The 97,232-nt window shown below is 35.3% G+C and carries 82 protein-coding genes and 7 pseudogenes; 58 read left to right on the top strand and 31 right to left on the bottom strand.

The genetic code is table 11. The features are described 5' to 3' along the window. Nucleotides 1-4: 4 nt before the first annotated feature. Genes istB (ACWATA_RS27300) through ACWATA_RS27290 form a run of 3 tightly spaced genes read right to left on the bottom strand, consistent with a single transcriptional unit; the run spans nucleotide 5 to nucleotide 2,434 of the window. Nucleotides 5-763 (bottom strand): IS21-like element helper ATPase IstB, encoded by a 759-nt coding sequence (gene istB, locus ACWATA_RS27300; protein ID WP_251441223.1) that lies wholly within the window; start codon nucleotides 761-763, stop codon nucleotides 5-7. After that, nucleotides 760-2,307 carry an IS21 family transposase gene (istA, locus tag ACWATA_RS27295; protein WP_473050464.1) on the bottom strand — a complete coding sequence of 516 codons (1,548 nt, stop codon included), beginning with the start codon at nucleotides 2,305-2,307 and terminating at the stop codon, nucleotides 760-762. Before istA (ACWATA_RS27295) ends, istB (ACWATA_RS27300) begins: the two co-directional genes overlap by 4 nt. Next, on the bottom strand, nucleotides 2,264-2,434 hold the full coding sequence (locus tag ACWATA_RS27290; protein WP_473050463.1) for a hypothetical protein: 171 nt from the start codon (nucleotides 2,432-2,434) through the stop codon (nucleotides 2,264-2,266). Before ACWATA_RS27290 ends, istA (ACWATA_RS27295) begins: the two co-directional genes overlap by 44 nt. Nucleotides 2,435-2,463: 29 nt before the next feature. Between ACWATA_RS27290 and istA (ACWATA_RS27285) the strand changes: the two genes are divergently transcribed. Together istA (ACWATA_RS27285) and istB (ACWATA_RS27280) are read left to right on the top strand one after the other, a co-directional pair. Next, complete coding sequence (gene istA / locus ACWATA_RS27285) at nucleotides 2,464-3,726, top strand: IS21 family transposase (RefSeq protein WP_080967575.1); 1,263 nt, start codon at nucleotides 2,464-2,466, stop codon at nucleotides 3,724-3,726. Next, complete coding sequence (gene istB, locus ACWATA_RS27280; RefSeq protein ID WP_047932902.1) at nucleotides 3,723-4,487, top strand: IS21-like element helper ATPase IstB; 765 nt, start codon at nucleotides 3,723-3,725, stop codon at nucleotides 4,485-4,487. The genes istA (ACWATA_RS27285) and istB (ACWATA_RS27280) overlap by 4 nt, the downstream gene beginning before the upstream one ends. A gap of 313 nt (nucleotides 4,488-4,800) precedes the next feature. On the opposite strand, the gene ACWATA_RS27275 is transcribed toward istB (ACWATA_RS27280), so the two are convergent. The 3 genes from ACWATA_RS27275 to ACWATA_RS27265 are packed head-to-tail and all read right to left on the bottom strand — an operon-like array spanning nucleotide 4,801 to nucleotide 8,503. After that, on the bottom strand, nucleotides 4,801-6,048 hold the full coding sequence (locus ACWATA_RS27275) for an MFS transporter (protein WP_075422537.1): 1,248 nt from the start codon (nucleotides 6,046-6,048) through the stop codon (nucleotides 4,801-4,803). Nucleotides 6,049-6,058: 10 nt separating this feature from the next. Next, nucleotides 6,059-7,120 carry a glutathione S-transferase gene (locus ACWATA_RS27270; RefSeq protein ID WP_233335483.1) on the bottom strand — a complete coding sequence of 354 codons (1,062 nt, stop codon included), beginning with the start codon at nucleotides 7,118-7,120 and terminating at the stop codon, nucleotides 6,059-6,061. 21 nt (nucleotides 7,121-7,141) lie between these two features. Then, nucleotides 7,142-8,503, bottom strand: coding sequence for a radical SAM/SPASM domain-containing protein (locus tag ACWATA_RS27265; RefSeq protein WP_233335484.1), 1,362 nt, complete (start codon nucleotides 8,501-8,503; stop codon nucleotides 7,142-7,144). An 853-nt stretch (nucleotides 8,504-9,356) separates the two neighbouring features. On the opposite strand from ACWATA_RS27265, the gene ACWATA_RS27260 reads away from it, so the two are divergent. Genes ACWATA_RS27260 through ACWATA_RS27250 form a run of 3 tightly spaced genes read left to right on the top strand, consistent with a single transcriptional unit; the run spans nucleotide 9,357 to nucleotide 11,494 of the window. Next, nucleotides 9,357-9,656, top strand: a complete 300-nt coding sequence (locus ACWATA_RS27260) for a hypothetical protein (protein ID WP_233335486.1) — start codon at nucleotides 9,357-9,359, stop codon at nucleotides 9,654-9,656. A gap of 12 nt (nucleotides 9,657-9,668) precedes the next feature. Beyond that, the gene (locus ACWATA_RS27255) at nucleotides 9,669-10,802 is read left to right on the top strand and encodes an FtsK/SpoIIIE domain-containing protein (protein ID WP_233335488.1); all 1,134 of its coding nucleotides are present in this window, start codon (nucleotides 9,669-9,671) and stop codon (nucleotides 10,800-10,802) included. Then, nucleotides 10,799-11,494 carry a hypothetical protein gene (locus ACWATA_RS27250; protein WP_233335489.1) on the top strand — a complete coding sequence of 232 codons (696 nt, stop codon included), beginning with the start codon at nucleotides 10,799-10,801 and terminating at the stop codon, nucleotides 11,492-11,494. Before ACWATA_RS27255 ends, ACWATA_RS27250 begins: the two co-directional genes overlap by 4 nt. A gap of 431 nt (nucleotides 11,495-11,925) precedes the next feature. Here ACWATA_RS27250 and ACWATA_RS27245 read toward each other — a convergent pair whose 3' ends face one another. The 4 genes from ACWATA_RS27245 to ACWATA_RS27230 all read right to left on the bottom strand — a co-directional run bounded on the left by ACWATA_RS27245 (nucleotide 11,926) and on the right by ACWATA_RS27230 (nucleotide 14,570). Then, nucleotides 11,926-12,150: a helix-turn-helix domain-containing protein gene (locus ACWATA_RS27245; RefSeq protein ID WP_016766545.1), complete on the bottom strand. Its 225-nt coding sequence runs from the start codon at nucleotides 12,148-12,150 to the stop codon at nucleotides 11,926-11,928. 350 nt (nucleotides 12,151-12,500) lie between these two features. Further along, entirely contained in the window at nucleotides 12,501-12,974 is a 474-nt protein-coding gene (locus tag ACWATA_RS27240; protein ID WP_233335490.1) for a hypothetical protein, read from the bottom strand. Between the two features lie 146 nt (nucleotides 12,975-13,120). Beyond that, complete coding sequence (locus ACWATA_RS27235) at nucleotides 13,121-13,747, bottom strand: tetratricopeptide repeat protein (RefSeq protein WP_233335492.1); 627 nt, start codon at nucleotides 13,745-13,747, stop codon at nucleotides 13,121-13,123. 28 nt (nucleotides 13,748-13,775) lie between these two features. Next, nucleotides 13,776-14,570, bottom strand: coding sequence for a ParB N-terminal domain-containing protein (locus ACWATA_RS27230; protein ID WP_233335494.1), 795 nt, complete (start codon nucleotides 14,568-14,570; stop codon nucleotides 13,776-13,778). Between the two features lie 160 nt (nucleotides 14,571-14,730). On the opposite strand from ACWATA_RS27230, the pseudogene ACWATA_RS27225 reads away from it, so the two are divergent. Further along, nucleotides 14,731-14,815 (top strand): annotated as a pseudogene (locus tag ACWATA_RS27225). Nucleotides 14,816-14,881: 66 nt separating this feature from the next. Here the strand turns inward: ACWATA_RS27225 and ACWATA_RS27220 are convergent. After that, entirely contained in the window at nucleotides 14,882-16,186 is a 1,305-nt protein-coding gene (locus ACWATA_RS27220; protein ID WP_233335496.1) for a replication protein, read from the bottom strand. A gap of 566 nt (nucleotides 16,187-16,752) precedes the next feature. Continuing rightward, entirely contained in the window at nucleotides 16,753-17,445 is a 693-nt protein-coding gene (locus tag ACWATA_RS27215; RefSeq protein ID WP_129542571.1) for a helix-turn-helix domain-containing protein, read from the bottom strand. A 548-nt stretch (nucleotides 17,446-17,993) separates the two neighbouring features. On the opposite strand from ACWATA_RS27215, the gene ACWATA_RS27210 reads away from it, so the two are divergent. The 12 genes and pseudogenes from ACWATA_RS27210 (at nucleotide 17,994) to ACWATA_RS27155 (ending at nucleotide 33,495) form a co-directional block, all read left to right on the top strand. After that, the gene (locus tag ACWATA_RS27210; RefSeq protein WP_258355771.1) at nucleotides 17,994-18,764 is read left to right on the top strand and encodes a hypothetical protein; all 771 of its coding nucleotides are present in this window, start codon (nucleotides 17,994-17,996) and stop codon (nucleotides 18,762-18,764) included. An 889-nt stretch (nucleotides 18,765-19,653) separates the two neighbouring features. After that, nucleotides 19,654-20,316: an RNA polymerase sporulation sigma factor SigH gene (gene sigH, locus ACWATA_RS27205; RefSeq protein ID WP_016766094.1), complete on the top strand. Its 663-nt coding sequence runs from the start codon at nucleotides 19,654-19,656 to the stop codon at nucleotides 20,314-20,316. Between the two features lie 397 nt (nucleotides 20,317-20,713). Continuing rightward, nucleotides 20,714-21,964, top strand: coding sequence for an MFS transporter (locus tag ACWATA_RS27200; protein ID WP_473050462.1), 1,251 nt, complete (start codon nucleotides 20,714-20,716; stop codon nucleotides 21,962-21,964). A 594-nt stretch (nucleotides 21,965-22,558) separates the two neighbouring features. Next, the gene (locus ACWATA_RS27195) at nucleotides 22,559-23,743 is read left to right on the top strand and encodes an Alp7A family actin-like protein (protein WP_016766092.1); all 1,185 of its coding nucleotides are present in this window, start codon (nucleotides 22,559-22,561) and stop codon (nucleotides 23,741-23,743) included. Between the two features lie 17 nt (nucleotides 23,744-23,760). Then, on the top strand, nucleotides 23,761-24,138 hold the full coding sequence (locus ACWATA_RS27190; protein ID WP_016766091.1) for a hypothetical protein: 378 nt from the start codon (nucleotides 23,761-23,763) through the stop codon (nucleotides 24,136-24,138). Nucleotides 24,139-24,369: 231 nt separating this feature from the next. Next, nucleotides 24,370-25,248, top strand: coding sequence for an Rpn family recombination-promoting nuclease/putative transposase (locus tag ACWATA_RS27185; RefSeq protein ID WP_016766090.1), 879 nt, complete (start codon nucleotides 24,370-24,372; stop codon nucleotides 25,246-25,248). A gap of 506 nt (nucleotides 25,249-25,754) precedes the next feature. Next, a complete protein-coding gene (locus ACWATA_RS27180; protein WP_016766089.1) occupies nucleotides 25,755-26,510 on the top strand; it encodes a class I SAM-dependent methyltransferase in 756 nt (251 codons plus the stop codon). Between the two features lie 474 nt (nucleotides 26,511-26,984). After that, nucleotides 26,985-28,010 carry a LacI family DNA-binding transcriptional regulator gene (locus tag ACWATA_RS27175; RefSeq protein ID WP_473050461.1) on the top strand — a complete coding sequence of 342 codons (1,026 nt, stop codon included), beginning with the start codon at nucleotides 26,985-26,987 and terminating at the stop codon, nucleotides 28,008-28,010. 767 nt (nucleotides 28,011-28,777) lie between these two features. Further along, nucleotides 28,778-29,629 (top strand): beta-keto acid cleavage family enzyme, encoded by an 852-nt coding sequence (locus tag ACWATA_RS27170; protein ID WP_233335255.1) that lies wholly within the window; start codon nucleotides 28,778-28,780, stop codon nucleotides 29,627-29,629. Between the two features lie 312 nt (nucleotides 29,630-29,941). Continuing rightward, nucleotides 29,942-30,994, top strand: a complete 1,053-nt coding sequence (locus tag ACWATA_RS27165; protein WP_233335254.1) for a ketopantoate reductase family protein — start codon at nucleotides 29,942-29,944, stop codon at nucleotides 30,992-30,994. A gap of 202 nt (nucleotides 30,995-31,196) precedes the next feature. After that, nucleotides 31,197-32,636, top strand: coding sequence for a GntP family permease (locus ACWATA_RS27160; RefSeq protein WP_233335253.1), 1,440 nt, complete (start codon nucleotides 31,197-31,199; stop codon nucleotides 32,634-32,636). Nucleotides 32,637-32,935: 299 nt separating this feature from the next. Then, nucleotides 32,936-33,495 (top strand): annotated as a pseudogene (locus ACWATA_RS27155) (L,D-transpeptidase). 380 nt (nucleotides 33,496-33,875) lie between these two features. On the opposite strand, the gene ACWATA_RS27150 reads toward ACWATA_RS27155, so the two are convergent. The 4 genes and pseudogenes from ACWATA_RS27150 to ACWATA_RS27135 all read right to left on the bottom strand — a co-directional run bounded on the left by ACWATA_RS27150 (nucleotide 33,876) and on the right by ACWATA_RS27135 (nucleotide 38,155). Next, entirely contained in the window at nucleotides 33,876-35,438 is a 1,563-nt protein-coding gene (locus ACWATA_RS27150; protein ID WP_233335251.1) for an FGGY-family carbohydrate kinase, read from the bottom strand. Nucleotides 35,439-35,480: 42 nt separating this feature from the next. Next, nucleotides 35,481-35,687 (bottom strand): annotated as a pseudogene (locus tag ACWATA_RS27145) (SDR family oxidoreductase); the annotation flags it as partial. 274 nt (nucleotides 35,688-35,961) lie between these two features. Further along, a complete protein-coding gene (locus ACWATA_RS27140; RefSeq protein ID WP_233335249.1) occupies nucleotides 35,962-36,729 on the bottom strand; it encodes an SDR family oxidoreductase in 768 nt (255 codons plus the stop codon). A gap of 631 nt (nucleotides 36,730-37,360) precedes the next feature. Then, entirely contained in the window at nucleotides 37,361-38,155 is a 795-nt protein-coding gene (locus ACWATA_RS27135) for a DeoR/GlpR family DNA-binding transcription regulator (RefSeq protein ID WP_221790230.1), read from the bottom strand. A gap of 488 nt (nucleotides 38,156-38,643) precedes the next feature. On the opposite strand from ACWATA_RS27135, the gene ACWATA_RS27130 reads away from it, so the two are divergent. The 21 genes and pseudogenes from ACWATA_RS27130 to ACWATA_RS27030 all read left to right on the top strand — a co-directional run bounded on the left by ACWATA_RS27130 (nucleotide 38,644) and on the right by ACWATA_RS27030 (nucleotide 64,627). Beyond that, a complete protein-coding gene (locus tag ACWATA_RS27130) occupies nucleotides 38,644-39,759 on the top strand; it encodes an MDR/zinc-dependent alcohol dehydrogenase-like family protein (RefSeq protein WP_233335248.1) in 1,116 nt (371 codons plus the stop codon). Between the two features lie 105 nt (nucleotides 39,760-39,864). Beyond that, nucleotides 39,865-41,133, top strand: a complete 1,269-nt coding sequence (locus ACWATA_RS27125) for an MFS transporter (protein WP_473050459.1) — start codon at nucleotides 39,865-39,867, stop codon at nucleotides 41,131-41,133. Nucleotides 41,134-41,390: 257 nt separating this feature from the next. After that, nucleotides 41,391-41,861 carry a ribose 5-phosphate isomerase B gene (gene rpiB, locus ACWATA_RS27120; RefSeq protein WP_233335247.1) on the top strand — a complete coding sequence of 157 codons (471 nt, stop codon included), beginning with the start codon at nucleotides 41,391-41,393 and terminating at the stop codon, nucleotides 41,859-41,861. Further along, the gene (locus ACWATA_RS27115) at nucleotides 41,858-42,862 is read left to right on the top strand and encodes a dihydroxyacetone kinase subunit DhaK (RefSeq protein ID WP_233335246.1); all 1,005 of its coding nucleotides are present in this window, start codon (nucleotides 41,858-41,860) and stop codon (nucleotides 42,860-42,862) included. The genes rpiB (ACWATA_RS27120) and ACWATA_RS27115 overlap by 4 nt, the downstream gene beginning before the upstream one ends. Nucleotides 42,863-42,876: 14 nt before the next feature. Next, a complete protein-coding gene (gene dhaL, locus ACWATA_RS27110) occupies nucleotides 42,877-43,527 on the top strand; it encodes a dihydroxyacetone kinase subunit DhaL (RefSeq protein WP_455931092.1) in 651 nt (216 codons plus the stop codon). A 353-nt stretch (nucleotides 43,528-43,880) separates the two neighbouring features. Then, nucleotides 43,881-44,849: a class II fructose-bisphosphatase gene (gene glpX, locus ACWATA_RS27105; RefSeq protein ID WP_233335244.1), complete on the top strand. Its 969-nt coding sequence runs from the start codon at nucleotides 43,881-43,883 to the stop codon at nucleotides 44,847-44,849. Between the two features lie 65 nt (nucleotides 44,850-44,914). Next, nucleotides 44,915-46,918, top strand: coding sequence for a transketolase (gene tkt / locus ACWATA_RS27100; RefSeq protein ID WP_233335243.1), 2,004 nt, complete (start codon nucleotides 44,915-44,917; stop codon nucleotides 46,916-46,918). Between the two features lie 186 nt (nucleotides 46,919-47,104). Then, nucleotides 47,105-47,716: pseudogene (ribB, locus tag ACWATA_RS27095) on the top strand (3,4-dihydroxy-2-butanone-4-phosphate synthase); the annotation flags it as partial. A 94-nt stretch (nucleotides 47,717-47,810) separates the two neighbouring features. Next, nucleotides 47,811-48,776 (top strand): 6-phosphofructokinase, encoded by a 966-nt coding sequence (gene pfkA / locus ACWATA_RS27090; RefSeq protein ID WP_233335242.1) that lies wholly within the window; start codon nucleotides 47,811-47,813, stop codon nucleotides 48,774-48,776. Between the two features lie 187 nt (nucleotides 48,777-48,963). Next, a complete protein-coding gene (gene rpiB / locus ACWATA_RS27085; RefSeq protein WP_233335241.1) occupies nucleotides 48,964-49,422 on the top strand; it encodes a ribose 5-phosphate isomerase B in 459 nt (152 codons plus the stop codon). A 208-nt stretch (nucleotides 49,423-49,630) separates the two neighbouring features. Then, nucleotides 49,631-50,116 (top strand): hypothetical protein, encoded by a 486-nt coding sequence (locus ACWATA_RS27080; protein WP_216141243.1) that lies wholly within the window; start codon nucleotides 49,631-49,633, stop codon nucleotides 50,114-50,116. Between the two features lie 1,158 nt (nucleotides 50,117-51,274). Next, on the top strand, nucleotides 51,275-52,984 hold the full coding sequence (locus tag ACWATA_RS27075) for a PucR family transcriptional regulator (protein ID WP_473050473.1): 1,710 nt from the start codon (nucleotides 51,275-51,277) through the stop codon (nucleotides 52,982-52,984). A 277-nt stretch (nucleotides 52,985-53,261) separates the two neighbouring features. Next, entirely contained in the window at nucleotides 53,262-54,260 is a 999-nt protein-coding gene (gene eutB / locus ACWATA_RS27070) for a hydroxyectoine utilization dehydratase EutB (protein WP_473050472.1), read from the top strand. Between the two features lie 58 nt (nucleotides 54,261-54,318). Then, a complete protein-coding gene (gene pdxS, locus ACWATA_RS27065) occupies nucleotides 54,319-55,203 on the top strand; it encodes a pyridoxal 5'-phosphate synthase lyase subunit PdxS (RefSeq protein WP_216141246.1) in 885 nt (294 codons plus the stop codon). Between the two features lie 325 nt (nucleotides 55,204-55,528). Further along, the gene (locus ACWATA_RS27060; RefSeq protein WP_473050471.1) at nucleotides 55,529-56,713 is read left to right on the top strand and encodes a M24 family metallopeptidase; all 1,185 of its coding nucleotides are present in this window, start codon (nucleotides 55,529-55,531) and stop codon (nucleotides 56,711-56,713) included. Nucleotides 56,714-56,742: 29 nt separating this feature from the next. Further along, nucleotides 56,743-57,747: a cyclodeaminase gene (locus tag ACWATA_RS27055; RefSeq protein WP_233335239.1), complete on the top strand. Its 1,005-nt coding sequence runs from the start codon at nucleotides 56,743-56,745 to the stop codon at nucleotides 57,745-57,747. Between the two features lie 14 nt (nucleotides 57,748-57,761). Further along, on the top strand, nucleotides 57,762-58,961 hold the full coding sequence (locus tag ACWATA_RS27050; RefSeq protein ID WP_216141249.1) for a cystathionine gamma-synthase family protein: 1,200 nt from the start codon (nucleotides 57,762-57,764) through the stop codon (nucleotides 58,959-58,961). 31 nt (nucleotides 58,962-58,992) lie between these two features. Further along, on the top strand, nucleotides 58,993-60,240 hold the full coding sequence (locus ACWATA_RS27045) for a M20 metallopeptidase family protein (protein WP_216141250.1): 1,248 nt from the start codon (nucleotides 58,993-58,995) through the stop codon (nucleotides 60,238-60,240). Beyond that, the gene (locus tag ACWATA_RS27040; RefSeq protein ID WP_233335238.1) at nucleotides 60,230-61,285 is read left to right on the top strand and encodes a homoserine dehydrogenase; all 1,056 of its coding nucleotides are present in this window, start codon (nucleotides 60,230-60,232) and stop codon (nucleotides 61,283-61,285) included. Before ACWATA_RS27045 ends, ACWATA_RS27040 begins: the two co-directional genes overlap by 11 nt. Before the next feature lie 22 nt (nucleotides 61,286-61,307). Further along, nucleotides 61,308-62,750, top strand: coding sequence for an aldehyde dehydrogenase family protein (locus ACWATA_RS27035; RefSeq protein ID WP_233335237.1), 1,443 nt, complete (start codon nucleotides 61,308-61,310; stop codon nucleotides 62,748-62,750). A gap of 404 nt (nucleotides 62,751-63,154) precedes the next feature. Beyond that, nucleotides 63,155-64,627, top strand: a complete 1,473-nt coding sequence (locus ACWATA_RS27030) for an MFS transporter (protein WP_372586575.1) — start codon at nucleotides 63,155-63,157, stop codon at nucleotides 64,625-64,627. 400 nt (nucleotides 64,628-65,027) lie between these two features. Here ACWATA_RS27030 and ACWATA_RS27025 read toward each other — a convergent pair whose 3' ends face one another. The 3 genes from ACWATA_RS27025 to ACWATA_RS27015 form a co-directional block, all read right to left on the bottom strand. Continuing rightward, the gene (locus ACWATA_RS27025) at nucleotides 65,028-65,366 is read right to left on the bottom strand and encodes a VOC family protein (protein WP_216141253.1); all 339 of its coding nucleotides are present in this window, start codon (nucleotides 65,364-65,366) and stop codon (nucleotides 65,028-65,030) included. A gap of 83 nt (nucleotides 65,367-65,449) precedes the next feature. Beyond that, nucleotides 65,450-65,632, bottom strand: a complete 183-nt coding sequence (locus ACWATA_RS27020) for a hypothetical protein (protein WP_216141254.1) — start codon at nucleotides 65,630-65,632, stop codon at nucleotides 65,450-65,452. Nucleotides 65,633-66,277: 645 nt separating this feature from the next. Further along, nucleotides 66,278-67,252 (bottom strand): LacI family DNA-binding transcriptional regulator, encoded by a 975-nt coding sequence (locus ACWATA_RS27015; RefSeq protein ID WP_473050470.1) that lies wholly within the window; start codon nucleotides 67,250-67,252, stop codon nucleotides 66,278-66,280. Between the two features lie 556 nt (nucleotides 67,253-67,808). On the opposite strand from ACWATA_RS27015, the gene ACWATA_RS27010 reads away from it, so the two are divergent. From ACWATA_RS27010 to ACWATA_RS26970, 9 genes are all read left to right on the top strand, one after another. Continuing rightward, nucleotides 67,809-69,110: an ABC transporter substrate-binding protein gene (locus ACWATA_RS27010; protein ID WP_275037651.1), complete on the top strand. Its 1,302-nt coding sequence runs from the start codon at nucleotides 67,809-67,811 to the stop codon at nucleotides 69,108-69,110. 21 nt (nucleotides 69,111-69,131) lie between these two features. Then, the gene (locus ACWATA_RS27005; protein WP_275037650.1) at nucleotides 69,132-70,076 is read left to right on the top strand and encodes a carbohydrate ABC transporter permease; all 945 of its coding nucleotides are present in this window, start codon (nucleotides 69,132-69,134) and stop codon (nucleotides 70,074-70,076) included. Further along, nucleotides 70,076-70,924 (top strand): carbohydrate ABC transporter permease, encoded by an 849-nt coding sequence (locus tag ACWATA_RS27000; RefSeq protein ID WP_275037649.1) that lies wholly within the window; start codon nucleotides 70,076-70,078, stop codon nucleotides 70,922-70,924. Before ACWATA_RS27005 ends, ACWATA_RS27000 begins: the two co-directional genes overlap by 1 nt. Nucleotides 70,925-71,104: 180 nt before the next feature. Continuing rightward, the gene (locus tag ACWATA_RS26995) at nucleotides 71,105-72,346 is read left to right on the top strand and encodes an MFS transporter (protein ID WP_473050469.1); all 1,242 of its coding nucleotides are present in this window, start codon (nucleotides 71,105-71,107) and stop codon (nucleotides 72,344-72,346) included. Nucleotides 72,347-72,367: 21 nt separating this feature from the next. Then, nucleotides 72,368-73,828 (top strand): glycoside hydrolase family 32 protein, encoded by a 1,461-nt coding sequence (locus ACWATA_RS26990; RefSeq protein ID WP_275037731.1) that lies wholly within the window; start codon nucleotides 72,368-72,370, stop codon nucleotides 73,826-73,828. A 53-nt stretch (nucleotides 73,829-73,881) separates the two neighbouring features. Beyond that, a complete protein-coding gene (locus ACWATA_RS26985; protein WP_473050468.1) occupies nucleotides 73,882-74,871 on the top strand; it encodes a carbohydrate kinase family protein in 990 nt (329 codons plus the stop codon). 76 nt (nucleotides 74,872-74,947) lie between these two features. Then, a complete protein-coding gene (locus ACWATA_RS26980) occupies nucleotides 74,948-75,508 on the top strand; it encodes a maltose acetyltransferase domain-containing protein (RefSeq protein ID WP_473050467.1) in 561 nt (186 codons plus the stop codon). Between the two features lie 86 nt (nucleotides 75,509-75,594). Then, on the top strand, nucleotides 75,595-75,876 hold the full coding sequence (locus tag ACWATA_RS26975; RefSeq protein WP_275037646.1) for a hypothetical protein: 282 nt from the start codon (nucleotides 75,595-75,597) through the stop codon (nucleotides 75,874-75,876). Between the two features lie 1,022 nt (nucleotides 75,877-76,898). Continuing rightward, nucleotides 76,899-77,096 carry an IDEAL domain-containing protein gene (locus tag ACWATA_RS26970; protein WP_237894333.1) on the top strand — a complete coding sequence of 66 codons (198 nt, stop codon included), beginning with the start codon at nucleotides 76,899-76,901 and terminating at the stop codon, nucleotides 77,094-77,096. Nucleotides 77,097-78,210: 1,114 nt separating this feature from the next. Here the strand turns inward: ACWATA_RS26970 and ACWATA_RS26965 are convergent. From ACWATA_RS26965 to ACWATA_RS26950, 4 genes and pseudogenes are all read right to left on the bottom strand, one after another. After that, nucleotides 78,211-78,450: pseudogene (locus tag ACWATA_RS26965) on the bottom strand (transaldolase family protein); the annotation flags it as partial. 2 nt (nucleotides 78,451-78,452) lie between these two features. Then, complete coding sequence (gnd, locus tag ACWATA_RS26960; RefSeq protein WP_473050466.1) at nucleotides 78,453-79,346, bottom strand: phosphogluconate dehydrogenase (NAD(+)-dependent, decarboxylating); 894 nt, start codon at nucleotides 79,344-79,346, stop codon at nucleotides 78,453-78,455. Nucleotides 79,347-79,413: 67 nt separating this feature from the next. Then, a complete protein-coding gene (gene zwf / locus ACWATA_RS26955) occupies nucleotides 79,414-80,868 on the bottom strand; it encodes a glucose-6-phosphate dehydrogenase (RefSeq protein ID WP_047933735.1) in 1,455 nt (484 codons plus the stop codon). Between the two features lie 559 nt (nucleotides 80,869-81,427). Next, nucleotides 81,428-81,790 carry a winged helix-turn-helix transcriptional regulator gene (locus tag ACWATA_RS26950; protein ID WP_233335235.1) on the bottom strand — a complete coding sequence of 121 codons (363 nt, stop codon included), beginning with the start codon at nucleotides 81,788-81,790 and terminating at the stop codon, nucleotides 81,428-81,430. A 598-nt stretch (nucleotides 81,791-82,388) separates the two neighbouring features. Between ACWATA_RS26950 and ACWATA_RS26945 the strand changes: the two are divergent. Then, a pseudogene (locus tag ACWATA_RS26945) lies at nucleotides 82,389-82,478 on the top strand (IS3 family transposase); the annotation flags it as partial. A 126-nt stretch (nucleotides 82,479-82,604) separates the two neighbouring features. Here the strand turns inward: ACWATA_RS26945 and ACWATA_RS26940 are convergent. From ACWATA_RS26940 to hxlA, 3 genes are all read right to left on the bottom strand, one after another. Then, on the bottom strand, nucleotides 82,605-83,321 hold the full coding sequence (locus tag ACWATA_RS26940; RefSeq protein ID WP_328102817.1) for a 3-ketoacyl-ACP reductase: 717 nt from the start codon (nucleotides 83,319-83,321) through the stop codon (nucleotides 82,605-82,607). A gap of 137 nt (nucleotides 83,322-83,458) precedes the next feature. Beyond that, nucleotides 83,459-84,016, bottom strand: a complete 558-nt coding sequence (gene hxlB, locus ACWATA_RS26935) for a 6-phospho-3-hexuloisomerase (protein ID WP_217599645.1) — start codon at nucleotides 84,014-84,016, stop codon at nucleotides 83,459-83,461. A gap of 7 nt (nucleotides 84,017-84,023) precedes the next feature. After that, nucleotides 84,024-84,671: a 3-hexulose-6-phosphate synthase gene (gene hxlA, locus ACWATA_RS26930; RefSeq protein ID WP_217599644.1), complete on the bottom strand. Its 648-nt coding sequence runs from the start codon at nucleotides 84,669-84,671 to the stop codon at nucleotides 84,024-84,026. A gap of 222 nt (nucleotides 84,672-84,893) precedes the next feature. Here hxlA and ACWATA_RS26925 point away from each other — a divergent pair, with 222 nt between their 5' ends. The 8 genes and pseudogenes from ACWATA_RS26925 to ACWATA_RS26890 all read left to right on the top strand — a co-directional run bounded on the left by ACWATA_RS26925 (nucleotide 84,894) and on the right by ACWATA_RS26890 (nucleotide 91,485). Then, nucleotides 84,894-85,259, top strand: a complete 366-nt coding sequence (locus ACWATA_RS26925; RefSeq protein ID WP_098278972.1) for a winged helix-turn-helix transcriptional regulator — start codon at nucleotides 84,894-84,896, stop codon at nucleotides 85,257-85,259. A gap of 211 nt (nucleotides 85,260-85,470) precedes the next feature. Then, nucleotides 85,471-86,322: a YitT family protein gene (locus tag ACWATA_RS26920; RefSeq protein ID WP_217599643.1), complete on the top strand. Its 852-nt coding sequence runs from the start codon at nucleotides 85,471-85,473 to the stop codon at nucleotides 86,320-86,322. Between the two features lie 573 nt (nucleotides 86,323-86,895). Beyond that, nucleotides 86,896-87,078, top strand: a pseudogene (locus tag ACWATA_RS26915) (phosphogluconate dehydrogenase (NAD(+)-dependent, decarboxylating)); the annotation flags it as partial. 78 nt (nucleotides 87,079-87,156) lie between these two features. Beyond that, a complete protein-coding gene (locus ACWATA_RS26910) occupies nucleotides 87,157-87,660 on the top strand; it encodes a hypothetical protein (RefSeq protein ID WP_217599642.1) in 504 nt (167 codons plus the stop codon). 108 nt (nucleotides 87,661-87,768) lie between these two features. Then, a complete protein-coding gene (locus ACWATA_RS26905) occupies nucleotides 87,769-88,935 on the top strand; it encodes an iron-containing alcohol dehydrogenase (RefSeq protein WP_047933743.1) in 1,167 nt (388 codons plus the stop codon). A gap of 74 nt (nucleotides 88,936-89,009) precedes the next feature. Next, nucleotides 89,010-89,522, top strand: a complete 513-nt coding sequence (gene yraA, locus ACWATA_RS26900) for a cysteine protease YraA (protein WP_047933744.1) — start codon at nucleotides 89,010-89,012, stop codon at nucleotides 89,520-89,522. A gap of 95 nt (nucleotides 89,523-89,617) precedes the next feature. Beyond that, a complete protein-coding gene (locus ACWATA_RS26895; protein WP_328102620.1) occupies nucleotides 89,618-90,337 on the top strand; it encodes an SDR family oxidoreductase in 720 nt (239 codons plus the stop codon). 257 nt (nucleotides 90,338-90,594) lie between these two features. Further along, nucleotides 90,595-91,485 (top strand): aldo/keto reductase, encoded by an 891-nt coding sequence (locus ACWATA_RS26890; protein WP_233335229.1) that lies wholly within the window; start codon nucleotides 90,595-90,597, stop codon nucleotides 91,483-91,485. A gap of 487 nt (nucleotides 91,486-91,972) precedes the next feature. On the opposite strand, the gene ACWATA_RS26885 is transcribed toward ACWATA_RS26890, so the two are convergent. Further along, nucleotides 91,973-92,491 (bottom strand): DJ-1/PfpI family protein, encoded by a 519-nt coding sequence (locus ACWATA_RS26885; protein ID WP_034655765.1) that lies wholly within the window; start codon nucleotides 92,489-92,491, stop codon nucleotides 91,973-91,975. 144 nt (nucleotides 92,492-92,635) lie between these two features. Between ACWATA_RS26885 and ACWATA_RS26880 the strand changes: the two genes are divergently transcribed. After that, nucleotides 92,636-93,016 (top strand): winged helix-turn-helix transcriptional regulator, encoded by a 381-nt coding sequence (locus ACWATA_RS26880; protein ID WP_233335228.1) that lies wholly within the window; start codon nucleotides 92,636-92,638, stop codon nucleotides 93,014-93,016. Between the two features lie 288 nt (nucleotides 93,017-93,304). On the opposite strand, the gene ACWATA_RS26875 is transcribed toward ACWATA_RS26880, so the two are convergent. The 4 genes from ACWATA_RS26875 to ACWATA_RS26860 form a co-directional block, all read right to left on the bottom strand. Further along, entirely contained in the window at nucleotides 93,305-93,889 is a 585-nt protein-coding gene (locus ACWATA_RS26875; protein WP_310876726.1) for a YitT family protein, read from the bottom strand. An 860-nt stretch (nucleotides 93,890-94,749) separates the two neighbouring features. Beyond that, entirely contained in the window at nucleotides 94,750-95,346 is a 597-nt protein-coding gene (locus ACWATA_RS26870; protein WP_047752072.1) for a class I SAM-dependent methyltransferase, read from the bottom strand. A gap of 114 nt (nucleotides 95,347-95,460) precedes the next feature. Continuing rightward, entirely contained in the window at nucleotides 95,461-96,369 is a 909-nt protein-coding gene (locus ACWATA_RS26865; protein WP_308115329.1) for an NAD(P)/FAD-dependent oxidoreductase, read from the bottom strand. 60 nt (nucleotides 96,370-96,429) lie between these two features. Beyond that, complete coding sequence (locus tag ACWATA_RS26860) at nucleotides 96,430-96,864, bottom strand: RrF2 family transcriptional regulator (RefSeq protein ID WP_205663410.1); 435 nt, start codon at nucleotides 96,862-96,864, stop codon at nucleotides 96,430-96,432. Between the last annotated feature and the right edge of the window lie 368 nt (nucleotides 96,865-97,232).

Below are 97,232 nucleotides of genomic sequence, written 5' to 3'. Positions count from 1 at the left end.
CTTTTTACACTTCTGCTGAAAATACACTTTTTCGATGTTTCATTCGATAACTATCTCCATCCATATGAATGACTTCTACACGATGGAGTAAACGATCTAAAATTGCAGTAGTAATTCCTTGATCTCCCATTAGTTCACCCCACTGTTCAGGGCTTTTATTGGATGTAAGAATGATAGAACTTCGTTCATACAAATGATTAATTAAATGGAAAAACAAATTTGCTTCTCGCTGATCCATTGCCATGTACATTAAATCATCAATGATAATCAGATCGGCGTCTCTTAATCGCTTTAGCTGCACTTTCGATTTGTTTAGAAACTCTTCCGTTTTTAAAAGATGAATAAGCTCACCCATAGTTACGAAATAGGCGTTGAAACCTCTGTGAATAGACTCAACCCCCAAACCAATCGCTAAAAATGTTTTACCAACGCCTGGCGGTCCCAATAAAATTAAATTATACTGCTGCTCAAGCCAGTTTAGCTCTGCGAGCTGGGTCAATTGACGTCCCGTTAAAGTTGTTTGCTCTTCTAAATTAAATTCACTTAATGACTTCACGTAAGGGAAGTGCGCCCACTTCATTCTTCTTTCTAAACTCTTTACTTCGCGTTTTCTAAGTTCGTAACGCGTAATCGATTCAAGAAATTCTAAATATGTCCAAGAAGATTTTTCAGCCTCACGTAGGAGCTTTGGTAGCTCCTCAGCTGTTTCGGATAACCTTAATTGGCGAAAGTGTTCCTGCAAGTCATTTACAGTCTTATTCACTGTGGGTCACCCCCTAAAATACTTGTGTAAGCAGTAAGGGAGCGAGTTGTCACTATAATGTTGTCTTTACCTGAATGTTTTATAAAGGGAGGCTTAACCTTTTGGGTACATTCAGTTTGTAATGCATTTTGGTGGTTTGCGATATCTCGAAAGTCATTGGCGCTGTAAAGTTTATCTATGATGCATTTAGTCAAGGTTGCTTCAATCCACATTGGATATTTCTCAATGGTGTTTTGAATGATTATGAGCTGATCACGCCGATACCGTGGGTATCTTAAACAAATTTCATTTAAATAAGAAGTTGCACGTTTCTGATCTTCAAAATGTGAAACCAGTTGTTGCTTAAATTCTTCAATACCTTTTGAGCGATCCCGGATATGATGTAGATGTTGAATAAGCTTTCCCTTTTCATTACTAATGCTGTGTTCAGCAATTACTTCTCCATCTAACTGTTTACGGATAATCAGCGTTGGCGGTTGGCTCGAAGTGACTTCAATAAAAACCTCATTATCAGAGGCTGCACTATACGTTCCGAGAGGAACGGAATAACGGTTTGATTTAAACCGTATTGTATTGTCCTTACTAATATTCCTTGTTATACTTGGGGTAATGACGCTTTCATATGAGAGTGGTGAAGAGACCGGCTGTAAGTGTTGCTTTTCGACGGGGAACACTTCAGCTGGTCTTTTTTTCGTTGTCTGATGAACATGTTGATTTCCAGTGCGATGTAACCACTGTAATGCACGGTTATTCCAATCTTCAATATTGCTAAATACTCGGCTATCTGCGAAATTTCCCTTTATGTACTTTACAACGTTCTCAATCATTCCTTTTGATTCTGGGTCTGCCTTACGACATAAATGAACTTTAAACTTACGCTCATTTACATAGCTTTGAAATTCAGAAGTTAAAAGTAGCTGACCTGAATTTTCACTTACTGTAATTAAACGATCCTGATCATACACAATTTCTTCTGTACGTCCTCCGTAAAATTGAAATGCATTTTCATGACATCGAATGGCATCATTTGTTGTAAAAGGCCGGTCCTGCCACTCCATGTATTTGTATCGAGAGTGAGCTAAGACAAAAGCGATGAAATATAGTTTAATTTCATTCTTTTCAGTTGTCTTCTGTTTCGTTTCTCCCCAATCCACCTGGATTTGCTTACCCATGGGTTGTTCAGGGATTGCTTCATATTGCCGAATTATTACTTTTTTCTCAATCTGATAAATCTCCCGCATCTCTTTCACATAGGCTCTTACTGTACTCTCGCCAACAACTAAATCGGGATAACGCTCTAAGAGCCAATCGTGGATTTGTGCTGCACTGAGATGAGGGTATTCTTCAAGCCAAGCGATAATCCAATCCCTGTAGGGATCCAACTTCTTACCTTTGCCTTGAAGCTGTTCCAAGTATGCTTTTGTCTCTTCAAACGTCATTTTTAAATATTTATAAACGGTTGGTCTTGATACTTTGAGCTCCTGTGCAATTTGAGATACTTTAAACTTCCGTTGATGTAATTGTTGAATATTTAAATAAAGCATTAGCTTCTCCTCCAAAACGCTGTCCCCCCAGTAAAATAACACCTTCTATCATTTTGTAATCAGCGACTGTAAAATACTCAATAACAGCGATTCCAAATTCCCCAATAATAACAGATAATCGTTTCAAGACAACATCATGGATGGAGTGGAGAAACGGTGCTGAAGATTGGGGAGTTTTTTATGATTAGAGAATTGTTTCAAAAAGGTTGGACGAAAACAGCTATTGCAGAAGCAACGGGTTTCGATCGCAAAACAGTCAGTAAATACCTAAAAGATAACCAGTTACCTAAGCGTAAAGGAAGTAAACAGAAAAAAGAAAGCAAATTAACCCCTTACAAACCGTACATACTTGGACGGCTTAAAGAGGGTACCACTAATTGCGTAGTCTTATTAGAAGAAATACAAGCAATGGGTTATGAAGGTCAGCTCACAATCTTAAGAGATTTTGTTCGTCCTCTTCGCCAACAACCAAAGAAACAGGCAACCTTACGGTTTGAAACGCCACCTGGAAAGCAAGCTCAAATGGACTGGGCGTATGTCGGGAAGTACTTAGTAAATGATGTGCTGCAAGATGTATATGGATTTATCATGATTTTGGGTTATTCCCGGATGAAATATGTAGAATTCACAACGAATATGAACCTAGAAACTTTAATGAAATGCCATATGAATGCTTTCTCTTATTTTAATGGGATACCAGACCAAATCCTTTACGATAACATGAAAACAGTGGTGATCAAGCACAGCCCAGTGGAAGTTCGTTTTAATCGGAAATTCGAAGATTTCTTGGCTTACTATGGAATTGTGCCAAAGGCCTGCCGTCCAAGGAGGCCTCAAACAAAAGGGAAAGTAGAAAGAACGGTAAAGTATTTAAAAGATAACTTTTTTCAAAGAAAACATGAACCAACACTGAATGCGTTAAACGAGGATATAAAAGAATGGTTAAATCAGGTGGCTAATAAAAAGGAAAATCAGACAACAAATGAAGCACCCTTTAAGAGGTTTGAGCAGGAACAGAAGTTCCTGAAGGCCTGGGGGGAAAAACCTTTATTTCCTACTTCCCATTGGGAGCATAGAGAGGTTAGTCGAGATTGTTTTATATCATACGGGGGAAAACAATACTCCGTTCCTTATCGTTATGTTGGACAGACCGTTAAAGTAAAGGAAACATTAAATCATCATATAGAAATATACGATGAACATGAATGTATAGCAAAACATCCTATTCTTACTGGAAACGCAACGACACATATCCGGATGGAACATTATCAAGGTTTACAGAAGACAGAGATGGGTCAGAAAGAGAAACACATTGAAGGTTTGGCGACCGATGTTTCTCAATCACAAGACCCATCCCCTAAAGTAGAGAAACGTCCTCTCGCTGCTTACGCAGCATTAGAAGAAGGTGAACATGTATGATGAATGAGCTCTTAATTGACCGGCTAAGGAAGCTTGGTTGGCACCATACAGCTAACCAACTAGATAGTGTATTAGAAGACGTATCTAAAGATAATGTATCATATTCTGAATTTCTTCACACCATCGTTTTACAGGAAATAGAGAAGCAAGAGTCGGGACAATTGGAAAAACGAATGAAACAGGCAAAACTCCCTTATAACAAAACGATTCACGACTTTGATTTTACATTTCAACCAAGTCTTAGTGAGAAACAAGTAAAAGAGACACTTACGTGCCGATTTATCTCGAATGGAGAAAATCGAATTTTACTTGGTCCACCTGGTGTAGGGAAAACGCATTTAGCTATTTCTTTCGCGGTAGAGGCCATTACCAAAGGATATACAGCTCTCTTCTTAACCTCAGATGACTTAGTAGAACAATGCCGAAAGGCAAATGAGAAAGGTACCCTCCATCGGCTTGTCAATCGATGGAGCCGGCCAGATATTTTAATTATAGATGAAGTAGGATATTTTCCATTTGACGAACTCACAGCAAATGTTTTCTTTCAAGTTGTATCTAAACGGTATGAGAAAGGAGCAATGGTTTTAACATCAAATAAATCCTATCTTGATTGGGGAAACGTCTTTGGAGATGAAGTGTTGGCAACAGCTGTATTAGATCGGCTTCTTCATCATGCGATTACATTTAATATAAAGGGAGATTCATATCGTCTACGCGAAAAGAAAAAGGCAGGAATTTATCCTGCCAAGTTGACTACTTAACCGTTTATAACGGGGAATTTGTTTTCGCTGATATTGGGTAAATTTAAAACGTTGTTGACAATTTTACTAGAGTTCTAGCTTATTGAAGCAAAAGTGTAAAATTACGTTGAGCAAAAACTGTCAATTATATTCTAGCGTTTACAAATAACCATTTTATTGAAGTGCCTTTTGCAAAACAATTATATATAAATAGATTTTTACTTACTACTCTATAAAAAATAGTTACTCACAAAAAAACAGCTCAATAAAATTATTGGCTGTTCTTTATAAATTTCAAGAAAAATATATATCAATATGAGGTTTATTCTATATTTTAGGACACTACTCTATCGTTAAGCCTTTTATCATCTAGGTTTAGAATTTTACGATTTAGTAACCAACAGTTTGACAGGATTAAAATTATCCCTGCCAACATCAATACTTGTTGAACACCTACTACCTCACTCAATACTCCTGCACATAAAGCTCCTAACGGAATTGTTCCCCATGTAAGCATTATCATTGTTCCACTTACTTCTCCTCTAATATGAGAGGGTACAACCATTTGTTGAACTGTAACTCTAGCAACGCTTCCTATACTTCTTGCAGTAAAGAAGCAAATGCTTCCTATTATGAAGAGGACGATACCCATTTTTTCATGCGCAAAGCTTGCTAAAAGCAAACCAAAGCTTGGTATTATAGGTCCAAAGACCATAATTTTTATAACTCCAAACTTTTTTATTAATCTCGGGCTTATAAACGACCCCAATAAAGCACCTATACCACTCAAAGAAATTACTAATCCGGTAAGATAAGTAGATAAACCTAAGGTTCCTACTAAAAAGATTACTACCATGGCCGTATATATTGAAATCGCAAAATTAATTGTTCCTGTGGTAAGAACTAAGTTTCTAAGGACATTATTTGTAAATATATATTTTACATTTTCTAACCGTTTTATTTTTTTATCAGTTTTTGTTAAATATCTATTCTCAGGATTTATATTCTTTGGTTTACCGTATTTCCCAATCTTTAATATAGATAAACTTGATATTATAAGACATGTAGCTATAAGCAAAAGTGTCCATGAGATACCAAGTTTATCTATTGAAAGCCCTCCTAGAAAGGGGCCAATTAAATTTGCACCAGATTTGGAAAATTGGATTATTCCATTTATTCCTGATAAATTTTCATTGGTGTATATATCAGGTATCCATGCGGTAATTGTGGTTTCAATTATAACTAAAAATAAACTAATCATGCATATTATAAAAAAATAACTCAATTTGTTTAAATTTGAAGATAAAACCAAATACGAAAATAAACCAAAACATAGCGACTTGACTAATAATGAAGTTATGATTACTTGCTGCCTGTTCCATTTATCAGCTATTAATCCTGCAATATAGCCAAATAACAAATAACCTATGGAAGAGAGTGAAATAGCTAATCCAATTAATGAATTATTTAATTCCAAAACCTTAATTCCTATTATAGGAATTAGCAATATTAATCCCTCTACCGATATATACCTCAGTGTTTCTTCTGTACCTATTTGTAAATCTTTAAATTTATTATTCATATATTCCTCATTAAACCACTACATTCAAGTCATTTTCTACATTTTTATTAGGATGTATATCAGCAAAGAAGCTATCTATATCCTCTAAAATAATCTCTTTTTCCACATTGTACTCTTTAACAATTGTATTAGCTATATCATCTCGAGTATAGCCTTTGAAAGCTAGATTAAATAATGACAATCCAACTTCATTTTCTATAATATGAAAAACATCTTTCTCACAATTATGAATCATATTAATTTCAGGCCAAAATCTATAATGTCTTGCAATCCATGCCGGAGAGTCCTTAACAGTTTCATTCAATAACAAATAAGGTTCTCTAGCCTCGTTAAGATATGTTTTTACTGATTCTCTATTAAGTAGCGCATCTAAATAGTCATTTATTTCTTCGCTTTCCACTTTAATATTCCATCCTCGAATTTGCTGCGCCATTGGGGAAAACATTGCATCAGCAACCGAGAAATCACCAAATAAAAATTTGCCCCTCCAACCTTTTTTCACTTTCCTTTTTAATGTGCTCTCTAACAACTCTAAAGTCTCGTTTAGTTGTTCATGAGCCTCTTCCGATATACTGCATTTATCATTTTTTCTAAATGAATTTGCATAAGACATGCCACTCATTAAGGGCAGTAAATCTGCATGTATGTGACTGCTAAAAACACGAATGTCACTTCTTTTAATAACATCGTCACTTAATAAACAGGGATAGTCTTGGAATCTTTCTTCCAAATACTCTGATATTGATAAAACGTCACAAACTACAGCTTCCGTATCACTATCAATTAAAATGGGAACTCTCGGTAGATGCTCAACAATGCTACCCTTTAAAAGCTTAGTACTATCTAATTTTAATAACTGGGTAACTTGACACCCACAACCTGATGCTGGCTCCTTTGGTAAATCATATTCATCCTTTGCATTTATGGGTATAAGTCCGTTATCAGTAAATTTAATAGGCCAATCTAAACCAGCTACTACCTCCCTATATGGAACTTTCTTCTCCTTTAAAATTATAGAAGCCCGCATTGACCATGACGAAAACTGTTTATCTCCAATAATTAATGTTAACATTTTTATAACACTCCCTTAATATTATGATGAACAGCCCGACACTTGTTCTTCTTTAGTTTCAAAAAAGTGTGGTAAATGACATCCACCTCGACAGCTTTCTAGCTGACTACAGCCCATACAGGTTTGTCTTGGTTTAAGCACATTTGATATTTCTTGAGTCATAGCACCCCATATATTCTTAATACCGTCATTAACTGCATCGCCGAAAAACACATTGCTATGTGGGCAGTGTCTTAACCTACCATCAAAGGATACGCTTCCCCAGGTCAATCCAGCTTCGCAATGACCTGATAACTGTCGTTTTCTCAATGGTAAAGTTGGATCATCAATGCTTAATGGCTTATCTTTATTAGAAGTACACATTTTCTGTCCACATGGCCATGCAACTATTAAATCTGTATACTGATGCTGGAGTTTGTCTATCTCTTCCATTAATGGCATCATATTTTCAATAGGTACCCCATATACATCGTCATTTTTACCTGTTGGTACATAACGCATTACACTAAAATGTCTTGCTCCATTGTTATAAGAATCCTTCATGACATTAATTGCACCATTAAAATTACTTTTTACTAAAGTTAACTCAACTACTACTTCAATATTTAACTTAGCCAATAACGCAATTGCATCGATAGCCTTCTGATAAGCCATTTTATGTCCTGTTAATGCATTGTGAACAGTTTTATCCCCATGTAAAGAGATTAATACTGTTCCTACATTATATTTTTTAAAACGCTTAGCCAATTCTATATCTAAAAAATGACCGTTAGTAAAAACTACTTGATATAAACCTAACTTTCCTCCATATTCGAGAATTTCTTCAATATCTGGATGTAACAAAGTTTCACCACCACTATAACGCACGGTAAAACAACCATTTTCATTACACTCATCTAAAATTTTAAAAATTTTCTCTTTCGAGAGATGTTTTTGAGGTAACATTTTAATCTTTTGTTTAACATCAGCATCCGTTAGGTTAGGATCTATTTTCCATACATTGTAACAAAAACCACAATTCCAATTACATAAAGACGTAACTTCTATCTCTATACGTAAAGGAAATTCTAGTAATGATTCATGTTTCTTTTCAATGTCCCATTCCCAAATGTTCTCTTGATATTGAGTAAGGCTGAATAAGAATTCCCTTAGATCATTATTTAATTCTATCTCGTCTACGTCATATTCATTTAAAATGTATTTCTTTACATATTCAAGATCATGGTTTTGTTTTAATAACGATACAATTAAAATTCCTAATTCATTTTCAATTCTATGTATCGTTCCTGTTCTACTATTAAACAACATTCCTACGTCTTCTCTAAACTTTAGGTCCTTTAGTTCCTCTATCGCAATAGATATATCACTGTATTCAAAATTCACATTAGTTGCCCCCTATTTAAAAAGTTAAAAATGAAGAGAACAAGTTTCCCTGTTCCCTTCATAACTTCTTACCTATTAGTTACATTGTAGAGTTGGTGCTTTGCCTGATTTTACAGTTGGACGTTTATAACCTTTTTTAGCCACCCTAATCCCCCCATTCTATTATGTAGTAACTTCGATATAAATGAGATCTATATACAGGAATACCCAAATGGATATTTCTGTATAATAAATATAATGAATATTCAAAATATATTTAAATACTAATATTACTAAATTTCAATTTGATAAAAAATGAGTATTTTTTTTCAAAAATTGTAATATGATTACGAATTAAATATTATATATTGATTTTTATAATAACTAATTATTCCAAATGGAATAGTGAAGGACTTTATTTATCTAATAAGAATACAACCTTCTTTATTTTCCATGATAAATAAGCCCCAAAATAATTGATAAAATGAACAGTACAAAAGAACTGAATATAAATTCATTTTTTTTGAAAAAAATCTGCTAGGCCAACCTCCAGCGTATAAAAACCCGTTTTTTCTTACATAATCAGCTACCCCTTACCTAATGCAGTAAGGGTTCTTTGTTATTTTTTGATTGGACAGGCAAGCTTACTGAAGTAGCTACATAGTATCTAAAGAATCTTAACTTCATTATCTACTTAGTAGCTAGTTCAGTATCGCTACCGCGTTAATACAAGCTTTATACGCCTAGCGAGGCGCTTCGTGGAATCTGTAAGGGAGCTGAGCCGAAGAGGCGAAGGGGGCGACCGGATGTACTGAGCTGAAATAACTGAGACATGAAAAGCGAAAAAATAAAAAGAATGAAAGTAGGTACCAACATGAGAAAAACAAAATGGTTTAACTTTCGAAGCTTCTTTTATAAACCTTCTTCAACTTCCTCAATGAAACCTCGTCCTGTTACTGCTTATTCATTTGTTCCTTTTAGTCCAGTTGCTATGCTTGACCCCACCATTCTTACTATAGGAGGCATTGTTTTAGGAATTGCCATCATTGAACAGATATTAAATCGATGGGGCGTAATGGATCTTGCCGATCAGTTTGAAAAAGTGATGCGGTTTATATTGCCTGTCACCTTTTATGGAGCCTTATTTTACTTCTTTGCGACATTTATGTTTTGAGGAGGGTTTTAGATGTTTGAGAAACTAAAATTGCGTGGAAAGCTTATTCAAGCGTTTCGTACAGCAGAGATTTATCGGGTCATAAAGCGTGGGGATCGTACCTCCTATCAATTTCCGAAGATCCATCGGATCGATCATCAAAACACCTACACTCGGTATGCTTTTTCCTTACTAAATGGCATTGATCCTGAACTATTAAGTAAAAAGAGATGGGCCTTACGACAAGTATTAGGCAGCAATATCGAGATAAATGGCAGCTTAAAAAACTTTAGTATTACCGTTCATCACAAAAGCCTACCTAAGATGCTCAATTATCGTTATGAAGTCATTCATCCTCATATTGAGAAAATGGAGCTTCCTGTTTGTATTGGTCAAGATATCTATGGAAACACCGTCTCATGGGATTTCGCTGATTTAGAAACCCTATTGATATCTGGCGAAATTGGAGCTGGAAAGAGCAGTCTCATGCGTGTGATCCTCACAACATGGGTGAAATATACATCGCCTGATGATCTTCGGTTAGTATTAGTCGATCTCAAACGAGCCGATTTAGGGCTATTTCATGGGATTGAGCATGTGGATGCGCTTTGCTTTGAGGCCAAGGATATGAGAAAACCTTTTGCTTTATTGCGAGCTGAAATGTATCGAAGAGGCGATTTGTTATTAAAGCATGGCGTGACACATATAAGCAGGCTTCCTTTTAAACTGCCTCGTATTGTCGTGGTTGTAGACGAAATGAGCATCATTAAACGAGAAACGGATCTTGTAGAGATGGTGCAACAGTTTGCGAGTCAAGGCCGTGCACTAGGTGTTCATACAATCATTGCGATGCAGCGTCCCGATGCGGATTTATTAAACTCAGCATTAAAAGCGAACTTACGTGTGAGAATCTCTGGAAGGCAGGCCGATGCGACAAATGCAAAGGTGGCAGGAGTACTTGGAACAGAAGAAATTGATGCCGCAGCTAGAGGACGTATGAAAATTAAAATTGATGACGTGAAAGAGTTTCAAGCTTTTTTCTTAGATGAAGAAGCTTGTAAGGAAATGCTTTCTCCTTATAAAACACGCGTAAAAGACCCTGAACCTCACCTAGAGGTCGTACCACAGTCTATCTTTGGATTATTAGAGAAGGAGGAACAGCGATGAGCTTTCGGTTATCTCAGCGTGATAAAGACATCATAGGGTTTATTAATCAGTTTCGAGCTGTAGATCGAGACTCATTAGTAGAACTGTTCTTCAAACAGCTAAAATCGCCCATAAATGCATGTAATAGTGTGATGGTACGTTTGTATCGTCTAGGGATGATTGAACGCACACAGCAGTATTCTCCGACCGTCTATTTGCCTGTGGATGCGAAGATTAAAAAAAACTCTCAAAAAATATTACATTTCCTTTCCATCTTGGATATCTATAAGCAAATGTGTACGTATAGTACGCCTAAGAATGTCATTGTTGAAGATAAGCCGACTGGACGTAAAGGAGGCATTGAACCCGATCTGTTTTGTATCTTTAAAGGGTCTCCGTTTTGGATTGAAATTCAACGGAATCAATATTCAGAGAAGAAAATGCAGGCCAAGATTCATCTCTATGAAGAGTTTTTCTTTTCAGATGAGTGGAAAACGTTGCAATGGCAGCCAGAGGATCGGGCAGCTATCTTCCCTTCCGTTATGTTGATTACGCCTGTTCGTTATGCGGTATCTTCAGAACATATTCGCATCATACAAGTAACAAGTATTGATGAATTGATGGAGAAATACAGAAGTTCAGCTAAACAGCAAAGAGATGGAAAAGCAAGAACATCAGCTTCTTCTGGTGGAATCAAAATTAACTTAACTTAGGATACTGAGAAAATATGCTTTCTAAATAAAAAGACAGCTATCCTAGTTAGAACCCTTCATCGCTGAAGGGTTCTTTTTTTATGATGTGTACCGGAAAGAGTAATTATAGTGCGACAAGAAGTCGCTTTCTTACAGTGTAGCTAACGCTACTCAGCCAGACGCGAAGATGGTCTCTGTATGAAATCGCATGTTTGGTAACGAACCTGTCGGTTGCATGGGGAATGGGGAAATGGAAAACAGAGGAGAAATGCATGCTCCAGAATACTGCTAGGAGAAGATAGTTATAGTAAACGAAAGTGAAGGTTCGTAAGCATCAGCGCGCGTCTTGCGTAAAGGTTGGTAATCTATTAATTAGAATATTGTATAAAAATATGTAACAGAGTTACGACAAAGAATTTATCATATCGAACAACTGTCTCTTTATTTACTTTTTACAAGTCAAAAAAGTCATCTGGCTTTAATCTGGAGTCAAGTTTCCTTAAGGCCTTCATAATTTTTTTTATTGTGGTACCTGATGGTACATAATTAGAATCATTACAAATTTTACTTATCGTATTTTTGTTTATTTTAGTAATTTCACTTAATTCAGTTTGAGAATATCCTTCTTTATCTAGAAACCTACCTAATTTGCTTCGCTTCTTCCCTTTACTCCACAAGATAAAAACCTCCTTTTTAAGCAGGTTTGACTGAATTTCTTAAAAATATTCATCTTTTCAAAGAAAAATAGGAAAGATAGACAAGCATTCTTCATATGCTAAAGTACAGAACCAAAAAAAATTGTGGTCCTAATAAATCTGTTTAGAATAATGTCGATATTTTGGTCATAAACATATAGCATGAATACAGTTAAGACCGCCTTATACACTAATAAGTAATGGGCGGTCTTTGTTATAGGTATTCCTCAAAATTAAACTTTACATAAATAAACCCGTTTTCCTTTAAGTAAGGGAAAACGGGTTTGCTTTTTTAGAAATATTAGATAATAAGGTAATAGCATTCTAGCAAATTATTTTTTTAAAAAGGTTTTTAACCACTTATAAAAACTTTTCTTTTGTTGTTGAGCTTTTTTTAACGCTCGAATTTCACGAGCCATTGAAATTAATTGGCGTTCACGTTCCTCAAATTTTGCATCAATATAACTTTGTATTTCTTTCATTTGTATTCCGTGTGGTTCTAAGCTGAGGGTTTGTGTTTCAGTTGAAATGTTTGGTGGAGTGTCTGATACTAAGTTGAATTTTTTCGCAACGGTTATAACGGCTTTTTCTAAGGTCATTTCGGGACGGGCATAAACTTCTTTTAGTTCATAAAAGATGGTAACGTCATCATTTGTATAAGCTAATCTACCTTGTTTTTTAGTAAACTGCACACCAATTTTAGTAAAATGGAAGTTGTATTTTCGTATAGTTGATAGGGGCAAACCAAGTATATCAGCTAACTCTTCGGTGGTATATGCTGCTTCTGCGGTTATGACTCTCAACATATGATCACCTCCTCTTATCAAAAGAAGTATTCGATATATATATGTTAAAACCTTCAAGTAATAAGAGGAAGGAATGTTACCCTTTATAATTCTATTGCTCACGTAAGAACAGTCAGTATTTGATGCAAGTATCCTTATATGTTGAGCTATTTAATAACCCCATGGATTAAATATTTACCCCATTCCCTCATCGCAATGGTTTCTCCAGCTTCAGCTGCTTTCTGTAACCACTTTTCACCTTCCAGTACATTCTGTTTCAACTCATGTTTTCCAGTTAATAAGCGATAGCCTAATATTCTCATAGCTACTGGTTCATGTACGTCAGCTGCTTTCCGAAGCCAATACTCGCCTTCTTCTACATTCTTTTCTATATCCAACCCTTCGAGTAGTCTGTATCCTAGCACTCTCATAGCCATTGGATATTCCAACTCTGCAGATTTTCGAATCCACTTTTCACCTTCAGCTTGGTTTTTATCTAAATCTTCCCCCACAAGCAAGCGATAGCCCAATTCCATCATGGCCCATTGATCCCCAGTATCGGCAGACTTTCTAAGCCATTTTTCGCCTTCCTCAACATCTTGTTTCACTAGCTTTCCAGTTAGTAATTGAAACGCTAACTCATTCATTGCTCCATTATCTCCAGCTAGGGAAGCTTGCCTTAACCATTTGATTCCTTCTTCTACATGGATGTTACTTTTTTCTTTCTTTTCATTGAAATCGATAACATCGGCCATTTGTACACTCATTACATTTTCTTCTTCATTTTGATTCAAAATGTTATCCCCCTCAGCATTTCTGTTTTCACTTCGTTTGCTTTTGATATTCATATGTAACCGGAACTTTATCCATTTTAACGGTTTTGGCCACGACATAACGACGATAGCCATCTTTTAAGATGTTTGATCCTTTTTCAATCGTTAAAGGCTCATCTAAGCGTCCTGTACGCTTCACAAAATCAATGACCTTTTGTGTTTTCTCAGGGTTCGGACGTGTGTTTAAGAAGGCTTCAGGTACAATAATATCATCAAAGCTCACGAGATCCTGTGTCCCTTTTGGTTGATTTGGCATCTGTGTCTTTTTTGGCTCCGCCTTTTTCTCTTGAACAGACTTCCCCTTCACCTCTGACTGTACTGTTTCAGCTTTTTTTCCTTCTTTTGCTACAGGTTGAGAAACAGGTGCTTGTGCTTCTTCCTGTTTAGTAGGTTCCGTGTTCTTTTGTGTTTCAGAAGGCGCAGATGCCTCTTGTTTAGGTTCTTTTTTCTCTTCTGGCTGATTCTTCTCTTTATCATTTTTATTCGGGAGAACCGTAATTTGGAAACAGATGACCCCTACTTCACCAGGGCATTCATCAATCGGAATGTCTAAGGTCGGTTCCCCTTGAATTAAAATCTTTTCATGCATGATGCTTTTCTTCGTGAGGCCTGTTTTATTAAAGGCCTTCTTCGCAACAAATACCGTATACGAAATAAACGTACTCTTTTTTAATCCTTTCGGCGCAGATGGTGACCCTTTTTCACGCATATCAAAGGCAACATAGCGATCGTACTCTCGTAGTGGTCCTGTGGCTGATCCGGTTAAGGTAATTTTATGTGGCATAATAGTCTCCTCCTGCGTAGATTATTAGTTATTGTTTATTTAGAACACAGTTCTAAATAAACAAATCTCAATGAATTTTTAGCTATTAAGGGATTTCTTTACTTATTACATGTTCTCTTGTTTTGCATATAAACAGAAACGGTGCACATACTTTAAGTATGGACTTGTAGCTCAATGGCAGAGCAGCCAGTCGTATTACACTATACAACTTTGGCGTCTTGCAGGTTCAAATCCTGCCAAGTCCTCTCTTAAAACACTGAATACGTTAAAAATAATAAAAGTTCTTATGATGCTTTAACTATTTTTAAAAATTAAGAAACTGGTTCCTTTAATTTAGCAGCATGTTGATGCAATAAATCTTGTTCCTCAATTGTTAATGGTTGTCCTAAATCTTGTTTCAGTTCCGCCATTTCTAACGAACTGTACGTTGAGCAGTGTTCTTGCAGCAAGTTTTCTTCTTCTAGTGTTAGCTCTTGTCCTAAATCTTGCTTCAGTTGAATCATTTCAAGCTGTTGATCCAGAGAAACCTCTGCTTTTTGTATACTCTCTTCTTGCTGCTGTTCAGCCTTTAACCAATTTGGAACTAGTTCCTTACGGATAATCCGTTTTGGAGTAGCTAATGTCGTTTCTTTGCTTTCGTTATGTATAACTTCTTGTTGATTTGCGTATACTGATGAATAATCCTGACTTTTAGGGTTTACCAACTCATAGAATTGATTTTTCGCAATTTGATAGATTAGTCGACACATATCCTGTAGGGATAAAGGATTCCCTTGTTGATTAGCTTCATGTACATATTTATCTAACCCAACTATGGTTGAATACGCAATTTCATGTACTTGCTCTTTCTCAATCGTAATCTCTGTATCTTTTTTTACTGCTTTTGCAGCATTTTGAATACGAGCATAAAAGTCTTGTAGTTGATGGCCATATTTACCTGCATAGACTTGATTGACTTTCTTAGGCACACCTTTGATATAGCTGAATGACTGTGAAACAGACATTAAATGATTATTTATATGATTTACAGGTAAATCAAGGTTAATAAAGGCATGAGATGATTTATCGTCCTCTAAACTTGGTGTATCAACGTTTTCAGCACTTTCTGGAGACGTCACAGGACGTGCCACAGGAGTGGTCATTTCTTCTTGTTGAAGCGTTTGTATTCCTGTTGTATCATGGGCAAAAAAGATTTCGTCGCAAATGTGATGAAAGTTCTTATGGCTTTTAAGGATAAATACATAACTGTCAGGATGAGTACCTGTTGTATCTTCTTTAATGTAACGTGCCACAAGTATAAATGGTGTCGCTTTTAACGAACGTACAAAACGAGAAACCGTACTTTTGGACACATTAAATTTCTTCATAAGCGTTTCAGAACGGATCGCTTGAATGCCCGTAGCCACTAGGTTATAGATGACGTGATCGAGCATTTCCATTCTCTTTTTAGGAAACTCTTTATGTATAGCTGATTGTTGTTGTTTAAAGTGGGTACGAAGACTTTCTAAAAACTCTTCTTTCTTTTTACGAAGCGTGGACTTGTTGCTCCATAACCATTTGAACCGTCCATTGAAGGTATCTACATCTTTTAAATAACAGGTTAATATTTTTGTCATTTGTTCATCGTCTCCTTTAAGGAACACAAAAAAGACACTGTTTCCCTGGGAAAAGGAAAACAATGCCTTGATTTTGATGAACTAAGCCCTTGAAATAGATGTCAATTTCGTATAAAATAAAAACATAAGTTTTATTTTATAGAAAAACTAACTCTATTAACAAGAGACTTCGACAAGTGTTTTCCCTACCGTGATTAGGGGGAACGGTTTAAGAGTGTTGACAGCACTTCTTAAACAGTTGAAGTCTTTTTTCTATTCCGGTCCTTTTTGTTAGTTTTATTATAGCGTTAACTAGTCTCATAATTCAATAAAAATTAGCAAAATATATCAAAACGAGTATTTTAGGCTAATCTTTTTCATTTAGATAATAAATAATTTTAAAATTATTTATCTGAAAAATAAAATCTTTCTCTCTACTCTCAACCAGCATGCAAAGTGCAATTTTTAGTTTCAATAAAAATAATCTTCCAAATGAAAGAGGCATTGCCCTTAGTTAATTCAGCTTAACTAAGGGCAATGCCTCTTTCATTTTTTATCTTTCACTAAAATTAGGTTAATCATTGATTTTATTTCATGTCATACTCTCTTTCAAGTCGATCTACTAAATGTTCACTTATGTAATCTTCGATGAAAGCACGTTTTTTATTATGATTTTCTTCCCTTTTAAAACTAAACAGACCAGTTTTCACAGTGGTAGTCCGTTCCTCTTCAGGTAAAATGCCCCATTTTCCAATGGCTTCTTTTTTTAATTTGTTCCTAATTTTCAATTCGTTTAGACGTTGCTCTTTTTCCAAGATTCTTTGGTTGTTTGTAGTTGTAGATGTTTCAGGAAGTGCCTTTAGTACATCTTGAAATTGAGATAAAATTTTTTGATTTGTTTGTCCACTTTGATTCATAAATGTTGTTAAAACCTGAACCATAGAATCAATTTTCTCAGTTGCCTCTGCTAATTGTTCTTCTAAATTCACTATTTTCTTCTCAAAAACTGTTTTCATAGGTTCATTCTTTTCTAACATCTCTGATGTTGTTTCTCCATTAAAATGTGAACGGATTTGCTTAATAGAATAACCATGTTCTTCTTTTAATCTCTTAGCCTCAAGTAACATATCAATTTCTTCTCTTTTGAAACGACGATGACCACCTTGAGTACGAATTCCTTGAATATTAAAGTCCTCTTGATATCTTCGAATTGTTTGATCAGACAGTCCAGTAAGTTTTATTACTTCACTTAATTTGAATTCTTCCTCAGTTTGTTTCAAATTAACCCCTCCTCTTCCCGATTATAATAACAATAAATTTGTTGTTATTATAACAGAACTGACATCAAATTTTGAGAGATTTAATAATGGATTTTTTGTTAGATTTACAGGTTCTTTTGCTATTTTTGATAGAATAGGCAATTCAAAGTCATAGTTCATTATAACAAAGTTCTTAAGAAGGCTAAAGAGATGAAATCTAACTGTGAATCTATAGTAAGTGACTGTTAAGTTTGGATTGGAGAAGACTAAAGAGATGAAATCTAACTGTGAATCTATAGTAAGTGACTGTTAAGTTTGGATTGGAGAAGACTAAAGAGATGAAATCTAACTGTGAATCTATAGTAAGTGACTGTTAAGTTTGGATTGAAGAAGACTAAAGAGACGAAATCTAACTGTGAATCTATAGTAAGTGACTGTTAAGTTGAACTTATCTTCAACTATACTTTAGAAATCTGACTATAAATCTGTGATTAATTAATGTTAGGTTTAACTAAAGTTTAACTAAAGAGGGAGATGTTATTAAGAAACTATATTAAGTGAGCAATAAGTTGAACTTAAGTTTTACTAGCGCTAAAAAACTAACTATAAATCTATACGAGGCGGTTTCTTCTAACATAACAGGAACCGTAACCATTGAAAATCGTGTGTACCATGCGGCTAATAGCTCACTGGATATGGTCATCAAAATGGATCAAACAGATGAAGAAGAAGTAAGCTTTGTTGCACAAGAAAAAGCGAATCCAAACATCAAATTACCTGTTCATTTATTGTATGAAGATGATGGCTATTATGTGGTAAGAATCAGCGATTTATCTCCAAATTGGGAAGCACTTGCCTTTGATCTATACCAAGAGAATGAAGAAAAAGAAACGGTAAACGTAGATGATGTAACGAGTGATTCAAAAACAGATTCAACAGAAGAAATAGATGCTCATGCATTAATTACAACGCTCTATTCTGACCAACGAAAAACAAAAAGTGAAGAAGGAAAAGGAATAAAAACCAAACAAGATTACGTGCTTTTAGTCAATGATTTGGAAAAAGATTTTGTTAAAGAGAAAATGAAAAACTATGAAAAGGCAATTAAGGTAGAAGCCAAACATAAACGTCAAACGCAACAAGAAATGAACGAATTACAACGTGATATGAAGTACCAAGTACAGGAGGAAAAAGCCGATACGGAATCAAAAATTGCGATGAAAAAGGATGCCATTCAATCGAGTGATGCAAGCATTCAGCTCTATAAAGATGAACAAAAAAGTTTACAAGAAAAGCTCCAAAAATTGAATAAAAAGCAACAGGATTTAGCCATGAAGTGAAAAAACACAGGGGGACGTAAAGGGGACATCGGGATTTTAAAAGGGGACGTAAAAGGGACGTACACCAAAAAAAGGGGACGTAAAGGGGACATTAAGCGACTTTCTTTGATATCACGGTTTTGCTAGGCTCTGCCTAGCCTATCACACCCTGTGATAGCAAAAACCCCTTATGCTCTTCTCTCTTTTGTAGTGGTGAAGCACAATTTACAGGAAAGGAACGAATGTCATAGATATGTTTTTACAAAGTATCATTCTGATTGCTGTTGAAAAAATGGATGAGGTGACGAAAGAAAAGAATATTTCTTCCAAAGAATTTTAAAAGTGAGCTTAAAAAGGTGGGAGGTGCTGAGAGCGAAAAAGGATTATGACAAAGGGAGAAAAGAGAAATCACAAAATGAATGCATGAAATTTTTTGCACGGAATAATAGAGCATATTCTACAAATAAAAGAAATGCAACACAAGAAATGGAACGTTAAAAAAAGCAAAAGTTTGAAGACGAAATAAAGGTTGAGGCGTCTTCTTTTTTCATACTAGGAAGGTGGAAGGAGGGAAGAAGCAGCAAGCAAACCAACGAATTAAGATTTGATTATTATCAATAAGTATTACAACAAACTTGCTTATTTGCACAATAGCTATATTGAAGTATTTGATCCAGTAGCAACGAGTAAAATGTGGGAGAAAACACCTGTTGGCTTTTTTAAAGTTGTAAACAAGATTAAAAATCGTTCTTATCATATAGGTCATATACATGATATAAGGTTTGATGTAATGCCTTACTTCTTTCTCCCTAAATATTCTTTCTACTCTTTGTTTTTTCGACATTTTTTATACCTTCTCTTTTTTATAATGTAAAGTACACAAAAGCATAAAACAAGAGGAGGAGCGCAGATGAACATGGTAGCAGGTGTAGAAACAAGAGAAGAAAAGACGACCCTAAATGATGAAGAGATTGTTCAAGCGTTTCAAAAAGGCGACGAAGGTGTTTTCAATGTGCTCATAAAGAAATATGAGTATTTGGTCTGGTCAAAGGTAAAAAGATACTTCCTACTAGGAGGAGATCGAGAAGATCTCTTACAAGAAGCAAGGATAGGATTATATAAAGCTGTTCGCGATTTTAAAACCGAAGGGATGAGTTCATTTAGGGGATTTGCTGATCTATGCATTACACGTCAACTCATTACAGCTATAAAGGCAAGTGCTCGTCAAAAACATTCCCCCTTAAACAATGCCATCTCTTTAAACATACCTAAGAATTCAAAGCGATTGGAAGACGATTTGATTCTTATGGAGATGCTTCCTCACCCACGTGCTGTAAGCCCCGAACAAGCTACCGTGGAAAAAGAAAATAAAAGAGAAAGGGAACAGAGGTTACAAGAAATACTGTCACCTATTGAAAAAGATGTATTCGCTCTATATATGAAGGGACAAACGTATATGCAAATCTCTCAGGACCTACATCTTTCTCAAAAAACAGTAGATAATGCGCTTTACCGAATTAAGAAAAAAATGAAGCATCAAATGCAGTATCTGTATTTACAGCAATCATCCTGACAGACGTAGATAATTTACTGTAAGCTATCTCTCTTTAATACCTAATAGAAGAAACCTTCCCAAAAAATAGTTATTTATTTTTAATAGATTGATGATGAGTGAAACGAATATTTTGTAGAAATTTCGGGTTCTAAAAGCGTTGATTTATTACAAATAATAAATTATCCTATTACTAGTAAAAAAAGGAAGGGTGGACGTGAAACAATGATTAATTAATCCTATTTTCTAAGAAAAAATTCGTTAAATAATACGATGGTTTTTTCTGAATAGGATTAGACTGTACTTTTACATACAAATCAAATTGATCATTGTATTCCTTTCTTTCGGAATGTCATGCCAATATTGTTGTTGTATTGTACTTCCTCCTGTTCAGAAAATACGCAGGAGGTTTTTTGTTTTGGAAGAGAAATTACCCGTAAACCATTCAACAAAGTTGTTTGGAAACCGTGTTTTTCAAGCTATTATTATCTCTGGGGTATTCTTGCAAATAGGAATATGGGTTAGGAATTTTGCTGTACTTCTTTTCATAATGGAGAAGACAAACGGCGACCCATTTGCAGTATCTTTGATATCTGTAGCAGAATTTGCACCAATTTTTATTTTCTCTTTTATTGGCGGAACATTTGCAGATCGCTGGCGTCCAAAACGTACCATGGTGTGGTGTGATATTTTAAGTGCAATATCTGTATTTGCTGTGCTTGTCACGCTTATACTTGGATCTTGGCACATTGTTTTTTTCGCCACCTTAATTTCTTCAATCCTTTCCCAATTCTCCCAGCCTTCAGGGATGAAACTGTTTAAAATGCATTTACCGGAGGAGCAAATGCAGGTAGGGATGTCAGTCTATCAAACGGTCTTTGCGATATTCATGGTTCTAGGACCAATACTAGGGACATTTGCCTTTCAAGCCTTTGGTATAAATCTCTCCATTGCCATCACAGGTACAGCCTTTTTACTATCAGCAGCAGCACTCACTTTTCTACCTTCCGACCGAAAGATGGAAGAAGAGAGTGGGACTACATCACTGCTAAGTGAAATGAAAAGTGGTATTAAGTATGTTTTGGGGAAGAAAGAGTTGAGCCTGTTAGGTCTATGCTTTTTAGCAGCTGGACTAGGAATAGGGTTTATTCAGCCTCTCTCCATTTTTCTTGTAACAGAGCAGTTGGGTTTAGCAAAAGAAAATCTCCAGTGGTTACTTACAGATAATGGAATTGGCATGATCTTAGGAGGAGCAGTAGTAATGATCTTTGCCAAAACAGTAGCACCGCAAAGGCTGCTGGCAGTTGGAATGGTTGGTAATGCAATTGGGTTTGCCATAATGGGATTATCAGTAAATCTATGGCTGACGCTGGGAGCTCAGTTTCTAAATGGTCTCATGTTACCATGCATTCAGATCGGCATCAATACGATGATCTTACAGAGAACGGAGGCTGCTTTTATTGGCAGGGTCAATGGGATTCTAAGTCCTCTTTTTACAGGAGCCATGGTATTGACGATGAGTGTAGCTGGTATTCTAAAAGAGCAGTTTTCATTAGTTGCTATATTTGAGGCAGCAGCAGTCTTGTTTATTATAGGTTTGCTTTTTATATTACCTCTATATAATCTAAAAGAGGAGACAAAGCAGAAAGGTATAGAATTAGGAGAGTAAAAAACTAATTATGAATGCTTATCTAAATACCTATAATGAAAAAAAGCATTTTTATTGTAAAGTACAACCAAAGGAAATTGAATAAAATACGGTATGTTTTAATTCTAAAAGATGTGGTACACATATAGTACAGTATCAATATCATGTAGAATTGAATGCTGTGAAAGGTTAAATACTTAGCTTAATGAAGGGACTGGTTCGGTTTTGAAAGACGTAACAGCGACTTCAGCAAATGTATTACCCCAATTGACAAGTAGGTATTGTGATTTAACGAATGGTACTCTCGTTATGAACCGTTATACGTAACGAAAGGGCCTCAAAAGGGCAATTGAACATGAGAATTATTTTATTGTAAGAGAGGGGAGCCTGCATCATTTTTGATGCAGGCTCTTATTATGTTGATGATATAAAGTAAGGTACATAAGGATTGAATCTGAATATTGCTTATAGATACAAGTTCTACTTAATTTGAATAATTGTTGATATATGTAAGGTTTTGTAGATAACTAAATTGCTCCCACATATTGAATATTTATCCTATATCAAGTACAATAAGTTGAATATAAGTTCAACTTAAAAAAGAGGTGTTTATAAATGAAAATTTCACGTTTTAATAAAGATTGCGGTAACTCTGTTGATATGAACATTATGGATGGATATCTATTTGATTTTCCAACGAATGTAGTTGAACTTCAAAAAGAAGCTGCAGACTCTTTTTTCACAGATGCAGTTACAGCTCCAGAAGAATTCAAGAAACGCATTTTACTTTCTACAACCATTGAGGGGGAAGAGAAGGAGCGTTATTTCTTAGTAGGTGACATTGCAGCTAGTCAATTGCTGGCCAACAATCACATTAATAAATTACATAATAAAATTACAAGTCATATTCCATACATCACCTTTTTAGCTGCCATTGCGTATTACCATGCGTTACATGCAAAAAATAAAAAGGACACTACAATTGAAATTGACTATTTTTCTACCATGTTACCAATCTGGCTACTTAAGAAAGAGAGCACATTTGGGGCGGCTCAAAAAGCTATGGCTAATCGCTTCTTAGGCGACCATACGTTTACCGTGCATACGCCTGGTTTTGAAAATACTCTAAAAGTATTAGTGGAAGAAAGTGCATGCTTAAAAGAGGGAGAAAGTGCACGTTTTGCTTTAAAAAAAGACTTAACGCTTCAAGATCGGGAAGATGCGAATGAGTATGTAGAATGTGAAACAGTCATGGTGGACATAGGCGGTGGTTCCATTGATGTGGTTATTCTACCTGAAGGGTTGAAAGCTGCGAATAGCCGCGAATCATTTCAAAGCATTGAAGGCATTCCTTATTTAGCGCATATTGATAAATTGCGTAAAGAGAAATTTCTAGAATTATTTACAGACTTACGTGCCTTTGATCAATTTATTCTCGATAACTACAGCAAGCAAAAGTTTGTATTAAAAAACGAGAACACAGGTGAATCTATTGATTTAACAAGTACAATCAAATCTTCACTACGAGAATATGTGGAAATCTTATTGGCTAAATTAAATGATGTCGCACCACCACCAGCGAATAAACTACGTAAGTATGTGTACTGTGGTGGGGTAGCTCCCACTTTAGAAGTAGCGATCATGAATAGTATGCGCGAAAAAATTGGGGAAGAACGTACGGAGAAGTATCATAAGGTTCCCCAAGATAGCCGCCATTTAAATTTATTCGGCTTGGAGATTCGTAGTATTGGTTACGTTCAAAAGAAGCAAGCAGTAGAGAAGAAAGCCGTTAAATCCTAACAACGTAGGTGATAGGGATGTCAGAGCGTCAAAATGCGTTTACCATTAAGACAAATCGATTGAGTGATGAAGTTTATAATAAACTAGCTACATATGCTAAATCGCGTAAGTTAGGGGATTATATTTCCTCCTTAATTCTACGTGACCTAGACGGTTCATCTACTGAAAGAAAAGCAATTCAAGACCAAAAAACCTACGAAATGCTTGAACATATCAAGAATGAATTAGCTGATTTAAAAGAATTAGCCAAAACAACAGGGTTTGTAGGAAACGATTCCTTCAAAGAAGAAGAGCCTTCAAAGGTTCCCCAACTGAAAGAAGGAAAGGTTGCAGATTTAGCAAATATATCTGGCTCATTAGACGATGATGACTTAGAAGAATATAACGATTTTTAAATGAAAAGGCCACTAAAATTGATCAGCATCCCAATTTTAGTGGCTTTTCTATTTGAGTTACCACAGTCGGTAGTTCAGAAGGTTTAAGGAATGGATATCGTAGTCATTTGATTGAGATTTTGGCCAGATATAATCATAAACACTGGTTGGTTTTCGTTTCTACATTTGCAAACACATCCTGCTATCTTATAAAATAGGGGTAAGAAATAAGAAAGATAGGAAGAGGAATTCATGTCCACAAAATTAGTAAATTTACGAATTGATTTCGCTTTTAAACAATTATTTGGTACCAAAGGTAGCGAGGACATCTTAACAGGTTTTTTAAACGCTGTTTTAGAAAAGTCTCTAGAAGCACCCATTAAGTCTCTTCAATTGGAAGACCCACACCTTCACAAGGCTTATGAAGATGACAAGTTATCTATCTTAGATTTACTAGCTACATTGGATAACGGAACACAAGTGAATATCGAGATTCAACTTCGTAATACGCATGATATGGTCAAGCGTTCTTTGTATTATTGGAGTAAATTATATACGTCACAAATGCAAGAAGGGATGCCTTATCGTGCTTTACGAAAAACCATCACCATTAATTTATTGGATTTCATTTTATTCTCTTCAGATGAAGAATTTCAAACGACAGGTCAGTTGTGGGACACAACAAAGCAACGTGTTTTAAGCGATGATATTGAAATTCATTTTGTGGAAATTCCAAAGCTTGTGAAACAGTGGAGGGAAGAAAAAGTCAACCCATGGGAAAATGCATTCGTTCGTTGGATATTATTATTACCAGCTCATGAAGATGAATATTTAACTCAAACATTGGAGGAGATTGCTATGAATCAAGATCCAATTCTACAAAAAGCGATGGATAAATGGGAAAATATGAGTCATGATTCTTCATTCCGAAGCGCATATGAAGCGCGTGAGAAATTGCTACTTGATGAACAAGCTAAACTAGCCCATGCTCGTGAGGAAGGACTAGAAGAAGGGGTAGAAAAAGGGAAACTTCAATTGATTCGTAGCATGTATGAGAATGGCATGACTTTGGATGATATTGCAAAGTTTACTGGTTTAAGTATAGAAGAAGTAGGAAGAGTAATACGATAATATAGAGGGTGACAAAAGCTTTGCGAAAGGTTTCGTAAAGCTTTTTTATTTTATAATCGGTTCTCAACAAAATAGCCTAAAAAGGTACACCTTTTGAGACTTTAAAAAAACTAACGATAAAACGTCTATTTAATTCATAAAATAAACCTTATTGTACATATAAAAAGTAGTCCACCTTTATAGACAATATGTCATATTCAAATTTAATTAACATAAGCACAATTATCTGCAATATCCTTCCGAATAAATTTTAGTATAAATTCTGTATTATTTTCACCCTTTTGAAAGTCTTTTTAATGAAAAGAACCCCCTGTTTTGGAGGTTCTTCTTGTTATTTATTTCTTTTTTATTTAATAAACACGTTTATACATAAATTTTGGTAAGTTAATGCTATCACAGAAAAAAAGTGTTATGTTTATAATTGTCACTCCAATAGATTAATCATTAGTACAAAAGTGCATAGAATATACAATTAAATATATTTAAATTATGGAGAAGGTGATTTTATGAAATCAACGGATAAATTCACAGACAAAGCTGAGGTATATGCAAAATACCGTCCTAGTTACCCGCGTGAATATATTGAATATCTAATCATCGAAGCTGGGTTAAATCAGGATAGTATTATTGCAGATATTGGCTCGGGGACTGGAATATTAAGCAGGCAGCTGATTGAAAAGAGGTTTCCTGTAATCGGTGTGGAACCAAATGATGATATGAGAAGCTTAGCAGAACAATCGTTGAAGCTGGATTCCCGTTTTATTTCGATTAAGGCAACGGCTGAAAACACAACTATAAAGGATAATAGTTTAGATTTAGTTACGGTAGCACAGGCATTTCATTGGTTCGACAAAGAGAAGTTCAAGTTAGAGTGTCAACGGATTTTGAAACAGGATGCGAAAGTGGCCCTTGTATGGAATAGCCGGGATGGGTCAAGCGATATAAACAAGGAAAGTGCTGAAGTCTGCCAAAAGTACTGCTCCAATTTTAAAGGTTTTAGTGGTGGGATAGAAGAAACTCCAGTTGTATATCAGCAATTTTTTAAAGATGGAAAATATGATTTTAAGAACTTTAGCAATGACTTGCAATTTGATTTTAATGGATTTTTGGGCAGGTACTTATCAGCTTCCTATTCCCCAAAAAAGACCGACAAGGAGTATAATCCCTTCATTGCTGCATTATCAAATTTATTTGAGAAATACAGTAAAAATGGAAAAGTAGTTATTCCAAATAATACAAGAAGCTATTTGGGCAAAGTGTAATTATTTCAAAATTCTACAATCGGTGGCATTTCCCTTTGACATACAGTTCATTGCAAAACAGACCGCAGATGCATGTGGTGGTTATATTGTAGTTGGAAATGCTACGTTTGAGGATTATATTAGCTAAGGAGAACGTTGGAGTAAGTATAGAGATTATAAAGAGAAAAAGATGGGAAAGTTTATAACATTAAGTTAATAATAAAATCCTTTTTCTATAATAGCTTTTATATTTATCTATTTTGTAGAAAAACTCGATATTTGTCTACTTAACATGATCATTTAGAGTTTTTTTCTATAGCGATGAGAGTCAGTAATCCTATAGAGACAATAACAAGAGATTATACATACCTAGGATAGGCTTTACAAAAATAGTGAAAAAACTATTTTAAATTGGAAATAATACTATTAAATTGCAATCGCTCTCAACTTATTATAGATTAAAGATATCGAAACGTTTCGCCTGGAGGTTTTTACATGGCTACGATGAAGGACATATCTAAAAAAGCTAATGTTTCACTTTCTACCGTGTCGGCTGTAATTAATCAATCAGCATACGTCAGTCCGGCACTTACCAATAGAGTGATACAGGCAGTTGAAGAATTAAATTATAAACCAAATGCAGTAGCACGAAGCTTGAAAAAGAAGAGAACCAACACGGTTGGTGTCATAGTTTCAAATCTTTCAAACCCCTTTTATCCCCCACTAATCGAGGGGATAGAAGATGTATCGTTTAATAATAATTTCAATGTAATCCTGTGTAATGTATCAAATGGACACAAAAAAATTTTGACTTATTTAGAACTAATGCTGGAAAAGCAGGTTGATGGTCTCTTATTAGCCAATATTGCTAATTCGGAGGATTTAAATGAAGTTGAAAAAACAGGATTAAAATATGTTTTAATCAACAGAAAACCCTCATTTTATGATAAAAATTTTGTTGGAGTTAATAATCCACTCTCTTCTGAACTAGCAGTTAATCATTTAGTAAGACAAGGCTACAAAAGAATTGCTTTTTTCGGAGGTGATCCGGATATTAATACTGCAAGAGAAAGAAAAGTAGGATTTATAAGCTCCATGACCCAAACTGGATTAGATATTGATCCAATGCTTATCTATGATGGAGAATATTCCTTAGAATCAGGATATACCAATGTGAAAAAGATGATTGAGCAGGTGAAAGTATTACCAGAGGCTATTTGCACTGCAAGTGACATAATAGCTTTCGGAGTGATAAAGGGGCTAAGAGATTCTGGTATTCGTGTTCCAGAGGACATTTCGGTTATTGGAAACGATAACAACTCCTTTTCTGAAAATTTTCTTGTTCCTTTGTCCAGTATTGACCATTCTACATATGACATGGGTAAACTATCCATGGAGTTTCTATTAGAAATGATCAAAGAAAAAGATGAAACTCGGGCTAGACAAATCATACTTACCCCATCGTTAGTAGTTCGTGAAAGCTGTGGATATAAAAGAAATAAGATTGATAATCTTTCTTAAATCGATTTTAGGGCAACAATGAAAGTTAAAGGGATTAAATTAATTTAATGCCACAGATACTATGAAGTAAAAACACAATCATGATTTAAAAAGCTAAAAATAGGTTTTCAAAAACTTATTCACATATTTGATGGATGCGCCTCTATAACGTTTGTTATAGAGGCGCGTCTTTAACGTGTCTTAATATTTAACAGCTTGCCTATTAATTTTTTCTTTGTAAAAAAGTGTCGTAGAGATGAACCACAGAATAACAATCAATACCAACATACGTATTCATCTTTTCATGATTATTAAATCGCTTGGTGGTCCTGGTTCTTTTGATATTTTGTAGGTATGATATCAAAGAAGTTCATGCTGATTTTCTTGTTTTTATAGACTCTAAGATCCTAAATTTCCCCAGAAAAACTTCTTATATTTTATAAGCAATGGTACGTAATATACGTAACTAAACTAATAAACAAATAGAGGGTATCATCATATACACTTGCTTATTATTTCAATAGTAGAGGGTAAATAACTAATAATATTCTGAAAATTGTTTAGAAACCCCTTGATTTTGTAAGCGTTAACAAATTATAATAAGTATCAACGAAACGTTTCGCTAGCTCATGTAATAGATTTTAAGTATAACTTTTTAAAATCCATTGAAATAGCCATCAAATAAAGAAAAACTCATATTTTTTTATGATTTATGGAGTTTTTTATTGTGTTTTTAACGAAACGTTTCGCTGGAATATTCGTAATGTTAATCAAATGGAGGGATTGTTTTGGAAAAATTAATTATTACCGTTGCTCCAACTGGAGCTCAGACAACTCGCAAACATACTCCTTATGTACCTTTTACACCAAAAGAAATTGCCGATTCTGTTTATGAAGCGTGGCAGGCAGGGGCGTCCATAGCCCATATTCACGTAAGAGATAAAGACGGGAATAATTCTCTTGATTTGGGTACCTATATAGAAGTCGTTAATCGCATAAGGGATAAATGCGATATTATTATTAACTTAACGACAGCAGGTGGAGTGGCCATGAACGATGAAGATCGTCTTCGAGTATGTGAATTAGGATCTGAGTTGGCTACTTTTGATGCCGGTTCAATGAATTTTGGGAGTGATGTATTTCTTAACTCACCTAATTTTCTGGAGCGCTTGGCAAAAAAAATGAAGGAGTATGAGATAAAGCCTGAAATTGAAATATTCGATGTCGGTATGATTGATAATACCTTGCGAATTGCTAAAAAGGGTTTCATCGAATCCCCATTTCATTTTCAGTTTGTTCTAGGTATAAGGGGAGGGATGCCAGCTACACCTAAAAATTTATTATTTTTAGCTGAAAGTATCCCTGCAGGTTCAACTTGGTCAGCAATTGGAGCAAGTAAAGATCAATTAGCTATCAACACAATGAGTATTATAATGGGGGGACATGTTCGCGTAGGAATGGAGGACAGTGTCTATTATCGACAGGGTGAACTGGCGAAAACCAACGCTCAATTTGTAGAAAGAATTGTAGATTTATCTAAAACTTTAGGAAGAAATGTCGCTACTCCGAACCAAGCTAGAGAAATTTTAGGTTTGGGTAATTCAAAGCATTTGAAGGGCTTAAGCAGCATTGGTAAATAACCTAGGAAATTTCGGATGCCCTTTTCTTTTCCAAGCATCAATCTAATCAGAATCTTCTAATGCTCCTTAAACTGAGTAAAAGGAGAGGATGAACACCTCTGAATAAAAAGTAATATTGTAGATTGAATGATTTTCGACCTATCGTGTGGGATTTTAGAAGACACAAAAAAGGCATTAAAAGAGATTGCTATAATTATTGCGAAAATTCAAGTTTTAATAGTCTCTTTATTTATCAACTTTAGTAGAAGAAAATGCACTTAATAAATTTAAGTTCATTCAATAAGTCAATCATTACTCCAGGGAGGAATACATATGAGAATTGCAATAATGGGTTCAGGTTCCTTAGGAACTATAATAGGGGCCTTAATTACTGCAGAAGGACAAAAAGTAGATTTAATCGATATCAACAAGGAACATGTATCTGCGCTCAATCATTCCGGTGCAAAGATCACTGGCTTTATGGATCTTTGCGTTCCTGTAAAGGCCATGTTACCCCATGAAATAACTGGTCAATATGATTTAGTTTTTTTATTAACTAAACAGGTTTACAATCAGGCCTCTTTAGAACAATTGCTTCCGCATCTTCACTCTACTAGTATTGTATGCACGTTGCAAAATGGTATACCTGAGGACTTCGTTGCTTCTTATATTGGACATGAAAGAACGATTGGTGGCGTTGTAGGATTTGGTGCTACCTGGCTTGGTCCAGGTGTTTCCGAACTCGCAACAGAAACTCAAATTTTAAAAAAATATGCGTTTGATATTGGTGAATTAGATGGATCAATAACTCCTCGACTCAAGGAAGTAAAGAGAATTTTAGATTTAGTTGGAAATTGTGATATCTCTTCTAACATCATGGGAATAAAATGGGCAAAATTATTAATGAATGCAACATTTAGTGGCATGTCGGCTGCATTAGGCTGTTGTTTTGGGGAGGTTTTATCCAGTGAGTCGGCAATGGTTAGCTTAGCCTGCATTGCAGACGAAACTATAAAGGTTGCCCATGCTTGTGGAATTAGATTAGAGAAGATTCAAGGAAAAGATATGGAGATTCTTGAACTCCAAGATGAAAATGATATATCTAGTAAAATGGATTTTTATCAAGGTGTTTGGGGACCACATAGTAATACAAAAGCAAGCATGTTACAAGATTTAGAAAAGAAAAGAAAAACAGAAATTGACTTTATCAATGGTTTTATTTGTAGAAAGGGGAGTGAGGCAGGAATCAAAACTCCGTATAATGATTTGGTTGTAAAATTAGTAAAGGAAGCTGAAAAAAAAGGTAGTTCTCCAAGATTTACAGACAATATAAAGTACTTTAATCCTGATCTATCAACTATGAATAAAATGAGCTTCAGAAAATAGCGTGCTATATAGTCTGGAGTAAAGCCTCCACGGATTTACGGAACAGGGAGGGGAGCATCCAATAAATAGATTGTGTATTATATGGGACTTTAAATAATAGATGTTAGATCACTTATAGGCTACTGAAGATTTCTTAAATGGTCTAGTTTCATGAATTTTGTATTATAGAAACTGGCTATTTACTAAAAATAAGGAGGATTGTATGGATCTTATTGTTATTCTTTTATCTTTAGGATTGCTTATGTTTATTGCTTATAGAGGGTTCTCAGTAATCCTTTTTGCGCCACTTTGTGCGTTGTTTGCAGTCTTGTTAACTGAGCCATCATACGTTCTCCCTTTCTTTTCTAATATTTTCATGGAAAAGATGGTTGGTTTTGTTAAGTTATATTTTCCCGTTTTCCTTTTAGGAGCTATATTTGGGAAAATAGTTGAAATGTCTGGAGTGGCAAAATCTATTGCTCAAACTATAATCAGTTGGGTGGGACCTAAACGAGCAATTTTAGCTACTGTATTACTAAGTGCAATACTGACCTATAGTGGTGTAAGTTTGTTTGTTGTTGCTTTTGCTGTTTACCCGTTTGCTTCCAACATATTTCGTGAATCAAATATTCCTAAACGCCTGCTTCCTGCAACTATTATTTTAGGGGGCGCAACATTTACGATGGATGCCTTACCTGGAACGCCACAAATACAAAACGTAATTCCTACTACCTTTTTTAAGACGGATATTTACGCTGCTCCAATGCTAGGGATAATTGGTGGTGTTATTGTTTTTTCTGTTGGAATGATTTATTTAGAATCACGTTCTCGAAAGGCTCGCAAAGTTGGAGAAGGATATTCAGGTTTTGAAGGTAATGAAATAGAAATGGCAGCCACTATCCAGGCTGAAGAGGAGAATTATTCAATAAACCTCAAGACTTCAAACAGTCGTTCTCGTGAACTTTTTGCATTTGTACCACTAATCCTTGTTGGGGTCACTAATAAATTTTTCACCACGATTATTCCTAAGTGGTATCCAAACGGATTTGATTTCTCTTCCATTGGTCTGGATTCTTTTGGGAAGGTCGAACTTTCCCAGGTTACAGGAATTTGGTCAGTAGAACTTGCCCTATTGTTTGGAATAATTTCTACCATATTATATAACTGGAGAGAAGCACAATCTAAATTTAAAGAAGGGATAAGTATTAGCATTGGTGGAGCTTTACTAGCAACCATGAATACAGCCTCCGAATATGGATTTGGCGGTATTATTGCTGCACTTCCTGGCTTTAGCATTGTTCGAGAGGGTGTTTCGCATATATTTACGAATCCACTTGTCAACGGAGCAGTAACAACTAACGTTTTGGCAGGAATTACTGGATCAGCTTCCGGGGGAATGGGAATTGCACTGAGTGTGATGGGTGAAAAATATATGGAGGCGGCAGCCCAATATAACATTCCTCCAGAAGTCATGCACCGAGTAATTGCAATGGCTTCCGGAGGGATGGATTCACTACCCCATAATGGAGCAGTCATTACAATCCTTACCGTTTGTGGGTTGACACATGTTCAATCATATCGTGATATTTTTGCTATCACTGTTTTGAAAACATTGACTGTTCTAGTGATTATCGGAATTTATAGTTTAACTGGAATCGTTTAATATTTCATTTATTGATACTTTAAAATAAGATAAACCGGAATTTTATTTTGTGTTAAAAGGTTTAAGGGTACTTAGACTTGGATAACAAGATTTTTGAGGAGATGAAATTTGCATCGAATGAGTTGTTATAAGTTATACGCAAAACAAATGTTAATTTCGTCAGGGAACGTTTCTCTGCATGTCAAAATCGTAGATCAACTAGGTTTTTATTTATAAATGATTGTAAAGAAAAAGCATCTTTCTAATTGAAAGGTGCTTTTTTCGTTTCTTATAAAAATATAGAAAAGAGGAGAGTTTTTATGAAGAACATTTTTATAACATTAATGACCGTTTTTACCCTGTTAAGGTTGCATTATGTGGGGTAAATCAGGAGAAAATAGAAGCAGCAAGTAAACCAGCGAATCAAGATTTGATTATTATTAACAAGTATTACAACAAGCTTGCGTATTTTCACAATGGTTATATTGAAATCGTTGATCCAGTAGCAACGGGTAAAACTTGAGACAAAACACCCGTTGGCTTTTTTAAAGTCGTGAACAAAATTAAAAACCGTCCTTATTATACAGGGCATATTCCTGGGGGCGATCCTCGCAATCCATTAGGGAAACGTTGGTTAGGGTTAAATGCAAACGGTACGTATGGCGATACATACGGAATTCACGGTAACAACAATGAAAGCAGCATTGGAAAGTACGTGAGTCAAGGTTGTGTGAGAATGCACAATGCAGATGTTGAGAGGCTTTATGAAAAAGTTCAAGTAGGCACACTGGTTGCTATTACTTTTTCCTATAAGAGTTTTGTTGATCTAACTAAAGTTTATGGCTATAAATTCAAAGGTTGTAAAATGAAAAACAACTAATACCTAAGCAGCATTCCGTGTTTTTTATCAAGGAATGCCGCATTTTTTAATTGATAAAATGTTTATTTTTTTCTTCTTTTACCACTGTAAGGGTTAGTTAAAAAGTTTCCATTTATCATAGTTGCAGCTGTAATTTTCGTTTTTATCTCGTCTACTATTTTCATGAGGAACTCTTTAAAATAAAATATAACTGCAAACAAAATCTTAGTAGAACTAAGGTTTTTTATTTGAATTAAGTTTATCAAATTCTTTTATTCCTTCAAGCAAGCTTTAAAGTACTCTATTTAAAATACTTTTAGTATCAAATTGCACCCTAAATCGCCACCACCATATCCATCCTCTTTTTCCATTTATACATGTGTATTAATTATCCAACAATCTTAAATTGTCTTCTGTAGTAGACGATTTGCATTATTTTCGAGCGAAAGTCTCGTTAGCGTTTTCATATCATCTTTTAAGTTGTTATATATAGATTTGTAAACCTTGTAATAGTCATTATACTTTTCATGACTCTGCTTATTTGGCATGATTTTTTCATCTAACACTTGCCATTGTTTCACATCTTCATAAGATAACAATCCTGTTCCAATTCCAGCTAGCATGACATCTCCCATATTTGCCTCTACATCATGTATTGGACAAACAATCGGATAGCCAGTTACATCCGCAAAGATTTGTCTCCACAATTTTGATTTCGTTACTCCCCCGGCAAGCAGGATAGACTCACCCAGATTTTCTCCAGTCGCTTCCATTGCATCTCGCAAAGAAAATGCGACTGCTTCCAAAAATGCACGGTAAATATGAGCTTTTGTATGGGCTAATGAAAGTCCCACAATCGTTCCTTTTGCATCTGAATCCCAAACAGGACTTCTTTCTCCCATAAAGTAAGGAAGTACAATTAGACCTTCACTACCAACAGGAATGGTTTCTGCTTGTTCATTTAACGCATCATAGGCATTCTTTCCTCCGGATTTTTCCACTTCAACTTCAAATTGGCACATTGTTTGACGAAACCATTTTACAATCGCCCCTGCGGTAGCACCACCAGCAAAATAATAAGATAGTTTTTTTGCATCGTATAGATATGGCCAAACAATCAGATTTTTTCCCTTCACTGGTTTGTCTGAAACCAATGCTCCACACATCGAAGTTCCGATCGCTGCTGCATAAACACCTGGTTCAAATACCCCAAGCCCAATGTTTGCAGCACCGCAATCAATACCACTTGCTATCAGGGGCATTCCTTCGGAAAGCCCCAATTCAACTGCAGCTTCTTTCGTTAAATTGCCGACAATATCTGTTGATTCTACAATCTTCTCCGGCATCATTGACAGAGGAATACCTATCTCTTCCATCATTTCTTTAGACCAGCTTCTATTGTTCATATCAAAAATACCGCCGATATTTCCTGCAGAAGAATAATCAATCGCAATTTCTCCTGTTAGTTTATAAATAACGTAATCATTTGGGGGCAAAAATAGCTTTGTCTTTTTCCAGTTTTCTGGTTCATGGTTTTTCATCCATAAGATTTTGGTATAACCATAATAGGGGTCAGCGCCATTGTGAGTAATTTCTAAAAGTCTTTTTTCTCCAATGTTATCTAAAACCCATTTTGTTTCTTCTTCTGCTCTACGATCCATCCAAATCATACAAGGTCTCACCGGTTCCATATTTTCATCTAATGGAATACCAGAACCACCGTACAAACCACTAATAGCAAGTCCTTGTATTTTCCCCGCAGCAATTCCTGATTTCTGCACTGTATTTTTAATAGAAGCTTTGGCGGCATGAAGCCATACCTCAGGCCATTGCTCAGCCCATAACGGTTTTGGCGTCAATACATCATATTCCTGTAAATCTTGAGCAATTAGATTACCTTCCGTATCCATTAAAACTGTCTTGGTACCGGATGTTCCGATATCTGTACCGAGTAAATAATGCATAATATAGTCCCCCAATCTTGAAAACTAAAATCTGTTAATCTATTAAATATAAGTAAAGGCGCCATCTACTACAAAGTCTGCTCTTGTGGTGAAGCTAATAGTATCTCCAGCAAGATAGACACATATAGATTGAAGTTCTTCTGGTCTTCCCATTCTTTTAACATGTTCCATTTTATTCCATTTATCAATTATGAGCTGCAAACTTGGAGAATTTAATGTAAGTTCCGTACCCATATAGCCTGTACTAATACAAATAAGACAGATGAAATATCCCAACAATAAAGTGGAGCAATATATTATTATTTTATTTGAGTTTGTACATTTTATACAGCTGTTAACACACTCTGTCATATGTATCACTAACAAGAAACAGACTCACCGTAGAGTGACGTCTGCACAAAAATAAAACGAATTTATCCATAGACTATCTGGACTAGTTTCATATGCGGGCAGTTTAAGGAAAACAGCTCTTTATGTTTCTATTAAATACTACACTCCTAAGATATATAGATATTATCACCTGTTACTTAATCGTATTACCTCCGTCAATCACCATATTTTCACCAGTAATTAGGTTTGTCGCATCGCTGGCCAAAAACAAGGCAATAGCTGCAACTTCTTCAGGATATCCAAAACGCCCAAGTGGAATTTCTTTTTTCGCTTTTTCTCCTTTCTCCCCAGCCCAAGCTTTTTCCCCTAGTTCAGTTAAAATAACAGTAGGCGAGATAGCGTTTACTTTGATATCAAATTGAGCCCATTCATAAGCAAGTACTTTAGTCATTCCAAGAATTCCTGCTTTACTTGCAGCATAGGCAACATGATTATCTAATGCAATTAGTGCTGCCTGAGAAGCTAAGTTAATGATATTTCCGCCATTTCCTTGTTCAATCATCACAGTGCCAACTTTCTGGCACATTTTAAATGATCCAGTTAAATTAATGTCAATCGTCTTTTGCCAGTAATCATCAGAAATATTTTCTGCATCATCTAGTAAAGCAATACCAGCACAGTTTACTAGAATATCAATCTTACCGAAGTGATCTCTTATTTCTTGGATTGCAGAGTCCATACTTTCGTTTTTGGTAATATCGCATTGTACGCCAATGGCATTTTTTGAACTCAATTCCTTAGCTACTTCTTTCACAAAATCTTTTTGGTCAAAGATAGCAACTTTTGCCCCTTTTTCTATGTATAGTTCCGATATAGCTTTTCCAATTCCGCTTGCTCCACCTGTTACAATAGCAACTTTGTCTGTAATGTTGAAGTTTTTATCATATCCTTGAAAACCCATAAAATATCTCCCTTTCTATTAATATATTTCGGAAAGCGTTTTCATTATTGAATATTAAATTAACTATTTTTAGTTTAATATAAACTCAATCTTTTTTTCAATATTATTTTCATTTATTTTTACATTTTTTCGTTTTATTTTTCGTTTATTTTTAAATTATGTGAATTCGATGTTAGGATTACGACAATTTGAAGATAATTTAGAAATTTCTAATAGATTTTGTTCCTATGTAGGCAGTTCAAATAGTTTATGAATGTCATTAACAGATTTGCATGCAATGCTAAAAAATATCCAAAATCCTTCTCAAGGATTTTGGATATTTTTTAGCATTGTGATGGTCCCCTTTTTAGGATAATAAAACGTATGTCCAGATGAGGTAAGACAAAGTTGGATTTTATACCCGTTGATTGCAGACATTTTATATTTTAATGTTATAAGTAGAATCTTTATCTGCCTTATTAATAAGACAGGGGGGAAATAAGAGGTAGCCAAGGCTTTTTAGAAAGCACTAGGCTATTTTTTATTGTGTTTAGAGGTGAGGGACACTCTTCAAAGTTATTACTGGTACAGAAGCACCAGTAATAATGAAAGGTATATCCCATAAATATTTTATTTGTATTCAAAAATAGGATTAATGGATATTTCCATCAGCTGATACTACTATTGTTTTAATGTTTTGTTCTTTTAACTTTTTTATTTCACTATCTTGCATAACATAATTAGTTATCAGAGTATCAATCTGATTTAACGAAGCGAATGAGGCAATTGAGTTTTTATTAATTTTACTATGGTCCAGTAAAGCAACTACCTTTTTTGAAGCATTAACCATTGCTTTTTTTAATTCTACTTCATATACGCTAAAATCAGTCAATCCAGATTCGAAAGAAAAGCCATTAGCTGAAGTAAACATTAAATCTATATTAATTTGATTTAAAATGTTTATTCCTAGACTACCTTCCAGAGAATATGAATTTCTTTTTACGATACCTCCTAATAAGATAACGGTGATATCGGGATGATCATGTAACTCAAGAGCAGTATTGATACCACTTGTGACAACGGTTAATCGGATTTGCATCTCTTTTAGAATACGTGCAAGTTCAAGAGCTGTTGAACTTGCATCCAATGTAATACATTGTCCATCCGAAATTAATTCAACGGCCTTTTTGGCGATAGAATATTTTTCGTTTTTATTTTTTCTTTCTCTAGTAGAAAAGCTAATTTCTGTATCTAAATTTTCTGCTAACATGGCTCCTCCATGAGTTCGTTGAAGTAAACCATCCTCTTCCATTTTAGTCAAGTCTGTTCTTAAGGTAGCTTCTGATACTTTAATTTCTTTAGAAAGTTCTTTTATTGTAACTCTTTGCTTTTCATTTAATTTTTCTAGTATTATTTTTCTTCTTTCTGGAGCAAACATTTTTTCCATGATATCACCTACAAATTTGATTATTTTTTCACTTTATAGCATAAAGTTAAAGTTTTTAAATAAGGAAATAAAAAACAAAAAAAAATTATCGTTTATTATAATTATATTACATCATTTATTATTAACAATGTAAAACATTTATAAAACAAAAATAAATGAAAGTAAAGAACAAAAAAAGAAAAAAATAAATTGACTATTCAATAGTAAAAGTAATACAATGAAAAAAACAATTAATTAACGCAAGCAAATGAAACTAAAAAGGTGTATATTTAAATTAAACAATTTGTACCCTATAGTAATTCTTAGTGTGCTTAGACGTTAATAAATATTTTTTATTTATAATGTAAGCGTTATACATCCTAGAGGGAATGGTACTAAAACTTAAATCTATGATGGACTACTCGATATGTTATCCATAATTAAAGATTATGGCCTACATAGAACTAAACAAAGAAATTTTTCATTATACAGGATAAGGGGAGATATTTATGTGTACTAACACTAATACAATTCAAGAACTTGATAAGGTAAGCATTCCTAAAACTATGAAAGCAGTAGTAGCTTATGAACCTGGTGATTATCGATTAGAAGAAGTTTCAGTCCCTGAAATTGGAGAAGGAGAGATCTTAGTCAAAGTTGAAGCGTGTGGGATTTGTGCAGGAGATTTGAAAGCGTTTGATGGAGCTCCAAGCTTCTGGGGAGATGAGACACAACCAGCTTATATTAAAGCTCCTATGATTCCAGGTCATGAATTTATCGGTCATGTTGTAGCACTCGGTGAGGGTGTAGAAGGTTTTGAAGTCGGAGATCGAATTATTTCTGAGCAAATCGTTCCTTGTGAAAAATGTCGTTTTTGTAAGCGTGGTCAATATTGGATGTGCGAAAAACACGATCTATATGGATTTCAAAACAATGTAAATGGTGCAATGGCTGAATATATGAAATTCCCAAAAGAAGGGATTAATTATAAAGTTCCAGACGATTTACCAATTGAAAAGGCAATTTTAATCGAGCCATATGCATGTTCTTATCATGCAGTTCAACGTGCTCAAATTGAGCTTGGAGATGTGGTGGTACTGGCAGGAGCAGGAACGTTAGGACTTGGAATGATTGGGGCGATAAAAAAATCAGGACCAGGAAAACTAATTGTATTAGATTTGTTTGAGGATCGCCTAGAAATGGCGAAGAAGTTCGGTGCAGATATGGTAATAAACCCTGCAAAAGAAGATGCTATTTCAATTGTAAAAGAATTAACAGATGGTTATGGATGTGATGTCTACATTGAAGCCACAGGAGCCCAAAAATCAGTCGAGCAAGGATTGACGATGATTCGTAAACTAGGCACATTCGTGGAATTCAGTGTCTTTAAAGAACCTGTTACAGTTGATTGGAGTATTATTAGTGATCGTAAAGAGCTTGATGTATTAGGCTCTCATTTAGGCCCTTATTGCTATGAACCTGTAATTAAGGGTATTGCCAATGGAGATCTTCCAACAGAAGGAGTAGTTACTCACGAGTTACCATTAGAAGAGTTTGAAAAAGGATTTCAACTTGTGAAAAATGGAGCTGAATCATTAAAAGTGGTTCTTAACCCTAATCTATAAATAGCCTGTAAGTACATTCAGTTAGAAAAATAGGTTCTTGTTAGAAATTCAAGAGCCTATTTCCTATATTTGCATAAACAACGTAAATAATAAGGGGGAAAAAGCGTGAAGCAAGGGTTATTAAGTAAAATGGGCATGGATTCAAAAATGGCACTAGGATACTTTGGTGTAATGATTTTTATGATGGGAGATGGGCTTGAACAAGGTTGGCTTTCTTCTTATTTAATGGATCATGGTTTGACAGTTCAACAATCAGCTCTATTATTCTCAGTTTATGGTTTAGCAGCTGCGGTTGCAGCATGGCTTTCAGGAGTATTAGCAGAGATTTTAGGACCCCGAAAAGCTATGATGTTAGGTTTATCTTTATTTATAATAGGTTCTATAATCTTTTTAACAGTCGGATTACCAACGATGAATCTTGCAATAATGATCCCTACATATTCTCTTAGAGGACTCGGTTATCCACTTTTTGCTTATTCTTTCTTAGTTTGGGTAACATATTATGCACAGAGTGATAAGCTTGGTACAGCAGTAGGGTGGTTTTGGTTTGCTTATAGTGGCGGTTTAAGTGTATTAGGTTCATATTATTCAAGCTTTGCCCTTCCTATTTTAGGTGAAATGGGAACCTTGTGGAGCGCTATAGTATTTGTTGCTTTAGGTGCAACAGTCGCACTTTTTCTTAATAAGGGAGATACACACACTCAAAAATTCCAGACTAAACAGGAAGCAATGAAATACTTAATAAAAGGAATTACAATTGCATTTGAACGACCAAAGATCGGTCTAGGTGGTATTGTTAGAACGATAAACACATCTGCAGCATATGGTTTTGTTGTATTTATGCCAGCTTTTATGATGGAAATTGGTTTTTCGAGAACAGAATGGTTACAAATTTATGGTTCACTTTGGACAAGTAATATTATTTTTAATCTTATCTTTGGAATTGTTGGAGACAAACTTGGTTGGCGTAATACAGTAATGTGGTTTGGTGGAGTAGGTTGTGCGGTATTTACAGCAGCATTCTATTATATCCCATTAATGATAGGCCCAAATTATTGGATAGCAACAGCAGTAGCTGCAGGATTTGGAGCTTGTTTGGCAGGCTATGTACCTTTATCTGCCCTAATTCCTTCATTGGCTCCTGAGAATAAAGGAGCAGCTATGTCAATTTTAAACCTTGGAGCAGGTTTGAGTACTTTTGTTGGTCCTGCCATTGTAGGCGCTTTCATAGGCGGAGTAGGGACTGTAGGGATTATCTGGATCTATACAGCATTATACTTATTTAGTGCATTTCTGATGAAATTCGTTAAACTTCCTAAACAGCAGGAAAAAAGTCAATCTATTGGAAAAGAGAACCTTGAGGCCGCAAAGTAACGATATAGGGGTAAGTAATAATGAATAAAGAGTTAGTGGATAAGAACGTCTATATATAGACGTTCTTATCTTTTTTTAAAGAATTATTTTTATAATAGCAATCGAAATGTTAAATAAAAAATAAAAAACGATAAAAAATGAAAGTAAAAATAAATAAAATATTGACAAATTTTATAATAGATGAAAAAATAAGACTATAAACGAAAGTTAATGAAAAATTATAGAAAAACAAAAAATTACATAAAGGTGGTTTTATAATGAAAATTGGATTAGGTTCAGATCATAATGCATTTGATATGAAAGAAAGCTTAAAAAAATATATTCAAGAATTAGGTCATGAGGTGTATGATTATGGGTGTACTGATTCTTGTAGCGAAGTAGATTATCCAGAAGTAGCGTTCCAAGTGGCTGGTGATATAAAGGAAAATAAACTAGACAGAGGTATTTTAGTTTGTGGTACAGGTATCGGAGTGGCAATTGCAGCTGGAAAGGTTCCAGGGATTCGAGCAGCATTATGCCATGATACATATTCTGCAGAACGCGCTCAAAAAAGTAACAATGCACAAGTACTAACAATGGGGGCAAAAGTCATTGGCATTGAACCTGCTAAACAAATTGTAAAGGCTTACTTAGAATCTGATTTCCCTGGAGGAAACTCCGCAAGAAAGGTAAAACAGATTAATGATAAAGAACAAGAATTTTTAAAGGGAGCAGGTAGTCTAATATGAAGAAGCTAATTAACAACCCAAACAATGTTGTAGATGAAATGATAGAAGGGTATGTCAAATCTCATCCTCAACATGTTAAACAACTACTTGAAAATAAACGATCACTTATTACTGCAAAAGAAACACGTGAAGGAAAAGTTGGTATATTAATTGGAGGAGGTTCTGGACACGAGCCTGCTTTCATGGGATATGTAGGGGATGGAATGGCAGACGGCGTTGCTATTGGTAACATTTTCGCTTCCCCGCCTCCAGATCCCATTCTAGAGGTAACAAGAGCAATTGATAAAGGAGCAGGCGTGGTTTATGTTTATGGTAACTATGCCGGAGATGTAATGAACTTTGGAATGGCAGCAGAACTAGCTGATTTGGAGTATGGCACACAAGTAGGAATGGTACTAGTAACTGATGACGTGGCTTCTGCTCCGAAAGAAGAGAGTGAAAAGCGTAGAGGTATTGCGGGTGAGTTTTTTGTGACAAAAGCTGCAGGCGCAGCTGCGGACAAAGGATACAACTTAGAAGATGTAGTGAGAGTAGCCAAAAAAGCAAATGACCACACACGTACAATGGGTGTTGGGTTAACTCCATGTTCGTTACCTCAAACTGGAAAGCCAAGTTTTGAGCTTGAGGAAAATGAAATGGAAATTGGCCTAGGTCACCATGGCGAACCGGGAATTGAGAAAGGTGAACTTCAACCTGCTGACCAAGTGGCAGATCGTTTAGTAAATGATATTTTAGCTGATATGCCTATTGAAAAAGGAGAAAAAGTGGCTGTTCTTGTAAACGGTTTAGGTTCTACGACAAGAATGGAATTATATATTATGTTTAGAAGAGTGGAGCAAATTCTTAGTGAAAAGGGAATAAAAATTCATTATTCATATGTAGGCGATTACAGTACCTCTTTAGAAATGGGTGGCTGTTCAGTTACATTAATGAAATTAGATGATGAGTTAACAGAGCTTGTTGATTACCCTGCTGATTGCCCAATGTATGTCCAAAAATAAGGAGGTTGTTTAACATGAAATTTACTGCAGAAGACTTAAAAACATTTTTAAAGAACGTAGTCAATGTGATCGAGGAAAATAAGGATTATTTATCAGAGCTTGATCGAAAATTAGGTGATGGGGATCATGGTGTGACCATGTCGATTGGCTGGCAAGCAATTGATGAAAAATTAAACGGTGAACTCCAAAGTGAACAGGATTGTGGAAAAATTTGTATCACTACAGGCCGTACTTTCTTGAGTGCTGTAGGTTCTTCTGTAGGTCCATTGTATGCAACAGGGTTTTTAAGAGGAGCAAAAGTATTCCAGAACAAATCAGAACTAACAGGTGAAGATTTAAAAGATTTCTGGATTGCCTTTATTGAGGGTATAAAAGAGCGAGGAAAAGCTGAAGTGGGTGACAAAACTATGATTGATACACTTCAACCAGCATTAGAGAGCTTAGAGCATAATTTTAATCAAACAAATGACTTTAGAAAATCCTTTCTTCAAGCTGTTTCTGATGGAGAAAAAGGTATGGAATCTACGAAGAATTTATTGTCTAAGAGAGGGAGATCAAGCCGTTTAGGAGAAAGATCATTGGGTTGCCAAGATCCAGGTGCAACATCGGCTTTCTTAATTCTTTCTATGTTCTTGACGACAATTAATTCTGTACAAACAGTTTAAGTTATAAGAAGTAAAGAGGAAACAAATATTATCAAATAGTTAAATAATTAATAAAGAAAAAAGAGAATCCATCTGCAATAAATAGTATACATAAAGGATATTTAATATGTAGATGGATTTCTATATAATTGATTAGTTACGATACATTGTTATAAATCACTTCTTGATTTAGTGAAATATATATGAATACTGATACAGTACGGTTACCTTCCATATATGAGTTTATAGAAAAGGTCGTATTAGACCATTATTATGACAGATTTTATGGATTGATATCTCATAATTATAAATGAATATTTATTCACTAACTTGTATATTAATACCTTGATTAAATTTAAACTAGGAGGAAGGTCATGAAGACTAAAGCAGATGTCGTGAATCAGGATTATGTTCGGGCATTAGCAATGGAATTTCTTACGGTAGCACAGCAAGCTGCCATCGCTTCTTATCCATGGGTAGGAAAAGGGAATAAAAATGAAGCTGATGGAGCTGGTACAGAAGCTATGCGTAATCAGCTGAATCTCATTGATATGAAAGGCTTAATTGTAATTGGCGAAGGGGAAATGGACGAAGCACCTATGCTTTATATTGGTGAAGAACTTGGTACAGGAAAAGGACCTCAATTAGATATCGCTGTTGATCCGGTTGAAGGAACTAGCTTAATGGCGAAAGGACAGGATAACTCACTTGCTGTCATTGCTGTTTCTAAAAAAGGGAGTTTACTACATGCTCCAGATATGTATATGAAAAAAATCGCTGTAGGCCCAAAAGCAAAAGGTTGTATAGATATTAATGCCCCTTTAACAGAAAATATGAAGTCAGTTGCTAAAGCTTTAGGAAAAGATGTAAAAGAACTAACAGTCATGATCCAAGATCGCTCCCGTCATAATGAATTAATTAAACAAGTATTTGAGATGGGTGCTAGAGTTAAATTGTTTTCTGATGTAGATATTACTGGAGCAGTTGCTACAGCGATTGATGAAATGAACGTTGATATATTAGTAGGGACAGGTGGTGCTCCAGAAGGAGTTATTGCTGCAACTGCTTTAAAATGTTTGGGTGGAGATTTCCAGGCTAAACTCGTTCCTCAGAATCAAGAAGAATTTATCCGTTGTATTGAGATGGGATTAGTAGACCCTGAAAAAGCGTTAACTATAGATGAAATTGTTCAATCAGATGATTGCTTTTTTGTAGCCACAGGAATTACCGACGGAACTTTGTTAAAGGGTGTCAGAAAGAAAGAAGATGTTATGATAACACACTCTTTCGTAGCAATCGGAGGAAAAATGAACAACTTTCAATTTATTGAATCTCGTCATTAATATGAGAAGTTATAGATGGAGTTATGTAATGATTGCTTATTTAGAAATCTAAAGGGGGAAAAACTATGATTGAACAAAAAATAAATGTTGATCAACTATCAATTGATACTATTAGAACATTATCAATTGATGCCATTGAGAATGTTGGGTCAGGCCATCCTGGAATGCCTATGGGTGCTGCGCCTATGGCCTACACACTCTGGGCCAAATTTATGAATTATAATCCAAGTAATCCAAATTGGTTCAATCGCGATCGTTTTATACTATCTGCAGGCCATGGGTCTATGTTGTTATACAGTTTACTGCATTTAACAGGTTATGATCTGTCACTAGATGACTTGAAAAACTTCCGCCAGTGGGGGAGTAAAACACCTGGTCATCCTGAATTTGGTCACACACCTGGAGTGGATGCTACAACAGGTCCTTTAGGGCAAGGAATTGCCATGGCAGTTGGCATGGCAATGGCTGAAAGACATTTAGCATCTACATACAATCGTGAAAACCTTAATGTTATTGATCACTATACCTATAGCATTTGTGGTGATGGAGATTTGATGGAGGGGGTATCTGCAGAAGCTGCTTCTCTTGCAGGGCATCTTAAACTTGGCCGATTGGTCGTAATGTACGACTCAAATGATATTTCCCTTGACGGAGATCTTCATATGTCTTTCAGCGAAAGTGTTGCGAACCGTTTTAAATCCTATGGATGGCAAGTACTTCGTGTCGAGGACGGCAATGATGTAGAGGCAATAGCTAAAGCACTAACTGAAGCAAAGGCGAACGAAGAACAACCGACTCTAATTGAGGTTAAAACCATTATTGGTTATGGATCACCAAATAAAGGCGGTAAGTCTGACTCACACGGTTCACCACTTGGACCAGATGAACTAAAGCTTGTAAAAGAACAGTATAACTGGAAGTATGAAGAGGAATTCTATATTCCTGAAGAAGTAAAATTATACTTTAAGCAACTAAAAGAAGTATCAGAGCGCAAGGAGCAAGTATGGAATGAGTTATTTGCAAAATATCGAGAAACATATCCAACACTCGCAGAGGAATTGCGAAAGTCCATTAAGGGAGAACTCCCAGAAAGTTGGGATGTGGACATTCCTATTTATCGTATAGGGGAAGATAAACTTGCTACTCGGACTTCTAGTGGCGAAGTGTTAAATGTTCTTGCGAAGAATGTTCCTCAGTTATTTGGTGGTTCTGCAGACTTAGCTTCATCTAATAAAACATTATTAAAGGGAGAAGGTAACTTTAGTTCTGCAGATTATAGTGGAAGAAATATTTGGTTTGGTGTCCGCGAATTCGCCATGGGTGCAGCTGTGAATGGAATGGCCCTTCATGGGGGAGTAAAAGTATTTGGAGCCACATTTTTTGTTTTCTCTGACTACTTACGCCCAGCCATTCGTCTTGCAGCACTAATGAAGCTACCTGTTATTTATGTATTTACACATGATAGCATTGCTGTGGGAGAAGACGGACCAACACATGAACCAATTGAACAACTCGCGTCCTTACGTGCAATGCCTGGCGTATCTACGATTCGACCAGCAGAGGGAAATGAGACAGCAGCTGCTTGGAAATTGGCAGTAGAAAGTAAAGAGGAACCAACTGCTCTTGTTCTTACACGCCAAGATTTGCCCACGCTAACTACTTTAGAAAAAGCATATGAGGGAGTTAAAAAAGGAGCTTATATCATATCAGAAGCAAAAAATAAAGCAGAGGGCTTGTTGTTAGCGTCTGGTTCTGAAGTTTCTCTAGCTGTTCAAGCCCAAAAAGCACTTGAACAGGAAGGTATTTATGTTTCAGTCGTTAGTATGCCAAGCTGGGATCGCTTTGAAAAACAATCTAATAGCTATAAAGAGAGTATACTTCCAAAGAATCTGAAAGCGCGTCTTGGCATAGAAATGGGTTCTTCGCAAGGCTGGAGTAGATATGTAGGTGATAATGGGAATGTGTTGGCAATTGATCAATTTGGGGCCTCAGGGAACGGAGATAAACTCATTCAAGAATATGGTTTTACAGTTAAAAACGTCATTTCCCATTTCAAAAAGCTTCTTTAATAATCTTAATTAAGTATATGCGACGATTATTATATCAATTAATTGAAGATTAATTATGAAGGAGCCTATTTTAACAGTATCGAGAGAAATTTTTCTTACTTTTAGGCAGACTCCCTTCATCCATTGGTGGGGAAGCTGCTTTTTTTATAAGAAAGAAAATACAAATTAAAAAGTGAGGTAACAAATATGTTTCATACAGTTGAAGAAGCATTAAAAGATTTAAGAAATGGAAAAGTGATTATTGTTTGTGACGATGAAAGCCGTGAGAATGAAGGGGATTTTCTAGCACTTGCTGAACATTCAACACCTGAAGTGATTAATTTTATGGCTCTTCATGGCAGGGGGTTAATATGTACACCCATTTCTGAACAATTAGCTATAAAATTTGGGCTAAACCTTATGGTTAACCATACTAATAATACAGATGCACACGGTACTGCTTTTACAATTAGCATTGATTATAAAACGACAACAACAGGTATTAGTGCATTTGAACGTTCTGAAACTATTCAAGCATTGCTACAAGAGGATGTAACAGCAAATGATTTTCGTCGTCCTGGTCATGTATTTCCTTTAATTGCAAAAAACGGTGGAGTACTTCGTCGGGCGGGTCATACGGAAGCAGCCGTTGATTTAGCACTATTAGCAGGCGGAAAGCCTGCGGGGGTTATTTGTGAAATTATGAAAGAAGATGGCACCATGGCACGAGTGCCAGATTTAATAACAATTGCCGAACAATTCAATTTAAAAATGATTACAATTAAAGATTTAATTACGTTTCGTTCTAAACTTGAAAAGTCGTATATCAAAAAGTAAACGTTTTTTACATTAAATAAGAATGTAGCTTATTAGAGTGGTGTAAATATATGATAGAGAAAAATGGAGGAAAAGAATGAAGAAAATTGCGGTATTAACAAGTGGAAGTGACGCACCAGGTATGAATGCAGCCATTCGTGCAGTCGTCAGAAGAGGAATTTTTAAAGGCCTAGATGTGTATGGGGTACAACATGGTTTTAAAGGTCTGATAGATGGTAATTTTGTCTTCATGAGCCTAGGCAGTGTAGGCGATATTATTCAGAGAGGAGGAACAATCCTACAGAATACACACTTTGAAAATTTTAAAACAGAGGAAGTTCAGAAACAGGCGTTAGCCCAACTAGTTGAGGCAGGTATTGAAGGACTAATTGTCATTGGCGGAGATGGTTCTTTTAAAGGAGCAGAAAAGTTAAACTACCATGGTTTCCCTACCGTTGGTATTCCCGCAACCATTGACAATGATGTTATAGGGACCGAATATACAATTGGGTTTGATACGGCTGTTAATACAGCAGTGAAAGCAATCGATAAAATTCGTGACACAGCTTCCTCTCATGATCGTACCTATGTTGTTGAAGTAATGGGCAGGGAATCAGGAGATATTGCCTTATGGGCGGGTATGTGTGCGGGTGCAGAGTCCATTATAATTCCGGAGGAAAAATACGAAGTGGAAGATATAATTACTCGTCTTAAACACGGCCATGAGCGAGGAAAGAGACATAGTATTATTGTAGTTGCTGAAGGGGCAGGGAAAGGGATAGGAACAGAACTTGGTAAAATCATTCAGGAGAAAACTGGATTTGAAACGAAAGTTACTATACTTGGCCACCTTCAACGTGGAGGATCTCCAAGTGCCTACGATCGAATGATGAGCAGTCAAATGGGGGCAAAAGCCGTAGATTTATTAGTAGAAGGTGAAAAAGGTATAATGATAGGTTTGAAAAATGGAGAACTAATTCATACACCTTTTGAGGAATCTATAAAGGAGAAGCAAATAGTTAACCTAAATATTTATCATTTGGCTAGAAGCCTCTCTATATAAAAAATGATTAGTCAAATGACATATTAAAAATAAACGGTAGGGGCAATTAGAGCGTGGTAAAGAAAAGTATATGAAATAAAGAGAACTAGTGGTAATTGTCTTCGTTGTGAAAAAGCGAATAAAAAATATTCATAATGAAGGTAAAGTGAACACAATTAGCAATCTAATTAAGAAATGGGGGTATAAGATGAAAGTAGCTATCGCTTCTGACCATAGTGGTTTAACAATTCGTAAGGAGATTATTTCTTTACTGAAGGAAATGAATATTAGTTATATTGACCTTGGCTGTGAGTGTGACACTTCGGTTGATTATCCAGACTTTGCATTTCTAGTAGCCGAAAAAGTGGCAAAAGGTGACGCATCACGTGGAATTTTGATTTGTGGAACAGGTATTGGAATGAGTATTGCAGCAAACAAAGTAAAGGGAATTCGTTGTGCACTTGTACATGATACGTTTAGTGCTAAAGCAACCAGAGAACATAATAATTCCAATATATTAGCTATGGGAGAACGTGTTATCGGTATAGGATTAGCCCGGGACATAGTTAAAATATGGATTGAGACTTCTTTTAAAGGTGGTAGACACGAAAATCGTCTTAATAAAATAAACAGTTACGATTTAAATAGTGACTTATCAAAAAAATAACCAGAATGATATATAAGAGCTAACAATTTTTATCGTATGTTTACTAAATCAAACTATTTTTAACTTATTTATGTTAAGTAAATAAATTTTTTATATATTTTTATTAAAAAATCATTTTTAGACGAAGATGATGACTTTTTATACATTTAACATATTTAATTAGAAAAAAGTTAAAATATGACTTCATCATGAGGGGATAAGAAGTAGAATGAGTGTATTAGATGCAAGAGTAATTAATACAACACATGGTTTAGAGACCTATTTAGATTTAATGGATAATATTGAATTGAAAAAAATTCATCTCCCAACTCTAAATAATCCATTTTATGAAATTCAATTTGGAATACAGTATTTTCGTTTAACAAAAGGAAAGTATTATGATAGTCAGAAAAACTATTTTAAAATTCGCATGAGTAGTGATTTTAATTCAGTTATATTAAAAGAAACTAGGATTCAAAGTTTATTTGCAGTTAAAAGTAATGATGAGAGGGCGGCTACAAAGCAACTGTTAGAGGAGTGGCTTATTAAAACTAATTCTTACAGAAAGTCTATATATATATTGATTGAAAAAGTAAAAAAAGAAAATATTTATACAGAAGAAGATATTCAGCATCAAATAAAAAAGATAAAATTTTTGGAGAAATTACTTGAACTAACAACAGAAGATATTCAAAATGCTTCTATAGAAAGGTGAATTCAATTATCAAGGTTAAAAAGAGGAGTCTGATGTGTAAATTTCAAACTAGCTGCAAGCAATCTCTAACACTTGATTTGTAGGGAGAAGTAAACCTTCCCCAAGTGGAAAAACTATCGTTGTAATCGTATTTTATAAGCAGTGAGATGATTCCTACAGCACAACCACAGTTTTGGTGATCTGATTGAAATGATGAAAGAATGCATACTCTCCTTTGCTCATACAACTATTATGTGCTGAGTTCATGAGCACGGCTCTAAATTAGATAAGCAAGTACCATATCATCTTAATGCAACCAATGATTTTGGGAAAATGGATGATGTGTACGTAATGTCTTTTTTCAGTCACACCCAATGGTAGCAAGAAAATAAAAGTTTCTAGATCGCCGAAATTTGCATCGAGTGAAGTTATATGTAAAACAAAAGTTAATTTCCTCAGAGAACGTTTCTCTGCATATTAGATACATATATTTAATGTTTTTCTCCCTGAAAATAGGTTATTTTTTATTTGACGAACAAATTATGCCCCTAAGAGGGCTACTTAATCAAGCTTGTTACTAGTTTTATTCCATTTATTTAATATTCTTAGAAATCAGTCCGAATACTGATAAAATACGTTGGTACAGTGTAAGCTATATGATTTTTTAAGCTTTTGGACAATAACCACGAAAAAGAGACTTGCTTTATGATGAAAGCAAGTTAAAAGAAGGATAATCGATAATCACGTTGGTAATTCCATTATAATCCAATAAGTTATAATGAGGCATTAAAATATGGTTAAAAAATAATTAAAAGTAAATTAATTGACAAAAAGGCATTAATTTATTTTTAATTTCAGTCGCATTAAATTCCATAATTCAAAGAAAATCCTTGACTTTATTCCTATAAGTGCTTCCGATGTATAGACACCGATTGCCGTTACTTATTTCTATATGATTTTTTGGGGTTTGAAAGGCATTTATGATTATAAATTTAAAGGTTGCAGGAAAAAAAACAATTCATACTCAAGCAGCATTTCGTGCTTTTTATCCTATTTAAATTAATTCGAAATTATAGTGGAAAATTAAAATATTAGTAGACAACTGCTATTTAATATGGTTTGCTGAATTCAAAGAATGTTTAATATATTCTTTAAATTCATTTCTCTAAGGAGGATCTTATGCGTTTAACAATCGAGCATATTTTAAACTTTGATATCATGAATACTGCAACGGTAAAGGCAGGAAAAGACATTATAAATCAAAAGTATGTTCAGTGGATTTCTGCAATTGAAATGCCTGTAGAAAATTTTGTGAGAAAAAATGAAGTCGTATTAACTACAGCAATTGGTTGCGGGCATGATTTGGAATTACTCAAAGGTTTTGTACAAGATATTATAGAATCAGAGGCTACGGCTCTTATTATTGCTGTAGGTCGTTACATATTTGATATTCCTAAGGAAGTTATTGAATTAGCAGAGAAAAAACAATTGATTATCATTGAGATTCCCTGGGAAGTTCGGTTTGCTAGTATTATTGAGAATGTGATGAAAGAATTAAATGACCTTAATTATAAGGAGTTCAAAAAATCAGAAAGAACTCAACAGGAACTCTTAAAATTAATTTTGCAAGGTGAGGATCTTGATTATATTTCTAAATTCGTTCAGACAGAAATAGGAGGACTAGTACTCATTACTGATCGAAATGGAACAATTGAAGGAATAAGCAGCCATAGCCGAAAGATTATAGAAAAATGGCCTCTGTATATTGAAAAAAATCTTATTCCGTCAACAGAGAGAACGACGTTAACACGTGATCCTATGTTTCAAAAATTTAAAAGTATTGCAGTAGAGGACCACACATTTCTACAACTCCCCATTCTTACCGTTTCAGGTGAAATACAAGGTTATTTATTTGTTATTTTACGCGCAGGGTTATCTATAGATTTATTTTTAACACAATACCGCGTCAATGTATTGGAACATGCTGTGACGACTATAGCTCTTTGGTTTTCTAAAAAAAATGCCATTGAAGATACAAAAATGCGTTTGCGCAGTGATTTTGTTCATGAACTCGCCAAGGGAGAATTTAACTCTTTGGAGCAGGCTCATTCAAGAGCCAAAGCTTTTGGTTATAACTTGAAATTGCCTTATATCTGTATTTTAGGTTTTCCGGAAAATTTAAAAAAGATTTTTCATACACAAAAAAAAGATCATGACTTGTTTGAACATTGGCTTGACAGTATGATTCACTATATTGAAGAAGAAATTTCATATGCAGCAAAGTCACTAAACAAAGGAGTAATGATGAGTTATCATGGGGAAGAATTGATTATTTTTCTAGAGGATAACTTAAAAAATAATAATGACAGCGCTAACAATTTTTTGAACTTGGTAGAGAGACGCTTGCGGAATTTGCTTCCTGAGGTAATCATATCATGGGGAACCGGAAATTATCATAAAGGTATTGTTGGGCTTAAGGAAAGCTATGAAAATGCAAAAGTAGCTTTAACTATTGGTAGAAATAAAAAAGGGTTAGGAGAGCGTATGTTATATGAGAATACGCGCATTGATCGTGTACTCCTAAATCTTGCTGAAAACGAGGAGGTGAAAGAAGTCATCTTATCTACCATTGGTCCGTTAGTGAAGTATGATGAACAGCGCAACATGGACTTAATAGGTACATTTACTACATACAATCATTATCATGGAAATGTGAGTCAAACGGCGAGGGCATTAAATCTTCATAGGCAATCTCTGATGTATAGATTAAGGAAAATTGAATCCTTGACTGGACTTTCGCTCATTGATCCTGACGATTTATTTTTATTAGATTTAAGTGTTAAAATTTGGAATTCAGGAATGTCAAACAAAGCGCTTAATTTAGTTTAAGCACTTAAATGAAAAACTATATAGTAGAATTGATAAGTTAATAAGAGCTGGAAGTTTAAAAGGTGATGACAAGGATTTTATTAGTCTTGTCATCATCTTATGTTGGATCTTGAAAGTTTTTACGTTCGAGATGCATTATTTAAAATTGTATGAAGAAATTAGCTTTTCATTAGCCACTTTCATCAATAGATTACTGAAAATTCAAACGTTATAATCAAAAGGAAGATATAAGTACTTGTTTTAATAATGAGAAGCTTAATATCAAGGAGGGAGAAGCTTGAATCATCTCAAGTCTGTAAGAAAAGAAAATGAATTAACCATTCTTAATATTTGGGAAGCAAAAAGAAGAATTGCTTCCATTATAAATAGGACTCCATTAATTCAATCTTATATTCTGTCTGAAAAAGCAGGACGTCCCGTTTATTTAAAGCTTGAGAATGTTCATGAGATTGGAGCATTTAAAGTAAGAGGAGCAGCTAATAAAATATTGAGTTTAAATGAAGAGGAGAAAAAGAGAGGAATTGCAACATTCTCAACAGGAAACCATGGAATGGCCGTAGCGTATGTAGCGAAAAAGCTTGGTATTGAGGCCGTAGTATGTATTTCAAAACGCGTTCCGAATGCAAAAGTTGATTCGTTGAAAAGACTGGGCGCAAAAATTGAAATTTACGGAGACAGTCAAGACGAAGCAGGGGAGCGCTGTTATGAGTTAGAAAAAGAGAAAGGGTTAACAGTTATAGAACCATTTGATGATCCGCATATTATCGCAGGACAGGGAACAATCGGGTTAGAAATACTAGAGGAAGTACCTGACTTAAAAGATGTGATTATTCCACTTTCAGGAGGAGGGTTGTTGTCAGGAATTGGATTAGCCTTAAAATCTAATGATCCGTCTATAAGAATAACGGGAGTCTCAATGGAGCATTCGGCTGTCATGTATGAAAGTTTAAAAGTAGGAAAATCAATAAAATTAGTAGAAAAAAATACTCTTGCTGATAGTTTATTGGGTGGGATCGGATTGGATAATAAATATACATTCCAGATGGTCCAGAAATATATGGATGATGTCCTGCTTATTCCTGAGGAAGAAATTTCCTATAGTATGGCTTTTATGATGGATAAGCATCGTATGATTATGGAAGGAGCCGCAGCTACGGGAGTTGCAGCAGTTTTAGGTAATAAAGTGGCTCATCAAGAAGGAGCTCTAGCTATTATTATCAGTGGACAAAATGTTGACCTTTCTATACTTCGTCAATTAATTCAAAATTATAGTTGAGTCAGGTACACTTTCAGGCACAGTATAAAACGAATAAAGATTTTTGGAGGAGAAAATAATGAAGAACATAGGAACAGATCGTGTGAAACGTGGAATGGCAGAAATGCAAAAAGGTGGCGTTATCATGGACGTTATTAACGCAGAGCAAGCAAAAATTGCAGAAGCAGCAGGAGCTGTTGCGGTTATGGCATTAGAGCGCGTTCCAGCCGATATCCGTGCAGCCGGCGGCGTGTCTCGTATGGCAGATCCAACAATTGTTGAAGAAGTGATGAATGCTGTATCCATTCCAGTTATGGCAAAAGCTCGTATTGGTCATATTGTCGAAGCACGCGTGCTAGAAGCAATGGGTGTAGACTATATTGATGAAAGTGAAGTTCTGACTCCAGCTGATGAGGAATTTCATTTGAATAAAAGTACGTTTACGGTTCCATTCGTATGTGGTTGCCGGGATCTTGGTGAAGCAGCAAGACGTATTGGTGAGGGTGCCGCAATGCTTCGTACAAAAGGGGAACCAGGGACGGGAAATATCGTCGAAGCAGTACGCCATATGCGCCAAGTAAATGCTCAAGTACGTAAAGTAGTGGGTATGGACGAAGATGAGTTAATGACAGAAGCAAAATTACTAGGTGCACCTTATGAATTATTACTTCAAATTAAACGTGAAGGCCGTTTACCAGTGGTGAACTTCGCAGCAGGCGGTGTAGCAACACCAGCTGATGCAGCGCTAATGATGCAGCTTGGCGCAGACGGTGTATTCGTTGGTTCAGGGATCTTTAAATCAGACAACCCTGAAAAATTTGCACGTTCCATTGTAGAAGCAACAACGCATTATCAAGATTATGAACTCATTGCAAACTTGTCAAAAGGATTAGGAAATGCCATGAAAGGAATTGAAATTTCATCATTATTACCAGAAAACCGTATGCAAGAACGCGGCTGGTAATGATAAATCTACATTATTCAAAAAAAGTAGCTCCATAAGGTGATGAAAAGGATAATATTATCCTTTTCATCACCTTATTTTATTCATTATATATAGATAAAGAAATTAATTATATAATTTTCTGTACCTTTATTATGTAAAGAAGCCTTACAAATGTTAAGAAATGAAAGGCCATTTTGTACGTTTTTTTGATAGTTTGACTAAAAAAGTCTTAAAAATTTCATACATTTTTGCGAATGTTAATTATTATCTTATTTAAATATAATTTAATTAAGAGATAAAATATTCAGAATATTAAGTTTGGAAAACAGGAGGAATCTATTCTATGTCATTTGGCACAACAGAATACAGAGAGAGAATTCAAAAAACAAAAGAAAAAATGACTGCTCAAGGAATTGAAGTATTGCTTATTACAGATCCAGCTAATATGAATTATTTGTCAGGCTATGACGGATGGTCTTTTTACGTACATCAAATGCTTGTCATCATTAATGATGAAGATCAGCCTATTTGGATCGGAAGAGGTCAAGATGCAAACGGAGCTAAAGTAACAACATGGCTTTATCATGAAAATATTATTCCATATCCAGATGATTATGTACAATCAGACACAAAACATCCAATGGATTTTGTAGCCGATATTTTAAAACAAATCGGCCAGGACAATCGTTCAATTGGTGTTGAAATGGAGAACTATTATTTTACAGCTAAATGTTATCAACAATTGCAAAAAGGTTTACCAAATGCCGCATTTAAAGATGCAACTCTTTTAGTAAACTGGGTTCGCCTTATTAAATCGAATGCAGAAATTGAATATATGAAGCGTGCTGCCACTATTGTTGAAAACGCGATGCAGGAGGGAATTGCATCAATTGATGTAGGTGTACGTGAATGTGATGTAGCTGCAAAAATATTCCATACACAAATAACTGGAACAAAAGAGTTTGGTGGGGACTATCCGGCCATCGTGCCTCTTCTTCCATCAGGTGAGAAAACATCTACGCCGCATTTAACTTGGACGGACGAGCGTTATAAACAAGGAGATACAGTTATTTTAGAACTGGCAGGCTGTTACAGACGCTATCATTCACCACTTGCTCGAACAGTAAATATTGGTAAGCCTTCAGATAAAGTACAACTACTTTCAGATGTTGTAGTAGAAGGATTAAATGCTTGCCTTGACATGATTAAGCCTGGCATAGCATGCGAAGAAATTGAAGAGACCTGGAGAAGAACAATTGAAAAAAGTGGGATTATAAAAGATTCACGTATTGGTTATGCAATGGGTCTTAACTATCCTCCTGATTGGGGCGAGCACACAGCAAGCATTCGTAAAGGAGATAAAACGATTCTCCAGCCAAATATGACGTTCCATCTTATTCCGGGCATTTGGCTAGACAGTTACGGATTTGAAGCAAGTGAATCATTCGGTGTAACCGAAACGGGATGTGAAACATTCGCCTCTCTTCCAAGGTCATTATTTATAAAAGATGGTGCATTGACTAACTAATAATTTATTCGCGGAGGTGAAGTACATCTATGTATATTTTTACGGAACCAGAACTAAAGCAGTATATTCAATTGAATCTGGAAGCTATCAATATTGTAGAAGAAGGGTTTACAAAATTAGCTAATAATCAGGTTGAAATGCCTCCGATCATGCGCATTGATCTTCATGATCAAAATGGGGAAGTGGACGTTAAGACAGCGTATGTCAAAGAAAAAGACATGTTTGCTATTAAAATTTCTTCAGGATTTTTTAATAACTATCAGCTGGGACTTCCAAGTGGAAATGGCATGATGATATTAATAAGCACTCAAACTGGTGTACCTCAAGCCATTCTTTTAGACAATGGATATTTAACAGAAGTTCGTACCGCTGCTGCTGGAGCCATCGCTTCCAAATACCTTTCTAAAGAACATGTGACGACAGTGGGAGTGATTGGAGCAGGAAGTCAGGCGAGATTCCAAGTCAGAGCACTAAAATTAGTACGCGACTTTGGTAAAGTACTTGTATATGCCCGTTCAACTGATCGTGCTAAAAAGTATGCACAAGACATGTCATTAGAGCTTGGAATTGAAGTTAAAGTCGTAGACAGTGCCGAAGCAGTAGTTAGAAACAGTGATACAGTCATCACAACAACTCCAGCAACAGAACCTATTATTAAAGCAGAATGGCTGCATCCAGGTCTTCATATTACAGCGATGGGATCAGATGCTGAACATAAACAGGAGTTGGAGGCCAAAGTGCTAGCACGGGCTGATAAGCTTGTATGTGATAAAAAGGAACAATGCGCTCGTTTAGGAGAACTTCATCACGCCTTTAATCAACGTATAGTAACGGATAATACCCCCATTATCGAACTAGGTCAACTCACTTCAAAAGAAGTACGAGGGAGAGAAAATGATGAGCAAATCACAATTTGTGATTTAACAGGGACAGGGGTTCAAGATACAGCAATCGCACTGTTTGCTTACAGCGAAATGGTGAAACGAAATGCAGGATGGAACGTTGAAAACAAAACATTGTCGTTAAAAAACTAATGAGGAGTGATCATATGACAAATGAAAAGATCAAGGTAGGAACAAAAGCAGTATGGGCAGGAGAAAAAGAGTATTTGGTGCACGGGGCTACACAAGTGCCAGTTGTTCTTAGTGTAGCTTACGGTTACGATGATATGGATGAATGGTATGATGTAGCAATCGGAAAGAAAAAGGGACATATTTACGGACGTAATACGAATCCAACGGTCCAAGCATTTGAAGATAAAGTGAAAATTTTAGAAGGCGGGGAGGCTGCTACAAGCTTTTCAACAGGAATGGCTGCTATCAGCAACACATTGTCTACCTTTTTAGTACCAGGTGATCGTATTGTATCTATAAAAGATACATATGGCGGTACAAATAAAATCTTTACAGAGTTTCTTCCCCGTCAGCAAATAAAGGTAACTCTTTGTGAAACAGGCAACCACGAGCAAATCGAAGCAGAAGTGACAAAAGGTTGCAAAATTTTATACTTAGAAACGCCAACGAATCCTACAGTGAAAATTACGGACATTGAGCGTATGGCTAAAGTAGGCCGCGATGCAGGTGCGCTAGTCATTGTAGATAATACATTTGGAACACCGATTAACCAGAATCCACTTGCATTAGGAGCAGACTTAGTTATCCATAGTGCCACTAAATTTTTAGGGGGGCATGCAGACGCATTAGGAGGAGTGGTGTGCGGTTCAAAAGAACTTGTTGAAAAAATCTACCACTTCCGTGAAATTAATGGGGCAACAATGGATCCAATGGCTGCTTATCTAATGTTACGAGGAATGAAAACGCTACATTTACGTGTTCGTCAGCAAAGCGAAAATGCAATGGCTCTTGCGAAATATTTACAAACAAAAGAAATTGTAGAAGGTGTTTACTATCCAGGTCTTGAAACGCATCCAAATCATGATATTGCAAAAAAACAAATGAAACAATTTGGAGGTATGCTTAGTTTTGCAGTTAAAGGCGGTGTTGACACCGTAAGAGACCTTCTACCAAAATTACAATTCGCCAACCGTGCGGCTAACCTTGGAGCCGTTGAAACAACGGTTGGACCTGCCCGTACCACAAGCCACGTGGAATGTACACCAGAAGAACGTGCGGCAATGGGAATTCCAGAAGGGCTTATCCGTATCTCTTGCGGTATTGAAGAGATTGAGGACATTATTGCAGATTTTGAGCAAGCATTCAATCATGTGGAAAGCGCCCTAAAAGTTTAATGAAAGTCTTGTAAAAGGAAGTGGAAACCGCATGGCCAATGCTCATTCTATGGTCGAGCAAGTAAATAAATTATATACCCAATTAATTGAATGGCGACGCAGGTTTCATCAACATCCCGAACTCAGTTTTCAGGAGTTCGGGACTTCTAAATTTGTTGCTGAAACCCTACGAAGTATGGATGGAATAGATGTAGAAACAGGAATTGGAGTTGAAACAAGCGTTATTGGTACCTTGACTTCCAGGGATGGTCCAACTATCGCTATTAGAGCTGATATGGATGCTTTGCCAATTAAAGAAGAAAATATAACAGATTATTGCTCTCTAAATAGTGGAGTGATGCATGCATGCGGTCATGACGCACATACAGCCATTTTACTTGGAATTGCCCATGTGCTGGCCTCTGCTTTTAAAAAGGGAAAACTAAAAGGAACCATAAAATTCATCTTTCAACCTGCGGAAGAAAGTACAGATGAAAACGGGCTCTCTGGGTCTCCTTACATGGTTCAAGCTGGGGTGTATGATGACGTTGACGCAGCGATTGCCCTTCATATGTGCCCGTGGCTACCCGTAGGAGAGATACAAATGAATGATGGCTATAGTATGGCAAATGTGGATGTATTTGAAGGGAAAATTTATGGAACCGGTGGGCACGGTGCCTACCCAGAACTCGGTACAGACCCCATTTGGATGCTTGGTCCCGTGATGCAGGTCTTACATGGTATTGTATCCCGTAAAGTGTCTGCATTAGATGCAGCTGTTGTAAGTATAGGCCAAGTACATGCAGGAACAGCAAGCAACATTATTCCTACGGAAGTTTCTATTACAGGTACGCTTCGCAGTTATGCACCTGAAGTTCGGGATTTATTGGCATCAGAATTAGAGAAAGCGTTTTCAATAGTAGAATCACTAGATGGAAAGTATTCGTTCAAAGTCGAAAGAGGGGAGCCGGCATTAAATAATAGTGCTGCTATTAACGACTGGATTATAGAAGCTATTGAGGAGATGTACCCTCAATTAGGCATTACAAGACGACCCTTTGGGATGGGCGGGGAAGATTTTGGCTACGTGACGCAAAAAATTCCAGGTTCAATGATTTTTCTTGGCTGTGCGCTAAAAGATGAGGTTCAAAGAGATTTACATACCCCCATTTTTGATATTGATGAAACTTGTTTACCAATCGGGGTAGCAGTTCTTGCACAAACAGCTATAAAATTTTTAAAGGGTGAGGTTACCTTACCAATCAATGAGCAGTTGGAGGTACAAACATATGGCACATAAATTAGCATTTATCGGATTTGGAGTTGTAGGTCAAGGATTAGCTGAAATTTTACGCGATAAAAAAGAAACGTTGAAAAAAGAAGAAGGCTTCGAAGGTGAGATTGTAGCTATTTCTGATTTCATGAAAGGATCAATTTATCACCCACATGGTCTAGACATCGATACAATCCTGCATGTGTTAAATGAAACAGGAAATCTTGAAAACTATCCTAAAACACCGGGACTTATCACAGGGTGGGATAGTTTTAAAACCATTCGTGAAACAATTGCGGATACAATTGTCGAAGTATCCTACACCGATGTAAAAACAGGGCAGCCGGCTATTGACCACTGTAAATTGGCATTTGAGAGTGGGAAAAATGTAGTCATGACCAACAAAGGACCTGTTGCGTTAGCATATAAAGAACTTTCCGAACTCGCTAGCCAAAAGAACGTATCCTGGGGATTCGAAGGAACCGTCATGAGTGGAACGCCTGCCTTAAGAATGCCTGTGGCAACACTTGCAGGAAATGAGATTATTGAAATACGTGGTATTTTAAATGGCACAACCAATTATATTCTAACGAAAATGGAAGATGAAGGTGTTTCTTATGAGGAAGCTCTAAAAGAAGCACAGGAGCTGGGCTATGCTGAAGCAGATCCTACAAGTGATGTAGAAGGGTACGATGCAAGATATAAAATTGCGATTTTAGCAAACTATGTAATGAACGAACCCTTAAAAGTAGAAGATGTATCATGCACCGGTATAACGGATATTACACTAAAAGAGATAGAAGAAGCAAGGAAAGAAGGAAAGCGCTGGAAACTGTTAGCAAAAGCCCGTAAAGAAAATGGCGCCGTGAAAGCTTCTATTACCCTAGAAAAAGTGAAGATAACAGATCCACTTGCATCAATTAGTGGTGCTGTGAATGCCATTACCTATGAATGCGATCTTTTAGGAACTGTGACGTTAAGTGGCGCTGGGGCTGGAAAGGTCGAAACAGGTTTCTCTCTTTTAATTGATTTAATTAACATTGATCGTGAACGAAAGCTAGTAAATATTTAATTATAGAAAGGCAGGAATGGTGATGAAAATTCAAGTTGCTGGTCGAAAGATGTATTTTGCGGGTAAATGGGTCAGTAGGGATCAAACCATTGAAGTACGAGATCCACAAGATAATAGCATAATTGATACAGTCCCTGCTGCTTCAGCCGAAGATATGCTTCAATGTGTAGAAGAAGCAAAAGATGGAGCAAAAATCGCGGCTACTATGGCGGTTCATGAGCGAATGGCAGTAATTTATAAAGCAGCCGATTATATCGAGGCAAACAAAGAAAAATATGCATCTACGATTGCACGAGAAGGTAGCAAAACGATCCGTGAAGCAACAAAAGAAGTAGCAAGATGCATTCAGACACTTCGAATTAGTGCCGAAGAGGCAAGAAGAATTCATGGTGAGACCATTCCGTTTGATCAAATGCCAGGGAGTGAGAACCGAGTTGGATACTATCAGCAAGTTCCAATTGGTATCATCGGTGCCATTACACCTTTCAATGATCCATTAAATCTTGTTGCACACAAGGTGGGACCAGCTATTGCATCAGGTAATGCCATTATTGTAAAACCAGCAACTGTCACACCATTAAGTGCACTTTTACTTGCAGAAGCATTCGCTGAAGCCGGACTTCCTCCAAAAGTGTTATCTGTGATAACAGGTTATGGAAGTGAGATTGGGGATGTTCTTGTGAAACACCCTGCAGTTCGTATGATTTCTTTTACAGGCGGACTTGAAGCAGGAGAAGAAATTGCCCGGAAAGCAGGACTGAAAAAAATTAGCATGGAGTTGGGTTCAAATTCACCGGTCATCGTTTTAGAGGATGCTGACTTAGAAGACGCTGTAGAATCGACAGTTTCCGGCGCTTTTTGGGCAGCTGGGCAAAACTGTCTAGGAGTCCAGCGAATATATATTCAAGAAAGTGTGATTGATCAATTTAAAACTGCGTTTGTGGAGCGTACTAATCAATACAACATGGGGGATAAACAGTCAGAACTAACCGACATGGGTCCACTTATTACAGAGAAGGAAGCCATACGTGTAGAGAAGATGGTGAATGAAGCGATTGAAAAAGGCGCCATTTTATTAACAGGTGGCGAACGCAACAAAGCTTTCTATTCCCCTACTGTTCTAACCAACATACCAGAAGATTGTACGATTGCTAAAGAAGAAATTTTTGGACCGGTTGTTCTCTTGTATTCAGTTTTGGATATTGACACAGCAATTGAAAAATCAAACGATGTTAATTATGGCTTACAGGCAGGTATTTTTACAAAGAATATCGATAAAGCTCAAAAAGCCATTGCTAAGATGGATGTTGGCGGTATTATGGTTAATGACAGCAGTGACTACCGGATTGATGCTATGCCGTTTGGTGGTATGAAAAAATCAGGATTAGGACGAGAAGGAATTAAATTTGCGATTCATGAAATGACCGAGCCCAAAGTCGTTTGCTTTAAATTATCTAACTATTAAAAAAAGCCACACTAAAGAATTATTCAAATATAGAAGAAAGGGAACGTGCTATAAAAAGCAAAATTCCCTTTCCTTCCCTTTAGAATAATTAGAAAATTCAATCTGCAATTTTCTGATTATTGAAAATTAATTTTATTCCTATTAGTTTATCGCTTAATCTTTTGTAATTTACGTGCTCATTTAGGTCCTTTTCTTTTATGCCTAGCTATTCAAATGTTAATCATGAAGATCAACATTTGAATAGCTAGACTGTATATTGGAATGTAAATGATTTATTTTCACTTATATAATTGACTCAAGCAACATTCGAATGTATTGAAAATGATAATACGGAATCTGTAACAGATACGAATATAAAGGTGACACTGAAGCAATGAATCAATTATTTGATGAGGAGGCACATTGTGGGCCATAAAAAAAACGAAAAATTAAAAAGAGAAGATATTACTATTGTTGATACTAAAATTGCTAAGCAGTCTATGATGGGAACATCTCTTGGTAACGCCATGGAGTGGTTCGACTTTGGAATTTATTCCTATTTAGCTGTTACAATGGGACAAGTCTTTTTTCCTGAAATCGATCCCTCTTTTCGATTAATCTATGCTTTCGCGACTTTTGCTGTTGCTTTTATCGCAAGACCAATCGGTGGTTTATTTTTCGGTATGATGGGTGATCGTCTTGGTCGTAAGAAAGTGCTTGCTATTACATTAATTATGATGGCGGTCGCGACTTTAAGCATTGGGCTCATTCCCAGCTATGATGCTATTGGTATTGCTGCTCCGACATTATTACTTATTGCTAGGCTAGTACAAGGATTTTCAACAGGAGGAGAATATGCAGGGGCCATGACATTTATCGCAGAATCCACATCAGATAAAAAACGTGGATTTATGGCAAGTGGTTTAGAAGTTGGAACACTCGTTGGTTTTAGCGCAGGTGCCGGATTAGTCACATTATTTACCTTCCTCCTTGGAGATAAAACTATGCTCGAATGGGGTTGGAGAATTCCTTTCTTTATTGCTGCTCCTTTAGGGTTAATTGGTTTTTATTTTCGAAATCGTCTAGAGGAAACACCTGCATTTGAAGCAATGTTGAAGGTAGAAGAAGAAAGAAGTCCAGCTTCTCTTAAAGAGATTTTGATTCACCATTGGAAGCCATTGTTAATTTGTATCGGAATCGTTCTCTTTTATAATACGATGAGTTATATGGTTCTCACTTATATGCCTTCCTATTTATCGGACGAACTAGGTTATGGTGAAAAGAAAGGATTATTCTTAGTTCTAATTGTTATGATTGCTATGATTCCATTTGTCCTAGCAATGGGGTATTGGAGTGACCGTATTGGTCGAAATCGCATTGTTAAAGGCGCTTTAATCGGGACAATTATTCTGAGTATACCAGCTCTTATGATGATTGGTAATGGAAATAGTTACACTGCCTTTTTAGGGTTGTTTATTATTGGTATTCTATTATCTGCTTTCCAGGGAGCTCTTCCTGCTACGTTACCGTCTTTATTTTTTACAAAAGTACGGTATGGTTCACTTGCTATTACGTATAATGTTTCTACCTCTATATTTGGTGGAACTACCCCTCTAGTTGTGGCTTGGTTAGTAAGTGTTACGAAGAATAAAATGGTTCCTGCTTATTATCTCATGGCTGTTTGTGTGATTGGGCTTATCATTGTCGCCTTTTTTGTTAAAGAAACAGCTGGTAGATCACTACGTGGATCTGCTCCAGCAGTAGATAATGCAAGTGAAATTGAACAAGTATTGAAAAGTCCGGATGAAGCCCTTTGGTGGGAAGAAGAAGTTAAACACGGAAATATTAATCATAGTGTAATGGATTCTAGGCAACAAAATGCAGAGAACGTACGTTAGATCAATTTCTAATAAGTAACGAATTTTTATAAAAAAATTCACCTTTATATTAATGAATATACAGCTCGCAAGAGAAGCTCAAACATTTTAGCCTAAGACATATATCCTTTTTTAAGGAAAGACGATCCTTTGGGCGTCTTTTCTGGTTAATTTTATTTGTTATAAAGACAAATGGGCCCTTTTTCTACATGGCGTGTAATGAGTAAATAATTTTTTATTCAATATATTAATCATTACTTATAAAGCAGTAGATAATTAATTGTTTTTTAAATAGATGTATATAAAATAATATCTATTGTCAGAGAAGAGGCCCTTATGAGATTTCAAGGGCCTTTTTACTGATCAATCTCTATAATATCCATTATGTTAACTAAAAATATATGAGAGGTACTTTGATAATTTAACAAAGTACCTCAACTATAAATCCTCCAGGTGCCTCTACATAAAATGTATAACCATGTAATTGTTTTGGAGCTTCGACATTAAACCCATCTTCTTTTAACCTTTGATTAATTTTATTTACCTGCTCTTCATTCTCTTGAGGGAATCCAATATGGAAGGTCTTTGGATATTTGACTTCGCTTCCCTTCATTAAAGTTAGTACAAAACCATCTTCATCATGCATTATAGCAAAACCTTTACCCCTGTTTGCCCTGCATGTCATACCAAAATAAGTTTCCAAAAATTCTTGAGTAGCAGGAACATCTGTAACTGTTAGGTTGAGGTGATGAATTTTCATGTTTTCACCCTTTCTTAAATACATTCAATAATAAGACTTGTGTCGTATCCTATAAAAACCATTAATTAGATGAATAGTTTACTCTATGAATGTAAATATTTATCTATATCTCTTTTAACCATTCGTTTTACTTCTTCAAAAGCTTTTGTTTGCCCTTCGTAAAATATGGAGCTGTTTAAATCCTTTCTTTTTTCTGCATCCTTCGACCATCTTTCCGACCTTTCAATTAAATTATCAAGTACCTCAACCAACTTCTCATTTCCCACAAATACCCCACCTTTAACTGGAAATTTTTACACAATCAATTATCCATAATATCTTCTACAGTTTTTATAGAATTCCTGTTTAACAAGCTTTTTTATATAAGTCTTAAGATACACATCTACATAAAAACAAATATATATAAGAACAATAATAAATAAGTATATATAATATATATCTATTAGAATAACTAATAAGTTTATATACCAATTACATTTAATAGTTGATTTTACGTTATGTATAAAAGTAGTAGTTAACGTACTTTACTAAAAATCGTTTTATCTATTACCTATCTTGTAGAAAAACGTTGTATTTGCCCCCACTAAACGTAAAAGGTAAAACTTTAATTTATAAAAAAGAAGATTGAGGAATTCCTTCTATAAATGAAGAGAGTTCAAAAAAGCATACGCCTTTAGTTGCCATAATGTCTCTTAAAGGAATCAGACAAAAGAATCTACACCGGAGGCCTCTAACAAGGATCCTTTTGCTTGTGTATGAAATTTTTCGCATCCTAATTTCTTAAACTTTCTGAGACAACCAAGCTCGAGATCTTTGGGAAAAGATAGCTATTTTAATCACTCTAAATTAAGAATAAATTGCTTCAGGTCTTTAAGAGAAAACTTTTTCCTTTGTAAATGTTATAAATTTATTTAAGTAGTTCCATCTTCTAAGAGCTTAACAGGAAGATAGGTTTCAAGTTCTATATTGGTAAATTCGCCTTCAATCTCTTTAGATAAAATGTCTATTGCTACCTTTGCAATAGAATCAATAGGTTGTTGTATGGTCGTTAATTCTGGTAGTATAGCTTTTACTGTTTCCGTTCCATCGTAACCAATCACTTTTAATTGAGTGGGTATATCTTTTCCTCTTTTTCTAGCTTCTGTGATGACAGCCGCCGCAATTAGATCATCACTTGCAAAAATACCGTCTACTTCCGGATGTTCATCAAAAAGCTTAGCGATTACCTCTTTACGGCTCTTTTGAGGAGAGACTTCGTATGTAATTGGTAATTTTCCGTATCCCTTCATAACATCCTCATACGCTTTTCTTCTTAAGTTTGCCGGCGTTTCTAGATCGAGTGGGCCATTAATATGAATGATATTTTCACACTGTTTCTTTATTAACAACTCTGTAGCTTTTTTTCCTCCATCATAATTATCGGATCCTACAACAGGAATCTTTTCAGATAAATAATGATCAATCGCTACGATGGGTAAATTTTGTTTATGATAATCTAGGACTCCTCGGTTGTATGTTACAACAATGACCCCATCTACCTGGTTTCGTATAAGCATTTCTAAGTATTTTTCCTCTTTATCCATACGGTTTAAACTGTTACAAAGCAATAATTTATAACCTAGCGATGTACAAACACTTTCAATATGAAAGGCAAGTTCACCGAAAAATGGGTTACTTGAATTGGGTATAATCAATCCTATTAAATTTGTTTTTTTATGAAATAAGGAACGCGCTAAATCGTTTGGAAAATAATTAATTTCCTCCATTGCTTTATAAACTTTATCTTTTGTTTTTTCACTTATGTACCCTCGATTATTTAAGACACGTGAAACGGTTGTGGATGAAACTCCTGCAACTTTTGCTACGTCATGGATATTAGGTTTCATTATCTTTCCTCCTATCCCACTAAATATCAATTATTAATATTATATTAGGATTTTTTTATCTTTATTATTTAAATACGCTTTGATATTTTTAAATCACACAATATTTTTTTATTTAGGTTAGGAAAATAGCCTATTAATCATTAAATAAATACTTTATAACAATTAAAATTAATTCCTCCTTTGATAGCTTTACAGTTTCCTGATTAATAAAAATTTCATACTTTGAAATAGTTTATTTTGAGGAATGATTTAATTAAGTAAAGTTTATTTGTTACGGACTTATTGTAGAAAATATCTCTAACATGTGCAAGAAGTAGGGATTAATTACTGTTATCTTCTATCGAATAAACATTAACTTTTATTATGGACCTGATATTGATAATACATATATTCTAATATATTATCCCTTCGTTTTAAGGAGAGGCACAAAAAGTTTGATATTTCAAAAAAAACATGTCAACCGATTGACATATGTAAACGGTTGACATAAAATACTCCTTGAAAGCGCTTTTATATATTTGTTGTGAATAAGAAGAAATAAGGGGGACTGGAACGTATGAAGAAATGGTTTTTAGTAGGTATATCTTTATTACTAATTCTTGCTGTAGTAGGTTGTAGTAAGGATAAAAGTGTAAGTAGTGACGGCAAACAAATGGTTACAATGTGGGTACATGTATCAGACGATAGTGAAGAAGGTAAGGTGTATAAAAAACGAGTAGACGCTTTTAACAAGAAATATGCATCTAAAAATATTAAAGCTAAAATTGAATTTATCCCACGAAGTGGGAACGGCGGTGGGTATGAGGATAAAGTAAACGCAGCGTTGACAACTGATACATTACCCGATGTTATTACGTTAGATGGTCCAAATACAGCTGCTTATGCAAAATCTGGCATCATTGCTCCACTAGATGATTACGTGAAAGATCAAGATGATTTACTACCAAGTATCAAGCAACAAGGAACATACAAAGACAAATTGTATGCGATTGGTGCGAGTGAATCGTCCGTGGGAATTTACTACAATAAAAAAATGCTACAAGAGGCAGGCGTTGATTTAAATACGTTACCGACAGTTGAAAATCCTTGGACATGGGATCAGTTCATGGCCCTATGTAAAACGTTAAAAGAAAAATATAATAAACCAGCTATTGATATGCAATTACAATCAAAAGATGAAATGTTAACGTATGCACTAACGCCATTTGTATGGTCTGCAGGTGGAGAAATTCTCTCGAAAGACGGTACTAAAGCAGAAGGGGTGTTTAATAAAAAGCCTAGTGTTGAAGCCATGACTTTTATTCAAACGATGTTAAAAGAAGGCTATACAACGCGTACTCCAGTCAAACAAGCTTTTGAAACAGAAAAGTACCCAATGAAGTTTAGTGGTGTATGGACAGTAACGGATATGAAAACAAATTTTCAAAAAGTTGATTATGGTGTTATGCCCTATCCAGTATCACCAAAGACAAAGAAACTGGTTTCACCTTCAGGAAGTTGGCAGTTTGCAATGACACAGAAATCTGAAAATAAAGAATGGTCTGCTAAACTAGTAGATTGGATGACAAATAAAGATTCGAATTTAGAATTAAGTCGTACAATTGCAGCACTACCAGTTCGTTACTCGTCCGAAAAAGTACTTACAAAAGAATTTTCTGATCAAATGAATGTGTTTATGAAGCAATTAAAGGAATCAGGACACGCACGACCAGTAACACCAGCATATCCACAAGTAACACGTGCTTTCCAACAAACAATTGATGATATCAGTTTCTATGATCAAAATAAAAACGTAAAAAAAGTCTTAGATACACGTGCTACAGAAATGCAAGCAGCTATTGATAAGGCTAATCGATAAAAGCAGCTAGAAGGAGGCATTATGATTAAAACCGGATTAAAAGGAAATAAGACTGTTTATACATTCCCGAGAACTGAAAAAAAGATCAAAAATAAAATTAAATGGAAAGAAAATGTAGTAGCTTATACATTTTTAGGACCAGCATTATTACTTTTGTTGCTGTTTCTTATTATCCCAGCTATTATGTCTGTCTACTATGCATTTACGGATTATTATCTTTTAACACCCGATACGCGCAAATTTGTAGGATTAGATAATTTTATCAATTTATTTAAGGATCCTATTTTCTTGAAAAGTCTGGTGAATACACTGAAGTTTGTCGTGTGGGTAATTCCTTTACAGATAGGGGCAGCTCTTGGGCTGGCCCTCCTGTTAAACAAACAACGGAAAGCTAACACATTTTTTAAAGTAGCTTACTTTAGTCCTGTGGTAATGTCCCTCGTTGTTATCTCAGTTCTTTGGATTTATCTGTTAAATCCAAATGAAGGAATTATCAACAATGTACTCACTTATTTTGGTGTTTCAGCTCAACCGTTCTTAACAAGCCCTAAACAGGCTATGTTTACAATTGTTTTTGTTTCAGCCTGGCAGGGAGCTGGCTTTCAAATGTTAATTTTTCTAGCAGGTTTGCAAAATATACCTGGAGACGTCTACGAAGCTGCACAATTAGATGGAATGAATAAATGGCAACGATTTATTTATATTACGTTACCATTATTAAAGCCAACTTCTATTTTTATATTTATTACGACATTAATTGGTGCGTTTAAGCTATTAGTCCAACCAATGGTTATGACACAAGGGGGTCCAGTAAACTCCACGATGACGGTTGTATATTACATTTATCAAACTGGCTTTACGGATCGAATGGTTGGATACGCTAGTTCAATTGCTCTTCTATTTGGAACAATTATTGGGTTAGTTACGCTAGCGCAACGGAAATTAGTAAAGGAGGAAGATGACTAATGAGACGAAAATTCGGGCCTTTAACAATCCTAGAATACATTTGTTTAGTTTTGCTGGCGGTATTATTTATATTCCCATTGTTTTGGATGATCGCATCCTCAATGAAACCTGAAGCAGAAGTTTATAACAATATGAATAGTATCAAGGCTTTCCTACCTTCCATTCATCCGTCAGATTGGTTTATATCCTATAAGCAAGTTCTGTCACGTTTTCATTTACTTGGTTATATAATAAACAGCTTGTTTTATGGTTTATGTGTAGCAGCAGGTTCTGTCATTATCAATGGGATGGCAGGTTATGCGTTCGCTAAATTGAATTTTAGTGGAAAAAGAGTGCTGTTTGGTCTTTTATTGGCGCTTTTAATCGTACCACTTGAAACAATCTTAATCTCACAATTTACTATAGTTCACAAGCTGGGATTAGTAGACACTCGTCTCGCCGTGATCCTTCCTGCCTTAGCAGGCGCATTCAATATCTATCTATTCCGAAACTTTTTTATGGCTATTCCAGCAGAAATTATTGAGTCAGCCAAATTGGATGGAGCAAATACGTGGCAAATATTCTTGAGAATTATGCTCCCGATGTCTAAACCGGCTGTTGCTACAGTTGGAACTTTAGCCTTTATCGGAAGTTGGAATGATTATATTTGGCCTTTAATGGTTTTAACAGACAAGTCAAAATTTCCAATTCAAGTAGCAATAACAGCCATCAATAGTACGGAGCCAGTCTACACGAATCAAGTTATGGCTGTTTTAACAATATCCACCATACCCTTAATTCTTATCTATATAGTGGCTCAGCGTTATATTTTAGAAGGGATTGGTGGTTCAGGAACAGGTATTAAATAAGAAAAAAATTAGGTTATTGTTGCGAAAGCAATACTTATGTATGGGTAATTTTAAAAATAAATGTCAACCGGTTGACATAAAAATATTGACTTGTGAAACCGGTTGACATAAAATAAATCTGAAAGTGCTTTCAGTTTTTGTTTCAAGGATTCTATATATCTAGTTAAAGGAGCAACAAACATGAAAAGTTCAAAAGTTCTCTATTGGAAGTTAAGTGCATATTTTTTCTTTTTCTTTTTTACTTGGTCTTCTAGCGCCTCTTTATTTCCCATTTGGTTAAAGCAAGAATTAAATTTAAGTGGATCAGCCACAGGTCTGATTTTCTCTGTAAACGCTATCTTCGCATTGTGTATACAGCCTGTATATGGTTATATCTCTGACAAGATAGGCCTAAAGAAAAATATATTATCTTTTATTAGTTTACTGCTTGTATTTGTAGGACCATTTTATATTTATATATATGGACCACTATTAAAATATAATGTGATTTTAGGTGCAGCTGTGGGAGCCATTTATTTAGGCATTGGTATTTCTGCGGGTATTGGCGCTATTGAAACCTATGTTGAAAAAGTTAGCCGTAAATATGATTTCGAATACGGAAAGTCTAGAATGTGGGGTTCGTTAGGTTGGGCGTCAGCAACTTTTTTTGCAGGTCAGCTATTTAATATTAATCCCAATATCAACTTTTGGGTGGCATCTGTTTCAGCAATTATCTTAGTTGCAATTATTTTATCAGTAAAAATAGAAGTCACAAACTTTGAATTGGAAAAAGCTGAGTCCGTTAAATTAAAGGATGTTGGGCAACTTTTTCTTTTAAAGAAGTTTTGGTTTTTGATGATGTATGTGATTGGAGTAACGTGTGTATATAGTGTGTACGATCAGCAATTTCCAATTTACTACACATCTTTATTTGCTACTGAGGCTACAGGGAATCAAGTATTTGGATATTTAAGTTCTTTTCAAGTATTTTTAGAGGCTGGAATGATGTTTATTGCACCTTTTATTGTAAACAAAATTGGAGCCAAAAACGGACTATTATTAGCAGGTCTTCTAATGGCACTTCGTATTATTGGGTCGGGGCTTGTAGTAGGGCCCGTCGGTATTTCTTCAATGAAATTAATACATGCATTAGAATTACCCATTATGTTGATTGCTATTTTTAAATATTTTGCAGCTAACTTCGATACACGTCTATCTTCCGTTTTATATTTAGTAGGATTTCAGGCTGCCTCTCAAATTGGTGCATCTTTGTTATCACCTTTTGCAGGTAAATTATACGACATAATAGGTTTCCGTCATACTTATCTTATTCTAGGAACAATGGTCCTTTGTTTTACGATTATTTCAATGTTCACTTTATTAAATTCTAATAAAATTAAAGATTTAGAAGTAAATGAAAAAGACATAAAACAAGTTATATAAGGAGATGTTAGAATGTTCACAATAAATAAACTTCAACAAGCGCAAGAAGCATTGGATACCGCAAAAGAAGGAATAAATAACCGTTATCGGTTAGGCTATCATATTATGGCACCTGCCAACTGGGTTAATGATCCAAATGGTTTAGTACAGTATAAAGGAGAATATCATGTCTTTTATCAACACCATCCATACGATGAAAACTGGGGTCCAATGCACTGGGGCCATGTTAAGAGTAAGGATCTTGTGCATTGGGAACACTTGCCTATCGCTTTAGCTCCTGGTGATGCTTGTGATACTGACGGGTGTTTCTCGGGAAGCGCTGTAGATAATGATGGTGAATTAACGTTAATCTATACAGGTCATCACTATATAGACAAAGAAAAAGATCTATTTTATCAAAATCAAAACCTTGCTGTTAGTACCGATGGTGTCACATTTCATAAGATTGCAGAAAATCCAGTAATTCCTGAACCACCTATAGATAGTAGTCATCATTTCCGTGATCCTAAAGTATGGAAACACAAAGATAGTTGGTATATGGTAGTAGGAAATTCGACCAAGGAGAGTGTGGGCAGAGTAATTTTATACGGTTCTCCAGATTTACGTACGTGGTCATATGTTGGTGTATTGGCACAAGGAAACGAAAATCTTGGATTCATGTGGGAATGTCCAGATTTCTTTGAATTAGATGGAAAACACGTTCTCATGATTTCTCCACAAGGGATTAAAAAAGATGGGGATTTATACAACAACTTATTTCAAACGGGATATTTAATTGGAGATTACAATTACGAAACAAACGAATTTACACATGGCTCATTTAGTGAGTTAGATAATGGACATGATTTTTATGCAGTTCAAACGTTATTAGATGAAAAAGGACGTCGAATTGCTATTGGTTGGATGGATATGTGGGAGTCAGATATGCCAACAAAAGAAGATGGATGGTGTGGGGCACTTACATTGCCACGTGAAGTTACTTTAGGAGAGAATGATAAAATTCTAATGAATCCTGTGGAAGAATTAAACTTATTACGCGAGGGTGAACATAATACACCTACTAATGTAATTTCTAATAGTTATTTAATAGAAACAAACGAGGATTTACTCGAAATAAAAGCTGTGTTTGACTTAACTAATTGTAACGCTCAGTCTGTTGGAATAAGAATTCGTGGAGTTAACCAGGAGGAGACTGTATTAACGTATCACTTGGACAAACAAACACTAAAACTCGATTGTTCTAAGTCTGGTAAAGCTGAAGATGGTGTGAGAAATACCATTCTTAGAGCAAATCAAGAGCTTTCCTTACGCATATTCATTGATCGATCTTCTATTGAAGTATTTGCAAATGAAGGACAAGCAACTATGACAAGTCGTATTTATCCATCTGAAGATAGATTAGGCATTGAAGTGTTTGCAGATGGCGAGGATGTAAGAGTTAAGGAGTTAACATATTGGAAGTTAAAGGATATCTGGAAATAAATTATGAATGAACAAGTGTTTGTACACTTGTTCATTGTTTTGGGGTGAGGATGTTGAAAAAAGTTTTTTGTATTGGTGAAACATTAATTGATTTTATTCCTGTTCAAAAAGAAAAGTCTTTAAAAGAAGTTACTAGTTTTGAACGCGTAGCTGGGGGAGCTCCTATGAACGTTGCAATTGCGATTGCAAAATACGGGGGAAATTCTGTAATGCTAACGAAAATAGCTAATGATAGCTTTGGTGATTATTTAGTAGATGTGCTTGAAGGAAATGGAGTAGATACTTCCTACATTATTCGATGTAATGAAGGAGAGACCGGTTTGGCATTCGTATCTGTAGATAAATTGGGTGATAGAGACTTCAGTTTTTATAGAAAGAATTCAGCTGACTTATTACTTTTACCAAACGAAGTGAAAGTAGAGTGGTTTGATAAGGGAGACCTTCTTCATTTTTGTTCTGTAGATTTAGTCGAAAGTCCAATGAAACAAACTCATGTAAAAGTAATAGATAGTTTTCAAAAAATAGGGGGAATTGTCAGTTTTGATCCCAATGTTCGTCTTCCCTTATGGCCTGATAAAGAAAGCTGTCGCCAAACAATTCTAGACTTTTTACCTTTAGCAGATATCGTGAAAGTATCGGATGAAGAACTATTTTTTATAACTAACGTTAGAGAAGAAAGAGAAGCTATTAACTCACTTTTTGTTGGCAATGTAAAAGTAGTAGTTTATACAAAAGGAAAAGATGGAGCCATTATTTATTTGAAAAATGGAGAACAATTTGAGGATAAAGGATTTAAAATAACTGTCTCAGATACAACCGGAGCAGGTGATGCATTTATAGGTGGTTTTTTATCTGAATTGCTTTCAATTGATATATCTAGTGACAATCTATGTCAAAAAGTGAGTGAACACCATCAACAATTGCTTACCTTTGCTAATGCAAGTGGGGCACTTACTGCTTCAGTAAAAGGAGCGATCCACGCAGCACCTGGAAAACAACATATAATGAATTTTATTGCTACTCAAAGAGGCAGATTAGTTTAAGAAAATATGTATTTATAATTGGGAATTAGTTTGGAATTCACAATATAAGTAGGGGTTAAAAGAAAGGGTTTAAATAATGAGGACTGAAAAAGAAAAGATGTTAGGTGAAGAAATGTATAATCCTGCAGACCCACAATTAAGAAAGGATCGAGAACATGCTAGAAGGCAGGTTAGAATATATAATGAAACTTTAGAGAGTGAAGGTAATAAGCATATTAAATTATTAAAAGATTTATTCGGTTCTACTGGGGAAAACGTATACGTTGAACCAAATATTAGAGTTGACTATGGCTATAACATATTTGTTGGCGAAAACTTTTTTGCAAACTTTGATTGTGTCATCCTAGACATTTGTGAAGTGAGATTTGGAGATAATTGTTTACTTGGCCCGGGTGTACATATCTATACAGCAACTCATCCAATTGATCCAAATGAACGGAATTCAGGAAAGGAATACGCAAAACCAATTATTTTTGGAGACAATGTATGGATTGGTGGAAGTTCAGTGATAAATCCAGGAGTGACGATAGGAAACAATGTTGTTATTGCATCTGGATCAGTAGTGACTAAAGATGTACCTAACAATGTAGTGGTGGGAGGAAATCCAGCGAAAATCATTAAAAGAATTGAGAATTAAGTTTATAAGGCTATTTCACTAAATTTTAGTAACAGTACGTTAAATGAGATCTGAATTTCTAACTTATTAGTTAATTGGTGATTAAATTGAATATATGGATGGGGAAAATTAGAGATTATAATCATTTGGGTCATTATTTAGGAACCTATCAAGCAATTATAGAGAAACAAGATGAGATGCTTTATAAGATGACATTATCGTTTAATCCAGCGTATACACTAAAAAAGCGAGATAAAAATAACCTTTTAAAAGATAAAATATTGTACAGTTCAAGTGTAGAGGTGCTTAAAAGAAAATTTAGAAATAAAATCCCACTTTTAAAGAAACAAACAAAAGTAGTATGGATAAAAAGAGGGCTAAATATTTAATTTTCACCTTTTTTTCACTATTAAATGATAAATTAGTTGTTCATCATGCTGTAGAGCATTTTTTCATAGATATTCCCCTTCAAAAGCTTACCTATAAAAAAGGTGAGCTTTTTTTACGACCTGCATTATATTTACATTATTATTTCTAAACTAACTATAGTCCCTTTGATTAACCCATATAGTTTATTGATTCCCCGTTATTCTTCTTGAAACGTTGGTAAGAATTCTTGTTTAATGTACTTATTTACCGTTGTGACCGAGATATCAAATACATAACCGCCTTTGATATGCCAGTCATCTTTATTAATAGAATTTAATTTCCCTGTATATATTTACAAATAGATTTCTTCAATAAAATAGATAACATATCTAAGATATCTTGAATGTTGATAATCTTTCTAAAAATATCAGTCATAAGTAACAATTGTTTTACCCCTATATTAATTAATAATTTGTTATATCATATTGAGAGATGATTAAATATAAAAAGTTTCAATAAAATATATGTAAATGGTAAAACATTTTATAAAAATAAGTTTCATTGGTTATACAAATTGTAGAAAAATAACCAATTTGTCGTCATTTAGAGTAAATAGTATAACTTTAATTTTTATAAAATAGTTTATACATTTACATCTCTATATAAAATTAATTTATTCTTTACCTTCAATAAAGATTACGTTAATAAAAGCTCTCTTAAGCTAAATTGTTATAAATTTTATTTTAAGTTATTATGAATTCAAAAATTTCTTTAGAGGTAAAGAGAAGATAGATTGATATATATTAAAAGGTGGAAATGTTTATTTGTTGTTGTTAAGTATAGATAATAAAATATTAATCTTCATGATTTAATTTTTATCTTTTTTTATCTAATTGAAGACATATGAACATATCTGGAAGGAGATAGGAGCGTAATTATGCATATTATTCTATATCTCACTTCATCTATCAACCTTGCATAAAAAGAGTGCAAACGGGAATACTGTTTGCAAAAGAGGAAAAGATAAAGGGGTTGACGTTTTATGGAAAATAATACACTTAACGGAATGGATCGAGTTAATCCAAATTTACGTGATGAAATGTTGGCTGAATTGTTTCTGGATCAAATGATGAATAACTTCAAAAAGAGTAAGATTCTTGAGGAAATTGATCAGTCCTTAAAAAATAAAGATAAAGAAGCTTTTTTCCGTTTAACAGAGGATCTTAAATCCGTGTCTTAATAAAAACAATGGAATATAGAAGAAACTCGTCAAAAGAAGGCTTTAACTTATTAAGAAAAGTCTTCTCTTGGCGAGTTTTCTTTTTCGAACCATTATCAAATTTTTATTCTTGACCAATTAACATTCTCTATATTATTTGAAATTGAAATATTCATAGGATTTACTCCCTTTGTTTTTACATAACGTATTTAGTGCTACTTCTACTTACAAAAACACAACTCCTATATTGTATACTTCATATATTTTTAGTTACCATAATCAGATTTATCGCAAAACAAGTGTCAGTATGTGTCGAAAAGGGGTAATGTAAAAGAAATAACATCAGGAGGGGAGGACATGCTTGATAATTATGAACGTCTCCTATTCTATAGGGAAATCAGATATTTAATTGCGGATTATAATAAGTGTAGGCATTTACCTACTAAGAACGAGTTATACAATCAGATAGTGTTTCTAAAAAAAGTACTTAAATATGGATCTGAAAAAAGGATATCTAGATAGTAGAGGTTATATATTTGTCGAGAAAAACAATGGGTCTTTAAATTAGATTGTTTTTCTCTTTTTTATATAAAAGAGTAGATCATGACAGATTATTACTAATATGCATAACAGTAGCGATGATACCTTAGTGATCTCTAGTTAACCTAAAATGAATGATACCATTCATAGAAGCAAGCAAACTTATAATGTGTGACTTATTTTCATTTAGGAAATTCATATGATAAATAGGAATAGCACTTAGTACCCCATTTAAAGGAATCTGTATGGAATTTTCTACTTTGCTGAGAGAAAAATCTCTAAACAAGAAAAAAATCCCATGGTTAATGCGTCCCATTTAGGGGTAAATTCAACTAAATCTATGGGTTAGATACAGTTGGAATATGAAGTTCTGTAATCTTAATATTCTCTATTAAATCTACATATAGTTCCAAACCATGGGTAGTCTTAATTGCTTTAGTATTTAATAAATCCATCATACTTAACCCCCTAGTCATATCAAAATAAACACTATCCACTTAATGGGGAAGAACGTTAACAATTCTCAAGAAGTTAACGTTCCCTTCCAACTAATTACTTGTTTTCAGTTAAATGATTTTAGTTTTTGACAGTTTTTTTAACAAGATGAAAATTTTTCAATTAATTGCTCAGTTAAAGGATGTTTCACTAGTTGTTCAATGACAGCATACGGAATCGTTGCAATATGAGCTCCGGCGGCAAGCGCTACACGCGTCATATGATCCGGATGTCTGACAGAAGCCGCAATAATTTGTGAATCAATGTTCTGTACGCGGAACAGTTCTGCAATCTTAGAGACAAGGTAGACACCGTCTTCTGAAATATCCACTATTATCCCAGTTATTTCTTTTCTACAGCGTGTCCCCCAAATTCATTACGAAGAGCTGACACAACTTTTCCTGTAAACGTATCGTTTTCTAATGAGCGATAACGCATTAACAGGGACATTGCAATAACTGGTGTAGCTGTTTGAAGATCAAGCGCTTCTTCAACTGTCCATTTTCCTTCACCAGAAGAATGCATAATACCTTTGATCTCGTCTAATTTTGCATCTTTAGAGAAAGCACGTTCTGTTAATTCCATCAGCCATGAGCGAACAACTGATCCATTATTCCAGACTCTTGCTACCTTCTCATAGTTAAAATCGAAATCGCTTTTTTCTAATACTTCGAATCCTTCGCCTATCGCTGCCATCATTCCGTATTCAATTCCATTATGGACCATTTTTAAGAAATGACCACTTCCTGCTTTTCCAGCATAGAAGTATCCATTTTCTACAGCAGTATCACGGAAAATAGGTTCAACAATTTCCCATGCTTCAGGATCTCCCCCAATCATATAACAAGCCCCATGACGAGCCCCTTCCATTCCACCTGAAGTTCCCACATCCATAAAGTGAATCCCTTTTTCTTTTAAATCATTATAACGACGAATGGATTCTTTATAGTGAGAATTACCAGCTTCAATCACGATATCTCCCTCACTTAGAAATGGTGTAATCTCACGAATAACTGAATCAACAACAGAGTGTGGGACCATAATCCAAAGAACTCGTGGTTTTTCTACTACTTGAATAAGGTCTTTTAGATTAGATACTCCATTGGCTCCGTATTTTTTCATTTCTTCCACCGCACTTATATTTAAATCAAATGCGATCACATCGTGTTTATGGTCGATTAAATTTTTTCCTAAATTTAATCCCATTTTTCCTAATCCAATTAATCCAACCTTCATAGTAATCCTCCTAAAACTTTATATTTCTTTAAATTCTTTTCTGGTTTGTATTGCATTTTTAGTAACTTTACCACCACTTATATCCATCTTTTTCTAACAATTGATGAGCAGCCTCTGGTCCCATTGATCCAGATGAATAGGAGTGAAGGGGAACCCTATTTTCTTTAAATGCCTCTAAAATAGGTTCTACCCAATTCCAAGATAGTTCTACTTCGTTCCAATGAGCAAAAAATGTTGAATCCCCAACGAGAGCATCAAATAACAATAGTTCATACGCTTCGGGTACGTCTTGTTTACTCGCAGAAAAGTCTACTGTGATAGGTTCCATTTCTCCATTTATTGGATTTTTGCTATTTAATCGCAGTGATACACCTTCATTGGGATTGATATTTATTGTTAATAGATTCGGTTCTATCTGTTCCATTTCAGAAGGATACGAATCCTTTAACGGATTTTTAAATTCAATGACAATCTTTGTTGCTTTTTCCGCCATTCTCTTTCCAGTGCAGATATAAAACGGAACCCCATCCCAGAAGGAATTATCAATCCATAGACGAGCCGCAATAAATGTATCATTTTGCGAAGAAGCATCCACGCCAGGTTCTTCTTTATATGCAGCTACAGGACTGCCATTTATTTCTCCAGTCCCATATTGCCCCCTGACAACATGTACACCTACCGTATCCCTTTGTAATGGACGTAAAGATTCCAAGACTTTTCTTTTCTCCTTACGAATTTCATTTGCAGTAATCCTTTTAGGCAAATGCATGGCTGTCATCATTAACAGCTGTAACATGTGATTTTGAACCATATCGCGAATAGCTCCTGCTTTGTCGTAATAACCAGCTCTTTCTTCAACCCCAACGATTTCACTTGCCGTAATTTGGACATTGGCAATAAATCGATTGTTCCATAATGATTGCAATACAGGATTAGCAAAAGCTAAGGCTTCAAGGTTCTGTACCATTGGTTTCCCTAGATAATGATCGATGCGGTAAATTTCATCTTCTTCAAACGCTCTGCTTAGTTTTTTATTTAATTCTTGGGCTGATTTTACATCATGTCCAAATGGTTTCTCGATAATCAATCGTTTCCATCCTTTTGTTGTGCCCAATTCACTATCCCTGATGTTCATGGCAATCACGTCAAAAAACTCAGGGGCGACTGATAAATAGAACATTCTATTCTCTTCAATATTCTGGTCTTTTTCATTTTGTTGAACAAGTTCTAGCAACTTCTTATAGCCTTCCGTATTAGTAAAATCTAACTGACAATAATGAAATGCCTTGGCAAACGCTTCTTTTTTCGATTTATCATTTATCAAATGTCTAGAAAATGTATACAAGGAATCTACTACCCTTGATTGAAATTCACTATCAGTAATATTATGTCTTCCTACGCCAATAATGGAAAAAGACTTCGGTAATTTTTGATTTAGATATAAATTAAACAAGGCAGGATAGATTTTTCTTTTCGCTAAATCCCCTGTTGCCCCAAATAATACAAACGTCATAGAGTCCATTGGAATTCCTCACTTTCTTGAGCTAGTTCTAATCAACTAAATACAAGGATTATCATTACCCCGTTTTTACAGGTGCATTTTGTTTATTTCTTCCTGTGTATTAGCAAATTTTAATTTTACTTAAATGGGTATATCCACATGGTGGACATTGTTTATTATTATGGGTAAATGTTAAACATCTTTCACAAACCCAACGATGTTTCCCTTTGAGATTTTCCATTAGAATCTCTCCTTTCGTACCATCCATCAACTTGCTAACGTGGATTCGCATTGCTTTGCTAAAACAGTATATTACGTATATTTCGCCTTTAAAAGTACGCACTTTATTTGCATATAGTTATATCGAGGTAAGCTAGTGTGGGAATTAATACTATGACTATAAAAGTAAAAAGACCTTGGACAGCGAGTATGTAACCGTCACTGTTCAAGGCTTTTTAATACTATTTCTATAAGGAAGTATAGTTTCTACTCTTTAAATACATGGGAAAAACCACGATTAATAATGGCTAACCGTGGTAAGTTATTATTGTCTTAAATCATGAAAAGCAACTTTTTTCTACTAAGTGGCTGATTTTTCTTCAGTTTCCTCTTCCAATACATTCACAATATAACCTTTGCCCCATTCATACATAGCATCTAAAATCGGTATAAGACTTTTTCCATGCTCAGTCAATGAATATTCAACTTTAGGTGGAACTACAGGATAAACTTTTCGATGTACTATTAAATGATCTTCGAGTTCGCGTAATTGATTAACAAGCATTCGTTGGGTAATACCCGGCATAAGGGATTTTAACTCACCAAATCGCTTCGTTCCTTCTTTACCTAGATGCCATAAAATTAACATTTTCCATTTACCACCAATTATTGAAAGTGTCAATTCTTTTTCACAGTTAAATGTTTTCTCTCCTAAATTTGGCATTTAATTCACCTCTCCCTTATTTTACCCCCATAGTATACTTTTTATTACTATATGCGGTAAAAGTGTGTACTCTTAATTCATTAACATACTCAGTATACTAAGAAACGTGCTAGTGAGTAAATAGCTTTTCGAAAGGAAACATTTACATCGGTATAATGACAGCCTATTAGCACAATATAAAATCATATTAAAAGGAGCAAATATTCTAGGATCTTCTCAGCTTCCCACCAATTTAAACGAATATCACTTTGAGATTCTGGATAAATAAGGTTTTCTTTCTTGTCTACTGTAAAATCACTCAGTGTAAATATACATTGTGATTCATAAGCTTCCTTAACTGTTCGGCTATTGCCCTGTTCTTCTTCCTCTAACAAAACATAGTTTGTTATACTTAATCGTTTTCGAGAGAATTCATCTATAGGCGTCTTTCTAGGAGCTTTGTAAACTTTTTCATTACGTGGGAAGCGCTTATAGAACAAGTAGTATTATTGGTATATGTTTGGATAATTTGGAATTTGTTATAAATTACCATCATCTCAATCTATACGTTTTAGAAAATGGATATAATTCTAGTCTCTTTTCCTTAATTGAGTTTTTAGATGAACTAAAACGTAAAATAGACAATTACATTACTTACTATAACCATAACAGATATCATTGGAACCTAAAAAAGATGACCCCTGTATAATACAGAGATCATCTTCTTCAGGCTACCTAATATTTTTTAAAAAGTATCCTTTACAAAGGCTACACTGTACAACTAGGTTCCTGCTTCTTATCCAATATAGACAAGAAGAGTTGATCGCTTCTCAAATTAAGGATTAGTTGACCATAATCCTGAAGTCTTTACTAGGACTCTTGGATGAAGCTTTAACCCGGCTACAAGCAGCTCTGCTAAATCTTCTGATTGCATAACATTTTCAGGATTTCCACTGATAAGATTGGTTTCAATTGCCAAATCAGTTGCAACTGTACTTGGTGTTAAAGCTGTTACACGGATATTATGCTTTCTTACCTCTAGCATGAGTGATTCCGTTAGTCCTAAAACAGCAAATTTAGAAGCGCTGTAAGCACTTGTAACAGGTGCTCCTTTTTGACCCGCAGTTGAGGAGATATTCACAATATCTCCTGATTTCCTTTCAATCATATCAGGTAAAACGGCTCTTGTTACATTATATACACCCATCAAGTTTACTCGGATGATTTTTTCCCATTCTTCAGGAGTTAAATCAAGAAAACCGCCAAATTTAGCTATACCTGCATTGTTGATTAAAATATCAATAAAACCTAGGTCTGATTTAATGTGTTCAACAGCATGATGGACTGCTTCAAGATCGGCTACATCTGCTGTTGCTGCTGAAACGTTCACATCATATTGCTCCAGTTCCGCAGTTACCTTTTCAAGATTGGACATCGTTAATCCAATCAATCCTAGATGAACTCCTTCTTTTGCTAAAGCAATCGCAGTAGCACGCCCAATTCCTCTGCCTGCCCCAGTAATTAAAGCAGTTTTTCCTTTTAGTGAAATCATGATATCATTCCTTATTAAAAAATTTTAGAATAATTGTTAATAATAACAAAATGATGTTTTAAAGAATAACCAAAAGACCGCAAAGTTTCTTTAGAATGTCTGCGGTCTTTTGGTTATTACATTCTTAGGACTATGTTTTATTCAAGATTGGCATGTTTTCCATACATCTTATTGGTATCTAATCCCTTTTTTTCCATAAATCTTAAGATGACGGCATCATAAAAAAGTAAAAGGGTCTGCTCAAATAGTGAGCCCATTGGTTGGATGGTTTTATAATCACCCTTTGATTGGTCTTTCGGTGATCCAGGCAATTTAATGGTGACATCTGCTAACTGTCCAATAGTGGAATCAGGGAATATCGTGACAGTTGCAATTTTACCACCAATGCTTTTTGCTTTTTCAGCCATGGAGACTAAGCTTTTTGTTTCACCGGATCCGGATCCGATGATTAAGATATCCTCTTTTTCAAAGTTGGGAGTTACCGTTTCACCAATTACATAAGAATCAATTCCCATATGCATCATCCGCATGGCGAAGGATTTGGCCATGAAGCCTGATCTGCCTGCACCGGCGACAAAAACCTTTTTCGATTCAAGTATCCCATTGACGAGTTTTTCAGCTTCTTCATCTGCGATTAAGTTAGCTGAATGATTAAGCTCTTTTAAGATTTCTGCTAAATATTGAGTCGTCTGCATCTTAGGATTAACCTGCTGTAATCGTTTGTTCTTTGATCATTTGTTGCATTTTGGCAGCAGCAGCTTTTTTATCAGCTTGTCCAGTAATCCCGCCGCCTACAATGACAAGGTCTGGATTTACCTTAATGACTTCTGGAAGTGTTTCTAATTTAATGCCGCCTGCGATGGCCGTTTTAGCGTTTTTAACCACACTTTTGATGGTTTGTAGATCTTCAAAAGAATTTTTTCCGACTGCTTGAAGATCGTAGCCCGTGTGAACACAAATATAATCCACGCCCATAGCATCCACTTCTTTAGCACGTCCAGTAAGGTCTTTTACTGCAATCATATCGACAAGGACTTTTTTACCTTGTTTTTTCGCTTCTTCTACAGCACCTTTAATCGACATATCTTCAGCCGTTCCAAGAATAGTGATGATATCAGCACCTGCTTCAGAAGCTTTCATCACTTCATATCCAGCAGCATCCATAATTTTCAGGTCTGCTAATACTTTTAAGTTAGGGAATGCTTCTTTTACTGCCTTTACAGCATGGAGACCTTCGTTGATCACAACCGGTGTTCCAATTTCTACGATATCAATATGCTCCTCTACTTCTTTTACCAATTCGATTGCTTCTGGAATGTTGACTAAATCTAATGCTAATTGTAATTCCATCTATGTTTCACTCCTCATAATTTTTTAAGTTTGTTGCACAGTAGTAATAATGCCCATTGCTCACTTTCATTTCTCCTGGCAACTGTAACCAATGCTCTTGGTAACGATGGTACCATGTTAGTATAATGCGTATATTGAAAATGTAAAAGTACGCACTTTATTTTTACATAGTGTTAAAAAGTATACTATGGGTTATTCTATATAGAAGTGGAGGTGAAACAAATGTCACGTATGCAGGACAAAATGTTTAATTGTGAAAAAGAATTAACACTTTATGTTATTGGCGGTAAATGGAAAATGCTGATTTTGTGGCATTTAGGAAAAGAGGGAACGAAGCGATTTGGTGAGCTGAAGGCTCTTATGCCGGGCATTACTCAACGAATGCTTGTTAACCAATTACGCGAGCTAGAAGACGACCTCATTGTTGAACGAAAAGTCTATCCTGTTGTTCCGCCAAAAGTAGAATATTCATTGACCGAACAAGGAAAAAGCTTAATGCCAATACTAGATTCCATGTATAAATGGGGTAAAAATTATATGGAGAATGTGATGGATACTCCTGCCAATAAAAGTGCGTCTATTAAATAGCAATCGTTCTAAAAAGAGGGGATTAAAACCACAAGTAGACTTTTAATAAGTCAAGACCTGTGGTCTTTTTATTTGCAATGATCCAGTGCATAAGGGAAATAAAGGAGTACAATCTGGAAAAAGGTAAATAATATTCCTGTGTTGTAAAGGATTATAGCTGAACTGTTTTATAGTAAGGAATCAAGAATAATACATATTTTGAGGTGAGATGATGAAAAAATTTGTTGAGTATGTTTTTTTAACTTTTGGGGCGTCAATCGTTGCTATGGGATTAGAAACGATGTTGGCACCAAACGGGCTAGTAGATGGTGGTGTAACAGCCTTATCGATTATGACCAATGCTTTATGGGGAATCCCAATTTATTTTGTATTTTTGGGCTTAAATATTCCTATCTTAATTTTTACAGCTAAAGAAGTGGGTAAAACCTTTGTCATTAGAACTCTATATGCAAACATCATTACGACCGTTGGTTTAATACTATTTAAATCGATTCCCCCTATTACTCAATCTGAAGTATTAATTGTTCTATATGGTGGGGTAATCTTAGGAGTTGGGATAGGAATCGTTGTAAAATTTGGCGGTGCAATAGATGGCACTGAAATGCTGGCGATTTGGTTTAACCAACACTATCAATTTCCGATTGCCTCATTTTTATTAGTCGTAAATGCTTTCATATTTACGATTGCGGCGGTTGTCTATACATTGGAACAGGCCATGCTTTCTCTGGCAGTTTTTTATATAGTGACAAAAATGATTAATTATGTTTTAGATGGATTAAATCATGGGAAATCTGTCATGATCATTTCAGAAAAACCTGATGAAGTTGGAGATAGTATTATCAATCATTTAAATATCAGCATCACATTTTTATATGGAGAAGGCGGTTTTTTAGGAAAAAAAAAGAAGGTTATCTATTGTATTACGAACAGGTTTCTTTTTTCTAAATTAAAAAGTGTCGTTTTAGCAACAGATCCATCAGCTATTATGGAGGCGTCCTATGTTTGTGAAACATCTGGTATAGATAGGTCGCTTATACTACCGAAAGCAAATCCTTCTAAATAATAAAGCTTAATATTTGCTTATATTAGTTAGCCTCATGTTGATACTTGTGTATATCCCCATTATAAACCAATTCACAAAGGTTTGATAAATGCCTGTACAAACGAAAGGGCAAAGAGTCAGCAGTAAGCAAAAACATTACAACGAGTCGTGACCCCAAGGATATTCCTTTATTTATCATGAGTCGATAAAACTATTTTTAAAATAATGACTCTAAGGAAATTTCAAAAGATCCTCGTAAATAACGAAGATCTTTTTATTTTAAATCCTCTAACTGAAAATCTCACAACACCATATAGTGTATAAAAGTATACTAAGTGAATTTTTAAACACTATATAACAAAAAAGTGCGTACTTTTAATTATTTGTTGTAGATATTATACTAACATCAATGCCGCCATCAATCTTTTTTAGGCGGCAATTGTTAAGATGAAAAGGAACATATACATTAGGCCTTTTAATAGGGGATTAAAGAATTCTCCTTTGTATTTTGAAAACACGATCGGATTTAAGATAAATCTAATCTTTATAAACTGTAACAATATAAAATACATTTGTTAGGTGGAAGTTATACAGCATTATTCAGGAGAACGAAAGTGGACAGTGGAAACGACCTTGGATCTGCAGGCAGCCACTCCCGTGATCGCCATGTCTCTTTTGATGCGCTACCGTTCTTTAAATCATGACACCTTTACAGGGAAAGTGGTTACTGCCCTTCGGAACGAGTTCGGTGGACATGCAGTTGAAAAAAGCGATTAAGTTAATATGAGATGGATTTTAGTAAACAAGATGATTAAATATTAAAAGAATCCGCAAGGTGAAAAAAGGAGTGAAATCATGAACGTAATGGATGCAAAAATCATTAGTACCCAATATGGTTTGGAGACCTATTTAGACGTTGTAAAAAGTGTTGATGTAAGAGGTCTACATTATCCTACAGAGACAGAACCCTTTTTTGAAATCACAGTAGGGATAGAGTATTTTCTATTAAAAGAAGAAAGATATTATGACAGTAGAAAGAATTTTTTTCGTATCCGTATGGATTCCGATTTTGGTTCCGTAACGCTCGTAGAAACAAAAATGGAAAGTTTATTTGCAGTGAAAAATGCAGGCGAGAAAGACGCAACAAAGGAACTCATTGGAGAATGGCTTATAAAGACCCAGGCTTTCAAACAAGTTATAAATGAACTGATTGTTCAAAAAAAATCGGAAGACGTTCAAACAGATGGGGATATTCAAGTAGTATTAGGAACCATAAGGTTCTTGGAGAAATTACTCGAAATCGAAGCAGAAGATATAGTAAGGGCCATTGTTAAGAGAGAACCTGAGTATTTTCACTAGTAACATTTAAGAAGATAGGAAACACTTATGACGTACTCTATTTTTAAAAAATGAATAAGGTAACCTTAAAGTTGCTAATTTCACCACAGAAAAGGAGAATTTACACATATGAATCGATTTACTATTCCGAGAGATGTTTATTTTGGTGAAGGATCCCTAGAAGTTTTAAAAAACCTTGAAGGGAAAAAAGCGACGGTTGTTATTGGCGGTCAATCGATTAAAAAATCTGGTTATCTCGATAAAATCCAAACTTATTTACGAAAGGCAGGCATTGAGACCCAACTAATCGAAGGTGTTGAAAACGATCCATCTATTACAACCGCTCAAAACGGCGGCAAGAAGATGGAAGAATTCCAGCCTGATTGGATCATTGCTGCCGGCGGCGGATCTCCGCTTGATGCGGCTAAGCTGATGTGGATTTTTTATGAAAATCCCGAACTGCCGTTTGACCAAATCAAAGCTCCAAATGTACTGCCAACATTACGTAAAAAAGCTCGCTTTATTGCCATTTCAACTACTAGTGGAACAGGCAGTGATGTATCTCCATTCTCCGTTATTACGGACTATGATAAGGGCGTGAAGTATCCGGTTTTTGGATATGAAATCACGCCTGACATTGCAATCGTTGATCCTGAACTGACGTATTCCATGCCTGCTTCGATTGTAGCCTATACGGGGATGGATGCCTTGACACATGGGATTGAGGCATATGTATCCACCCTGCACAACTCTTTTACTGATCCTCTGGCTATGCAGTCGATTAGGCAAGTGGTAGAAAATATTGAAAAATCCGCAGTAGGTGACAAACAGGCAAGGGCAGAAATGCATTATGCCCAGGCTATAGCCGGCATGGCCTTTTCCAACGGATTTTTAGGAATTGTCCACAGCTTAGCCCATAAGAGCGGAGCCATTTTTGAAATTCCGCACGGTACAGCAAATGCACTCTACTTGCCATATGTGATTGATTATAATAGAAAGGTGGAAAGCTCAAGATATGCGGATATTGCGAGGATGCTTGGTTTAACCGGAAATACGGATGACGAATTGATTGACTCGTTAACAGACCTCATCCGCCGTTTAAACAAATCTTTGAACCTGCCATTAACACTAAAGGAATTTGGTGTGGGAGAAGCAGAATTTGAAAAACACCTGAACCAGATGGCAGCAGGAGCTGTTGAGGATCCTTGTACTCCATCCAATCCACGAGAAGTATCGGTGGAGGATATGAAAAAAATCTATATTGCGGCTTACAACGGAGATAAAATCAACTTCTAATGAAGATAATCAGAGCATCGTACGTAAATGAATATTTTTAATTCTGTTCTATGATTTTAAGGAGGTTAATGAACATGAGCAAAAAAATCGCTACACTTATAACAAACCTATTTGAAGATGTGGAGTACACTGAACCAGCACAAGCCTTTAAAGAAGCTGGTCATGAAATTATAACGATTGACAAACAATCAGGTAACGAAGTCACTGGTAAAAAAGGCACAATCGTAAAAATTGATAAATCTATTGATGAAGTTCATCCTGCAGACTTTGATGCGTTGCTTATACCTGGTGGATTCTCTCCAGATTTATTGCGTGAAGACGATAGTTTTGGGGAATTTGCAAAAGCATTTATCCAAGACGAAAAACCCGTTTTTGCTATTTGTCATGGACCACAAGTGTTAATCGATACAGACCTTTTAAAAGGTGTCGACATCACTGGCTATAAATCCATTCGCAACGATTTGAAAAATGCTGGTGCAAATTATAAAGACGAAGAAGTTGTCATCAACAAAAATATTGTAACAAGTCGAGAACCAAAAGACATTCCAGCATTCAATCGTGAATCACTAAAACTTTTAGCTAAATAACAATGGTGATGTAAAAACTTAAATATTTTTACCTTACGGATTCTTTAATCAGAATTCGCAAGTTGATCAAACATATGAATAAAGGAGGTATTTCCGTGTCATCATTAAAAGGAAAAAGAGTGGTTGTTTTAGGAGGTACATCTGGTATTGGTTTAGCCGCTGCTAAGGCGTTTCTCGATGAATCCGCCCAAGTTATTATTGCTAGCCGTTCTGCTTCAAAATTATCTGACGCAAAAGTAAAGATTGGTGGTAACGTAGAGGGGTATGAAATCGACTTTCGTAGCGAAGAAAAGGTTGCTGACTTTTTCAAGAAGGTTGGAAAATTTGATCACCTAGTGGTGACTGCAGGTGAAGGCGCAATGGGTCACTTTAGCGAACTGCCTGTTGCAACAGTAAGAGAGGCTTTTGATAGTAAGTTCTGGGGGCAGTATATTTCGGTTCGTGCTGCTCTTCCATACTTGAATAATGAAAGTTCTATTACATTAACTTCGGGTGTATATGGTGTACGTCCTCCTCAAGGTGCAACGACTCTAGCTTCCATTAATTCAGCAATCGATGGATTAGTACGAGGACTTTCAGTAGACCTGGCACCTATCAGAGTAAACGTGGTATCACCTGGTATTGTTGACACTCCTCTTTATGGCGGAATGTCAGAAGATCAAAGACAAGTTATGTACCATGGGATTGCTAAGCAATTACCTGTCGGACATGTTGCTCAACCTAAAGATATAGCTGAAACCTATGTTTATCTAGCGAAAAATGGGTTTACAACTGGCACATCCGTTCTTATCGATGGAGGAGCTCATCTGATCTAATCCATTGATATCAAAATCGATTGATAAATTGGTTTAGAATAGAAGTGGTGAGGATAGCCTATGAGTGTCAGACACTCATAGGCCATCCTCACTTTCTTTGTTTTTTTGCACAGACGGAAGCAGAAATGGCCATATCATGCAATAAAGAATGGAGTTGTTGGTTACGGGAATTCTAAATATATGCGTACTTTATACGTAGAGACGTTAACAGTCTACTTCTATGATAACCAGATACATAAAAGAAAGGGTCGAGCCTAATGGATGAGAAGAAAAGAGAGGAAATTAAAAATGCATTAGCCAAACACGTGGTAACCCTACCTGACGGCACTTCTTTACCTAGTGTAGGACAAGGAACATGGTACATGGGGGAAAATCCCCAAGTGAGAGACAAAGAAATAAAAGCCTTGCAGCTCGGCGTAGAATTGGGCATGACACTTATTGACACTGCTGAAATGTACGGAAATGGCGATTCTGAACGCTTAGTTGGCGAAGCCATTAAAGGACTCAGAGATGAAGTCTTTTTAGTCTCAAAAGTGTATCCCCATCATGCAGGTTTAGATATGATTTCAAAAGCATGTGAAAACAGCTTAAAACGACTCGGAACAGACCACTTGGACTTATATCTTCTTCACTGGAGAGGACGTGTTTCTTTAGAGGAAACAATTGAAGGAATGGAAAAACTACGTGAAGAAGGGAAAGTTTTAAGATGGGGCGTCTCTAATTTTGATACGGTTGATATGGAAGAGCTATGGAACACTACGAACGGGAAAAATTGTGTGACGAACCAAGTGCTATACCATTTAGGTTCAAGAGGAATCGACTTCGATCTCTTACCATGGCAGCGTGAACATAACATGCCAATCATGGCCTACAGTCCCCTTGCTCAAGGAGGCTCTTTAAGAAGACAGCTTTTAAACGATCCAACTATTCACGATATTGCCGACAAATACAATGTCCAACCATTACAAATCGCTCTTGCTTGGACCATCCGTTCGAATAACGTCATCGCTATTCCAAAAGCAGTTCAAGATGAACATGTTTTAGCAAATGCTGAAGCAGCAACAATTGAGTTTACTGAAGAAGATCTCAGTAGAATTGATCAAGTATTTCCTAAACCTACTAGGAAAATGCCATTGGATATTATTTGAAAATCCACTTTAAAAAAGGACTCTTGTTGGAGTTGCTGACAATCTAATAGGAATTTCAAAAAAACTGTGTAGAATTTATTCCATACAGTTTTTTTATGGGGGAAATTTAATATCCTTATCGAATTATTCTCGCATCAAAACTCTATTGGGAACTGTATGGTTTCCAATGATTTGTGTAATACCAGGATTAATTATCGGTTTCTCCTTAAAAAACATCATAAAAAAGAAGAAGTGTAACTAAGCTCCTTTTTTATGCAGTACGGAGTATTTGTAAAGAGTTCAAAACGTTTATAAATCAAAAATATATAAAAGATATTTGTAGAACTCTAGATGAGTAGCGTTAGCTACGCTGTAAGAAAGCGACTTCTTGTCGCACCATAAAACATGTTATCGGAATTAAACGATAGTAAACCCTCCTTAAAAAGGAGGGTTTACTATTATCTAAAGAAAGTTCTATCCTAATTAAAATCTCTTTGTTACTTAAAAATTATCTCAAAGCTTTTACTAAACTTTGACCAAATTCTTTTGCACCATCTGGACCATCACTAGTAATGATATCGTTATATGCGACAACATGTTCTGAGACATATTTTACGTTATTATCTTTTAATTGATTAATCTGTATATCTACTGGATAACATGTTGCTGTTCGTCCTTCAAGAAGACCTGTTTGAACTACAGAAACTGAACCTGCACAAATTCCAGTTACAAGAACTTTTTGCTCGTAAGCTTGTTTTAAGTAAGTTTGTAAGTCTTGATTATTCCATAAATAATCGTTTGTGCCAGACCCCCCAATAACAGCTACGGCATTATAATCATTAGATGAAACATCAGTAAAAAGAGTAGTTGATTCTACTTTACCTTGATAATCTCCTATGATTTCACCTGTTTTTGTACTTGCAATTGTTACTTCAATACCTTCATTTTCTAATGCTTCTTTTGGATGAAATAATTCATCTTCGTTGAATCGTTCCGGTGGTATAATAAATAGTGCTTTCTTACTCATTGTATGTCTTCCTCCTGAAATATAAAAGTTATTTAAAACCTAAACATAGTTTAACTTGGCCTTTGTAGCCTGTGAAGAACGCACTTTATTGTGCGGAGGTTACTAAAAGGTTACTATTGTAAGAACAAAAGGAGAATGAGATTGATGTCAGATACATTGCGAGAAGAAATTAGAAAAAAGATACTAAATGGCGATTTTAATTGTGAAAAAGAACTTACTTTATCTATCCTTAGTGGAAAATGGAAAGTTGTGATTTTATGGCACTTAGGAGTAGAAGGCCCACATCGATTTAGTGACCTTCAAAAGCTCTTTCCAAAAATATCTCATAAGATATTATCAAACCAGCTACGTGAACTAATGGAAGATGGAATCATACATAGAGAAGTTTTCCCTGAAATTCCTCCTCGAGTTGAATACTCGATAACTGAACTAGGAATAACATTGTTACCTATAGTAGAAATGATGTATGAATGGGGACAAAAAAGAATGGTTGATTTAAAAAAACAAATTAACTCTAAAGACTAAATACATAAAATCTTGTATTTTGAGCAAACTACCCAAGATGCCTGAACGGCGTCTTCCACTGCAACCTTATCAGCAAGAAAGAAAGCTGTCCTCCCTGGCAGCTTTCTTTCTTGTTTTCTTGATGTATATTATATACATTCGTAGTTAACATAATGAATTCTCTAGTAACCCACCATAAAAAAGAACCCTTTAGTCAATCTCAAAGTTGTTGTAAGAGCCTTTTTAATTTGTAAAAATCAAGAAGGGGCAAAAAACGGAGGATAGAAGATACTCATTTTATAATCCAAATTATTCTTTTTTAGTAAGTAACGAAGTCGTCATTCCACCTATAAAAATTGTCGAACATGAAAAAAGAAACGTTTTAGGTCCTAATAAAGGAAGACCTGCTGTTATGATCAAACCATCTATAATTAAAATGATGATTCCTATGTTCAAAGAAAAAGCTTTTGATAGTAGTTGGGCTAGTAAATCTGTTCCTCCAGTGCTTGTCTCGTATCGAAGCATAAGACCAATCCCTGTTCCAATACATACTCCTCCAAAGATCACACTAGGAAAAACAGAAAGTTGAAACTGGTCTTTAATAGGCTCTAGCCAATCAATCAATAAAGAAGAAATAACTAACCCATAAAAACTATTATAAAAATAAGTTCTTTCATAAACCCAAGCAAACCAACATAATGGGAAGCCCAAAATAATCATCGTTACACCTGTAGGAAATTCAAAATAATAGTGAAGGATAAGAGCAATTCCAATTGTTCCTCCATCCAACAAATAATGAGGAACTAAAAATCCATTAATTCCTATACTTAATAATAAGCTTCCAACAAGAACAACCGGTATTTTCCGAAAAATAATAATCACCTTTTTAGTCAAATTATCTCTTACTATATGTATAAGCTTTAGCTAGCTGGCATGAATGTTTTTTTATCGACAAACCTCTTAGAATAAATTATTCTAAGAGGTTTTTGGCTACACTATATGTTTTCATTCTTTATTAGGCAACTTGCCTAAATTGAATATTTTTTTATCATTTGAGCAAGCTACTCAAGATGGATAGATAGCGTCCTTCCCTAGCTAATACTCCATTACACCTAACAAACTACCTCGCCACCTTTCTAATGGACTTAGAGGTGGTTTGACAAGAAGTTATATAACTTTAAAAACAGGCATATGATTTATAAAGACCTCACGTGCTTATAGATTGAACTAGTAGATAACTCTTGAATGTATTTATTCAGGGGTTATTTGCTTTTTATATGAATTAAAATATCTTAATAAGAGCAAACTACCCAAGACGCTCTGTAACGTCAGCTAACTATTGATTACCATTCATGAAACAGAAAAACCAACCTTTAGGACTCAGAGGTTGGTTTTTCGTTTTTTTAAGCTGTATACCATATACAACCTTAGTTAACATAATGTCTCTTTCCGGAAGACACTACAAAAAGAACCCCTTGCGACGCAAGAGGTTTAGAAAGGATTCCTATTATAACTTATGCAGCTTTTTATACATCTTTGATTTATCAGTGTTTGGCCTCGGGCTGAGTGACAAATAGATGCATAAAAAGCGCACCTTTTATTCATATGCTCGTCCAGAAAAATATAGTCCATAAGGAGAAAAACACCTATATAGACTAGCAACTTGGTGTGCGTAACAAATAAACAGTAGCTCATCTTTCTTTTGTAAAGAACGCAAATACAGTTTAAAAACAAACCTAAAAAAGGGGGGGGAATTACTTTATGCTACTGGATATAAACATGGATGCATCTTGATTCATAAAAATACCAGTACCATAATGAAATGTTTTGATTTCAGTTGATTTAAATCCAACCTCTAATAATCTTTTTTTCAGTTCTTTATGTGAAAAACCGTTATGAACTTTTGGATGATTCACCTTATCATGTTTATCAAAATCAATTATAAGTAGCTTGCCATTTTTATTTAAAATGGTATATAGTTCTTGTAAAATTTTTGTCGTATCTGGAATATGAAGAAGTACTAGCGACATTAAAACTATATCTGCCTGAAGATTAGGAGTTCTTTCTGTAAAATCTGAATAAAGCACTTTTGAGTTGGTGATACCTCTGCGAGAAATTTTTGCTGTCGCAACCTCTAACATTTGTCTTGATGAATCAATCAACAAAATAGAATCTACTAAGTCTGATAATTCCAAACTAATTAGACCAGTACCACTGCCATAATCTATTAGAGATTTTGATGTACTATTTTGTAACTCTTGTCTTACTTCCTTAATTATAATTTTAGCTAATTTCATTCTTTCTTCTGTATCATATCTTCTTGCCATCTGTTCAAAAATATTATTTTCCATACTAAGCTCCAATTCCTTATTTATTAAAAATAGAACATACCCAAAAGTGAAAATATATACGACTTTCTGAACACTCATTGTATGAATAAACGCCTTGCTCTGTCTTTTGTATGTTTAGTCGAGAAATTCTTCATCCGTCAATTCCTTCATTACTCCTATGGCTGCTTTACTCCCTTCACTCGCAGCTATGATAAGTTGGGAGGGAGCAATAATAGAAGTATCACCTGCAGCGAATACTCCTGGGATGTTAGTTTGACCGGTTATATTTGTTTTGACAGCTCCTTTTTCGTCGGTTTCACAACCTAAAATATCTTGTAGTTGAGAAGCATGCGTCCACTCTACATCGACAAAACCACCTTGTCGGGACAAAGATTCTCTGTTATGGAATGTGATGGCATTCATTTTTCTGTCATCCCCTTCAATGGCAGTAATTATATTTTCCAACACTTGTATCCCTTTTTTCTGTAACAGATATAGCTGTTCTGTTGAAAGGTCACTATCTCCATTTGTACATATGATAAGATCCTGGGACCAGTTATATACCATTTTTGCTAAATGAAAAGCTCTATCTCCCTTTGCTAAAATCACGAGTTGTTTATCCCGTAATTCCCACCCATCACAAAATGGGCATACGAATAGGCTTTTCCCATAATATTGATGAATATTAGGGATAGGTGGCAATGTTTCCTTTAAACCTGTCGCTAGGATGATTTTCTTAGTAATTACAGTTTCTCCTTTACGAGTCTGAAGTAAAAATCCTTTCTCATCTCGTTGAATCGTATCTACTCTGTCTTGTTTATGCATTACAGAAGGATATCCTAGTACCTCCTCATATGCTATGGCTCTAAATTCTTGTGGCGTGATACCATCTCTCGTTAAGAAACCATGTGATTCTTGTGTAACAGCATTTCTCGGCTTACCTTCATCAACTAATAACGTGTTTCTCTTTGCTCTTCCTAATACAAGAGCTGCATTCAAGCCAGCTGGTCCGCCACCAATAATTGTACAATCATATATCAACATTATGTTCACCTCATTAAAACCATTATGGAGTTATTTTGTCTATTATAGTTTTAAAAAATTTTATATGTTTTTTGTTATATGTTTTTCTTCACTATGATCCACTTTCATTGCAATATCTTGAATCGTTTTCGTGGTCAGAAAATGCTTAAGTGTGTGTTCAGCATCATCCATTACCTGTTGAATCAGGCAGTCGGAACTTTCAGTATGGTGATTAATATCACACTGAAACATAGTACGCTTTCCTTCAATTAGCTCTATTACATGAAGAAACGTAATCTCGTTAGCTCCTTTTTGCAATTTGTATCCACCATCTACACCTGGACTTGATTCAATTAAATTTCCTTTTACTAATGTAGCCAATATTTTAGACAAATAAGCTTGTGATAATCCCTGTGACTCAGCCAAGGGTTTTACACCCATTGCTTTTCCTTTCGGAACTGCCGCTAAATGAACAAGCGTATGCAATGCATAATTTGTAGCTTTTGAAAATTTCATAATATCCTCCATCGAAACTATTATAGAGTCGTTTTGACCATGATTATATATAATAAAGATATTACAAATAGTATGCAACTCTTTTCTCTCTCAAATAAAAGGTAATATATGCAAAATCACTGTTTGAACAAAATAAAATAAAGATAAAAGTCCGTAAACGTATACTTTTACGGACTTTTCTTTTGAATAGGAAATCTATCATTTTTATAGTTCGTTTAAGTTTAAAAAATAATTACGAACGTCTTCTGAAAAATATATACTTTTACGGACATTTTTTGTGGAATAATAGGGGGATAAAAACAATTTATCTAAAAAGTTACCTTAATAATGTAGACGTCAAGTCGATTTTTACATTTTTTGCTTATTCA

This window comes from Priestia sp. USM5 (assembly GCF_058323215.1).
The sequence above is the reverse complement of the archived record's forward strand: the minus strand, read 5'-3'. Positions and strand labels throughout refer to the sequence as shown.

Bases quoted from the DNA above. Each gene is read 5' to 3' on its own strand.
- ACWATA_RS27005 (WP_275037650.1), top strand. From the start codon at position 69,132: ATGATTAAAACCGGATTAAAAGGAAATAAGACTGTTTATACATTCCCG.
- ACWATA_RS26940 (WP_328102817.1), bottom strand. From the start codon at position 83,321: ATGATTTCACTAAAAGGAAAAACTGCTTTAATTACTGGGGCAGGCAGA.
- ACWATA_RS26880 (WP_233335228.1), top strand. From the start codon at position 92,636: ATGTCAGATACATTGCGAGAAGAAATTAGAAAAAAGATACTAAATGGC.
- glpX (WP_233335244.1), top strand. From the start codon at position 43,881: ATGAAGACTAAAGCAGATGTCGTGAATCAGGATTATGTTCGGGCATTA.
- ACWATA_RS26885 (WP_034655765.1), bottom strand. From the start codon at position 92,491: ATGAGTAAGAAAGCACTATTTATTATACCACCGGAACGATTCAACGAA.
- rpiB (WP_233335241.1), top strand. From the start codon at position 48,964: ATGAAAGTAGCTATCGCTTCTGACCATAGTGGTTTAACAATTCGTAAG.
- ACWATA_RS27000 (WP_275037649.1), top strand. From the start codon at position 70,076: ATGAGACGAAAATTCGGGCCTTTAACAATCCTAGAATACATTTGTTTA.
- sigH (WP_016766094.1), top strand. From the start codon at position 19,654: ATGAACATGGTAGCAGGTGTAGAAACAAGAGAAGAAAAGACGACCCTA.
- istB (WP_047932902.1), top strand. From the start codon at position 3,723: ATGATGAATGAGCTCTTAATTGACCGGCTAAGGAAGCTTGGTTGGCAC.
- ACWATA_RS27075 (WP_473050473.1), top strand. From the start codon at position 51,275: ATGCGTTTAACAATCGAGCATATTTTAAACTTTGATATCATGAATACT.
- ACWATA_RS27255 (WP_233335488.1), top strand. From the start codon at position 9,669: ATGTTTGAGAAACTAAAATTGCGTGGAAAGCTTATTCAAGCGTTTCGT.
- ACWATA_RS26980 (WP_473050467.1), top strand. From the start codon at position 74,948: ATGAGGACTGAAAAAGAAAAGATGTTAGGTGAAGAAATGTATAATCCT.
- ACWATA_RS26925 (WP_098278972.1), top strand. From the start codon at position 84,894: ATGTCACGTATGCAGGACAAAATGTTTAATTGTGAAAAAGAATTAACA.
- yraA (WP_047933744.1), top strand. From the start codon at position 89,010: ATGAGCAAAAAAATCGCTACACTTATAACAAACCTATTTGAAGATGTG.
- ACWATA_RS26890 (WP_233335229.1), top strand. From the start codon at position 90,595: ATGGATGAGAAGAAAAGAGAGGAAATTAAAAATGCATTAGCCAAACAC.
- ACWATA_RS27160 (WP_233335253.1), top strand. From the start codon at position 31,197: ATGGATCTTATTGTTATTCTTTTATCTTTAGGATTGCTTATGTTTATT.
- ACWATA_RS26910 (WP_217599642.1), top strand. From the start codon at position 87,157: ATGAACGTAATGGATGCAAAAATCATTAGTACCCAATATGGTTTGGAG.
- zwf (WP_047933735.1), bottom strand. From the start codon at position 80,868: ATGGACTCTATGACGTTTGTATTATTTGGGGCAACAGGGGATTTAGCG.
- ACWATA_RS26865 (WP_308115329.1), bottom strand. From the start codon at position 96,369: ATGTTGATATATGATTGTACAATTATTGGTGGCGGACCAGCTGGCTTG.
- ACWATA_RS27050 (WP_216141249.1), top strand. From the start codon at position 57,762: ATGACAAATGAAAAGATCAAGGTAGGAACAAAAGCAGTATGGGCAGGA.
- ACWATA_RS27240 (WP_233335490.1), bottom strand. From the start codon at position 12,974: ATGTTGAGAGTCATAACCGCAGAAGCAGCATATACCACCGAAGAGTTA.
- ACWATA_RS27150 (WP_233335251.1), bottom strand. From the start codon at position 35,438: ATGCATTATTTACTCGGTACAGATATCGGAACATCCGGTACCAAGACA.
- rpiB (WP_233335247.1), top strand. From the start codon at position 41,391: ATGAAAATTGGATTAGGTTCAGATCATAATGCATTTGATATGAAAGAA.
- pfkA (WP_233335242.1), top strand. From the start codon at position 47,811: ATGAAGAAAATTGCGGTATTAACAAGTGGAAGTGACGCACCAGGTATG.
- ACWATA_RS27270 (WP_233335483.1), bottom strand. From the start codon at position 7,120: ATGTTAACATTAATTATTGGAGATAAACAGTTTTCGTCATGGTCAATG.
- tkt (WP_233335243.1), top strand. From the start codon at position 44,915: ATGATTGAACAAAAAATAAATGTTGATCAACTATCAATTGATACTATT.
- ACWATA_RS27250 (WP_233335489.1), top strand. From the start codon at position 10,799: ATGAGCTTTCGGTTATCTCAGCGTGATAAAGACATCATAGGGTTTATT.
- ACWATA_RS26860 (WP_205663410.1), bottom strand. From the start codon at position 96,864: ATGAAATTTTCAAAAGCTACAAATTATGCATTGCATACGCTTGTTCAT.
- ACWATA_RS27135 (WP_221790230.1), bottom strand. From the start codon at position 38,155: ATGGAAAAAATGTTTGCTCCAGAAAGAAGAAAAATAATACTAGAAAAA.
- ACWATA_RS27080 (WP_216141243.1), top strand. From the start codon at position 49,631: ATGAGTGTATTAGATGCAAGAGTAATTAATACAACACATGGTTTAGAG.
- ACWATA_RS27040 (WP_233335238.1), top strand. From the start codon at position 60,230: ATGGCACATAAATTAGCATTTATCGGATTTGGAGTTGTAGGTCAAGGA.
- ACWATA_RS26970 (WP_237894333.1), top strand. From the start codon at position 76,899: ATGGAAAATAATACACTTAACGGAATGGATCGAGTTAATCCAAATTTA.
- ACWATA_RS26870 (WP_047752072.1), bottom strand. From the start codon at position 95,346: ATGGAAAATAATATTTTTGAACAGATGGCAAGAAGATATGATACAGAA.
- ACWATA_RS27025 (WP_216141253.1), bottom strand. From the start codon at position 65,366: ATGAAAATTCATCACCTCAACCTAACAGTTACAGATGTTCCTGCTACT.
- ACWATA_RS26920 (WP_217599643.1), top strand. From the start codon at position 85,471: ATGAAAAAATTTGTTGAGTATGTTTTTTTAACTTTTGGGGCGTCAATC.
- ACWATA_RS27035 (WP_233335237.1), top strand. From the start codon at position 61,308: ATGAAAATTCAAGTTGCTGGTCGAAAGATGTATTTTGCGGGTAAATGG.
- ACWATA_RS27190 (WP_016766091.1), top strand. From the start codon at position 23,761: ATGTCAGAGCGTCAAAATGCGTTTACCATTAAGACAAATCGATTGAGT.
- ACWATA_RS27165 (WP_233335254.1), top strand. From the start codon at position 29,942: ATGAGAATTGCAATAATGGGTTCAGGTTCCTTAGGAACTATAATAGGG.
- ACWATA_RS27185 (WP_016766090.1), top strand. From the start codon at position 24,370: ATGTCCACAAAATTAGTAAATTTACGAATTGATTTCGCTTTTAAACAA.
- ACWATA_RS27260 (WP_233335486.1), top strand. From the start codon at position 9,357: ATGAGAAAAACAAAATGGTTTAACTTTCGAAGCTTCTTTTATAAACCT.
- dhaL (WP_455931092.1), top strand. From the start codon at position 42,877: ATGAAATTTACTGCAGAAGACTTAAAAACATTTTTAAAGAACGTAGTC.
- ACWATA_RS27195 (WP_016766092.1), top strand. From the start codon at position 22,559: ATGAAAATTTCACGTTTTAATAAAGATTGCGGTAACTCTGTTGATATG.
- ACWATA_RS27130 (WP_233335248.1), top strand. From the start codon at position 38,644: ATGTGTACTAACACTAATACAATTCAAGAACTTGATAAGGTAAGCATT.
- istA (WP_473050464.1), bottom strand. From the start codon at position 2,307: ATGCTTTATTTAAATATTCAACAATTACATCAACGGAAGTTTAAAGTA.
- ACWATA_RS27010 (WP_275037651.1), top strand. From the start codon at position 67,809: ATGAAGAAATGGTTTTTAGTAGGTATATCTTTATTACTAATTCTTGCT.
- ACWATA_RS26995 (WP_473050469.1), top strand. From the start codon at position 71,105: ATGAAAAGTTCAAAAGTTCTCTATTGGAAGTTAAGTGCATATTTTTTC.
- ACWATA_RS27015 (WP_473050470.1), bottom strand. From the start codon at position 67,252: ATGAAACCTAATATCCATGACGTAGCAAAAGTTGCAGGAGTTTCATCC.
- ACWATA_RS27275 (WP_075422537.1), bottom strand. From the start codon at position 6,048: ATGAATAATAAATTTAAAGATTTACAAATAGGTACAGAAGAAACACTG.
- ACWATA_RS26905 (WP_047933743.1), top strand. From the start codon at position 87,769: ATGAATCGATTTACTATTCCGAGAGATGTTTATTTTGGTGAAGGATCC.
- ACWATA_RS27055 (WP_233335239.1), top strand. From the start codon at position 56,743: ATGTATATTTTTACGGAACCAGAACTAAAGCAGTATATTCAATTGAAT.
- pdxS (WP_216141246.1), top strand. From the start codon at position 54,319: ATGAAGAACATAGGAACAGATCGTGTGAAACGTGGAATGGCAGAAATG.
- ACWATA_RS27045 (WP_216141250.1), top strand. From the start codon at position 58,993: ATGGCCAATGCTCATTCTATGGTCGAGCAAGTAAATAAATTATATACC.
- gnd (WP_473050466.1), bottom strand. From the start codon at position 79,346: ATGAAGGTTGGATTAATTGGATTAGGAAAAATGGGATTAAATTTAGGA.
- ACWATA_RS27180 (WP_016766089.1), top strand. From the start codon at position 25,755: ATGAAATCAACGGATAAATTCACAGACAAAGCTGAGGTATATGCAAAA.
- ACWATA_RS27220 (WP_233335496.1), bottom strand. From the start codon at position 16,186: ATGACAAAAATATTAACCTGTTATTTAAAAGATGTAGATACCTTCAAT.
- hxlB (WP_217599645.1), bottom strand. From the start codon at position 84,016: ATGCAGACGACTCAATATTTAGCAGAAATCTTAAAAGAGCTTAATCAT.
- hxlA (WP_217599644.1), bottom strand. From the start codon at position 84,671: ATGGAATTACAATTAGCATTAGATTTAGTCAACATTCCAGAAGCAATC.
- ACWATA_RS26950 (WP_233335235.1), bottom strand. From the start codon at position 81,790: ATGCCAAATTTAGGAGAGAAAACATTTAACTGTGAAAAAGAATTGACA.
- ACWATA_RS27175 (WP_473050461.1), top strand. From the start codon at position 26,985: ATGGCTACGATGAAGGACATATCTAAAAAAGCTAATGTTTCACTTTCT.
- ACWATA_RS27060 (WP_473050471.1), top strand. From the start codon at position 55,529: ATGTCATTTGGCACAACAGAATACAGAGAGAGAATTCAAAAAACAAAA.
- ACWATA_RS27115 (WP_233335246.1), top strand. From the start codon at position 41,858: ATGAAGAAGCTAATTAACAACCCAAACAATGTTGTAGATGAAATGATA.
- ACWATA_RS27230 (WP_233335494.1), bottom strand. From the start codon at position 14,570: ATGCCACATAAAATTACCTTAACCGGATCAGCCACAGGACCACTACGA.
- ACWATA_RS27140 (WP_233335249.1), bottom strand. From the start codon at position 36,729: ATGGGTTTTCAAGGATATGATAAAAACTTCAACATTACAGACAAAGTT.